This is a genomic window from Mesorhizobium bavaricum (assembly GCF_056781655.1).
This window is the reverse complement of the sequence record NZ_CM165566.1, coordinates 3,456,929-3,572,271: the sequence shown is the minus strand read 5'-3', so window position 1 is coordinate 3,572,271 and position 115,343 is coordinate 3,456,929. Positions and strand designations below refer to the sequence as shown.

The following is a 115,343-nucleotide window of genomic DNA, read 5'->3' as shown; positions in this document are numbered from 1 at the left end:
GCAGCAGCGCGTCGAACAGGCGCAATTTGGCCCGATGATAATCCTCGACGGTCGGATGATAATCCATATGGTCGCGGCCGAGATTGGTGAAGCCGCCGGCGGCCAGCTTGACGCCGTCAAGGCGGCGCTGGTCGAGCCCATGACTGGAGGCTTCCATCGAGGCATGGGTGACGCCGGCGTCCGCCAATTCCTTGAGCAATTGGTGCAAGGCGACCGGGTCGGGCGTCGTCAGCGAGCCGTAGTCATTTCGCCCGGGCGCCACCACGCCGGTGGTGCCGATCGAAGCGGCGGCATAGCCGATCTGCTCCCAGATCTGCCGGGTGAAGGCGGCGACCGACGTCTTGCCGCTGGTGCCGGTCACCGCGACCATGGTCTCAGGTTGCTTGCCGAAATAGCGGGCCGCGCTCAGCGCCAGCGCCAGGCGCGGATCATCGACCGCCAGCACCGGGACCGGCAAACCGGCAATGGCGTTGCCTGCCACGATCGCAGCGGCACCTCGGCCGGCCGCGTCTGCAGCATAGGTCGCGCCGTCCGCCTTGGTACCGGCGAGCGCGAAGAAGACGACGCCCGGTTTTACCTGGCGGGAATCCGACGAAATGCCGGTAACCTCCAGATCGGCGGAAGCTGTTCCTTCGACTGGCAGGATACCGGCTAGATCTTTGAGCTTCATCGAGTCCCGTTCACCGCAACAAAATAGCGCGCAGTTGCCGGCGCGCCCCAAGAATCACTGATAGGACACCAGCGTTGCACCATTTTCATGGCTGAAATCTGGCTTCACGCCAAGCATGGCCGCAGAACGCCTGATGATATTGCCGGCCATAACCCCCGCATTCGAGGCCGCGACGTCTGTCATGCCAGGCTTTTCCGGGTGCGGAGCGTCGGCAATCGTAAACACGAGGTATTGCGGATCGTCCATCGGGAAGGCGGCGACGAAGGTATTGAAATTCAATTCCTTCGAGTAGCGGCCATTGATGACCTTCTCGGCTGTTCCGGTCTTGCCGCCAACGCGGTAGCCGGGGACTCTGGCGTTTCTGGCCGAGCCCTTCTCGGCGTTGAGCGAATAGAGGTAGCGCATGCCCTCGACCGTCTTGTCGCCGACCACTTTCTTGGCCACCGCCATCGCTTCTTCCTGTGTGCGGACAAGGAAGGTAGGGTTCATCAGGAAACCGCCATTCATCAGCGCCGCACAGCCGACAGCCGCTTGCAGCGGCGTCGTCGACACGCCATGGCCGAAGGCGATGGTGAACGAATTGACCTGCTTCCACACCTTCGGTTCAGTCGGACGGGCGACTTCCGGCAGTTCGGTCTGCATCTTGTCCAGAATTCCAAGGCGATGCAGGAATTCTCGGTGCCCCTCGATGCCGACCAGCTCCGCCTCCCTGGCCGACCCGATGTTGGACGAATAGAGGAACACCTCCGGCAACGACAGCACACGGTTCTTGCCGTGGAAATCGTGAATGGCCTGATGGCCGACCCGGATTGGATGCGAAGCGTCGAAGCGGCTCGCCATCGTCGCCTTGCCGGAATCGAGCGCCATGGCTGAGGTGAAGCTCTTGAAGGTCGAGCCCATCTCATAGAGCCCCGCCGACATCCGGTTCAGCCGGTCCTTTTCCTGTGCATTGTAAGGATTGTTCGGATCAAAATCCGGCACCGAGGCCATCGCCACCACTTCGCCGGTCTTGACGTTGAGCACAACAGCGCCAGTGCCGAGCGCGCGATAGCGCTCCAGGCCGGCGGCGATCTCATCGCGCACCACATGCTGGACGCGCAGATCGATCGAAAGCTTCACCGGCTTCAGATCCTTGGCGACCGCCAGGCCCGATGCCTGCAGGTCGCTCAAGCCCTGTTCGTCGACATATTTCTCCATGCCGGAGATGCCCTGGTTGTCGATGTTGGTGAGCCCGACAATGTAGGATGAGGTTTCGCCGCTCGGATAGAAGCGGCGCTTCTCGGTGCGGAAGCCGAAGCCGGGAATGCCGAGCTGCATGATGTCGGACTGCTGCTTGGGCGTCAGCTGCCGCTGCAGCCAGACGAAGCCGGCGCCGCTCTTCAGCTTGTGATAGGTCTGCTCGTAGTCGATTTCGGGAAGCACCGTCGACAGCTTCTCGATCGCCTCGTCGGCGTCCACGATGCGTCGCGGTTCGGCGAACAGCGATGCCGTCTTGATGTCCGTCGCCAGCACTTCGCCGTTGCGGTCGACAATGTCGGGCCGCGATGCCGTCACCCGGCTCTGCGGGCCGCCCGACATGTCGGGGGTCTGGAAGCCGAGATAGACCAGCCGGCCGGAAATGGTCGCGAAGATGCCGAAGAACACTGCCATCGTCATCACGATGCGCGTCCGCCCCTTGCCGCCGGTCGCCTTGCGGGCGCCCTCGACCACGATCGATCCGCCTTCACCGGTCCTGGCGCGGCGTTTCAGCAGTTTGCCGATCATTGGCCGATGCCTCCGGTCACCACGGGATCCCTATCGCCCGAGGGCGCCTTGTCGGAATTGTCGGCCATGCCGTCCTGGCGTCCTTTCAGGATGTCCTCAATGTCCAGGGCCTTGGCCGGCAGGTCGCCGATACCGACGATCTGTCGGGCGCTGACCGGCTGGAGTTCAAGCTGCGACTTGTAAAGGTCGGCCAGCTTCTGCAGCCGCGACGGCTGGGTGAGCAGGCTCCAGTCGGCCTTGAGCAGATCGATCGTGTCTTCCTCATAGCGGATCTGAGCATGGATCTTCTGCACTGCCGCCAATTGTTCCTCGGCGTCGCGCTTGGTCTTGTAGGTAAGGGCCGCCGCCGAAACCATGACGGCGATCAGGACGATGTCGCTGGTACGAAACACGTGCTTACCTCTCCCCCGGCCGGTCGATGCCGGGAAGCTTTGGAAGGCCGAAAATCGAAAAGTCGCTGTTGCGCGCCGGCGCCTCGGTGCGGACAGCCGCACGCAGCCGGGCCGAACGGGCGCGCGGATTGGCCGCGACCTCGGTGTCGCCGGCAGTCACGCCGCCACCGGCCTTGCGGAAGGTCGCGGTGCGCGCCTGTGCCTCGGGCAAATGGCGCGAGCCGGTCACGGCGTCGGCGCGATCGGCGATGAAGCGCTTGACGATGCGGTCTTCCAGCGAATGGAACGTCACCACGGCGAGCCGTCCGCCCGGCTTCAGCACGCGTTCGGCGGCGAGCAAGGCCTTGGCCAATTCGCCAAGCTCGTCATTGACGAAGATGCGCAGCGCCTGGAAGACGCGTGTCGCCGGATGGATCTTGTCCTTCGGCGCGCGGCCGACATGCGTCTCGATCGCGTCGGCCAGTTCCAGCGTGCGCTCGAACGGCCGCTTTTCGCGGCGAGCCTCGATCATGCGGGCAATGCGCCCGGCATGACGCTCCTCCCCGAGAAAGCCGAAGATGCGGGCGAGATCGCCCGGCTTGAAGCTGTTGACCACGTCGGCGGCGCTCAGGCCCGCTTGCGCCATGCGCATGTCGAGTGGCCCGTCGGAGCGGAACGAGAACCCGCGCTCGGCCTGGTCGAGCTGCATCGAGGAGACGCCGATGTCGAGCACGACGCCGTCGGCGCTCTCGACATGCTCGTCCAGCGTCGAGAACGGCGCCTGCACCAGCCTCAACCTGCCGCCCGACTGCGCCTCGAGGTCGCGCCCGGCCGCGATCGCATCCGGATCGCGGTCGATCGCCACGACGGAAGCGCCCGTCGCCAGAATGGCCTTGGTGTAGCCGCCGGCGCCGAACGTGCCGTCGATGATGATGTCACCTACCGCTGGCGCCAGTGCTTCGAGCACTTCGCCAAGGAGGACCGGAATGTGGCGGGCCGATCCGCCAACGGCGTGAAGGTCATCGCCGTGGCCCACCGTCATTCCGGTCGCTCCCCAGGCTTCGTCCCCTGCCGAAGCTGCAAAAGCCGGGCCCGCGCCTGCGCCCCATAGGCGGCCAGCCGTCCCGGCTCCCAGATCTGAAAGAAATTGCCGCGCCCGACAAAGGCCACTTCCGCCGCAATGCCGGTGTGCTCGCGAATGAAATCGCTCATCGTGATGCGGCCGTCCTGGTCGAGCTTCAGGAAGGTGCCATCGCCATGGCAGAAGAACGACATGTCGTTCGCCGTCTGCAGGAAGGGATCTTCGAGCGCGATGCGCTGCTCGTAGCGGTCGAGCAGATCGAGCCCGCCGACATCCATCGCCGGCTGGTCGAGGCAACGCAGCGCATAGAGTTCCGAATAGCCGCGCTTCTGCACGACAGCACGAAAATGCGCCGGAACGGACACCCGTCCCTTCGCATCGATCCTGCTCAGCGTGTTTGACAGAAACCGGTCCATTGAACGTCACAGCCGCTTGCGCCGCCGCACCCCTCTTCATCTTGTCGCACGCGCCGCGGCGCGTTCCCTGCCCCGTACCAGCCTCGTCCACACGGGCAATAACCGGCAAACGCGCAGCCGCCGCGGCTGCCCGATTGGCGTACGCTTTACCCTGACACGGAACGAAGGCTTGAGTATCGAAATGGGATATCATGGGGCACTATGGGCGTCAACGGGAATGGCTTCACAAACACGCGCGCCGCGACCAATGAGAGCAGCCTTGACGGCACGTCTCGTCTTTATGGTCCATTAAGCCTAACGAAGCGTTTAGAGCCGGCTGGCACAACCGGACCCGCCTTGCCGCGAGCCACTGCCCGGCATAGCGTCTCGCCGCATCCGGTCGGTCACCAAGAGGGTCTGAGAATCGATGTCTGAAACAGCGAACGCACGCGCTGCGACACTTCCCCACCTGCGCGACAGCGGGCTCGCAAAGGGCGACCCGATCCCTCTGCCTTTGACCATGGCCGCGATCTATCACACACCTGGCGACGCCACCGGTTTCGATCAGTACGGTCGCTTCAGCAACCCGACCTGGGACGCGGTCGAGCATATGCTGGCGCATCTGGAAGGAGCACCCTGCGTCGCCTTTCCGTCCGGGATGGCTGCAATCTGTTCGGTGTTTTTCGCCCTGCTCAAGACCGGCGACCGCATCTTGTTGCCTTCGGACGGCTATCACACGACAAGGGCACTGGCCGATCGTTTCCTGAAGCCGTTTGGCGTCACCTATGATGTGAGGCCGACATCGAGCTTTATCGACGGCGGCTTCGAAGGTTACCGCCTGGCCTTTGTCGAAACCCCCGCCAATCCGGGACTGGATATCTGCGATATCGCGGCTGTCACAGACGCTGTTCACAAAGCCGGCGCCCTCCTTGTCGTCGACAACACGACGATGACGCCCTTCGGCCAGCGCCCGCTCGACCATGGCGCCGACATCGTCGTCGCGGCAGACACCAAGGCGCCCAATGGCCATTCCGACGTGCTGTTCGGCCATGTTGCCAGCCGCAATGCCGATATCGTCACCGCCGTGACCGGCTGGCGCGAAATCTCGGGCAGCATTCCCGGGCCGTTCGAAGCATGGCTGGTGCATCGTGGTCTGGAAACGCTGGATGTCCGCTTTGACCGCATGTGCTCCTCGGCGGAAGTGATCGCACGGCGGCTGAAGGGCCACCGGGCAATCAGCGGCCTGCGTTTTCCCGGGCTGGAAAGCGACCCGTCACACAATCTTGCCCGCGCCCAGATGGAGCGCTTCGGCTTTCTCATCTCTTTCGAACTCGCCTCGGAAGACAAGGCCGAGGAATTCATCAACAACTGTGCCTTGATGCAGGCCGCGACATCCTTCGGCGGCGTTCACACCTCCGCCGAACGTCGGACAAAGCGAGGCGATGCAGTACCTCCCGGTTTTGTCCGTCTCTCGGTCGGCTGCGAACCGGTGGAAGAGCTCTGGAAGGCGATCGAGGCGTCGCTGGACAAGATCAGCGGCTGACCGGTCGACTGCGAACCGAGGTCATCGGCTTCGATGTTGCGTTTGCCGTGCAGCACGCGGATAATTTCGATCATGTCGTTACCGACGCGGTACAAGGTGAGGTAGTCACCAACGACCAGATGACGGATGCCCGGTTCGATATCGTCGCGCGGCGCCTGAGAACGGATAGGTTGTTAGTTGCTGCTGGCCCATGGCACGACTTAATCGCACCAGCTACAAGCAACCGGCTGGCCTCCCGCTCTAGGGCAATAGCTGAACAAGCTTGAACCAACAGGCGCGCCCGAAAGCGCAACCTGCTGATCTCAAGAGATTTCTCTTCGATATCGCGGAGAAAATTGCCAGCTGGCCTGTAAGCCGGGTTTTGTATGGCCCCCGCCCCTTGCGGTGCGAGAACGTGGCGACCATTCATCTTGGACACATGTTGCCATGCGCCTCACGCAACCTACCCGGACGGTGAGCCGGAAACAGCCCTCGAGGGTTTCCCCTCGCACCGCCCCTATTCGGTCTTGCTCCCGGTGGGGTTTACCGTGCCGCTCCTGTTGCCAGTCGCGCGGTGGGCTCTTACCCCACCCTTTCACCCTTGCCACGGTAGACCATGGCGGTTTGCTTTCTGTGGCACTTTCCCTGGGGTCGCCCCCGCCGGCCATTAACCGGCACCGTGTTTCCATGGAGCCCGGACTTTCCTCACCCGCGGCCTTTCGGCTGTTGCGGGTGCGGCCGCCCGGCCAGCTGGCAAGGCGTATAAAGGGGTTCACGCTCGAAAACGCAAACGAAAAAGCCGGCCGCTCCGGCCGGCTCCACAGACAGTCGGCTACAGCGCCGCCATCTGCACCTTGACCTTGCTGCAATAGGCGGCCGACACCGGGTTCATTCGCGTTGCGGCGTGGCCTGCATTGTATTTCAGGATCGTGCCGCAGGTGGTGCCGCCGCCGAGATCCTGCGCCATGGCAAGGTACTTCATGCCGTATTTGATGTTGGTGTCGGGATCGAAGAGTCCCTTGGCCGAACCGTTGTAGCCCATCATCCGCGCCGTCGCCGGCTTGATTTGCATCAGGCCGATTTCGCCGGCGCCGCCGACCATGTTCGGCCGGTAGTTGCTCTCGACCCGTATGACGGCGTGAGCGAGCGAAACCGGTACACCATAGCTCGCGGCATAGCGCGCGACGATCGCCGAATACTGACTGCCGCCGGCCACCGCAGCCGCCGCAGCCGCTGGCAGCGCAACGCCCCTTGGACCGATCGATGCCGTTGTCATCTTGTCGACGGTCTTGCGGGCGCGCTTCGTCTGCCTTTTGGCGGTGGACTTCTTCGCCTTGGTCAAACTTGCCTTTTCCATTTTCGCGGAAGCCCGCTTCGTCGCCTTGGCGTCGTGGCCTGCCTTGCCGCTTTTGGCGGATACCGTGATGACCCCTTGATCCGCGCGCGGGCTGAGTGGCGCCGCATTTGCGGCACTGAAGGCAAAAGTCATAACGCCGGCAGCAAGAGCTGCCGTTAAAATGGTCAATTTCTGCATGTGATCCTGTTCTGTCTGAACCGCGTGAAGATGTTCACGCAGCAACGCTTAATCAATATCGGAACATCCGGGGGCTTGGGGTCCGACAAACTTGCACGTCAGGCGTTTGACGCTCGAATTGGTGCCAAACAAGGCCAGGCAAGTCACTTTAAGTGACAGCTTGTAACTTAAACATTGGAAAGGACGACTTGGGAGAGGCTTCCCAGGGTTAAGACCTTGCGGAAGCAAGCAGCCTTTGCAGCGTCCGCACTGTCGAGCCATCGGCCACCCCATCGACCAGGCGCGGTCGGAAATGCCGCTGAAACGCCTCGACGACGATCTCCGTCTGCCGGTCGAAAATGCCTGATATCTCGACGCCGTAGCCATAGAGTGCCAGCATCGACTGCAACGCCTCGACATCGGAACCGGTGTCGCCGGCCTTGAGCAGGGCCCCATGCCTGACGGGTGCAGCCGCCACGAAATGGCCGACACCGGCCTCGAACAGCGTCCGCCACGGAAACTTTTCGCCCGGATCGATCTTGCGTCCCGGCGCCACGTCGGAATGGGCCAGCACCCGCTCGGCGGCAATCGAATGCCGACCAGCAATCCCGGCGCACAGGCGGATCACCGCATCGATCTGCCGCCTGGGAAAACCGGGATAGCCCAGCGAGTGTCCCGGATTGACGATCTCGATGCCGATCGAGCAGGAATTGATGTCGGCGCGCCCGAACCACGAACTCTTGCCGGCATGCCAGGCGCGGTCGCTCTCCCGGACCATCTGCACGACGTGGCCATTCTCGTGGACCAGATAGTGCGACGAGACCTCGCTGGCCGGGTCGCACAGCCATGCCTCGGCGCCGGCGCCGGTCGGCATGCCGGTGTAATGCAGCACGATCATATCGGGTTTGAGCGTGTCGCGCCGCGGACCGAAATTCGGCGATACCCTGACCTCGGCGCTAGGCTCGTCGGGCCGGAAGCCGCTCATGCGTGCCGCAGGCCCCGCTCGATCATCTCATAGGCGGCGTTGATCGCCGCCACCCTGGTCGTTGCGATCTTGATGAATTCCTGCGGCAGGCCGCGCGCGATCAGCCGATCCGGATGATTATCGGAGACCAGCTTGCGATAGCGCTTTCTGACCTCTTCGAACGGCTTGCCGCGTTCGATGCCGAGCACGACATAGGGGTCACCGGCGCCAAGATTGACATGCCGCGCCATGATGCTTTCGTAATGCGCCTCGTCGATGCGGAAAATCTCGGCGATACGGTGCAGGAAGACGCCTTCGTGCTCATGCACCAGGCCGTCGGCCTTGGCGATGTGGAACAGACCGTCGAGTATGTCTTCCAGCATCACGCAATTGGAATGCCCCGAGCCGCACAGTTGCGCCATCCGCTCGGCATAGGTCTCGAAACCGGCCACGTCGCGCTGGGCGAGATCGAACAGCCGCGCCACATTGCGCGTCTCTTTCGGCGGCACCTCGAATATCTCCTGGAAGGCACGCACCTCATCTTGGGTCACAATGCCATCGGCCTTGGCCATCTTGGCCGACAGCGCGATCATCGCCACCGAGAAAGCGACCCGCCGGCGCAGATCGGCGTCGCCGGAGAAAACCGTGCGCACGGCTTCGACCACGTCGGCGACACCCGACGAGGCTGAGGATGAAACCCGTGTGATGAACTCGCCAAGGCGATCCCAAATCGACATGGCCTGCTTCTTAGTGCCACCGCCCCCCGCTATCAAGCCGGGACAGTGCCGCAGCCCGGCGCAACCTAGGGTGCCAGACAATATGAGAAAGGCCAGCGCACAGCCGGCCTTCCTCATTCATCACACGAGTACTGTTTTGCTGACTACTGCGCGGGCGCAGGAGCTGGTGTTGCCGGAGCCGGCTCGACAGGCTTCTCGGGTGTGATGCTCTTCGTGGTCGAGTTGTCCGTTGCCGGAGGCGTTGCGGCCGGCGGCGTGGCTTCCGGCGTCGCCGGCTTCATCGGCTCTTCAGCAGCCGGTGGATTGGTGCTCTGGGTGGTGGTGTTGTCCTTGCCGCTATCGCTGCAGGCTGCAACGCCCAGCAAGGCCAAAGCGGAAACGGACGCGAGAATGAGCTTTTTCATAAGATCTCTCCTTCAATACGCGTTCACGTTACGGTGAACGGTCGAACAGGAAATGCATCAGACAGCCATGAGTTTCGTAACGTTGCGTTTCCGCATGTAACATCGTCTGGCCCGTTTGCGATTGCCGGCCAGACAACGGCGAACTAACAGGATGCGTTGAACCGATCGAACTGAAACGTGCCAGGAGCTGCCATGACCGCGAAGTGGGATTTCTGGATCGATCGCGGCGGCACCTTCACCGATGTCATCGGCCGCGACCCGCATGGCGGGCTGCATCCCCGCAAGCTTCTCTCCGAAAATCCGGAAGCCTACGCCGATGCCGCCATCCAGGGCATCCGCGATCTTCTCGGCCTGTCCGCCGGCGGCACGATCCCGTCCGGCCTGATCGGCGACGTCAAGATGGGCACCACGGTCGCCACCAATGCATTGCTGGAGCGCAAGGGCGATCGGGTCCTGCTGCTCATCACCAAGGGCTTTCGCGATGCGCTGAAGATCGCCTACCAGGCGCGCCCGGACATCTTCGCAAAGGAAATCATCCTTCCCGAACAGCTCTACGAGCGCGTCATCGAGATCGACGAGCGCGTGCGCGCCGATGGCCGCGTCGAACGGTTGCTCGACATCGCCGCCTGCCGGCCAGCGATCGAGCAGGCGAAAGCGGATGGCATCGATGCCGTCGCCATCGTCTTCATGCACGCCTGGAAATATCCAGATCACGAGAAGGCGGTGGCAAGAGTTTGCCGGAAACTCGGGTTCAGCCAGGTTTCCGTTAGCCACGAGGTCTCGCCGCTGATCAAGCTGGTCGGCCGCGGCGACACGGCCGTGGTCGACGCTTATCTGTCGCCGATCCTGTCTAGATATGTGCAACGCGTGGCGGGTGAAATGGGCACCGCGCCAATCCCCCCCACAAGGGGGGAGATCGGCCAGTCCCCTCGTCTCATGTTCATGATGTCTTCCGGCGGCCTTACCGCTGCCGATATGTTCCAGGGCAAGGACGCACTGTTGTCAGGGCCGGCCGGCGGCGTTGTCGGCATGGTCGAGACGGCGAAGCTCGCCGGCTTCGACAAGGTCATCGGCTTTGACATGGGCGGCACCTCCACCGATGTCGCCCATTATGACGGCGAATATGAGCGCGCCTTCGACACAGAGGTCGCTGGCGTGCGCATCCGCGCGCCGATGATGCGCATCCACACCGTCGCCGCCGGCGGCGGCTCGATCCTCCACTACGAGGCCGGCCGCTTCCGGGCCGGACCTGACTCGGCCGGAGCCAATCCCGGCCCGGCAGCGTATCGCCGCGGCGGCCCTTTGGCCGTTACCGATGCCAACGTCATGCTGGGCAAGCTGCAGCCCGATTTCTTCCCGGCGATTTTCGGGCCCGGCCAGGACGAACCACTCGATGTCGAGGCCGTGCGAACAAAATTCACCGCACTGGCCGCCGAAATCGGCGATGGCCGCACGCCCGAGGCTGTCGCCGAGGGCTTCGTCACCATCGCCGTGGAAAACATGGCCAACGCCATCAAGAAGATTTCCGTCCAGCGCGGCTATGATGTCACCGAATATCTGCTCAATTGCTTCGGCGGCGCCGGCGGACAGCATGCGTGCCTGGTCGCCGACGCGCTCGGCATGGAGGCGGTGCTGATCCATCCCTTTTCCGGCCTGCTGTCGGCCTACGGCATCGGCCTGTCCTCGGTCTTTGCCTCGCGCCAGCAGGCGCTGCTGAAGCCTCTTGCAGAAGAGTCCAGAACCGAGATCGGCAACCTCATCGCCAGCTTGAGAAAGGCCGTCATCGCCGAGATCGCAGCGCAAGGCATCGCCGAGGATGCGGTTGCCTCGAAACCGGTGCTGCACATTCGCTATGACGGCACCGACACGACTTTGCCCGTGAACTTCGAGGAAGACTCGATTTTTCAGGCCAGGCGCGATTTCGAAATCGCCCACAAGGCGCAATTCGGTTTCGTCTATGACAACAAGCCGATGATCGTCGAGACCGTCGGCGTCGAAGGCACCGACACCGGCGGCTCCGGACGCGACGAGAGTGATTCAGCGCTCGAAGACATCGCCGCAAACCCTTCGGAGATTCGAAAAATCTTTTCCGACGGCATCTGGCGCGACGCCGGCAGCGTCCGCCGTGAAACGCTCAACCCCGGGCACAAAGTCGCCGGCCCTGCGCTGATCATAGAGCCGAACCAGACCATCGTCGTCGAGCCGGGCTGGCAGGCCGAGATCACCGCCAAGAACCACGTGCTCTTGCGCCGTATCGAGGAGAAGCAGCGACAGGCGGCGCTCGGCACCAAAGCCGATCCAGTGATGCTGGAAGTCTTCAACAACCTGTTCATGTCGATCGCCGAGCAGATGGGCGTGACGCTGCAGAACACCGCCTATTCCGTCAACATCAAGGAGCGGCTGGATTTTTCCTGCGCCGTGTTCGACCGCAACGGCGCGCTAGTCGCCAATGCGCCGCACATGCCGGTGCATCTGGGCTCTATGGACCGTTCGGTCGAAACCATCATCCGCCTGAATTCCGGTGATATCCACCCCGGCGACGTCTTTGCCCTCAACGCGCCGTACAATGGCGGCACGCATCTGCCCGATATCACGGTGGTGACGCCGGTTTTCGACGATATCCAGCAGAAGATCCTCTTCTGGGCAGCCTCACGTGGCCATCATGCCGATATCGGCGGCACCGCCCCAGGCTCGATGACACCGCTGGCCACCACCGTCGACGAGGAAGGCGTGCTGTTCGACAATTTCCGCATTGTCGATCGCGGCCGCTTCCGCGAGAAGGAGCTGGAAACGCTGCTCACCGACCACCGCTGGCCGGCCCGCAATCCGCACCAGAACATCGCTGATCTCAAGGCGCAGATCGCCGCCAACGAAAAGGGTGTGGCAGAGCTCCGCAAGATGGTCACGCATTTCGGCCTCGATGTCGTCGAAGCCTATATGGGCCACGTCCAGGATAACGCCGCCGAAAGCGTGCGCCGCGTGCTGGAGCGGCTGACGGACGCTTCCGAATATGAATATCCGACCGACACTGGCCAGGTCATCAAGGTGAAGATCACGGTGGACCGGCAAAAGCGCGAGGCGACGGTCGATTTCACCGGCACCTCGCCTGTCATGAAGAACAATTTCAATGCGCCCGAGCCGGTCGCCCGCGCGGCTGTCCTGTACGCTTTCCGTGTCATGGTCGAGGACATGATCCCGATGAATGCCGGCTGCCTGCGGCCAATCAACATCATCATTCCCGACGGCTGCATGCTCAAACCCGCCTACCCCGCCGCCGTCGTCGCCGGCAATGTCGAGACCTCGCAGCACGTCACCAATGCGCTGTTCGGCGCCATGGGCGCCATGGCCAACGCGCAAGGCACCATGAACAACCTGACCTTCGGCAACAAGACATACCAGTATTACGAGACGATCTGTTCCGGCTCGCCCGCCGGCCAAATGAACTCCGGCCGCGGTTTTGCCGGCACCTCTGGCGTCCACACCCATATGACCAATTCGCGCCTCACCGACCCCGAAGTGCTGGAACTGCGCTTTCCCGTTCTGCTCGAGGACTTCCACATCCGGGAAGGTTCCGGCGGCAAGGGCAGATGGAGCGCCGGCGACGGCACCAAACGCACCATCCGTTTCCTCGAGAAGATGGAATGCGCGATCCTGTCCTCGCATCGCAACCGCCCGCCGCAAGGACTGGACGGCGGCGGCGACGGCGAGGTCGGCTCGACCAAGGTCCGCCGCAAGGATGGCACGATCGAAATGCTGAAAGCCTGCGACCAGACCGTGCTTCAGGCCGGCGATGCCGTCATCCTGACGACGCCGACGCCGGGGGGATTCGGACGGCAATAAGCCGCTCCCGGGGCTGCAAGCCGGCTGCTGTCATCCATCTGTCATCGCCGAGCGCTACCCGCTTGCGGCAAAGCAAATGGGGAATTATCTTGCCATGACGGACGTTTCCGCAGATCTGGTTTTTCGCCGCGGCAAGGAAGTTGGAAAAGCCGTCTACCAGAACCGCCCGCTGTCGAAGGCCGGCATTTCGGAGCGGCTGTTCGCCTTCCTGTTTTCCGGCCTCGTCTATCCGCAGATCTGGGAAGACCCCGATGTCGACATGGAGGCGATGCAGCTTGGCCAGGGCCACCGCGTCGTCACCATCGCCTCGGGCGGCTGCAACATCCTCGCCTACCTGACCCGCTCGCCGGCACAGGTCGACGCCGTCGACCTCAACGCCGCGCACATCGCGCTGAACCGCATGAAGCTGGAGGCCGTGCGCCACCTGCCATCGCAGGGCGACCTGTTCCGCTTCTTCGGCGCCGCCGACACCAGCCACAATTCGCAAGCCTACGACCGTTTCATCGCGCCGCATCTCGATCCGGTCAGCCGTCACTACTGGGAGCGCCGCAACTGGCGCGGCCGCCGGCGCATTGCTGTCTTCGATCGCAATTTCTACCAGACCGGTCTGCTTGGCCTGTTCATCGCCATGGGCCACCGCACGGCCAAATTCTTCGGCGTCAATCCAGCCCGTATGATGGAAGCCAGGAACATCGGCGAACAGCGCCGCTTCTTCGATGAGGAATTGGCGCCGGTTTTCGACAAACCGCTGCTGAAATGGGCGACGTCGCGCAAGGCCTCTTTGTTCGGCCTCGGCATTCCGCCGGCGCAGTATGATTCGCTGATCACCTCCGGTGACGGCACCATGGCCAGTGTGCTCAAGGCCCGGCTGGAAAAGCTGGCTTGCGATTTTCCGCTGAAAAACAACTACTTCGCCTGGCAGGCCTTCGCCCGGCGGTATCCGAACCCCGGCGAAGCCGCCCTGCCCGCCTATCTCGAAAAGCAGAACTACGAGACCATCCGCGGCAATGTCGACCGCGTCGCCATCCACCACGCCAATCTGATCGAATTCCTTGCCGGCAAGGATGCAGGCGCGGTCGACCGCTTCATCCTGCTCGATGCGCAGGACTGGATGACCGATGACCAGCTCAATGCGCTGTGGGCGGAAATAACCCGCACGGCATCCGCCGGCGCCCGCGTCATCTTCCGCACCGCCGCCGAGCCCAGCCTGTTGCCCGGCCGGGTCTCCAGCTCGCTGCTCGACCAGTGGAATTATCAGGACGAGGTTTCGCGCGAATTCTTGGCCCGCGACCGCTCCGCCATCTATGGCGGCTTCCACCTCTATGTGAAGCGTGCCGCATGAGCACGACCGAGCTGCCGGCCGGCCATGCCGAATTGATGGACGGCGTCTACCGCTGGCAGCGCCACATCTACAACCTAACCCGCAAATACTACCTGCTTGCCCGCGACCAGTTGATCGCCGGGCTCGACGTACCGCCCGGCGGCACCGTGCTTGAGCTCGGCTGCGGCACAGGCCGCAACATCATCCTGGCCGCCCGTCGCTATCCCGGCGCACGCTTCTTCGGCCTCGACATTTCAGCCGAAATGCTGGAGACGGCTGGCGCCGCAATTGCCCGCGAAGGCTTGTCCGGTCGTGTCATGCTGGCAAGGGGTGACGCCACCGCTTTCGATGCGGGCGCGCTTTACGGTGTCGAACGGTTCGACCGCATCTTCGTGTCGTACTCGCTGTCGATGATCCCCGGCTGGGAGGAGACGGTTTCGGCGGCACTTGCAGCGCTGGCCCCCAGCGGTTCGCTGCATGTCGTCGATTTCGGCCAGCAGGAAGGCCTGCCGGGCTGGTTCCGGGCGATGCTGCGCGGCTGGCTCAAGAAGTTCCACGTCGCCCCGCGTGAATCACTGCGCGAGATTCTGGAATCGGAATCTCGGCTTACCGGCGCAACCTTCCGTTTCCGCACGCTTTATCGCGGCTATGCCTGGCTGGCCGTGGTCGGGCCGCGTCAAGAGAGCTAATGTAGCGCCGTCACCAGTGCCCCCACCATGGTCTGCGGCCGGTAGCCGAGCTTGGCCGGCGTCAGGCCCAGCCGCACCACCACCAGTTGCTCCGAGGGCATGATGGTGACCGTCTGCCCATCATGGCCTTCCATCCAGTAGGTGTCCCTGGGCAGACCCGCCGCGACGCCGGCGCCGGGGCTGTCCTCGTCGCCCGGTGCCTCGATCCACAACTGGCCCTTGCCGTAGACTTTCGAGGCCGGTGCCGGCTCCCGCATCCAGTCGACGAAGCCCGCCGGAAGCACCTGGTTGCCGTTCCACACCCCGTCTTGCAGCAGGAACTGGCCGAAGCGCGCCCAGTCATGCGCGGTCGCATAGAGGTAGGACGAGCCGACAAAAGTGCCCTGCTCGTCGGTCTCCAGCACCGCGCTGTGCATGCCGAGCGGCTCGAACAACGCCGTTCGTGGCCACATCAGCGCCTTGGCCTTGTCACCGATCGCCTCCTGCCAGAGGCGCGACAGCATCACCGCGGTGCCGCTCGAATAGGAGAACACCTTGCCGACCTCGGCGGTCAGCGGCTTGGATTCGGCGAATCCCGCCATGTCGGGTTCGAGATAGAGCATGCGCGTGACGTCGGCGACGTCGCCATAGTCCTCATTGAACTCCAGCCCGCTCGACATCGCCATCATGTCGGCAAGGCTGATCGCGGCGCGCCCATCCGCCTTCCAAGGCGCAAACAGCCCCTTGTCGGTGATGGCCATCTTGCCGTCCTTGACCAGCGTGCCGATGATCGCGGCGTTCACCGTCTTGGTCATCGACCAGCCGAGCAGCGGCGTCTTTGCCGAGAATCCCGCGCCATAGCGTTCGGCAACGACGCGGCCGTTCTTGACCACCACCACCGCGCGCATGCCGGTGCCGGTCAGTGCCGCGTCGTCGAGCAGCTTGGCAATCACCGGATCCTGTGATGCTTCGACGCGTTCGCCCTCCGGCCACAACGCGTCCGCGCTGATCGCCGACGGCTCGGCGTGGACAGTCGTCCGCCGCGCCTTGCCGACATCGCCATCCGGAACCGACGCGCAGCCCAGACCGTCGCGCGCAACGGCAAGGCTTTTGCCAAGGAACCCAAGTAACCCTGCCGAAACCGTTCCCCTGTTCTTGTCCACGGAGACCCGCATCAAGCGCAGCAGCGGGTGCCCGGGCGCCTGGACGTCGACCGCGAGCACCTCATTGGGATCACGCCCGGCGATGAAGACGTTCGAGCAGACGATCTTGGCCGAATAGCCCGAGCCGACGCGGATCAATTCGGGCGGCGCGACGTAAAGCCAGGCAAACAGCGCGGCGATCGCCAGCACGGCTAGGCCAAGCAGCCATTTGACGATCTTGACGACGATCCGCATTTGTTTCCTCCCAGGCCTCTGCCTGACGCCTTTGTCATCGATTTGCCGCCATTGCTTCCGCAAATCGCTATGCTTGTCGAGCGCCGTCAACCTGATATCAACCATGTTCGGCGATCACAGGCGGAACGGGCGATGCTGTGGGGCGATCGCTCGTAGGGGGCCAACGGCCAGCCATCAGTGCACTGACCCATCAGGGACCGGCTGAATCCGGCTCGGGAGTTGCGATGCGCCGTCTTGCGGCCCTTTTCATGCTGACGCTGCTTGGCGCATGCTCGACCGTGGACGATCTTTCGCCGCTGTCGCCGTCCGTGTCGAGCAGCCCGACTGTTGCCGTGCGCGCGCCGCGCTTTGCCGATTCCAAGCCGCATGAATGGGACAGCGGTGCGCCGTGGAACTATGCTGTTCACGGCACCGACGTCTCGAAATACCAGACCTCGGTCGACTGGCCGGCGGCCAAGGCCAGCGGCATCTCCTTCGCCTTCATCAAGGCGACCGAGGGCGGCGATCGCTTCGATGAATACTTCAACGAGCATTGGGCTCGCACGAAAGCCGCTGGCGTTCCGCGCGCGGCCTATCATTTCTTCTATTTCTGCACGCCCGCCGCCCAGCAGGCGCGCTGGTTCATCCGGAATGTTCCCGCCGACCGCTCGGCGATGCCGCCGGTCCTCGACATGGAGTGGAACCCGAAATCGCCGACCTGCAGGCTGCGTCCCGCTGCGGCCACGGTGCGCGCAGAGATGGCCACCTTCCTCGAAATCGTCGAACGGCACTATGGCAAGAAGCCGATCATCTACACCTCGGTCGACTTCTTCGACGACAACGAGCTGTCGACCTTCCGTGGCTACCCCTACTGGCTGCGCTCCGTCGCCGGCCATCCGCGCGAAAAATACGGCAGCCACCCCTTCACCTTCTGGCAGTACACCGGAACAGGCATCGTTCCCGGCATGACCGGCAAGTCCGACATCAACGTCTTCAACGGCAGTGAAGCCGCATGGAACAAGTGGTTGCGGCAGAACACCCGCTGACACCGGTTCAACGGCACCGAAGCCGCCTGAACGAGTGGCTACGGCAGAACACCCGTTGACACCGGGCTTGCCGCCTGCTTTTCGACACTGCCAGCGGCAAACAGTGCAGCCGCCGGTAATTTAGGGTGTTGGGCTTCCGAGGGGGCACGACAAAGCCCTCATTCGTTTCGAAAGGAAGCCGATGCGACTGCGTTCCCAAGCCCTCGCGGCGCTGTTCTTGTGCGCCACGACCTTGCCGGCGATGGCGCAGGAATGCGGCGGCGACTTCGAAGCCTGGAAGCAGGGCGTGGCGGCGGAAGCCAAGGCGGCCGGTGTCGGCGTCGTGGGTCTCGACGCGCTGGAGGATGCCACCCTTGACGACAAGGTCCTGGCGCGTGACCGCGCCCAGGGCGTCTTCACCCAGACCTTCATCGAATTCTCCACCCGCATGATCTCGGCCTACCGGCTGAAGCAGGGCGCGGCAAACCTGAAGAAATACGCAGACGTCTTCGCCCGTGCCGACCAGCAGTTCGGCGTCCAGGCACCAATCATCGCGGCCTTCTGGGCGCTCGAGACCGATTTCGGCGCCGTGCAGGGCGATTTCCACACGCTGAGCGCCCTGGTGACGCTGTCCCATGATTGCCGCCGCCCGCAACTGTTCCGGCCGCAGCTGGTGCCACTTCTGGAATTGATCGATCGCGGCGTGGTGCCGGCCGATGTCAGGGGGGCCTGGGCCGGCGAGATCGGCCAGACGCAGATCCTGCCTTCCGACTATCTGGCGCGCGGCGTCGACGGCGACGGCGACGGCAAGGTCGACCTGCGCGGCAGCGTGCCGGATGTGATCATGACCACCGCCAACAAGGTGCTGTCGCGTGGCTGGAAACGCGACGAACCCTGGATCGAGGAAGTCCGCGTCCCCGACGACATGCCGTGGGATCAGACCGGGCGCACCAACAAGCTGCCGCTGACGCAATGGGCGCAATGGGGCGTCACCTACCCCAGCGGCGCACCGCTGGTCGACAACGGCCTGAAAGCGGGCCTCGCCCTGCCGATGGGACGCAAGGGACCAGCCTTCCTCGCCTACGACAATTTCGACGTCTATCTCGAATGGAACCAGTCCTTCACCTACGCGCTGACTGCGGCCAACCTCGCCGCCAGGCTGGCGGGCGCGCCACAGTTCGATCCGCGCAATCCCGAGACAGGTCTCAACAACGATCAGCTGAAGGCGCTGCAGACGAAGCTGGAAGCCAGGGGTTATGACGTCGGCACGGTCGACGGCATCCTCGGCACCAACACCCGCGAAGCGATCCGCAAGGAGCAGATGCGCCTTGGCCTGCCGGTGGATGGCTGGCCGACGCCGGACCTTTTGGCGAAGCTTTGAATGAGCGAATAGTAAGTAGTGAGTAGCAGGTAACCTTCGTTCCTGCCGACTCAGCAAATCTTCTCTATTCCCTATTCGCTAGTCTCTAGTCCGCCATCGTCTCCAAGCTCGCAAACCCTTGCGGCGCGTCGCCCTCGTCGAACGGCGTCGTCACCTCGACGAAGGTGTCGGGATAAAAGCCGTTGAAGCGGGTCCGCAGCGACAGCGAATAGGCGCCGATATGGCCGATCTCGATCCAGTCGCCGGTGTCTACTGTTTCCGGCAGCCAGAACGGCCGCGAGAGGATGTCGACGGAATCGCAGGTCGCGCCGCAGACCTTGAACGGTACGATGTTCTTTTCCTCGCCATTGCGCGAGCGGATCGCCGGATCGGGGATGAAGCGCGCCGGCAGCGTGATCTTGCCGGTCCATGAATCCGACAGCGACGCCCAGATGCCGTCATTGATGTAGAGCCGCTTGCCCTTGCGCAGCAGCACCCGCACAATCAGCGACAGGCAGCGCGCCACGATCACCCGGCCGGGCTCCGCCACCAGCGGTATTTGATCGAACTGATATTCTTTCAGGTCACCGGATAGCCGCGACATGATCTGGCCGAGCGACGGCATCTCGATCTGCTTGCGGTTCGGGTCGTGGCCGTACTCGGCTGGAAAGCCGCCGCCGACGTCGAGCCCGGCAATGTCGAAGGTCAGCCGGTTGCGCACCCAGTCGGCCGAGGCCAGCGCTCGCTCATAGGTGTCGGGATCCTCGATCTGGCTGCCGACATGGAAACACAGGCCGACCTTGTAGCCGGTGCGGTTCAGCCGCTCCGCCAGTTCGACCGCATAGGCCGGTCCGGCGCCGAACTTCTTCGACAGTTCGTAGGCGGCAAGCCCCTTGGTCTGCACCCGCACGAACACGGTGATTGCGCCCGGATCGATGTCGAGCGCCCGCACCACCCGCGTCAGCTTGGTGATCTCGTCCTCATGGTCGAGCGAAATGACGCGGATGGCGTACTTCTCCAGCGCCAGCTTGATGTCCGACTGCGCCTTGACCGGATGCATGTAGAGCATCTCGGCATCGGCAGAGACCGCGCGCACGGCGGCGAACTCGCCGGGCGACGCGACGTCGAAAGCGGTGACGCCGGCCTCGACCAATGCCTTGAGCACGATCGGCTCGCCATTGGTCTTGACCGCATAGGCCGTCTTGCCGGGGAACATGCCCATGAACTGTCTGGCATCCGCCATCAGCACCTGTGGGCGGAAACAATAGACCGGATCGTCCGGGCGAAGCGCCAGTGCCGCCTCGCGGGCATTCTCGAATCGCTGCATGGACGAATCCTCACCTCGGCTGCGCACAATTAATCCAAGCTAGCGGCTAATGAAAACAATTCTGTGTCTCGCGGCGCTGACGCAGCGGCGCTAGGTCCTGGCAGTACGTTTGCCATCACTCAGGTTTCGGGTGGCCCTTGTCGATGGACCCGATATGGCTTCTGCCTGACCGGCTGGCATTGAGGCCGTCTGGGAGGACGATTGACATGGCAATGATCGCGACATCAGCACAACGCGGGCCGATGGTGCTCAAGGACTGGGGGCAGCTCCTGCTGCTCGGTGCGATCTGGGGCGGTTCGTTTTTCTTTGCCCGCATCGCGGTGGCGGAACTTCATCCGCTGGTGCTGGTGCTGTTTCGCGTTGCCATCGCGGCGATTGCACTGCAGCTGTATCTCGCCATCCGCGGACCGTCCTTCCGCCTCGCGCTTCCCCATGCCGGCCTGTTCTTCCTGCTGGCGTTCACCAACAACGTCGTCCCTTTCTCGCTGATCTTCGCCGGCCAGACCCAGCTTGGCGCCGGCGTTGCCTCGGTGCTCAACGCGACGACGCCGTTCTGGACGCTGATCCTGGCCAACGCGCTGACCAGCGATGAAAAACTCTCCTGGAACAAGCTCGCCGGAATAGCGCTCGGCATCGCCGGCACGGCGGTGATGATCGGCCCCGGCCTGCTTGCCGGGCTCGGTGGCCCGGTCTGGGCCAAATTCGCGCTGATCGGCGCCTCACTGTCCTATGCCGTGGCGCTGATGGTCGCCCGCCGCTTCAAGGGTGTGCCCTCGCCGGTCATCGCCACCGGACAATTGACCGCCTCGACCGTCATCATGATCCCGATCGTACTCTTCACCTATGGTCCGGCGGGCCTGTTCTCGGCTTCGCCGCCGGTCTGGGCGGCAGTGCTGGCGCTGGCGCTTTTGTCCACCGCCTTCGCCTATATCCTTTACTTCAACCTGGTCGCCTCGGCCGGCGCCACCAATGCCTCGCTGGTCACGCTCATCGTGCCGGCCAGCGCCATGCTGCTCGGCTTCCTGTTTCTCGGCGAACGGCTCGAACTGTTCGAAATCGGTGGCGTGGTGCTGATCGCACTTGGCCTCGTCACCATCGATGGGCGATTGTTCGGAAGGCGTTAGGACGACGCGGTAGCGCTGCCATGACACGGGAATGACACACCGCCGCCATAATTTGTTCACAGGTCTGAAGCGGGTTTTTGCCGAAGAGTTTCAATGCTTAACGGCAAAAGGCGGGTCGCAAATCCCACAATCACGTCGCAATGCAGCATATTTTCCGCTTGCCTGTGGCACAAATGAACCTAGACTCTCAGGCATAGCTCTTTAAGAGGAGGCTATGTCATGGGACTTACAAGGCCAATCAACGCATTGATGATCTGTGCTGCGTTCGCCTTCATCGGAGCCCTCATTATGGGCTTTCTTCCCTGACCCGCCAAGACGGGGAAGACCAGCACCCAATAGTACAACCAATTAAAAGGCCGGGTTTTTGCCCGGCCTTTTTGCATTTCAGACGCTCTTAGGACCTACGCCGCGGCCGACCCGGCCGCCTCGGCTTCGTGTGAGCGGATGCCGATCATGTGGCAGATCGCGAAGACCAGGTCGGCTCGGTTCATCGTGTAGAAATGGAAATCGCCGACCCCGCGCTCGACCAGATCCATGACCTGTTCGGCCGCCACCGCCGACGCCACCAGCGCATGCGTCTGCGGGTCCCGGTCAAGGCCCTCGAACCGCTCCGCCAGCCAGCCGGGCACATGCGCGCCCGCTCTCGCGGAAAAGTTCGCGACCTGCTTGAAACTGTGAACCGGCTGGATGCCCGGCACGATGGGAATGTAGATGCCGGCGCGACGGACGCGCTCGACATAGCGCTCGTAGAGGTCATTGTCGAAGAAGAACTGGGTGATGGCGCGCGTCGCGCCATTGTCGACCTTGCGTTTCAACATCTCGATGTCGGTGGCGAAATCCGGGCTTTGCGGATGCTTTTCCGGATAAGCCGCGACGGAGATGTCGAAATCCGAGATTTTCTTAAGCCCGGCGACCAGTTCCGCGCCATTCTCGTAGCCGCCCGGATGCGGGCGGTAGGGTTCGCCGACACCGGAAGCCGGGTCGCCGCGCAGCGCCACGAATCGGTTGATGCCGATCGACTTGTAATCCTGGATGACCGCGTCGACCTCTTCGCGCGTTGCACCGACGCAGGTCAGATGCGCCGCGGCCGGAATACCGGTTTCCGTCAGGATGCGCTTTACGGTGCGTGCGGTGCGCTCACGCGTCGAGCCGCCGGCGCCATAGGTCACCGAGACGAATTTCGGCTTGAGCGGCTCCAGCCTGGTGACCGTGTCCCACAGCCTTGCCTCCATCTCGTCCGTCTTCGGCGGGAAGAATTCAAAGGAAACCCGGACCTTGTCACCGATGTCGGGGCGGCGGGAAAAGCGGAACTGGTTCATCAGGCAACTTCCCTTATCTGCCTTGTGTCGTTGGAAGGATCGGCGATCAGCAGGCGCCGGTCGCGGCCGAGCCAGAGTTTTACGGTGAGCCTGGCCTCGTTGCCGCCGCGCGGCTCGAACTCCTGGCTGTCTTCGAGATCGAGGCCGGCTTCGGAAAACCAGTCGGCGATCTGCCGGTCTGAAAAGCCGAGCCGCATATGCGCGTGCTCGTCGCGCAGGAATTCCAGCGTGTGCGGTGCGAAGTCGACGATGACCAGTCGCCCGGCCGGGCGCAAAAGTCGCGCCGCCTCGTGGATGGCGCGGGCTGGATCGTCGAGATAGTGCAGCACCTGGTGAATGGTGACGAGATCGAAGGCGTCGCGCTCGACCGGCGGCGCGAAGATGTCGCCCTGCCGCACCTGCGCATTAGACACCCCCGCCTTGTCGAGATTGGCGCGCGCCACGGTCAGCATCTCGCGCGACATGTCGATGCCGACACCGCGCCGGTAGAGCGGCGAGAAGATTTCGAGCAGCCGACCGGTGCCGGTGCCCAGGTCGAGCATCGACTGGAACGGCCGCTTGCCGACCAGCTTGAGCATCGCGGCCTCGACGGCGCGGTCCGGCACATGCAGCGAGCGGATATGGTCCCAGCTTGCCGCATTCACGGAAAAATACTCGGTCGCGCGGTCCTGCCGCTTGCGTTTGACCGAGGCCAGGCGCTCGAGATCGCGCTCGACCTGCGGATCGGCGCCGCGAATGCCGGAAACCAACCCCATGACGAAGTCACGCGCGGAATCCGCGTCCGACAGGCGGAAGAAGGCCCACGACCCTTCCTGGTAGCGGCCGATCAGCCCGGCCTCCAGCAGGAGCTTCAGGTGCCGTGAAACGCGCGGCTGCGACTGGCCGAGAATTTCGGTAAGATCGGAAACGGTGAGGTCGCCGCGCGACAACAGTGCCAATATGCGCAGGCGGCTGGATTCGGCCGCCGCCTTCAATGTGTCCACCATGGTGTCGAGAGAGACATGCATAAGCGTATTCTCTTTGAAAAAGATATAAACATATGTTTATGTCGATTTTCGACACCTTGCAAGCACTATGTCGCTTCCGGACAAGAAAATGCCGCTTGCGTGGCGTTCGGAGAAACCTGGGCCAAATGACCGGACCGCTTGAGATGTTCGAGACGCGCGACGGCGAGCAGAGGTTGGAGAACGATCCGGCGCTGATGCCGCCGCATGGCGGGATCGTCTTCATCGGCCGCATCGCCTCGCCATGGACGACACGAGAGACCTGTCCGAAGAACATGCGCACCGCGCGCGAGACCGGACAACCGGCGGTGCTGACCATCGACGCGCCCTATCGCAGCGGCCTGCAAGGGCTGGAGCGGGCCAGCCACATCATCATCCTGTCGTGGCTGCATCACGCGCCGCGGACTCTGATTGTGCAGAAACCGCGCCATGCGGCTGAAGCCAAAGGCGTATTCGGCCTGCGCTCCCCGGCCCGGCCGAACCCGGTCGGCCTGCATGTGGCCAGGCTCGTCGGGCTCGACAACGGCACCGGTCGCATCGATCTCGATGCCATCGACGTGCTCGACGGCACGCCGGTCATCGACATCAAGCCCTATTTCGCCTCGACCGACGCCTTTGCCGAGGCGACCATCGAAGGGCGCGACGAGCCCAATCGGATTCAGCGATGAAAGCGTCGACCGGACGCCGCCGTGCCATCGCCAAGGCGCTGACAGCACTTCTGCCGCTGGCACCCTATGCCGACATGGAGAAGATCCGTGCGGATGCCGGCTCGGTTCACATGAAAACCCTGCCGCCGACGATTGCCGTGTGGCTGGCGACCATTGCCCACATCCGCCACGTGCACACCGATTACGAAAAGCTGCTGAGCGAAGGCTACGACCGTGACTCGGCGCGTTTCTTCGTCATCGAGCAGACCAACTTGGTGCTCACCCGCTGGCGCGCCACCCGGCTGCTCGACGCCGACGACGAGGAGGAATGAGGCCGTAAGTCCGCTTATTGCCGTATCAGCACGGCGACCGCATTGTAGGGCTGGCCGTCCGCCTGGCCGATCCACGTCCAGGACAGATTTCCCTTGAAAAACCTGACGGTGATATTGCCGCCGTCGATGCACTTGTCCTGACCGTAGGTGATGCTCTCATGGTATTCCGCCGAGGTATCGTCCCTGGACGTCTGCGATAGCGATCCGCCGCAGCCTAGCGACGGATAGTCGATCGACGCGCCGCCATCATTGATCGTCATGGTGATTGACCAGTCGGCGCCAGTGGCTCCGGCCGGGCTTTGATGGCCGCTGCCGACCCAGGTGCCGCTCAACGGCGGCACTTTCACCGCGCAAGGCACGTTCTGGAAGATCGGCGTCAACTCGCTGCCGGTTTTCTCGCAGCGATAGGTCTGGCCGCTCTGGCACAGCTCCTCGCCTTCGCGCGCGCACTGGGCGGCACCGGCTTGGCCGGCGGCGGCGAAAACCATCATGGCTGCGATGACAGTCCCAAACCTGCCCATGTCCCCTCCCGGTCACGCAACATACGGCGATTCCGGTCCAATGTATCGGCCAGATCGTCATCGAGGACGAACAGCGCCGGTCGGCTGGCTCTATACCTTCCGCATCGCGCCGATAGCTTGTTGGTCCCGCCCAGCGCGAGAGGAGGCCTTATGAGCCGGACGATGGCAAGACAGGATGCAAAGCCCCTGCCGACGGTCAGCGAGCGCCACATCGACCCGCATTCCTATCCCGACGGCATCGCCTTCCTCGACGGCCAGTACCTGCCGATGTCGCAAGCGAAGGTCTCGGTGCTGGACTGGGGGTTCCTGCATTCCGACGCCACCTACGACACCGTGCATGTCTGGAATGGCCGCTTCTTCCGCCTCGACCTGCATCTCGACCGCTTTTTCGGCGGGCTGGAAAAGCTGCGCATGACGATCCCCTTCGATCGCGAAGGCGTGACCGAAATCCTGCAGAATTGCGTGGCACTGTCGGGCCATCGCGCCGCCTATGTCGAAATGCTGTGCACGCGTGGTGCCTCGCCAACCTTCAGCCGCGACCCGCGCCAGGCGGTCAACCGCTTCATGGCATTTGCCCTGCCGTTCGGCTCGGTCGCCAATGCAGACCAGTTGCGGCGCGGCCTGCGCGTAGCCGTCAGCGATAAGGTGCGCATTCCACCGGCCTCGATCGACCCGGCGATCAAGAACTACCACTGGCTCGATCTGGTGCGCGGCCTCTACGATGCCTACGACCGCGGCGCTGAAACCGCGCTGATTCTCGATTTCAACGGCAACGTCGCCGAGGGTCCGGGGTTCAACGTCTTCTGCGTCAAGGATGGCGAACTGTCGACGCCGGCCATTGGCGTGCTACCCGGCATCACCCGGCGCACCGTCTTCGATCTCTGCGCCGAATTGGGCCTCGCCGCCGCCCCGACCGATGTCAGCGTCGCCACGCTGCGCGAGGCGGACGAGGTCTTCATCACCTCGACCGCCGGCGGCATCATGCCGGTGACGGAGATCGACGGCGCCCGGATCGCCAACGGCGAGGTCGGTCCGGTCACCAGCCGCCTGATGGCGCTGTATTGGCGAAAGCACGACGACCCGGCATGGTCGAGTCCGGTGCACTATCCCTGATCGGCCGAATTTCTTGTTCTACGGGCGCGGCTTGTTCAAAAAGTTCTTCTCCGCCTCTGGAAAAGCGCAGGATCGTCCGTATATGCCCGAAAGCGGAGAAGCCTCCGCTTTCACCCGAAATCACGCCCGCAGGGGCAAGGACTCCACATCATGACAAACAAGGTTTGGTTCATCACCGGATCGTCTAAGGGCTTTGGCCGCGTCTGGGCCGAGGCGGCACTCGCCCGTGGCGACCACGTCGCGGCGACTGCCCGCGATGCCGGCACACTCGCCGATCTCGTCGAGAAGTACGGCGATAACATTGCCGCGATAAAGCTCGACGTCACCGACAAGAAAGCCGTCGATGCCGCGATCGCCGAGGCGCACAAGCGCTTTGGCCGGCTCGACGTCGTCGTCAACAATGCGGGCTATGGCCATTTCGGCGCCATCGAGGAAGTCAGCGAACAGGAAGCCCGCGACCAGATCGAAACCAATGTGTTCGGCGCTCTCTGGGTCACCCAGGCCGCGCTGCCGATCATGCGGGCGCAGCGTTCCGGCCACATCATCCAGATCTCGTCGATCGGCGGCGTCAATGCCTTTGCTTCGCTCGGCCTCTACCACGCCTCGAAATGGGCGCTGGAGGCATTCAGCCAGTCGCTCGGCATCGAGGTCGCGGAATTCGGCATCCATGTGACGCTGGTCGAGCCGGGCGGTTTCTCAACCGACTGGGCCGGTCCGTCGGCCAAGGTTTCCAAGCCGATCGAGGCTTACGCGCCGGCCCGCGCCAAGATGGCCGAGCGCCGCGCCAATTCGGTCGCCGGCGATCCGGAGGCCACCGGGCCTGCGATGCTGGCCATTGTCGATGCCGCCGAGCCGCCGCTGCGCGTGTTCTTCGGCGATGGCGGCCTGCCGATGATCAAGCAGGAATACGCCAATCGCATCGCCACCTGGGAAAAGTGGGACGACGTTTCCATCATGGCGCAGGGCGCGAAGAAGAACCGCAAGGCTTGAGGCTAGAGCAATTTTAGGAAAAGTGTGAAACGGTTTTCCGTCCGGAATTGCGTCAAAACAAAGAGTTAGAGCGGTTCGCCGTTTCCGTGAAACGGTGAACTGCACTAGTTCGGAAATATCGCTACGCCGCCTCGGCGGCGTAGCCCCTGCGTTCCAATGGGCGAGAGCCTAGCTCTGATAGATCCACTGCTCCGGCACGCGCACGGATATCTCTTCGCCGGCCTTGATCGCTCCGGGCTTTTCAACCCAGGCGACAACGCCGCGCAGCCGCTTCGCGGCTTTCGGGAACAGCAGCGCACCGGCCTCGATGTCGGCCATCCCTGCATGTTCGGCGATCGATCGGCCGGCGATGCGGCAAGGTCCGTTCTGTGCATCGACCTTGATGGTCACACCGTCCTTGAAGAACAGCAGCGTGCCAGCCGGCAGCATGGACAAATGCGGCACCCCTTCGATCACAAGATTGGCGCCGATCCATTCCGGCTTGATCTCGGCCAGGCCCATGCGTTCGGCGACGATGGCCAGTTCATCCGCCGCCACGACGGACAATTGCCGCTCGTTGCGCATTTCGGTGCCGCGCGGATACCAGGGCTCGCGCCCGCCCGAGCGCCGCGTCGCGCCGGCGTGTAAATCGCCTGATATACCGTCGAAGCCCAGCCGCAGCGAGTCGACCGGGCGCGTCTCGAAATGATCCGATGGCGCGACGTAAAGCGCCGCCACCTTGGCGACCAGCTTGCGCGCCGGGATGATTTCGATCGGCTTTTCAGCCTCGGGGAAGAGATCCAACATCGGCTTCATTCCTTGGATGATGCGCCCTGTTTTTGCCCTTCGATCAAGAACGCCGCAAGAGCGGTTTGGGCCAAAGTGCGCAACTCTTCGACCGAAGCGCCGTCCCGCGCCTGGATCGACATGCCGTTCATGACGCCCGCCAGATATTTGGCGAAGGCCTCGACGGAGAGACCTTTCGGCAGGTCGCCCATTGCCCGGCCCTTGGCCAGCCGCTCGGCGATCGCCGCTTCACTTGCCTTGCGATAGGCCTTCAGTTCATCGGCGATGGCTTGCGCCTGCGGCGAGGCTGCCAGCGCACCGCTGACGAACAGGCAGCCACCCGGCTTGCCGGGCCTGGAATAGGCCTCCGCCGCGCCGAGCAGCAACCTCCGGACCGCCTCCCCCGTCGGCACCGGCGCACTCAGCGCGTCCAGCGCAAAGCCGATCTCGGTCTGGTGGTAGCGCGTCAGCGCCTTGCGGAACAAAGTCTCCTTGTCGGTAAAGGCGTTGTAGATCTGAGGCGGCGTCAGCCCCATCGCCTCGCGCAGCATGGCCAGCGATGTCGCCTCATAGCCATGCTCCCAGAACAGATGCATCGCCGCATCCAGTGCCCGGTCGGGATCGAATGCGCGCGGCCGGCCGCCGCGAGGCTTTTCCAAATTATCCATAGTGATCGATACGAAACCTGTTGACTCATCTTCTCCACGTAACGTACCAATCGATACGAAACATGGCAAGCCGGAAGACATAGCCCGCCGGAACACCATGGAAACCAGCGAAAAGGAGAGCCAGATGCCAATCACCGTGACCGCACCCGAAGGCGTACTGACCCCGGCGGGAGAGCACGAGATCGTGCCGCGTCTCAGCGCCGCCCTCATCGAAGCATCCGGTGCCACCGGCAATGCGTTCTTCACCGCGATCGTCGGCGGCACGGTCCACGTCCTGCCGCTGCAGCGCATCTATGCCGGTGGCGCCAATCGACCGGTCGTCATGGTCGAGCTGAAGCTGCCGAACATCGGCCTCGGGTCGATCGAAGCCCGCAATGCCTTCATCACCGCGGCCGCCGGGATTGTCGCCGAGCTCTGCGTGCCGGGCCACCGGCCTGAGAACACTTGGATCAACATCGTCAATGCGCCCGACGGCGGCTGGGGTATCGGTAGCAGGCAATATTCCGGCGAGGCACTTGTCGCCGCAGCAACCGCCGCCGCGCACTGATGTGGCGGTTGCGATGAACATGAGCGAACCGATGCGGCTCTCCCCTTCGCTGTTCTTCACCACCAATTGCGAGCCTGCACTGGCCTTCTACGAACAGTGCGGCCTTGGCCGGGCAACGATCCTGCTGCGCTGGGGCGACAACACCATGCCGGTGCGAACCGAAATCATGCGCGGAAAGGTGTTGCATGCGCGGTTCGAAGGTCCAGGCGTGCTGTTTCATGCCTCGGACAATGATGACGCGGAGCCGATGAAAGGCTCCGCCCTTTGTCTGGAATTCGCGAGCCTGCCGGCGATGCGGCAGCTTTTCACCCGCATGGCCGCAGGCGGCCGGATCACCGTGCCCCTGGCGCGGCAAGTTTGGGGAACCAGCTTTGGCATGCTGGTCGACGCCTTCGGCGTGCAGTGGATGTTCAGCTGCACCAATGAATGAGGGCGCGGATCACGATCTTCTTACCTGAAACGGAGCCCGTCCCACGTCTCACCGGATTGCTGACGCGCCGCGGTGGCGTCATGGTGCATCGGGACCAAGTCTGCGGAGGTTCTCATGCATCCCGGGACGGCAATCGCGAAGCTTTGGTTGATCTGGGCGGTGACCTGGGCCGCCGCAGCCCTGTGGGCCGACCCTGCCCAGAAACGCGCCGGCTTCAGGGTGGAGGCTCGCTATCGGGTTCTCTGGCTGGTCGGCGCGGTGTTGCTGTTCATCCCCGCGCATGGTTATGAAGGCCGCCTCAGGTTGTGGATACCGAACCTCGCCGAGGCATGGATCTGTGTAGCCCTGACCGCCATCGGCATCGCCTTTGCCTGGTGGGCGCGCCTGCATCTCGGCAGGCTGTGGTCGGGCACCATCACCGCCAAGGCCGGGCACCACGTTGTTGACACCGGCCCGTATGGGTTGGTCCGGCATCCGATCTACACCGGACTGCTGCTGGCGATCCTGGCCACCATGGTGGCCAAGGGTACGGTCTGGGGCATTGCCGGAACCGCGGTGCTCATCATCGGCATCGTGACGAAGGCAAGACTGGAAGAAAGCTTCCTGCGCGGCGAACTGGGCAGCGCCTATGACGACTATGCCAGGCGGGTGCCGATGCTGGTGCCGTTCGCGCCAGCCTGACACGGCAGATAAACGCCAGCTTAGTTTGAATTTCTTGCCACACTGCTTTGCTCGAAGTGTTCGACGGCGCCATCGATTTGAACCCAATCATGTTTCGACTGCTCGAAAACCGATCTGACGGGGGGCGGGTATCTAGGGTCTGCCAGCGCGCCAACCGCAACGCCGATCATCGACGGCAGCTTGTCGGCTTTCCAACAGACCGTCGATCCGCAGTTTGGACAAAAGTAGGTGTGGACCTTGCCGCCGCTAGCTGTATCACGGGTGAACTCTTTTGCGGTTCCAGAAATGGCCACCGCATCGACCGGATAAAAAGCGCCGACGCCAAAGGGCGCGCCGGTTCGCCGTTGGCACTCAAGACAATGACAGGCGACCACCAGTTTTGATGGTCCTGGAAGCGTCAGTGCGAAAGCGCCGCAATTGCATCGGGCATCAATCATTGGAAAATCCTCCGTTTTCTGAAGCGAGATCGTTTTCTGAAGCGAGATCGTGTTGATTTCAAACTGAGACGCGCCCCAACACAGGGTGTTGGGTTCAGGTCAGGCTGAGCGGGAATGCGAGACGGGCGCGAAGGACCGGGCTGGGCGGATTTCGAGAACCCGAACGAAAGGCTTGGGTACATGAGTACCGCAGGCGCAGGCCGCCGCTATTTGCAGGCTGGCGTCACCCGAATATCGAATGCCCTACAGCATTCGCAGAAGCGCGCCACCTATGGAATACCCCGCGCCAAACGCGCAGATCAAGCCAAAATCGCCGGGTTTCATGTCGGCATGGTTCTCCGACAGGGCGACGATGGCGCCGGCGCCCGCCGTGTTGCCCAGTCGTTCCAGCACCATCGGCGCGCGGTCGTGGTCGACCTCGTGGCCGAATGACAGTTTCAGGATCATGGCATTCATGCGCGCATTGGCCTGATGCAGCCAGAAGCGCCGCACCGCCTGCGGCGTCAGCCCGTGCTCGGCGAGGAACTCGACGATGAACTTCTGGCCGGCGACTGTGACTTCCTTGAACACCTTGTTGCCGACCTGCTTGATCAGATTGCCCTCCAGGTTGATCATGTAGGGATCGTCCTGGGCGGTGCGGGTGTGGTAGCCTAGGTTGGTGCGGATGTTGTTCGACATTTGCGTCCAGATGCGTGTGTCCAGCACCTCGAAACGCCCCGGCCGTTTGTCGCCCTGGGCAAGCCCCTCCACCACCATCGACACGGAAGCGTCGCCGAAGATGAAATGCGTCTGCCGGTCGCGGAAATTGAGATGGCCGGTGATGATTTCTGGCGTCGTCACCAGAATGCGCTTGTGCGCACCCGAGCGCACCAAATTGACCGCCATATGCAGGGCCGCCGCGGCGGACGAACAACCAAGCCCCATGTCGAAGCCGGCGCCCTTTGTGCCCAGCACCGCCTGCATTTCGATGGCGATCGCCGGGTACGGCCGCTGGTGATGCGAGGCCGAGCAGATCACCAGATCGATGTCGGACGGCTTGAGCCCGGCATGGTCGAGAGCTTTTCGCGCCGAGGCGATGCCGAACTCGGCCTCCAGCGACAGCGCGTCGTCGGGCCGCGCAGGAATGCGCGGCGTCATGCGGGTCGGGTCCAGAATGCCTTCGCGCTCGATCACATGGCGGGTGCGCACGCCCGAGGCGTGGACGATGAAGTCACTGTCTGATTTCGCCAGCGGCGGATCGTCGGTACCCTGGCGGCGGGCATTCTCCATGTCGACCCAGGCATTGAAGCTGGCGACCAGTTCTTCGTTGGTGATCGTGGGTTCGGGGATCTCAACGCCAATGCCGCTGATGATGACGCGATGCATGTCCAGTCCGTCCCATCCGCAGGCGTTGCGGGCTTCATGTGGGCGCCGGAACGCTCCGGCGCAATAACTTTTCTCACCGAGGCGGTTTACGCCGACTTAAGCCCGACTTCACCAGGCGCACAGCTTGGTGTTTGTCTGCGGATTGTTCCAGCAGGCGCCGTCATCACGGCTTCGCACGAACTGCCCCGGCAGCGGCACGTTGCGGCGACCGAGATTGACATAGCCATAGGCAAAGCCCGGTCCGTCGATCTCCAGGACATAGGTCGGATAGCCCGGCGCCGAGATGCGGAAGCTGCCCGCGTCATCGATCGCGCGATAGCCGCACGGGAAATAGCCGTCATCGCTGGTGAAGCAACGTGCCCGCTTGGCCTCCGCCGAGATCGAGAACGCCAGAAGTGCCGCTGCGCTCACGCCGCCGCCGAAAAGCACCTTTTTCAGTGTCATCGTCCACCCCTGCCACGCGGGCCATCGCGATCCAACGTGATGAAATGCGCATGGCGGCGAAACCGGGTCAAGCGGCCGCAATTGGCGTATCGCAACGTGGACAATCAAGCCCGCTTGGCGACGATGAAGATGCGCGGAAAGCGCAAAAGCACCTTGCCGTTCGCCGTCCTGGGATAGGCCTTGGCGACCTTGGCCGTGTAGCTGTCGAGGAACATTTTGCGCTCGTCCGCCTCAAGCGGATCGAGGAACGGTTTCAACCCGGTCGATTTCACCCATTCAACGATCGCCTCGGCGTCGGCAAGCGGGTGGTTGTAGATGGTGTGCCAGATGTCCAGCCGATCGCTGAACGGCGACAGCAGGTCATAGTAGAATGACACCGGCGGCAGCGGCCCGCGCGCCGCGCCCTTGATCTTTTCAGCAAACGGCATTTCGGCCGAGGTCTCTCGCATCAGGCGGTGCGAGTCCTCGCCCATATTGTCGGGCATCTGGATGGCCAGCGCGCCACCTGGGGCGAGAAAACCCATCAGCCGCTGGAAGACCGCCGGATGCTCGGGCAGCCACTGGAACACCGCATTGGCGAAGATCACGTCGACCGGCTCGGCCGGCTGCCATTCGGAGGCATCCGCCAGGTCGAAGTTGAGATCCGGCAGCCGCGCCCTCGCCTTCTCGATCATGTCGGGCGAGGTGTCGAAGCCGCTGACCTCAGCATTCGGCCAGCGCTCGACAAGCAGCTCGGTCGAGTTGCCCGGCCCGCAGCCGATGTCGACGACCCGGCGCGGGAAATCCACCGGCACCTGTGCTGCGAGATCCCGCGCCGGTCGCGTGCGCTCGTCTTCGAATTTCAGATATTGGGCGGCGGACCAATCAGCCATTTGAACTCCTCACACAGTTGAGAATTCGCCGCCCCGGTTAGTCCCTTACCGCGTCAGCCTCTTGTAGGTCATGCGGTGCGGGTTGACGGCATCCGGCCCGAGGCGGCGGATCTTGTCCTGCTCGTAATCCTCGAAATTGCCCTCGAACCATTCGACATGGCTGTCGCCCTCGAAGGCGAGGATGTGCGTCGCCAGGCGATCGAGGAACATACGATCGTGCGAGATGATGACCGCGCAGCCACCAAAATTTTCCAGCGCGTCTTCGAGCGCCGCCAGCGTTTCCGTATCCAGATCGTTGGTCGGCTCGTCAAGCAGCAGCACGTTGCCGCCGGTCTTCAGCATCTTGGCCAGGTGCACGCGGTTGCGCTGGCCGCCGGACAGATTGCCGACTTTCTGCTGCTGGTCGCCGCCACGGAAGTTGAACGAGGCGCAATAGGCACGCGTGTTGGCCTCGAACTTGCCGAGCTTGACCACTTCGGCGCCGCCGGAAATCTCTTCCCACACTGTCTTTGACGGATCGAGCGCATCGCGGCTCTGGTCGACATAGCCGAGCTTGACCGTTTCGCCGACGCGGACAGAGCCCGCATCCGGCTTTTCCTGGCCGGTGATCATGCGGAACAGCGTCGTCTTGCCGGCGCCGTTCGGGCCGATGACGCCGACGATGCCGCCGGGTGGCAGCTTGAATTCCAGGCCGTCGATCAGCAGCGTGTCGCCAAAGCCCTTCGACAGGCCTTCGGCCTCGATCACCACATTGCCGAGCCGCTCGCCATGCGGAATGACGATCTGCGTATCGCTCGGACGCCGCTTGTCGGCGGCATCCAGCAGATCTTGGAACGCCTGGATACGCGCCTTGGACTTGGTCTGGCGGGCTTTCGGGCTGGACTGGATCCACTCGCGCTCGCGGCCGATGGCGCGCTGGCGGGCGTCATCCTCGCGGCCTTCCTGCTTGAGCCGCTTGGCCTTGGCTTCGAGGTATTTGGTGTAGTTGCCCTCATAGGGAATGCCGCGGCCGCGGTCGAGTTCGAGGATCCAGCCGGTGACATTGTCGAGGAAGTAGCGATCGTGGGTGATGATCATCACCGCGCCCGGATAGGCGCGCAGATGCTTTTCCAGCCACGCCGTGGTTTCGGCGTCGAGATGGTTAGTCGGTTCGTCGAGCAGCAGCAAGTCGGGTTGACGCAGCAGCAGTTGGCAAAGCGCCACGCGGCGGCGCTCGCCGCCCGACAGCTTGGTGACGTCGGCTTCCTTGGGCGGGCAGCCCAGCGCTTCCATCGCCATCTCGACCTGCTGTTCGAGGTCCCACAGGTTCAGCCGGTCCATCTCGTCCTGGAGCTTGGCCGACTCGTCGGCCGTCTCGTCGGAATAGTTCATCATCAATTCGTTGTAGCGTTCGATGACGGCGGTCTTGGCGGCAACGCCTTCCATGATGTTCTCGAACACGGTCTTGGCCGGGTCGAGCGCCGGCTCCTGTGCCAGGTAGCCGACGGTAGCGCCTTCGGCCAGCCACGCCTCGCCGTTCCACTCCTTGTCGAGCCCGGCCATGATCTTGAGGATCGTCGACTTGCCCGAACCGTTGGGGCCGAGGATGCCGATCTTGGCATCCGGATAGAAGGACAGATGGATGTTCTCGAGCACCTTCTTGGTGCCATAGGCCTTGTTGAGGCCGGCCATGTGATAGATGAACTGGCGTGCCACGCGCGCTTTCCCTGAAAAACTGACTGGCCCAGAGAAACTGACTGGATTTGTCAAATTGAATGGAGGTTGGCCGCTATGTAGGCGATGCGGCGGCGAACGGCAATCGCTTTTGCCTCATCTAGCCGGCCACACGCGGAAGTGTCCGCCAACCGCTGAAGTTTTCCACCGGCCGCGGGGCGCGATGAAAGCTCCGTTAACCCTTCCGCGTCAAAACAGGATCGGGGTGGAATCGCTGGTTTGTCGCGATTCCACGAGAAGAGATCGGATCGGACGGCGTTGCTGAACAGTTTCCTGCTCCTTGCCGAGGCGGTCGTCTACTTCAGCGTCATGGTGACGCTCTTCCGGATCAGGAAGCGCACTGGCCTCGGCGTCTTCGTCTGTGCGCTCGGCGTCATGCACTTTCTCGAGACCTACCTCGCCAGCGTCTTTTACGTCGCCTTGCCGTTCGGCATGGTCTCGCCCGGCTCGGCCGTGCTGTTTTCGGGCAAGCTGGTGATGCTTTTGCTGCTCTACATGAAAGAGGATGCCGCCACCGTCCGCCAGCCGATCTATGGCCTGCTGCTCGGCAATGCGCTGATGATCGGGCTGGTGCTGCTGTTGCGCCTGCACGCCATCGCGCCGCTTCCCGACGGCAGGCTCCCCGACATCGGCTTCATCGACCAGATGGGCTGGCTGATGGTCTGGGGTACGACGCTGCTGTTCGTCGACGCCATCCTGATCATACTCCTTTATGAAAAGCTCGGGCGTCGTCTGCGCAAGGCACAGTTCGCGCGCATCCTGATTTCGGTCGCCTGCGTGCTCACCTTCGACCAGGTGGGGTTCTTCACCGCGCTGCATTTCGTTGCCGGCGCGCCGATCGCGGTGTTCTTCGGCGGCTGGTTCGCCAAGATGGCCGCCGCGCTGATCTTCAGCACCATGCTCGTGGCCTATCTCAGATGGTTCGAGGAACGCCAGATCGCGGTGCCGCGCGGACTGACCGACATCTTCGACACGCTGACCTATCGCGAACGCTACGAAGCGCTGGTCGAACATGTCGGCCGGGACGGCCTGACCGGTCTGCTGCACAGGGGTCGCTTCGACAGCGATGGAGAAGCCGCGGTTCAGGTCAGCCTGCGCACGGCCAGGCCGCTCAGCCTGCTGATCATCGATGTCGACCATTTCAAGTCGATCAACGACCGGTTCGGCCATGCCGAAGGCGACAAGGTGTTGAAAGCGGTTGCAGCCCTGCTCGGCGATGCGGCAAGCGCCGAAGACCAGGTGTTCCGGATCGGCGGCGAGGAATTCGCCATCCTCAGTTCGCGTCCGCACTCGGTGGCCAGGCTGTTTGGCGAAAGCATCCGCCACGCCGTCAAGGCCTCCGCCAACACCAGCCGCTTCGAGCTGACCGTCAGCGCCGGCGTGTCCAGCGTCAGCGAAACGACGCGCTGCCTTGCCGATCTGTTCGCGCTTGCCGACCAGCGCCTCTACAAGGCGAAGTCGACCGGGCGCGACCGCGTCGTCGGCGAGCCGGGCGGCCACGAGGCCGACACTTCCGTCGCATGGACCCAATCCGCTCGAATCTAGAGCACGGTCCCGAAAGTGGAGCCGGTTTTCGGATAAGATCGTGCTGCTCAAGCTATGTGACGCTTACGGCGACTTCTTCTGCCGCCGAATGCCCGCCACCGTGGAAACCGCCATCAAGGCGATCGCCAGCCATTTCAGCGCGGTGATGATCGGCCCGGCTTCGATGTCGTAGGCAGAGCAGTCGGGTGTCTGCGTTCCGCCAGCGCCTACTGGAATCCGATCGCGTCCACGGTGCCGGTCGGGCAGCCGGCCTTGTTGGTCGGGACCGAAGCCAGCAGCAGGTTCTTGAGCGAGCTGTTGGGGCCGATCGGGCCGGCAAGGCCGAGCGTCAGTTCGCCGATCAGCCGCCTGCCGCTCGACGGATCGATGACGCAGGAGACGCGCACCCGGTCTCCTGCCCCGGCGCCAAAGGCGCTGTCGAAGGCGCCACGGATCTGGTCCGCCGTCAGTTTCCCACCAATGTTCTTGGCAAAGAGATCCCGCACCGGCGAGCCGTTCACCGCACGCATCAGATTGAGCGCATCGGAGAAATAGTCTTGCTGGCTCTTGCCGTAGCAGGTGCCGTGCTTGATCCACTCATGCCGTTCGAGATGGGAGGCTGTCCCTGGCATCACCTGATCAAGTTCCGTGCGGGTGTCGGCATCCAGGTTGACCGGCGGCAGGTCCTTCCAATGGGTCGGATTGTCATTGGCCTTGTCGGCTGCAGTCGCCTGGCAATAGAAATTGCCGTTCGGCTGCGGCCACAGGCCGTGCAAGGTGAAATGCGTGGCGTCGAAATCGCCAGCGCTCTGTGACTTGCATTCGGTCTTGCTCGACTTGGTCTCGCAGAAGGCCGGCTGCCAGCTCAGCGCGAAGACGTATTCGGGTTTTCCCGACGCCGCCGGCTTGCCTTGTCCGCCAGGCGCTGCCGGCACTGTCACGGCGCTGCTGCCGGAGACATGGCCGCAGGTGACCTTCACCCAGCGGCGCTCCGGATCGGCGCCGGGCACCAGGATGAGGTAATGCGTCGGCGCATCCTTGTTGCCAGCAAGCAGCTGATAGCTCTGTCCGGCATCGGTCGAGACATTGCCGGGGTTCTTGCCGTTCTTGATCGCTTGCGTTGCCGGACAGGCCGCATCGGCAACGAAGGTGCCGCTCATCTTGACGTCGGCATGCGCAGCATTGGCCAGCGACGCCGCCAGCATGGCCAATCCGAAAACAACAGCAATGCGCATAGGGAATCCCCGTTGAGGAAGTGGGCGACAGACTGAAGCCGTCTCCATGTCAGAATTGCGATATTTTGCTGGCCAAACGCAAGAAACATCGTCGCCGAAAATCTGCAGGAGCGGATTGACGCAAAACCGACGCCGGCGCAAACAAAGCCGGCGCCACGGTGGCAGCCAGAGCCTGGAGACCGAGCGGCATGTCATTCAGCCAGCAGCGTGTGGTTACCTCGCCGACCGGTGCCGATCTCAATCTTTTCGTCAGGCAGGCCGATGGCCGGGCACGTGCCGTCGTCCAGATCAATCACGGGCTGGCCGAGCATGCCGCGCGCTATGCCCGATTCGCCGATTTTCTCGGGCCACGCGGCTTCCATGTCTATGTCCACGACCATCGTGGCCACGGCGAGACCAAGGCCCCCGATGCGCCGCTCGGGAGATTCGCCGACAGGGACGGCGCAGCCAAGGTGATCGCCGATGTCGACGCCATTCATGATCTCATCGCCAGCGAACAGCCGAACCTGCCGGTCATCCTTTTCGGCCATTCGATGGGTGCGTCCGTGGCGCTGAACTTCCTGTTGACGCACTCGCCACGGGTTCATGGGGCCGCGATCTGGAACGGCAATTTCTCGCAAGGCCTGCTCGGACAACTGGCCCTGGGCATCCTTGGCTGGGAAAGGATGCGGCTGGGCTCGGATGTCCCCTCGCGCCTGTTGCCGAAACTTACCTTCCAGGCCTGGGGCAAGGCGGTGCCCAATCACCGCACGCTTTTCGACTGGCTGTCGCGCGACGCGGCGGAAGTGGCGAAATACATCGCCGATCCGCTCTGCGGCTGGGATGCCTCGGTGTCGATGTGGCGCGACGTCGTCGGCATGGCGCTGAACGGCGGCAAGGATGCTGGCTTTGCCGGCATCAGGCACAACCTCCCCGTCAGCATCGTCGGCGGTGAGAAAGACCCCGCATCGGATTACGGCAAAGGGATCACCCACCTTGCCAATCGCATGCGCAAGATGGGCTTTTCGAATCTCGTTTCAAAGGTTTACGCCGACACCCGCCACGAAAGCCTGAACGAGGTGAACCGCGACATCATCATGGTCGATTTCGCGGCCTGGGCCGAAACCGTGCTGAAGCGATGAAGGCTTGGCCCAGCGCAAGGGCCGTGACAGCAGCGCAAGGTGTTGATAGTGCATGACGCCCCGAAAGTGTGCAGCGGTTTTGGGATAACGACATGCACAACAGAAAATCCGCTGCGGTTCCGACCAATTCTGGTGATTTATGGCCGAACCCCCGCTGAAAGGCGTCCGCGTCGTCGAACTCGCCCGCATCCTTGCCGGGCCTTGGGCCGGGCAATTGCTTGCCGATCTCGGCGCCGACGTCATCAAGGTCGAAAGCCCCGATGGCGGCGACGACACCCGCAAATGGGGCCCGCCCTTCGTCATCGGCAAGGACGGCGAGAACCTGTCGGCCGCCTACTACCATTCCTGCAATCGCGGCAAGCGCTCCATCGCCATCGATTTCTCGACGCCGGAGGGCGCCGGGACCGTGCGCCGGCTGGTCGCGACTTCGGATGTGCTGATCGAGAACTTCAAGCTCGGCGGCCTCAAGAAATACGGCCTCGATTTCGACAGCCTGAAGAAAATCAACCCTCGCCTCGTCTATTGCTCGATCACCGGCTTCGGCCAGGACGGGCCCTACGCGCCACGCGCCGGCTATGATTTCATCATCCAGGCCATGGCCGGCATGATGTCGATCACCGGCGAGGTCGGCCGAGAACCGCAAAAAGCCGGCGTCGCCATCTCCGATATCTTCACCGGCCTTTATTCGGTTATCGCCATCCAGGCGGCGCTGCGCCATGCCGAACAGACCGGCGAAGGTCAGCACATCGACATGGCGCTCTTCGACACCCAGATCTCGGCACTCGGCAACCAGAACCTGAACTATCTCGTCTCCGGCAAGTCACCGGTGCAGATGGGCAATGCGCATATGAACATCGCGCCTTACGAGGTGGTGCCGGTCAGGGATGGCCACATCATCCTGGCGGTCGGCAATGACGGCCAGTTCGCCAAATTCTGTGCCGCAGTCGGATTGGACGAATTGCCCGCAAACCCCGATTTCGCCACCAATCCTGCCCGGGTCGCCAACCGGGTCAAGCTGCGCGAACACATGATCGAGGCCCTGAAGATTTTTGATCGCGACCCGCTGCTGGCAAGGCTGGAAGCGGCCAGCGTGCCGGCGAGCCCGATCAACACGATCGGCCAGATGTTTGCCGACCCGCAGACAATCGCCCGCGGCATGCGGCTCGACCTCGACGACAGCCATGGCAATCTTCTGCCATCGGTGCGCGCGCCGATGGTGATGTCCGGCACGCCACTCGTCTATGGGCGTCCCTCGCCGCGCCTGGGCGAGCACACCGAAGAAATCCTTGCCGAACTGGAGAAGTCTGGACAATGAAGACCGGCGGACAACTGATCGTCGACGCGCTCGAAGCCAACGGCACCGACCGCATCTATTGCGTGCCCGGCGAATCCTACCTCGCGGTGCTCGACGCGCTGCACGATTCAGCGATCCGCACCATCGTCTGCCGCCAGGAAGGCGGCGCCGCCATGATGGCTGATTGCCACGGCCGCCTGACCGGCAAGCCCGGCATCTGCTTCGTCACCCGCGGCCCCGGCGCCACCAACGCCTCGGCCGGCATCCACATCGCCATGCAGGATTCGATACCTGTGATCCTGTTCATCGGCCAGGTCGCCAGCCACGCCAAGGAGCGCGAGGCCTTCCAGGAGGTGGACTACAAGCGGTTTTTCGGCGACATCGCCAAATGGGTGGTCGAGATCGATGACGCCTCGCGCATCCCGGAATTCGTCACCCGCGCCTTCGCGGTGGCGACATCGGGCCGTCCGGGCCCGGTGGTCATCTCGCTGCCGGAAGACATGCTGACCAGTATCGTCGAAGCGCCCGCTGCCTTGCCGCACACAGCGGTCGAAACCCGGCCAGGCGAAGCCGAACTCGACGCGCTGCAGGAATTGCTGGCCAAGGCCAAGCGGCCGTTCGTCATACTCGGCGGCACGCGCTGGGACGCCGGGGCCGTGGCGCGGATGCGCTCGATCGCCGAGGCGTGGTCGCTGCCGGTCGGCTGTTCCTTCCGCCGCCAGATGCTTTTCGACCACCTGCATCCGAACTATGCCGGCGACGTCGGCATTGGCATCAATCCGAAGCTGGCCACAGTGATCAAGCAGGCCGATCTCGTGCTGCTGATCGGCGGCCGCATGGGCGAAATGCCGTCGTCCGACTATACGCTCTTGAAAAGCCCCTACCCCGACCAGACGCTGGTCCATATCCACGCCGACGCCAGCGAGCTCGGCCGCGTCTACCGGCCAACATTGGCGATCAACGCCTCGCCGGTCGCCTTTGTCGAAGCTTTCGCCAAGCGCAAGCCGGCCTCAGCGCCGACCTGGGCAGCAGAGACGCCAAAGCTGCATGCTGCCTATCTCGATTGGTCGACGCCGCCGGAAAGCGGCCCCGGCCCGGTCCAGATGGGGCCGATCATGAACTATCTCGAAAAGATGTTGCCCGACGACGCCATCCTCACCAACGGCGCCGGCAATTACGCCACTTGGGTGCACCGCTTCCACCGCTTCCGCCGCTTCGCCACGCAGGCAGCACCGACGTCAGGCTCGATGGGCTACGGCACCCCTGCCGCGGTCGCCGCCAAAGAGCTGTTTCCGGAGCGCACCGTGGTTGCCTTCGCCGGCGACGGCTGCTTCCTGATGAATGGGCAGGAGTTCGCCACCGCCGTCCAGTACGACCTGCCGATCGTCGTCGTCGTCGTCAACAACGGTATCTACGGCACCATCCGCATGCATCAGGAGCGCGAATATCCTGGCCGCGTCGTCGCCACCGATCTCAAGAACCCCGACTTCGCGGCCTTGGCTCGCGCCTATGGCGGCCACGGCGAGACGGTCGAGAAGACCGCGGACTTCGCCCCGGCCTTCGAACGTGCCCGCGCCAGCGGCAAGCCGGCGATCGTCGAGGTCAGGCTCGACCCGGAAGCAATCACGCCGACCCGGACGATGACCCAGATACGCGACAAGGCATGATCGAACAAAAAAGGGGCAGTCGCCCGCCCCTTTTGTCCGAAACGGCTTGCGCTATTTCGCGGTCTCGATCTGGCCGCGGATTTCGCCGTCCTTGTTGGCCGCCGTGTGGACGTTGACATAGTCCTTGCCGGCGATCAGGTCGGCGGCCTGCGCGTCGGTCAGGACAGCAGAACCCTTGATGGGGCTCTTCAACTTGCCTTTGAACGGGATCGCCACTCCGGCGTTTTCACCAATCGCGGCCGGGCCGTGAATGTGCCCGGCGGTGGCTGGCCCGCTCAGCCCGGAATATTTGACGTTCCAGCTGAGCTTCTTCGTCGCCGTGTCGAAGGTGAGAGCGGCCGTGCCCTTGCCTTTCGTGGTGACCGGCGGGTTCTGCTGGCCCCCGTCGAGCGTCGCTTTCAGCTTCACCGTCTCGGCCAGGGCCGGCGATGCCATGAGGAAGGACGCCGAGATGGCCAGGGCCGAAAGCATTGGTGCCAAGGATTGGATACGCATGAGACTCTCCGTTTGCTGGATGACATCCTCCACGGCTCCCCGGCGCGCGGATGTATCGACAGAACGCTTACAGGCGTGGATGGCTCCACGCGAGTAACGCTTACGTGCAAACAGTCGGACCGCGATGTCCCGGTCGTTCGAAGGGCGGTGTCAGACCGCAGCCAGCGCCTGCGTCAGGTCGGCGATCAGATCGTCTGGATGTTCGACGCCGATCGACAGCCTGACCGTGGTCTCCAACACCCCGATGCGCTGGCGCACGTCGAAGGGAATGCCCGAATGGGTCATGGCCGCCGGATGGCTGGCCAGCGATTCCGTTCCGCCGAGACTCACCGCCAGCTTGAAGATTTGCAGGCCGTTGAGAAAGGCGAAGGCCGCCTTCTCGCCACCCCGTATGTCGAAGGAGAATGTCGACCCGGCGCCAGTGCATTGTGCCCGGTAGGCACGGCCCGCCGGCGTGTCCTCGCCCAGGAACGGCAAATAATGCACCTTCTCGACCTTGGCATGATCGCGCAGGAATTCGGCGACCATGCGCGCATTGTCGTTCGCCCGCTCCATGCGGATCGACAGCGTCTCCAGCGAGCGGCCCAGCATCCAGCAGGAATGCGGGTCGAGCTGCGTGCCGATCGCGCCGCGCAAAGCTTTGATCGGCTTGGTGACTGCCTTGCTCCCCATGGCGGCACCCGCGATCAGGTCGGAATGGCCGCCAACATATTTGGTCAGCGAATAGACGGACACATCGGCGCCATGTTCGATGGGCCTCTGGAATACCGGTCCGAGCAGCGTGTTGTCGCAGACGACAATCGGCGTCGACCCTTGGCCAGTGCCAATCTCGTCGGCGATCCTGCGCATCAGCGCGATGTCGACCAGGCTGTTCGTCGGATTTGACGGCGTCTCGATCAGGATGACCGAGACACGGCCCTTCGCGACTGCGGCGTCGGCCGCTGCGCGCATCGCCGTCTCGTCGACGCCATCCGCGAAGCCGACAGCACCGATGCCGAAGCCGGACAGCGTGCGCGTCAAAAGCGTCTCGGTACCGCCATAGAGTGGCTGCGAATGCAGGATGACGTCGCCCGGCCGGGCATAGGCGAGCAGTGTCGTCGCGATCGCCGACATGCCGGATGAAAACAGGATGCAGGCATCCGTCCCCTCATAGATCGCCAGCCGGTCCTCGACGATTTCGCTGTTGGGATGGTTGAAGCGCGAATAGACCAGACCTGACGCAGTGCCGCTCGGCGGCTCCTTGCGGCCGGAAGTGTAGTCGAAGAAGTCGCGTCCCTCTTCCGCCGACTTGAACACGAAGGTTGAGGTCAGGAACACCGGCGGCTTGACCGCGCCCTCCGAAAGCTGCGGATCGAAGCCATAGCTCAGCATCAGCGTCTCCGGGTGGAGCTTGTGGTTGCCGATATGGGTTTTCGACGGGCGCGGTGCGGGCATGGTTTTTTCCTGCTTTTCGAGGAGTGTTGCGTGGCAATTTATGCGATCCTCTTCGGCCAGTCCTTGCTATTTTTGGGCTTGCATGGCTGCATCTTCGCAACAAATTGCCTGGAGCGACCGAAAGTGCAGCAGAAGATAGCCGATGATTTCGACCGCAGGATCCTGCGTGAACTGCAGGCCGACGCCCGCATCACCAACAACGAACTTGCCGAGCGCATCGGCCTGTCGCCGTCGCCCTGCCTGAGGCGCGTGCGGCGGCTGGAGGAAACCGGCGTTATCAGAGGCTATACCACCCTGGTCGACCCCGCCGCCTTCGGCTGGAGCATGGTCGCCATTGCCACCGTCCGGCTCAGCCGCCAGAACGAGGACGAGATCGTCATGTTCGAGGACGCGATCCGCGGTTGGGAAGAGGTGCTGGAATGCCACCTCGTCACCGGTTCGCGCGACTATGTGCTGAAGGTGGTGACAGGCAGCCTCGAACAGTATGAGCGCTTCATCAAGGAAAAGATCGCGCGGCTCAAATGCGTTGCCTCGATCGAAACCAGCTTCGTCATGAACACCATAAAGGAACGGCGCCTTTGACACATGCCAAAGGCGCCGCGCATGAGATCAAGACGTCACTGACTAGGCTTTACTTGACCGCCTTGTCGGTGATGGCGGTGGTGTAGGCGCCGGTGGGCTCCTTGGTGATGATCTTCTGGTCGAGCAGCGCCTTGGCGGTACGCTCGTAGGTCGCCGGGTCGAGCTTGCCGTCGGCATTGTCGACCAGCTTGGCGACTTCGCTCATCATCCGCTTCTGGTGGTTCTCGTCCTGGCCGCCACCGTCCATGACGATGCCTGCGGCTTCGTCATTGTTGTCGACGGCATACTTCCAGCCCTTCATCGAAGCGCGCACGAAACGCACCATTTTGTCCTCGAAGGCTGGATCCTTGAGCTTGTCTTCCGACGCATAGAGCCCGTCCTCGAGCAGGTCGTTGCCCATCGCCGAATAGTTGAACACGGTCAGCTGTTCCGGCTTGTAGCCGGCGTCGATCAGCTGCCAGTACTCGTTGTAGGTCATGACCGAGATGCAATCCGCCTGCTTCTGGATCAGCGGCTGCACATCGAAGCTCTGCTTGAGCACGGTGACGCCGTCCGGGCCGCCATCGGTCTTCAGGCCGAGCTTGTTCATCCAGGCGTAGAACGGATATTCGTTGCCGAAGAACCAGACGCCGAGCGTGTGGCCCTTGAAGTCGGCCTCGGTCTTGATCGGGCCGTCCTTGGGGCAGACCAGCTCCATGCCGGCCTTCTTGAACGGCTGGGCGATGTTGACCAGCGGGACGCCCTTTTCGCGGGCGGCCAGCGCGCCGCCCATCCAGTCGACGATGACATCGGCGCCGCCGCCGGCGATCACCTGCTCGGGCGCAATGTCGGGACCGCCCGGCTTGATGTCGACGTCGAGACCCTCGGCCTCGTAGAAACCCTTGGCCTTGGCGACATAGTAGCCGGCAAACTGGGCCTGCGTGACCCATTTCAGCTGCAACGTCACCTTGTCGGCTGCCATTGCCTGAAATGCGGCAAGCGACATCGCGCCGGCCAGAACGGGAATAATCAGTCTTTTCATCTTTTTACCCTCTGAAGTTAGTACCCTTAAACCCACCGCCCTATCCACCACGGACAGAGGGATGCCAAAACGTGACGGCTCTTTCGATAAGAGCGACCACGCCATAAAAGACCGAACCCGCAAGTGCTGCAACTGCGATTTCGGCCCAGACCATGTCGATGTTCATCCGCCCGACCTCGGTCGAGATCCGGAAGCCCATGCCGACGACGGGCGTGCCGAAGAACTCGGCGACGATGGCGCCGATCAGCGCCAGCGTCGAGTTGATCTTCAGCGCGTTGAAGATGAAGGGCGCTGCTGCCGGCAGCCTGAGCTTAAGCAGCGTCTGCCAGTAGCCCGACGCATAGGTGCGCATCAGGTCTCGCTCCATATGGCCGGAGGCGGCGAGCCCGGCGACCGTGTTCACCAGCATCGGAAAGAAGGTCATGATGATGACGACGGCCGCCTTGGACTGCCAGTCGAAGCCGAACCACATGACCATGATCGGCGCCACGCCGATGATCGGCAGCGCCGAGACCATGTTGCCGATCGGCAGCAGTCCGCGGCGCAGGAACGGCACGCGATCGGCGAGCACGGCGGTGATGAAGCCGGCGCCGCTGCCCACCACATAGCCGAAAATCACCGCCTTGAAGATGGTCTGCCGGACATCCGCGGCGAGCACCGGCAGCGAACTGGCGATACGGACTCCGATGGCACTCGGCGGCGGCAAAAGGATGAAGGGAATGCCGGCGCCGCGCGTCACCGCCTCCCAGATGATCAGGATCCAGGCACCGAAGATGGCCGGGATGATCAGGCGCAACGCAGTCCGGGCCCAATTTGCCATCGGGCGAAGTCCTGACAGGACAGCGACGCAGCGCCAGCCGAGCAGCCATGCGGCGGCCAGCAGCAGGAAATATGGCGCCAGTGCGGTGCCTTCGAAGCCGGATATGCCTGAAATCAGCAGCCGGGCAACGAAGTGGGCGCCGACAAACAGCACAACCGCTTCCGCAAGGGGTGGAATCCTGGTCATCGAGACCAGCGCCGCCAGCAAAGTCAGGCCGAACATCAGGCCCTTCGTTCCGAGATAGGGGTAGTTGAAGCTGGCCGCCGGCTCGGCAAGCGCTGCCGCTTCCGGCTTCGACATCGCGCCGAGCGCCACCGCGATCAGGCACAGCACGATGGCCAGCACCGCTTGCCAGGAGGGTTTCAGCCAGTTCATGCCGGCCTCCCGCCCATGGCGCGGTCGACGATGCGCCCGGCAATGCCGACCACCATGACCAGAAGTGCTGCCACCACTGAACCGGCAACAAGCGCCGACCAGATGTCGATGGACTGGCTGTAATAGGCGCCTGCCAAAAGCTTGGCGCCGATTCCGGCGACCGCACCTGTCGGCAGTTCGCCGACGATGGCGCCGACGAGGCTTGCCGCCACCGCAACCTTCATCGAGGTGAACAGAAACGGCACCGCGGCCGGTACGCGCAATTTCCAAAAGGTCTGCGAGGCGCTGGCATTGTAGGTGTGCATCAGGTCGAGATGCATGATCTCGGGCGAGCGCAGGCCCTTCACCATGCCGACCGTCACCGGGAAGAACGACAGATAGGTCGAGATCATCGCCTTCGGGATGAGGCCGGTGATGCCGATTGCCGCCAGCACGACGATGATCATCGGCGCCACTGCCAGGATGGGAATGGTCTGCGAGGCGATGATCCACGGCATCAGGCTGCGGTCGAGCGTCGCCACATGCACGATGCCGACAGCGATGATGATGCCAAGCGCCGTGCCGAAAGCAAAGCCGAGCAGCGTCGATGACAGCGTCACCCAGGCGTTGTAGACGAGGCTACGGTTCGAGGTGATGGGGCGCAGAAAAGTGTTTTCGAAGAAGTTCACCGCCACCTGGTGCGGCGCCGGCAGTGTCGGCTTCGGTTGTGACAATGTCTTGCCGATGAACTCGCTCAAGCCGGGCGTTTCCCCAGCGCGGCGGTCGAGATCGCGCTGGAACGGCGTGTTGAGGATGACGGCCATGACATACCAGAGGACGACCAGGCCCGCGAGGATCGAGGTTACCGGAATGAGCTTGTCGCGGAAGCTGTCCATCTAGCGCACCGCCTCAATCTTCATAGCTGTGCCCTGCGTGCAGACCATCGCGGACGCGCGCGGCGATCGCCAGGAATTCCGGCGTCTCGCGGATGTGGAGCGGCCGCTCCTTCGGCAGCGTCGACTCGATGACATCGCTGACGCGACCCGGGCGTGGCGACATGACAACGATGCGCGTCGAAAGATAGACGGCTTCGGGAATGGAGTGGGTGACGAAGCAGATGGTCTTGTTTGTGCGTCCCCACAGTTCCAGCAATTGCTTGTTGAGGTGGTCGCGCACGATCTCGTCCAGCGCGCCGAACGGCTCGTCCATCAACAGCAGGTCGGCGTCGAAAGCCAACGCGCGGGCAATCGAGGCGCGCTGCTGCATGCCACCCGAAAGCTGCCAGGGATATTTCTTCTCGAAGCCGCTGAGGTTGACGAGGTCGAGCGTGCGCTTGATCCGCTCCGCCTGTTCCGCCTTGGACAGCCCCATGATCTCCAGCGGCAGCCCGACATTGCGCTCGATGGTGCGCCACGGAAACAGCGCCGCAGCCTGGAAGACATAGCCATAGGCGCGTTTCTCGCGCGCCTGTTCGGGCGTCATGCCGTTGACCGAAATCGTCCCCGAGGTCGGCTTTTCCAGATCGGCGATGACGCGCAGCAAGGTGGTCTTGCCGCAGCCCGATGGCCCGATGAAGGAAACGAACTCCCCCTTGCCGATGGTCAGGTCGACATTGGTCAGCGCCTGCACCGGTCCGTCATTGGTCTGGAAGGTCAGTTCGAGTTTGCTTGCCGCAACGACGGCTGGCGAAATCCCTGTCATCGGCTGCAGCCTGCCCGTTGCCGCCACCGGGGCACCGGCTGGAATCCGATTGCTTTTATCGCGATGTTGTTTTCCACTCGCCCTGTCCCACTGCCTTTGTCCCACTCAATCGACGCCCGGAGTTTCCCCGATGTCGCCCACTTGTCATCTTATCCGCCCTGAAACCACTTATGAAGGCAAGCAGGGACTGACCTATTTCGCCGGCATCGCCGCAGAAACCGTCGGCTCCTCCGGCATCTGCATGCATATGCTCACCATGCCGCCCGGCGCCCGCGCCAAGGCGCATATGCACGAGAGCCATGAAACGGCGATCTACGTACTCTCCGGCGAAGTCCATACCTGGTACGGTGACCGGCTGGAGCATCATATCGTCGTCAAGGCCGGCGACCTCTTCTACATTCCGGCCGGCGTACCGCATCTGCCGGCCAATCTCAGCGGCGCCCCGTCTTCCGCCGTCATTGCCCGCACGGATCCCAACGAACAGGAAAGCGTCGTCCTGCTGCCGGAACTGGACGCACTTGTCGCTTGAAGCCGACATCGACGGAGGGGCCGTCACCGGCACCGTCATGAACATGATTGCAGCGGCCCCATTTCCTCAAGGCCGGGAATGGTGACGAAGAAACCATCCTCCCCCTTGTTGGTGACCACAACGGTCTCAGTCGTCGTCCCCGCCTCACCCTCGGCGGAACAGGTCGAGGTCAACGATTGTGCACCCAGCACCGACGTCAATTGCTGCGCGAACCGGCAGCCGCTGCCATAGGTCTCTATGCCTTCGGCGGTCAGCACGATGTAGGCGTCACTGTCCTGATAACCGGCCTTGACGCCGGCACAGCCGACATCATTGCCCCAGGAGCCGGCGAGCACGCCGCTCGCTGCTGCCGGACCAGCGACAACTGCCGCCAGGACCAGTGAAATGAACGCGGCCGAGCGCGCCAAGCTCAAACCCCGGTCGCCGGAATGCCGGTGCGCTCGACCTTGCGCGGCGCGGAAATTTCCTTCCACGTCGATAGCGCCCGGTTGACCGCCGCGTTCGGCTCGCGGCCGACGAACTCGCCATGGCCGGGCTTGGCCATGACCTCGGCCTCCTGGATCGACAGTTCGCCACGCGAGAAGACGAAGCGCGGCAGGCCGGTCACCTCGAACCCTTCGAAGACGTTGTAGTCGATGACGGACTGCTGCTTCTTCGAGGAAATCTTCTTCTTGCGTTTCGGATCCCAGACGACGATGTCGGCATCCGCACCTTCGACGATGGCGCCCTTCTTGGGATACATGTTGAGGATCTTTGCGATGTTGGTCGAGGTCACCGCGACGAACTCGTTCATCGTCAGCCGTCCGGTGTTGACGCCCGTCGTCCACAGCACCGGCATGCGGTCTTCCAGCCCACCGGTGCCGTTCGGGATCTTGGTGAAATCGCCGACGCCGTTGCGTTTCTGCTTGGTGGTGAAGGCGCAATGATCGGTCGCCACCACCTGCAGCGATCCCGCCTGCAAGCCGGCCCACAGCGAATCCTGGTGCAATTTGTTGCGGAAGGGCGGGCTCATCACGCGGCGCGCTGCATGGTCCCAGTCCTTGTCGAAATATTCGCTCTCGTCCAGCGTCAGGTGCTGGATCAACGGCTCACCGAACACGCGCATGCCCTTCTGGCGGGCCCGGCGGATCGCCTCGTGACTCTGCTCGCAGGAGACGTGCACGACATAGAGCGGCACGCCCGCCATGTCGGCGATCATGATGGCGCGGTTGGTCGCCTCGCCTTCCACTTCCGGCGGCCTCGAATAGGCGTGCCCCTCGGGGCCGTTGTTGCCGGCGGCCAGGAGCTTCTGTGAAAGCGCAGCAACCACGTCGCCATTCTCGGCATGCACCAGCGGCAGCGCGCCAAGGTCGGCGCAACGCTGGAACGACGCGTACATCTCGTCGTCGTCGACCATCAGCGCGCCCTTGTAGGCCATGAAGTGCTTGAACGAGGTGATGCCCTTGTCGACGACGGTGGCCATCTCGTCGAACACCTGCTTGCCCCACCAGGTGATGGCCATGTGGAAGGAGTAGTCGCAGGACGCTTTCGAGGTCTTGTTGTCCCACATCTGCAAGGCCTCGAGCAGCGACTGCTGCGGCGCCGGCAGGCAGAAATCGACCACCATCGTGGTGCCGCCGGCGAGCGCCGCCCGCGTGCCGGATTCGAAATCATCGGCCGAATAGGTGCCCATGAACGGCATTTCGAGATGGGTGTGCGGATCGATGCCGCCCGGCATCACGTAGCAGCCGGTGGCGTCGAACTCGTGATCGCCATGCAGGTCCGAACCGATGGCGACGATCTTGCCGTGCTTGAACAGCACATCGGCCTTCCACGTGCGGTCGGCGGTGACAACGGTGCCGTTCTTGATGACTTTGGTCATTTTTGTGTTCCCTTGTTCTCTTCGCGCTTCTTTGCGAGCGGCGTTTTGGATGCGGATTGCAAGCTCACTCCACGATGACAGCCGTTTCCACCACTGCGTGGAACAGCACGTCGGCGCCGGCCGACGCCCATTCCTTCGTGATGTCCTCGGCCTCGTTGTGGCTGAGGCCGTCGACGCAGGGGCACATCACCATGGCGGTGGGTGCAACGCGGTTGATCCAGCAGGCATCATGGCCGGCGCCGGAGACGATGTTGCGGTGGGAATAACCGAGGCGTTCGGCGGCATCGCGGATCGCCTTGACGCAGCCGGCGTCGAAGGTGACCGGGTCGAAGGCGCCGACCTGTTCGATCTTGTACTGGATGTCGAGCGCCTCGCAGATCGTGTCTATGCCTTCACGGATGCGACCGTCCATCGCATCCAGCACTTCCTTCTCGGGCGAACGGATGTCGATGGTGAAGACGGTGCGACCGGCGATGATGTTGCGCGAGTTGGGAAACACCTCCATGTGGCCGACCGCGCCAACGGCGTCTGGCTGGTAGTCCATGGCGATCTCGTGCACCAGTTCGATCACCCTGGCCATGCCAAGCCCGGCATTGCGGCGCTTGGGCATCGGCGTCGAACCGGTATGCGCCTCCTTGCCGGTCAGCGTCACCTGCAGCCACTTCAGCCCTTGCCCGTGGGTGACGACACCGATGTCGATGCCCTCGTCCTCTAGGATCGGTCCCTGCTCGATATGCAGTTCGAAGAAGGCATGGATCTTGCGGTCGCCGACCTTCTCGGTGCCCTTCCAGCCGATGCGCTCCAGCTCCTCGCCGAATTTCTTGCCTTGCTTGTCGACATGTTCGTAGACATCGGCCTGGTCGAGCACGCCGGCGAACACGCCGGACGCCATCATCGCCGGGGCAAAGCGCGCGCCTTCCTCGTTGGTCCAGTTGGTGACGACGATCGGATGCCTGGTCTTGATGCCGAGGTCGTTGAGCGAGCGCACCACTTCAAGCCCGCCCAGCACGCCGAGCACGCCGTCGTACTTGCCGCCGGTCGGCTGCGTATCGAGATGACTGCCGACATAGACCGGCGGCAGGCTGGGGTCGGTGCCTTCGCGGCGGGCAAACATCGTGCCCATTTCGTCGACGCCCATTTCGAGCCCGGCCGCATCGCACCAGCGCCTGAAAAGATGCCGGCCCTCGCCATCCTCGTCGGTCACGGTCTGGCGATTGTTGCCACCGGCAATGCCGGGGCCGATCTTCGCCATCTCCATTATCGAATCCCACAAACGGTCTGAATTGATTCGCAGATTCTCGCCGGGTGCGGCCATTCCAAGTCCTCTCATTTCATGTCCTGAGCGGGCGGCGGTTCCCGTCGCCACCCGTCCAGGTCCAGGCAGATCTAGTCTATCGAGCGCAGAACATCCCGCACATGGTCGATCAATTCGTTGATCTGGCCCTTGGTGATGATCAATGGCGGCGACAGCGCGATGATGTCGCCGGTGGTGCGGATCAGCGCGCCGCGCTCGAACGCCTTGACGAAGGCCGAGAAGGCACGCTTGGTCGGCTGGCCAGCGATCGGCGCCAGCTCGATCGCGCCGATCAGGCCGATGTTTCTGATATCGATGACGTTCGGCTCGCCCTTCAGCGAATGCAGCGCGTCTTCCCAGTATTGCGCCAGCTCCTCGCCTCGGGTGAGCAGGCCCTCTTCCTTGTACGTGTCGAGCGTGCCGAGTGCCGCCGCGCAGGCGATCGGATTGCCCGAATAGGTGTAGCCGTGGAAGAACTCGATCATATGCTCGGGGCCGGTCATGAAGGCGTCGTGGATTTCCTTCTTCACGAACACCGCGCCCATCGGGATGACGCCATTGGAGACGCCCTTGGCGGTGGTCATGATGTCGGGCGTGACACCGAAATAGTCGGCGGCGAACGGCGTGCCGAGACGGCCGAAACCGGTGATGACCTCGTCGAAGATCAAAAGGATGCCGTGCTTGGTGCAGATCTCGCGCAGCTTCTGCAGATAACCCTTGGGCGGCAGGATGACGCCGGTGGAACCGGCGACCGGCTCGACGATGACGGCGGCGATGGTCGAGGCGTCATGCAGGGCGACGATGCGCTCCAGCTCGTTGGCGAGTTCCGCGCCATGCTCCGGCACGCCCTTGGTGAAGGCGTTCTTTTCCGGCAGATGCGTGTGCGGCATGTGGTCGACGCCGCCGAGCAGCGTGCCGAACATCTTGCGGTTAGTGACGATGCCGCCGACCGAGATGCCGCCGAAATTGACGCCGTGATAGCCGCGCTCGCGGCCGATCAGACGGGTGCGCGAGCCCTCGCCCTTGGCGCGGTGATAGGCGATCGCCATCTTCAGCGCCGTCTCGACCGATTCCGAACCGGAATTGGTGAAGAACACATGGTCCATGCCCTTGGGCGCGAGGTCGACCAGGCGGTTGGCCAGTTCGAAGACGATCGGATGGCCCATCTGGAACGCCGGCGCATAGTCGAGCTCAGCGGCCTGGTGCTGGATCGCCTCGGTGATCTTCGGCCGGCAGTGGCCGGCGTTGACGCACCAGAGACCCGCGGTGCCGTCCAGCACCTTGCGGCCGTCGCTGGTCGTGTAATGCATGTCCTTGGCGGACACCATCATGCGCGGCGCCTGCTTGAACTGTCGGTTTGCCGTGAACGGCATCCAGAATGCGCTGAGATCGTTCGGCGTGACTTTCAGCCGGTTGGACATGACCAAGACTTCCCCTTGTAACCTGTTTCGGTGCGCCCAACGCTTGGTCTTTGCCGCGTTTTCATGCTACGCAAATTTTTGACCGATTGGACAAACGTTAGCACCGCCCTGTCGGCGGTCAAGGGATTACTAGCGGAAATGCGGCACTTGAAGTGCGTTCCACAGGCCAAGGAAAAACTGGTCCAGAGAATTGGTCCAGATGACCGTCAACGCGAGGGCCCGCAACGGTGAACACCAGCACGGACGCCCCTCGCCGCACCCGCATCCAGCAGGAAAAGCGCGAACTCATTCTCGAGGCGGCGCTGGAGGTTTTCTCCACCAACGGTTTTCGCGGCTCGACCATCGACCAGATCGCCGAAGCCGCCGGCATGTCGAAGCCGAACCTGCTTTATTATTTCCGCCGCAAGGAGGACATCCACGAGACACTGATGCAGCGCCTGCTCGACACTTGGCTGGCTCCGCTGCGGGAACTCGACGACATCGGCGATCCCATGACCGAATTGCGCAACTACATCAGGCGCAAGCTCGAAATGGCCCGCGATTTTCCGCGCGAGAGCCGGCTTTTCGCCAACGAGATCCTGCAAGGCGCGCCGCGCATCATGCCGCTGCTGGCCGGCGAACTGAAGACGCTGGTCGACGAGAAGGCCGCCGTCATCAAGGGCTGGATGCGCGACGGCAAGATCGCCAGGACCGACCCCTGGCATCTGATCTTCTCGATCTGGGCGACGACGCAGCATTATGCCGATTTCGACGTCCAGGTCCGCGCCGTGCTCGGAGCCGACCGCGGCGGCGATGGCCGCTTCGAAGACGCCGCACGCTTTCTGGAGCAATTGTTCCTCGATGGGCTGAAGCCGAAGAGCTGACGGACAGGCGCTTCAGGCGCTGCGCCGCTCGGCCGGCAGCGCGTCCAGCAATGTCTGTAGCTTGGCGATCGAGTTCTGCTCGGCAAGCGGCGTGTAGACGATCAGCTTCATGTCGGAGCCGTCGCCGATCGACAAGCTCATATGCTCGAACGTCATGGCGCCCGCGCTCGGGTGCCTGACATGCTTCACCCCCGACAGTCGGTGCGCGACGTCGCGCTGAGGCCACCAGGCGCGAAACTCGGGGCTCGAGCGCGTCATCAATTCGATCAGCCGTTCGAAATCCGGATCGCCGACATATCTGGCGCTCGCGGCCCGGAACGATGCCAGCACGATCCGCGCCAGCTCCTCCCAGTCGACCAGCAGCCGCCGGTGGTGCGGATTGGTGAAGACCATGTGGACGATGTTGCGGGCGTCCCCCTCCAGCAGACCGTAGTCGCCGAACACGGCGACCGCCGCCGGGTTCCAGGCCAGCACGTCCCAGCGCCGGCCGACGACATAGGCCGGCTGCAGCACCAGGCTTTGCAGCATGTGCAGCAAGGGGCCGTCGACCTTTTCCGGCGCCACGGCGCGACGCTCCGGCTGCTGGCGGCCGGCAAGGATGAACAGATGCTGCTTTTCCGCGGCGTCGAGCCGAAGCGCCTCGCAGAGCGCCGTCAGCACCTCGACCGACGGCCGCACCTCCCGCCCCTGCTCCAGCCATGTGTACCAGGTCGTGCCGACGCCGGCGATCATCGCCACCTCCTCGCGGCGCAGGCCCGGCGTACGTCGCCTGAGGCCAGTGGCAATGCCGGTTGCCGAGGGCGTCAGCCTTTCGCGGCGCGAGCGCAGGAAGGCGCCGAGCTCGCGCCGTCGGCTGTCTTCAGCGGAGTGGGTGGGAGCAGAGTGGGGCTGGGATTCCATGAGGCTAATATAGCAGTATTGATACCAGGATAAAGTTTGAACTGTTTGGCGCGCGGCTGCTGCCCCATCTTTGGTTCGGAGCAACGAAACGGAGGCTCTGAACATGGAACTCAAAGACAAGACAATCCTCGTCACCGGGTCGACCGACGGCGTCGGCCGCGTCGTGGCGCAACGACTCGGCGCCGGCGGCGCCCGCGTGCTGGTACATGGCCGCGATGCGGCGCGCGGCAAGGCGACCGTCACTGAGATCGAAGCCGCCGGCGGCAAGGCCGAACTGCTGGTCGCGGATCTTGCTTCGCTGGCCGAGGTGCGCCGCCTCGCCGAGGCCGTGCGCGCCAGGACGGACCGGCTCGACATCCTCGTCAACAATGCCGGCATCGGCACGGCTGGCCAGGGCGCCAGAAGACAGGTCAACGCTGATGGCTACGAACTGCGCTTCGCGGTCAACTATCTCGCCGGGTTTCTGCTGACATCGGAGCTTCTGCCGTTGATCGCGGCGAGCGCGCCCGCGCGCATCGTCAATGTCGCCTCGGCCGGACAGCAGGCGGTCGACTTCGGCGATGTCATGCTGACCCGCAGCTACGACGGCGTGCGCGCCTACTGCCAGAGCAAGCTGGCGCAGATCCTGTTCACCGTAGACCTTGCGGAGCATCTGAAAGGGAGCGGCGTCACCGTCAACGCCTTGCATCCGGCCAGCTACATGAACACCACCATGGTCCGCCAGGCTGGCGTGACGCCGTGGAGTTCGGTCGAGACAGGTGCCGATGCCATCCTCAACCTCGCGACATCACCGGCGCTGGAAGGACGCAGCGGCCTCTACTTCGACGGCCTGCGGGAATCCCGCGCCGACGCCCAGGCCTACGATGCCAGGGCAAGACAGCAATTGCGCAGCCTGAGCCTGGACCTCGTCGGCCTCGCCTCCCCAACATCGAAGGAACAGCATTCATGACCAAGACGATCGAACATGCCGTCATCATCGGCGGCTCGTCCGGCATCGGCCTGGCGACCGCGCGCAAACTGCTTGGTCCCGGCATGAAGGTGACCATCACCGGACGCAATCAGGACAGGCTCAACAGCGCATGGAAGAGCCTTGGCGGCGCTGTCGACAAGGCAGCATTCGATGCCGCAAAGCCGGACCAGGTCAGCGGATTCTTCGAGCGCCTCGGCCCCTTTGACCATCTGGTCCTGGCGGCCAGCGGCGGCAAGGGCCTTGGCCCCTTCCAGACGCTCGACCTGACCGACATCGGCAGCGGTGTCGACGAGAAAGTAAGGCCGCAACTGTCCTGCCTGCAGGCCGCCCTGCCAACGCTCCGAAAGAGTGGATCGGTCACCTTCATCTCGGCGGTCTCGGCTCAGCTTGCCATGCCGGGCGTCGCCGGCATCGCCGCCATCAACGGCATGCTTCTGACGGTGGTGCCGATCCTGGCCGTGGAGCTGAAGCCGCTGCGCGTCAATGTCGTGGCGCCCGGCGTCATCGACACGCCCTGGTGGGATTTCGTTGCCGAGGAGCAGAGGCAAGCGATCTTTGCCGACTATGCCGACAAGACACCGGTTGGCCGAGTCGGCAAAGCCGAGGACGTCGCCGACGCAATCGCCTTTCTCGTCTCCAACGGCTTCATGACCGGTCAGGTCCTGACCTGCGATGGGGGTCTACGATTTGCGGCGTAGGCCCCGGGGGCGCGCACCTGTCAGAGTGGCAACAGCGCACAACCAAGGATCGTAGCCATCATTGGGCGCCGCCAGGGTTCGGCTTCCTTGGAAGGCGCCCCATACATCTTCTTGTCGGTCGCTTCTTGCCAGCTGGCGCCTGCGGCGGATGGTGATATGTCGGCGGCCACATGGCGGGCGGAGCGAGGAACGAGCCAAGCTGGCGTGATCTCACGCACCAACCGTGCAAAGCGTCCCTTCGAACCGTTCCTTTCCTGGTCGAAATATCCCTCCAAGGTGCGCCAGCGCGGTTGCGCTCCTCGGCTGGTACCCTAAAGTTGCCCCCCCAGCCAGGCGAGCGTTTCGGCAACGCCGGCAAGGCCGTACCGCGCGGTTGTATGCGCGAATGGTTTGACCCGTATCGATATGCCGCCGGCATCGTTGACGGCCTCAAAACCGTTTTCGTCCGGCGTGTCATCGCCCAGGAAGACCGGGCGGCGGCCTGTGAAGGGCGCGATGCCCATGAACCGCCGGATCGCAGCACCCTTGGCCGCCTCGAGCGGCAGCAGTTCCACGCCGGCATTGCCGGCAACCACCCGGTAGCCCTTTGGCAGGCTGGCCAGCGCCTGCTCGACAAGCTGCGTCGCGCGCGGAAGCAGATGCGGGGCAGCGCGCGTGTGGATGGCCAGCACCCGGCCCTTGCGCTCGATATAGGCCTGCCCACGCCCGAGCTCGGCCTCGATCTCGTCGGCAAGAGCCGCAATATCCGCCGGCTCTCCCGCGACTTCGACGTCGTCGTCCGGCAGCAGCCTGTGTTCCAGGCCGTAAAGCCCGGCCGCCCGCAGCTTCAAAGGCTGAAACAGCTGGTCCACGGCCGCAACGGAGCGGCCCGTAATAACGGCCAATGCCCCGTTCAACTTGTGATCCAGGCCCTGCAGCAAAGAGCGAAGCTGGTCGCTGACCGAGACAGCGTCCGGGTGTTCGGCATGTTCCAGCAGGGTGCCGTCAATGTCGAGGAACAGCGCCCATTCGCCGGTCAGCACTGTCTGAGGCTTTTGCAGGGTCTGGCTCATCATATTGCCAGCCGTTTGCGCTCGAACATGGAGACGACATTGTCGACGCTTGGCGGCTGCCGGTCGCCAGTGCCCGTTGCCCGATCGACGTCGCCGCGCTTGCGCAGGCGCGCCGCATCCAGAAGCATGCTGCCGGCCCAGCGATAGACGTTGTTGTCGCGGACTATCTGCCGCATCGGCCGCATGCGCTCGCGCTGCTCGTCCGGCGTCATGGTCAGCGCCTGCAGCAGCGCCTCGCTCATCATGGCGGCGTCATAGGGGTTGACGATCAGCGCCTCCAGCAATTCGCGCGAGGCACCGGCGAATGTGCTGAGCATCAAGACGCCCTGTTCGTCGTCGCGTGCCGCAACGAATTCCTTGGCGACCAGGTTCATGCCGTCATGCAGGCTGGTGACCATGCATATGTCGGCGGCGCGATAGATCTCATAGACCTGTTCCTGGGTGTGATGCTCGGCCACCATGACCACCGGCTTGTAGCCGTCGCTGCCGTAACGCTCGTTGAGCTCTTCGGCATAGCGGTGACATTCATCGTGGAGCAGCTTGTACGCCGGGAGCGTGCCTCGGCTGGGTGCCGCAATCTGCAGGAAAACCAGCTTTCCAATCCATTCCGGGTATCGCTTGAACAATTCGTCCAGCGCCTGAAACCGATCCAGAATGCCCTTGGTGTAGTCGAGACGCTCGACGCCGACGCCAAGTTTCACATCCGCTTTCAGCCCGAACCTGGTCCGCAGGCGGGCGCGGCAGTCATCGACATCAGGCAATCTTGCCAGAAGGTCCGCAGGCCATTCTATCGAGATGGGATAGGCGTGCACCAGCGTCGTCTGCCCGCCATAGGAGATGGCCGCATCGGCTCGCTCGATGCGGCTTTCCAGGAAGCGATCGACGCTTTCGGTGAAATTGTTGGCGTGGAACTGGGTGTGGAAACCGATGATTGAGCTGCCGAGCAGCCCTTCGAGGATACGCTCACGCCATGGACAGATGCTGTACACTTCCGAATTCGGCCATGGAATGTGCCAGAAGGTGATGACGATCGCCTCGGGCAGGCGCTCGCGGATCATCCGCGGCAGCAGCGCGAAATGATAATCCTGGACCAGCACGATCGGCCGCTCGTTGCGCGCCTCGGCAACCACCGTATCGGCGAACTTTCGGTTGACGGCTTCATAGGCTTCCCAGTCCGACTCGCGAAAGATCGGCCGCGTGAAGGCGATATGGCAAAGCGGCCAGAGGCCTTCATTGGCGAAGCCGAGGTAGTAGCCCTGATGTTCTTCCTCCGTCAGCCAGACCCGGCGCAGCGTGTAGGACGGATTGCCGGGCGGCACCTGTACCCGGTCGTCCTTGTCGACCATGAGACGGTCTGCCGTTCCGCCGCCATAGGCAATCCAGGTGCCGGCGCAGGCGCGGGTGATCGGCTCCAGGGCCGAAACCAGCCCGCTGGCCGGCACAAGCAGTTCGACGCCATTGTCCCTGAGGTTGTGGATATACGGTTCGCGATTGGAGACCACGATCACCTGCGCATCGGGCAGATCGTCGGCCAGGATCTTGCGCAATGTTTCGGGCGACCATGTCACCAGGGCGGCATCGACAGATTGGCCGTTCTTTTCGAACTCCCGTATCACCTTGCGCGCCGCTTCCGCGGCCACGTCCTCACCGGCCGGATGTACAACCGCCGGGGGGGGGGACTGCGGCGTTGCCGCGATATGGAAAGGAAAACGGCAAGAGCGGAAAGACCGAGGCTCGCGAGGATCAGAACCCAGAGCAGGTCCGCACCATAATCTGTCATGGGAATGCCAACACCTCCGGCCGTTCGGCGGCCATTTTGTTTGTGTTTCCGATTTGAAATAGTCCGCCGGCGACCTGGTCGCCATTCGGACCTGTATTTTGCAACGCACAAAACCGGGATCGGTTCCAGCCAATCTCGCTCGGATCAGGTTCTGACGATGAGCGGTACCAGGCCTTCATGCCGGTCGGCGAGAAAGGCGACGACCCGGTCGCCGACGCGCTGGAATGTCAGATCGACCACTCTTTCGCCGACGCCCAGGTGTCGCAGCGTGAGTGTGTCGATGCCGATCGGCAGCCTCGGACGGGTGACTCGGATTTCGCCCTCCCAGCCATCGATTTCCAGGCCAAGGCAGGCCTGCATCAGCATGAAAGCGGAACCCGCCGACCATGCTTGCGGCAGGCAGGCGACAGGATAGGCGATCGGCGCTTCGCCTGGCGCGCGGGTAAAACCGCAGAACAGTTCGGGCAACCGCATGTTGAAATGGACCGCGGATTCGAACGTGCCGCTCATCAGCCGGACCACGCTGTCACGCTCGCCATAGCGCGCCAGGCCGGCGCCGCACATGGCGGTGTCATGCGGCCAGATCGAGCCATTGTGGTACGACATCGGATTGAAGAACACGGCATCGTCGGCAAGCGTCCTCAGCCCCCAGCCGGAATGAAAGGAGGCCGAAAGAAGCTGGTCGGCGACCATCTGCGCCCGCTCCGGCCCGGGAAGCCCGACAAGGAGGAGATGGCCCGCATTCGAGGTCCGCACCTTGCAGGGCTCGCCGGCACCATCGATCGCCAGGGCATAGAAGCTGAGATCGTCGAGCCAGAAATCGCGTTCGACCGCCACCCGCATGGCCTCGGCGCGGCTATCCCAGTGATCGGCTCTGTCGTCCTCGCCGCGGCGACGGGCAAGCTTTGCCAGCCCCCGGAAGGCGGCAAAGACATAGCCCTGCACCTCGACCAGCGCGATCGGCCCCTTGGGGATGCGGCCATCGGCATGAAAGACGGAATCGAAGCTGTCCTTCCATCCCTGATTGGCGAGGCCGGACTCGGCAGCCCGCTGGTAGGTCACGAACCCGGTCTCGCGGCCCGCCTCCTCCGTCCATTCGGCCGCGGCGCATAGCGACGGCCACAGGCTGTCGATGAACGCCATGTCGCCGGTGCGGTCGGCGTAGGCACAGGCGAGATGGATGTAGAGGGGCGTCGTATCGACGCCACCATAGTAGCGTCCGAACGGAAGCTCCCGCAGCGCCGCCATTTCGCCCTTGCGCGTCTCGTGCATGATCTTGCCCGGCTGCGAATCGCTGAACGGCGACGTCTCCGTCGCCTGATGCTGGGCCAGGAAGGCCAGCACGCCCCGCGCCAGGCCTGGATTGAGCCAGAGCATCTGCAGCGCAGAGATGACGCCGTCACGACCGAACGCCGTCGAGAACCAGGGGATGCCTGCATAGGGATAGGGTCCGGTCGCAAGCTCGGTGGTCAGCAGCGCGACATCGGCGCGGGCGCGCTCGACCCAGTCGTTGAAGACGCGACCGGAACTGTGCACCGTCGCGCCATGGCGGCGCTTGGCCCGCATGCCAAAGCGGGCCCGGGCGGCGGCGGCGCGGAAACGGTCGCGATCGGGCGTATCGGTCACCTCGGGACCGACCTCGACATAGAGCACCTTGCTGCTGCGCTTGGTCACGGCGAGCAGGAAATCGGCGCGGTCGGCAGTCAGTTGGTCCGGTGCCTGCGAGAATGATATCGCCGAGGCACGCGCCAGCCCGTCCAACCCGTCATAGCGCAGCAGGACGGATGTCGCATCCATCTCGGCCACATGGGCCATGCCGCGCCGCAGCCGCGTTGAGCCGCGCACTTCGAACATGTCGCGGAAATCGGCGGCGAAGTGCAGGGAAACGCCGATTGTCGAGGTTTCCCGGCTGTAGTTGGAAAGTGTGATGCGTTCGAACAACCTGTCCTGCCACAGCAGCCTGACGCGCTCGACATGAATCGCACCCTGCGGAATGTCTCGACCGCTAGCACTCTGGATCGGCAGATTGGTCAGGTTGGTGGTGAACAGCACATTGTCCTGGCTGAGCGAGGCGCCGAGCAACGATGTCTGTCTGCCGCCGACGGTCAGCCGAAATTCGGAGAGCACGCGTGTGTCGTCGCGGAAGAAACCGTCACCGGCGCCGCGTATGTCGCCATAGGCATCGGCAACCACAAAGCAGTCGCCCTGCTTGAGCGCAAACAGCCGGTGTGGTTCACGAGGAGCGGTTGCGTCGAGCGATGCAAGGGCTACCGCGGGATCGAGTTGGCGCTCGTCGAGTTGGGCCATTCGTCACAAATCCCTGTCGTTTCGTTCCCGTCGCTCGAACGCGTCGCCGTTCACGACGCCTTCGCTTCGGCCGGGACGCCGATCAGCCGCGCGTAGGCGGCCAGATAGTCGCCGGCCATTCTCCTGGCGGAAAACCGCTTTTCGAAAACGGCTCTCACCTTTCGCCGGTCGAGCTGCAGCAAGTCCGGCACCGCGGCGACCGCGCCATCCATCGACTCCGCGATAAAGCCGGTCACGCCCTGATCGACGATCTCGGGCAGCGCGCCGCAATTCCAGGCAATCACCGGCGTGCCGCAGGCCATTGCCTCGATGGCGACAAGGCCAAACGGCTCCGGCCAGTCGATAGGGAACAAGAGGCCTGCCGCGTTGCCGAGAAATTCCGCCTTCTGGTGCTCCTCGATCTCGCCGACATAGACGATACGATCACCGTCGATCAAAGGTTCGACCACCTCGTGGAAATAGGCGCGATCGTCGTCGCCGATCTTTGCCGCAAGCTTCAGCCTGAGCCCCGATCGCAAGGCAATCTCGATGGCGCGATCCGGGCGCTTGTCGCGTGAAAACCGGCCGAGGAAGGCAAGGTACGGTTCTTCCCGCGTCGTCTCGAAAGTTGGCTCGTAGATACCGGTCGGCAGCCCGTGGTGGATCGTCGCCAACCAGTTGGCCCTGGCAAGGCCTGCCTTCTGGCTGTGCGAAATGGAAATCATCGGAAAGCGCGGGAAACGCTCATAGGCGGGCGCCAGGTCGACATAGTCCAGCCTGCCATGCGGCGTCGTCACCGTCCGCTCCGCCATGTCCTCGAAAAACGAAAAGTGCAGGAAGTGGCTGAGGTGGAAGTGGATGACGTCAAACTCTCGCGCCCGCTTCCGCACCTCGGCAAGCATCGAAAGATGCGCCGCCGTCTCGGATTTGAGCGGACGCGGATCGAGGCGAAGCGCGCATTCCCGGCCGGCTACCAGCTTTGCGGAAGTCTGGCTGTCGCCACTGGCAAACAGCGTTACCTCATGACCCAGATCGACCAGCGCTTCGGTCAGATACGAGACGATGCGTTCGGTACCGCCATAAAGTCTCGGCGGCACCGATTCATGAAGCGGTGCGACATGGGCAATTTTCATATTTCATCCCGGGATGCTCGGCATACAGGGGCGAAATGCGTCAACGGCTCGATTGGTTCCGATTTAAGATCGACGCCGTCGGGGCGGCAGTGCCGCGGTGTCCCTCGACGAGCCCGCTGCGGGTTAAATGCCATGCCAGGAAGCGGCGGCTGCTATCACATGAAACCAGGATTGCGGGGCAGATACTGAGACCAATTGCCAAGCTCCCGCGTCGACATCAGAACCATGGGAAGCGTGATGCGCATCCCGTGCTCGACGGCGGTGCTTAGAGCCGCTTGCGTTGTGCCAGGGAGAAACGCCGACACCTGCGAAGAACCAATATCCGCGGCCAGGTTCAGTGCCGTCCTGAAGGCAGCATCAAGCTGATCGGGCTGCGCGACTGCAAGTGGTCCAATGTGACCGTTGGTGCCTATATACACGTAGCCTACGCAGTCGTCGCCGGCGTAGAGAACAACACCCCTCGTCGCATCGTCGTTGATCAAATATCGGTGATGCTTTTCTCGTGATACGCCCAAGGCCCGATTGTCAATTCGAGCAAGGCTATACAGGTGCGAAGCTGTTTCCTCCAGAGGCTCGCACCGGAGTTGCCCGGCCGTTAATCGACCTTTCAGGACATCCTGCGCGACGCTGAGATTGTAGATCGGAAATCGCGGGAACAGTCCGTGCCTGATGTAGAGACCTTGCGACACCGTGTTGAAGCTGAAGGTGATCAACGCCTTGCTGGTCGCTCCCGATTGCCGCGCATGCTCCAGCGTTCGTTTCAACAGTTCGTTGCCAATCCCGCTGCCCTGATGTCCGGAAGACACGAATAGTTGCGCCAGAAACCACAAATCGCCGCAGACCCAACTCCAGGCAAAGCCGAGGATTTCACCGGCGTCTTCCGCCACCCACAAGCCAGCGGCGTCGTCCTTCAGGGAAAACAATTGGAAATTGGTCGGGCGCGGGACCGCCATTGGGCCAAAGCCATGACGCTGTGTCAAATCGTTGATGCTGGCAACGACAAGCTCGTCAGCTCGTTTCAGATCTTGCGCGCCGGCAGGTCGATACACGACCGACATGGGCCACTCCTTGACAAGAAGCCGCTGGCCCAGGTTAGAGCGTCCAGTACCGAAGTCAAACAGCACCGCCGCCGTCTGCAATCCTTGTGATCGTTCGATCTTCGGCGGGAAAACCCGATCGGCTCACTCTTTGCCTAGAGCGACTGCGCGATCAGCGTCAGAAACCCACCGCTCAATGCGACATTGCCGACGAAGCCGTTGATGCGCGACGCGCGGTCCGGGCCTTGATGGTCCCAGAAATTGTGGAACATCGGCGTGGCAGCGATCAGGAACACGACCAGCACCGCAGCGGCCATTGTCGTCCAGAGGCCTGCGATCACCAAGGCGCCGGCAACGATCTGCAAGACAATGCCGACCCACAGCGCCAACCGCGCTTGCGGCACTCCGCGCGCGGCCATCAGCTGGGTCAGGAAGGCGGCGTTCTGGATGTTGCGCAGGCCGGCGAAGAGGAACACGCCACCGAGCAACAGGCGGCCGAGAAACAACAGGGTCGAAGGCAAATCGACAGGCATCAAATTCTCCCTTTAAAAACGGTTGGAGCGCCGCCTCCCTCGACGGCGCTCCAAGACACATCGGTTAATCAGGCAGCCTTGGCCGCCGGCATCGGATGGATTGCCTGGAATGGGATGCAAAGCCGGTTCCAGGTGTTGATCATGCCGAGCGCGACGGAGAGCTTGACGAGCTCCTCTTCCGAGAAATGCTCGAGCGACTTCCCATAGAGTTCGTCCGACACGCCATTGTTGGCGATCAGAGTGACGGCCTCGGTCCAGGCGAAGGCGGCGCGTTCGCGCGCGGAAAACAGCGGCGATTCCTTCCACGCCGACACCAGATAGAGCCTTTGCTCGGTCTCGCCATCGCGCCTGGCCTCGCGGCTGTGCATCTCGACGCAGAACGAGCAGCCATTGATCTGCGACGCCCGCAGTTTGATCAGATGCAGCAGGCTTTCCTCAAGCCCGCATTCGTCCACCGCCTTGTTGAGCGCCGACACCGCCTTCATGATTTCCGGCGCCATGGCGAAGAACTGGAGCCTCTGTTTCATCCTCATGTCCTTTCACGTCTGCTTGGTTGAACTGGATTTCTGCGGCCGCTGATGGCGCGCCACGAAGGCGCAGCCGGCGGCGACCGAACGCGGATCGGCATCGGTCATGTATTCCGCGACGATGTCGGATAGCTTTGCCTCGGCGAGCGCGGTGCGGTAGGCTCGCTCGGCCTTCAGCATCGCGGCGTTGATGCCGCATGGCTTCACATAAGCCGAGACATCGAGCCTGACCGGACCGTTGCGGCGGATCTCGCCACAACGAAAGGCCGGCTCGCGCCCCTCGACGGCCAGCACGATATCGAGCAGCGATATGTGCTCGGCCGGCCGCGCCAGCCGGTAGCCGCCCGCCGGTCCCGAGACCGATTCCAGGATGCCCGCCGCGCTCAGCATGTTGAGATGTTTCAGGAGATAGCTAGGCGACAGGCCAAAGGCTTCCGCCATGGCGGCGCCGGGAATGGTCGCTTCGCCCTCCACGCCGGCCAGCATGGCCGCGCAGTGGATCGCTGCCTCGACGCCCTCGCCCAGCTTCATGGTTTCGATCTCCTATTCATGGATAGTTCTTATCGTGGATATCTTCTATCTGCAATAGGAACATGAAAAACGGCGCCCGAAGGCGCCGTTTTTTCGGTGAAGGGCTCCCCTACTCCGCCGCCACCTTGGCCATCGGATTGTTCGGGTGCGTCGTCCAGTTGGCGTAGATCGGCGACACCGGCTTGCCGGTGCGCTCGTCCATCACGCCTGCCGCCAACGGTTCCATGGTGATGCAGTTCTCGACCGGGCAGACATTGACGCACAAATTGCACCCGACGCATTCGGCCTCGATCACCTCGAAGTGCCTGACGCCGTCGACCATGCTGGTGATTGCCTGATGAGAGGTGTCCTCGCAGGCGATGTGGCAGCGGCCGCATTTGATGCAGGCGTCCTGGTCGATACGTGCCTTGGCGATGTAGTTGAGGTTGAGGTACTGCCAGTCAGTGACGTTGGGCGTGGCGCGGCCGACAATGTCGTCGAGCGAGGCATGGCCCTTCTCGTCCATCCAGTTTTCGAGACCGGCAATCATCTCCTGCACGATCTTGAAGCCGTAGGTCATCGCCGCCGTGCAGACCTGCACATTGCCGGCGCCGAGCGCCATGAACTCGGCCGCGTCACGCCAGGTGGTGATGCCGCCGATGCCGGAGATCGGCAGGCCGTGGGTTTCGGGATCGCGCGCGATCTCGGCCACCATGTTCATCGCGATCGGCTTCACCGCCGGGCCGCAATAGCCGCCATGCGAACCCTTGCCGTCGATGGTCGGCTGTGGCGCGAAACTGTCGAGGTCGACGCCGGTGATCGAGTTGATGGTGTTGATCAGCGACACCGCGTCGGTGCCGCCGGCAAGGGCGGCGCGCGCCGGCTTGCGCACATCGGTGATGTTGGGCGTCAGCTTGGTGATGACTGGCATGCGGGTGTTGGCCTTGCACCAGCGCACCACCATTTCGATGTATTCCGGCACCTGGCCGACGGCGGCACCCATGCCGCGCTCCGACATGCCGTGCGGGCAGCCGAAATTGAGCTCGATGCCGTCGGCCTCAGTCTCCTCGACCACCGGCAGGATCGCCTTCCAGCTCTCCTCGACGCACGGGACCATCAGCGAGACGACGATGGCGCGGTCGGGCCAGTCCTTCTTGACCTGCTTGATCTCGCGCAGATTGACCTGCAGGTCGCGGTCGGTGATCAGTTCGATGTTGTTGAGGCCGAGCAGTCGCCGGTCGGCGCCCCAGATCGCGCCGTAACGCGGGCCGTTGACGTTGACCACCGGCGGGCCTTCCTCGCCCAGCGTCTTCCAGACAACGCCGCCCCAGCCGGCCTTGAAGGCGCGGATGACGTTGTAGGCCTTGTCGGTCGGCGGCGCCGAGGCCAGCCAGAACGGATTGGGCGATTTGATGCCGACGAAATTGTTGCGGATGTCTGCCATGACAGGTCCCTTTCAACCGAGACGAAGGAGCAGTTCGACGGGTGCAAGAATGCCGCCTTCAAGCGCGGCGGTGATATTGGCGATCTTGGTGCGGGCGTCCTCGCCCATGATGAGGCCGACGCCGGGCGGCGGCTTGTTGCCTTCCGCTTGCGCGGCTGCCAGGCGCGCACGCATCGTGGCAAAGAACTCGATGGCAAAGGCGCCGCGCGGCCGCTCGGCGATCACAGAGAACCCCGCAGCGACGGCCGCCGAGCGATAGTCGTCCGGGGTGCCAACGAAGGACATGGTTTCATCAGACGCCCAAGGCAGCGGATACGTCAGCGCACCGTACTTCAGCCGCATCACATCGTAGACGGCGAAAACGCTGCCCGGCCGCAGCACGCGGGCAGCCTCATTCATCAGTCTCGGCTTGTCGGGAAGGTTCATGCCGACATGCAGGATCATAGCCGCATCGAAGCTCGCATCCGCGAATGGCATATCCAGCGCGCTGCCTTGCACGAACCGCGTCTTGCCGGCCATCCCGGTTCGCTTCGACAGTCTGGTCGCGATATCGACGTAGCTCTGCGTCAGATCAATGCCGGTAACGTCAGCGCCAACGTTGCTTGCAACAAAGCGGGCCGGCCCGCCAACGCCAGACCCGATGTCGAGAAGCATTGTCCCCGGGTTCAGCCCCATCTGCCCGACGAGTGCCTTGGTGGCGGCCACGCCACCAATGTGAAATTCGTCGACCGCTTCGAGATCGCTTGCACGCAGATTGGCAAGGTCCACGCCGCTATCTGCGAGCGCGGCTATGATCCGCTCCTCCAGGCCCGATATGTCGTAGTGACGGGCGATGCCCGGTTCCACCGTGGCCATGATCCTATCCCTGAGCGAGGCTCCTGTGGATGCTCTCCGCGGCGTCGCGGCCTTGCGCCACCGCCGAGACGGTGAGGTCGTCGCCGCCAAAGATGCAGTCGCCGCCGGCCCAGACCTTGGCGAGCGACGTGCGACCTTCCGCATCGACCTTGATGCGGCCGGCTTCGAGTTCGATCGCAGCACCGCTGCCATTGAGCGCTGCCGGGACAAAACTCTGGCCTATGGCCTTGAACACCTGGTCTGCAATGAGCGTCAGCGTCTCGCCGGTGCCGGCAAGCCTGTCGCCGTTCATGGCGGTGTACTCGACTTCGATAGCCGACACCTTGCCGCCTTCGGCAATCACCCGCTTCGGCTGCAGCCAATGGCGAATGGTGACGCCATTGGCGGCGGCCAGATCCTGCTCGAACTCGGAAGCGTTCATGTGCTCCTGGCCGCGCCGGTAGCAGATCGTCACCTCCTCGGCGCCGAGCAACTTCGACTGCACCGCCGCGTCGATCGCCGTCATGCCGCCGCCGATGACGACGACGCGCCGACCAACCGGCAGACTGGCGAGGTCACTGGCCTGACGCAACTCGGCAATGAACTCGACCGCATTGGTGACGCCGTCGGCATCCTCGCCATCGGCGCGCAGCGCATTGACGCCGCCAAGCCCCATGCCGAGAAACACCGCGTCATAGTTCCGGATCAGATCGGACAGCTGATAGTCGCGGCCAAGTGCTTTGCCGTTCTGGATGTCGATGCCACCGATGGCGGTGACGTAGTCGACTTCCGCCTGGGCGAAATTGTCGACGCTCTTGTAGGCGGCGATGCCGTATTCGTTGAGGCCGCCGGCCTTCGGACGCGCCTCCAGGATGGTCACGTCATGGCCATGGCGGGCGAGCCGGTGCGCCGCGGCAAGGCCGGCCGGCCCTGCCCCGACCACGGCAACCGTCTTGCCGGTGGCAGTGGCGCGTTGGTAAAATTGCTTGCTCTCACTCATCGCGACATCGGTAGCGTAGCGCTGCAGGCGGCCGATCTGCACCGGCTTGCCTTCGGCCACCTCGCGCACGCAGACCTCCTCGCACAGCGTCTCGGTCGGGCAGACGCGGGCGCACATGCCGCCCAGAATGTTCTGGTCGAAGATGGTCTTGGCCGAGCCGATCGGATTGCCGGTCGATATCTGGCGAATGAACAGCGGAATGTCGATCGAGGTCGGGCATGCATTCATGCACGGCGCGTCGTAGCAGAAGTAGCAGCGGTCGGATTCGACCAGCGCCTCGTGATGATCGAGCGGCGGGTGCAGGTCGGAAAAATTATCCGCATACTGGTCGGCGGCAAGCCGGCCACCGGCAATACCTTCCTTGAACTGGCCTTCTGGCATCGTCAGTTCCCCATGTTTTGTTTTGGGGAAGGCTAGCACGTTTTATTTTTTTATCAATTGGTCAATTTTCGCAGCAAGGTGCTGAAAAGGCTGGATAAAACATGATCTTTTTACTCATGTTATGGTGTCTGTAGTGCGAGCGAATGGCTGGGCTCGACAGCATGGCCGTGGATCGCCCGGACCTCGTCCGCCACCAGCTCCTGCAACCGCCACAGGTTGCGGTCGTGGATGCCGAACGCTTCGAGATGACTAACCGTGTTGTAGAGATATTCGGCGCCGGATCCGATGTGCCCGCAGGCTCTGGCCAGCACGCTCGCCACCCTGTCCAGCGGCTGCTTCAGCGACGTTCCCCTGCCCTTCACGCCGACCCAGAAGCCAAGCGCGCGCAGCGACCCTTGTGCCGTATGCACCGGCAGCCACCTGACCGTGTCGATACTTTCGTGGTCGCTGATCTCGCGCCGCAGCAGCCGTTCGATCTGGGCCGGTTTTTCGCCTTCCGGCAAGCGATAGATGACGCCGTTGCACCGTCCACCTCGTTCGAGCGCCATCATCAGCCCCGGCTGTGCGGCGCTGCCGCGCCACCGCACCATGTCGAGGCAGAAGGAGCGGTGCCAGCCAAAGGCCGTGGCGAGCTGCTGCTCGACCGATTCAAACTCCGGCTTCCAGATCAGCGATCCATAGGCGAACACCCATAGCGGCCCCTCGTCGGCTTCATCGGACAGCCGCAAGGCAAGGGGCCGGAAATCCTCGTCCTTCAACTCCGTCCAGCTCGGGTCAGGGCCAGGATCGGCCTCTTCCCGATGGCACAGTGCGACTAGCTCAGGCGTGAGCGACATCCGGCGCATGAAATGACAACCCTCCCCATCGCAGAGAAATCGAAAACCGCCGGGCGCGCAACCCGGGAACGGTTGTCATGGACCGATCTTTTATTTGGGCGTCGTCGGATTTTCGTCGTGAAGATCGTCCTAGGATGGATCGACCGACGATCGATGCAAACCGGTGAGGAGACCGACCATGCCAAAATCCCCGATGCCCTTCTTCTGGTACGAATTGATGACCACCGATCTCGACGCCGCCGAGGCGTTCTACACCAAGGTGGTCGGCTGGACTGCGCAGCCTTTCGAGACGACCCTTGGCATGCCGCGCTATATCGTCATGAATGTCGGCGAGCGTGGCGTCGGCGGGCTGATGACGATCCCCGAGGACGCTGCCAAGATGGGCATGCCTCCCGCTTGGCTCGGCTACATCCATACAAAAGATGTTGATGCCGCGACGGCATCGCTGCAGAAAGCCGGCGGTGCTGTTCACCGCCAGCCCGACGATATTCCGGGCGTTGGCCGCTTTGCCGTCGTCGCCGATCCGCAGGGCGCGACGTTCATGTTCCTGCAGCCGAACGGTCCGGACCAGCCCATCGTGCCGGCCAGCACGCCCGGCCATATCGGCTGGCACGAGCTTTACACATCGGATTGGAAGGCCGCGTTCGATTTCTATTCCGACCAGTTCGGCTGGGCCAATGCCGGCGATTTCGACATGGGCCCGATGGGCACCTACCAGACCTTTACGGCTGGCCCCGAATCCGGCGGCGGCATCATGAACAAGCCGCAGCAGATCCCGGTGCCGGTGTGGCAGTTCTACTTCAATGTACCGGCCATCGACGCCGCGGCCCAGCGGGTGACCGACAATGGCGGCAAGATCCTGATGGGACCGATGGAGGTACCCGGAGGCAGCTGGATCGTCCAGTGCCAGGATACGCAAGGCGCCCATTTCGCCTTGATGGCGCCGGTGCGCTGACAGCGTTCAACACGGCCCAAAGAGTCGGCCTTTCATCGCACGCATCGCCGATGGAAGGCCGTATTCCCAGCTTTTGGCGCCAACCTATTCCGGCGTCAGCACCGCGACCTTCAGCTCTGCCTTTTTCGCGCCGCTGAACTGGACTGTGGCCGGACCGGCGGCAAGCTTGAAGCGCACGCTCTTGCGGATGCCAGGGCAGGTTTTCACGCCGCTATAGCCCACCGACTTGATGGCGTGGCCGTCCTGAATGACATCGATCCAGGCCTCGCCTGACAGACTTATCTGAATGGCCCCCTCGGTCGGCACCTCCAGGCTGGCGACGGCGCCAAATGTGCCTGATGCCGGGGCACGCTCGGGCGGCAGCGTGAAACCGGCTTTCTCCGCCGGCACCAGTGCCAGATCCGCAGCAGCACCCACCGCCAGCGTCGCTCCAGACGGCGTTGCAGGCGCTGCGGCAAAAAGCGCCTGTTCCCGCGTCACCGGCCATTTGAAGGCTTCGCAGCCGGCATCCTCGGCCATGGCGAAGCTGGTCCCTGCAAGGATTGCGAATAGGCTGATGACGATTTTTTTCATAACAAAGGGAACCCACCTGTTTGGAATGTCCATATTAATACAACCATAGCGATAGGAATGCAACCCTTGCGAGAACAATATGAAATGTCAAACTGGGGAACATTTCCAATCACCGATTGTTGATGGCATGCCGTGGGGACGTGAGTGGTCCATTGCCGGGCGATAATCTATGGCCGGTCCGGAAGCTAAATCTAAATGGAGTCATTTATGAAGCTTTTCGAGAGCCTTGCCAGATACCAGCCGCAGGCCCTGGGCGCGCTGCGCATCATGACGGCGCTGCAGTTCATCGAACACGGCAGCCAGAAATTGTTCAATTTTCCCGTCAGCGACCAACCCCATGCTCTCACCGGGCTGACACTCGCTGCCGGCATCCTCGAATTCGCCGGCGGCATCCTGCTGGCGCTGGGCCTGTTCACCCGCCCGGTCGCGTTCCTTCTGGCCGGCGAGATGGCGATCGCCTATTTCATGGCGCACATGCCGCGCGACTTCTTCCCGGTCAACAACGGCGGCGATTCGGCAATCTCGTTCTGCTTCATCTTCCTCTATCTGGTGTTTGCCGGTGCCGGTGCCTTCGCGCTGGACAACCGCCGCAGCGCCTGACGCTCAACCGGCCGTGCCCAATGCATATCGTCCAAAGGTGCCCGGCGGTTTGGGACAACGACATGCACGGAGAGAATCTGAAGCGCATCGGCGAAGCCGAAGCGCACGCTGCATGTCGCCTAAAAGTGCTCTGCGGTTTTGGGACAGCACAGAAAGAATCTGAAGCGTATCGGCGAAGCCGAAGCGCTTCAGGCGCGCATCCGCTCGAAATTGGCATCGAACAGTGCCGCCGCCTGCATGCGCGCCGCATGACGCTTGCCCAAGAGCTCGATCTCGAAACCGTCGCTTTCATCAGCGATCTCCTTCGGCACATAGCCGACAGCGACGGACTTCTTCGAGTGATGCGCGTAGCCGCCCGAAGTCACCCAGCCGCGCACCGCGCCGTCGAACCAGATCGGCTCGTCGCCGATGACATCAGCGTCGTCGGCATCGACGATGAAGGCGCGCAGGCGCAGCCTGCCGCCCTGCTTGCGCTCGGCGAGTGCCGCGGCCTTGCCGATGAAATCCGCATCCTTGCTGTAAGCAACGAAACGGTCGAGGCCGGCTTCCAGCGGCCCGTAGATCGGCCGGTACTCGCGCGCCCATGAGCCGTAATTCTTTTCCAGCCGCAGCGCGTTGAGCGCGCGCGAACCGAAAAGGCCGATGCCGAATTCCTCGCCGGCCGCCATCAGGGCCTGGAATGCGGCGCGCTGATACTCCGGCGCTACCCACATTTCGTAGCCAAGATCGCCGGTGTAGCTGACGCGGCCGACCAGGCACGGCGCCATGCCGATATCCATCCTGCCTATGGCCATGAACGGAACCGCGGCATTAGACACATCCGCACGCGTGGCTTTTGCCAGCACGTCGCGCGCCTTAGGCCCGGCAACCGACAGGCCGGTCAGCTTGGCGCCCAGTGCCTCGATACGGACCGAACCGTCGTCAGGCAGGTGCTTTTCGAACCAGCGCATATGATACTGCTCGGCAATGCCGGAGCCGGCGAGGAACCAGCCTTCGCAGTCGAGATTGGCGAGCGTGAAGTCGCCGATCAGCTTGCCGTCGTCCTTCAGCATCGGCGCCAGCGTCATGCGGCCGGGCTTCGGCAGTTTGCAGGCGAGCATCCGGTCGAGCCAGGCGGCCGCGCCCTCGCCCGTCACCTTGTATTTGGCGAAGCTCGAAATCTCCGACAGGCCGACACCGTCGCGAACGGTTGCGACCTCCTTGGCGACCTGGGTGAAATCGCTCGAGCGGCGCCACGAGAACTCGTCCTTCACGCCTTCCGGCGCATACCACAGCGGCACCTCCAGCCCATAGGCGACGCCCCATTGCGCGCCCTTGGCCGACAGCAGATCATAGACCGGAGTCGTCTTGAGCGGCCGTCCGGCGGGCAGTTCCTCATTGGGGAAGCGGATCGAAAACCGCCTGGAATAGTTCTCGCGCACCTTGGCGTTGGTGTAGGCCATCGTCGCCCAGTCGCCATAGCGCGCAACATCCATCGCCCAGATGTCGGCACCGGGGTCGCCCTCGATCATCCAGTTGGACAACGCCAGCCCGACGCCGCCGCCTTGGCTGAAGCCGGCCATGACGCCGCAAGCCACCCAGAAGCCCGGCAGGCCGCGCACCGGGCCGACCAGCGGGTTGCCGTCGGGCGCGAAGGTGAAGGGTCCATTGATGATCTGCTTGATGCCGGTGTTCTGGAAGGCGGGGAAATGCCGGAACCCGACCTCCAGCGACGGCGCGATGCGGTCGATGTCCGGCGCCAGCAATTCATGGCCAAAATTCCACGGCGTCTGGAACTCTGACCACGGTTTGTTGGCCTTCTCATAGGTGCCCATCAGCATGCCGCCGCGCTCCTGCCGTAGATAGAGCTCACCGTCGAAATCGACCGCGTGGATGATCTCGGTGCCGGTCTTGGCGTTCCAGGCGGCGACCTCGGGCATGTCCTCGGTGATCAGATACATGTGCTCCATCGCCAGCACCGGCAGTTCGAGGCCAACCATGCGGCCGACCTCGCGCGCCCAAAGGCCGCCGGCATTGACGACATGCTCGGCCACCACCTCGCCCTTGTTGGTGATGACGCGCCACATCCCATCGGCGCGCCGCACGATGTCCTCCACCTTGGTGAAGCGCTCGACCTCCGCGCCCAGCTTTCGCGCGGCCTTTGCATAGGCGTGGGTGACGCCGGAGGGATCGAGATGGCCATCCTCCTTGTTTCTGACAGCGCCTACGAACTGCTTGGGATCGAGCAGCGGCATCAGTTCGGCCGCTTCTTTGGGGGAGATCTCCTCAAGCTCGATGCCGAGATAGCGGCCCTTGGCGACGACCCCGCGCAGCCAGTCCAGCCGCGCCTCGGTCGCCGCCAGAAGCACGCCGCCGGTCAGGTGCACGCCGGTTGCCTGGCCGGAAAGCTCCTCGATCTCCTTGTAGAGGTTGATCGTGTATTTCTGCAGCTTGGCGACGTTGGGATCGCCATTGATCGTGTGCATGCCGCCGGCCGCGTGCCAGGTCGAGCCCGACGTGAGTTCGTCGCGCTCCAGAAGCACGACGTCGGTCCAGCCATGCCGGGCAAGATGGAACAGCACCGAGCACCCGACGACACCGCCGCCAATGACCACGACCTTTGCATGCGATTTCATGGATTTTTCTCTGATATCAGTGAGTTGGATGGGGGAGTGGAATCAGGATGGGAGGCATCACGGTTCGCCCTGCCCGATCGCTTGCTTGCGCCTGGCCATGTAAGCCTCGAGTTCTTCGCGCACGGCGATGTCCATCACCGGCTCGACGTAGTCCTCCAGTGCCTTCTTCCACAGCCGCGTCGCGCGCGCCGTGGCGTCGAGCCCGCCGGCCTCCTGCCAGGCTTCGTAATTTTGCCAGTTGGACAGCATCGGCTGGTAGAAGGCGGTCGCGTAGCGTTCGAGCGTGTGCGGTTCGCCGAAGAAATGGCCGCCGGTCGGCACCGCGCCCAAAGCCTCGACGGCAAGCTCGGCCTCATCGACCACGATCGGGCGCAGGAACTCCATCATGTGTTGGATCATCTCGACATCGATGATGAGCTTCTCGAACGACGCCGTCAGCCCGCCCTCCTGCCAGCCGGCAGCGTGATAGACGAGATTGCCATGGCCGAGCACCGCGCCCCACAGCGCCATCAGCGTCTCATACGCACCCTGCGCATCGGCGGCGTTGGAGGCCGAGCCTGGCGTCGTGCGATAGGGCAGATTGTAGCGACGCGCCAATTGCCCGGAAGCGATGTTGGCCTTGGTGTTCTCCGGCGTGCCGAAGGCCGGTGCGCCCGACTTCATGTCGACATTGGAGGTGAAGGCGCCATACATCACCGGCGCGCCCGGTCGCACGAGCTGCGTCAACACCACGCCGAACAGCGCCTCGGCATTCTGCTGCGCCAGCGCGCCGGCCAGCGTCACAGGGCTCATCGCCCCCATCAGCGTGAACGGCGTCACCGCCACCGACTGGCCGAATTCGGCCATCGTCATCAGCCCCTCGGCCATCATCTCGTCGAAGCGGCGCGGCGAGTTGACCGAGATGATGGTGGTGATGCCGGGATCGTCGCGCATCTGGTCCAGTGTCAGCCCACGCGCGATGGCCATCATCTCGATGCCGTCCAGCGCCCTGCCCCGGCCGATCGCCGAGACATGGAAACTCTTGTCGGTGAGTGTCAGATTGGTGAAGTAGGTGTCGAGATGGCGGGAGTTGGCCGGCAGCTCCACCGGCGCGCAGACCTGGTTGCCGAGCATGTGGATGCAGTTGAAATGCTGCGCCAGCCGGGTGAGGTCCGAGTAGTCGCGCAGATTGCCGGCGCGGCGGCCGCGCTCCATGTCGTGCACGTTTGGCGGCCCGGCAACGAGCGTGAAATTGATGGTGTTGCCGCCGAGATGAACGGCATTAGCCGGGTTGCGCGGCGTCAGCGTATAATTGGACTGCGTGGTCTTCAACGCCTCGGCGATCATGCCGCGATCAATGCGGACATTCGCCGTCGCATGATCGACTTTGGCGCCTGCCTTCTCGAACAGCGACAGCGCACGCGGGCTCATCACCTCGATGCCGAAATTCTCCAATATGTGTATCGACGCCTGGTGAATCTGCTCGATCTGCTCAGGCGAGAGCATTGCCATCGGCGGATAGGGATTGGTCACCCGCCTGAGCGGCAATTGCGGGATAGCCGACGGCCCCCTGTTGCTGGTGCGCTCGGCGCCGCGTTTGCGTCTTGGTTCGTTCATGCCTGATATCAAAGCCCCGGCGAACCAGGCAAGCTGTCAGAAATACGCCGTTTGCGGGCGTGATTTTAGCCACGGCGGCATTTCTGCAATATCCATTTAGGAAAAGCGACGAAACATGTCGGATTATTAATATGGTGCTTTCTGAGATGAATGCGCCGATCAAGCGTTAACGAACGCAGCAAGATTCCTTTTATGTTTTCGGCCTATTGCTCCTCCAATGCGTAGCTCGAGTTTTAGTAAAATTGGTGCGGTTTGCGTGCTGCTGGCCCTTTCGGCCTGCGCGACGGCGCCCAGTCATATCAACAATGTCTGCGCCGTCTTCGACCAGAATGACGGCTGGTTCGACAACTGGCAGTCGGCCGCCGAGCGCACGCAGCAGAAATACGGCGTGCCGGTTCCCGTGCTGATGGCGACGGTGCGCAAGGAGTCCGGCTTCAAGAGCAACGCCCGCCCGCCGCGCACCAAGCTGCTCGGCTTCATTCCGTGGAAACACGTCTCGTCGGCCACCGGCTTTTCGCAGGCGCTGGACGGCACCTGGTCGCAATATCAGAGGGAGACCGGCAACTGGGCGGCGCGGCGGACAAAGTTTGCCGACGCTGTCGATTTCGTCGGCTGGTATCACTCCAAGACGGCAGACACGTATGGCGTCGCCCGCAACGACACCTACAATCTCTATCTCGCCTACTATCTCGGCTGGACCGCCTATGGCCGCGGCAACCGCGGCGATGCCGGCGTCCAGGGCTATGCCCGGGCCACCGAAAAGATGGCGCGGGATTATGCGCAGCAGTTGAGCCAGTGCGGCAACTGATCACGCCGCTGCGCTGACTGCGCTTCCGCCGTCAGCTCGGCTTCTTGCCGCGTGGAGGCTTGGGCGTTGCAGTGGACACCCCCGGAACAGGCGGCGCGTCTTCCGGCACGCCCTCATGCGCGGCATGCTCCTTGTCGAACTTGATCACCGGCTCCATCTTGGCCAGCACGTCGTCGGCCAGCCAGCACAGGCTCATATGGCCATCGCCGAGATGCTTGACCGGCGGCACCTTGGTCTCGCACAGATTGTCCGGCACCAGTTTCTTGTAGCCGCAGCGGGTCTGGAACGGACAGCCCGACGGCGGATTCATCGCCGAAGGAATGTCGCCTTCCAGCACGATGTGCCGCTTCACCACACTGGTGTCGGCGATCGGGATCGCCGACAGCAGCGCCTCGGTATAGGGGTGATAGGGTGGCGCGAAGATCTGGTCGGTCGTGCCCTGCTCGACGATATAGCCGAGATACATGACGACGACGCGGTCGGCGATGTAGCGCACGACGGACAGATCGTGGCTGATGAACAGCATCGTCGTCTTGTTCTTGCGCTGGATGTCCATCAGCAGTTCGGTCACCGCCGCCTGTACCGACACGTCGAGTGCCGATACCGGCTCGTCGGCCACCACCACCTTGGCGTCGCCGGCAAAGGCGCGCGCCACGCCGATGCGCTGCTTCTGGCCGCCTGACAGTTGACGCGGCTTGCGGGTCTCGAATGCCCGCGGCAGCTTCACCAGGTCGAGCAGTTCCAGCATGCGCTTGCGGCGGTCGGCGACCGTCTTGCCGACATTGAATTTCTCCAGCGTGCGGATGATCTGCGATCCTACCGAATGGCTGGGGTTGAGCGTGTCGAACGGGTTCTGGAACACCATCTGGATCGACGATACGGTTTCGACACTGCGGTTCTCGATTCCGGTCGACTGGATTTCCTTGTTGCCCAGCGTCACAGTGCCGGCACTTGCCGTCTCCAGCCCGAGCAGCACCTTGGCCAGCGTCGACTTTCCGCAGCCGGATTCGCCGACGATGGCGACCGTCTCGGATTCGCGCGCCATGAATGAGATCGTCTCGTTGGCCTTGACGACGCGGCCTTCGCTCGAGCCGAACACCTCGCTGCCGCCGACCTTGTAGTATTTTCTCAGATCCTCGACCTTGAGCACCGGCGCGCCGGGCACGACGCGTTCATTGACCTTCTTGGCGCCGGGCGGCAGTGCCTCCCAGTCGATCTCGTTGAAGCGCACGCAGCGCGAGAAATGACCTTCATGACCCGCGACCTCGATCATCGGGATTTCGGCGGCGTTGCAGACGCCCTCGACGAAATGGTGGCAACGCGGTCCGAAATTGCAGCCTTTCGGCCGCTCGTGCGGCAGTGGCAATTGCCCGGGGATGGAGATCAGCGGCCGTGAATTCTTGTCGGCGCCGGGGAGCGGGATCGAGCGGAACAGCCCTTGCGTATAGGGATGCCGCATCCGGTCGAACACGTCCTTGATCTTGCCGGTCTCCACCGCCTCGCCCGAATACATCACCGTGATGCGGTCGCAGGTCTCCAGGATCAGGCCGAGATTGTGCGAGACGAAAATCATCGACGTGCCGAACTTCTCGCCGAGCCCCTTGACCAGGTCGACGATGCCCGCCTCCACCGTCACATCAAGCGCAGTCGTCGGCTCGTCGAGCAGAAGCAGCGCCGGCTTCGACAGCAGCGCCATAGCAATGACGATGCGCTGCTGCTGGCCGCCCGACAGCTGATGCGGATAGGAGCGCATCATGCGCTCGGGGTCGGGCAGCTTGACCGAGCGCACCATGTCGAGGGCGCGTTTGTAAGCCTCTTCCTTCGACACCTTGTCGTGGATCAGCGGCACTTCCATCAACTGCTGGCCGACCTTCATCGCCGGATTGAGGCTCGCCATCGGCTCCTGGTAGATCATGGCGATCTTGTTGCCGCGGATGGCGCGCAGTTCCTCGTCGGAGAGCTCGCCCATGTCCTTGCCCTGGAACTTGATCTTGCCGCCGACGATCTTTCCGATGTTGGAGAGGTCGCGCATGATGCCCAGCGACACGGTCGACTTACCGCAGCCGGATTCGCCGACAATGCCCATCGCCTCGCCCGGCATGACCGTGCAGGAAAAATCCATGACAGCCGGGATCTCGCCCTTGCGGGTGAAGAAGGAGATCGACAGGTTCTCGATCTCGATGATCGGCCCAGGGGTCGGTTTGCCGGGATTTCGAACTGCCTCATTCATGGGTCGCTCCAATCCTTGGTTTTTCAGGCACGTGCTATTCGCGTCGGGTCGAAACCCCAGATCAGTCTTTCATCGATTGTTCGCGCAACGAGTCGGCGAGCAAATTGAGCCCCAGCACGAACGACATCAGTGCGATCGTCGGCGGCAGCGCCGGGTGGATGAAGGAGCGCAGCAGGCGGCTGGCGTCCTTGATCGCGGTGCCCCAGTCCGGGCTTTCCGGCGCCAGGCCGAGGCCGAAATAGCCGAGCGTGCCGAGCAGGATGGTGGTGTAGCCGATGCGCAGGCAGGCATCGACGATCAGCGGCCCGCGCGCATTGGGCAGAATCTCCCACAGCATGATGTACCAGGGCGATTCACCGCGCGTCTGCGCCGCCGCCACATAATCGCGCGTCTTGATGTCCATCACCAGGCCGCGCACGATGCGGAACACGCCGGGGCTGGAGGCGAACACCACCGCCACGAAGATGTTGAGCTGGTTGGGGTCGATATGCACGATCTTCAGCGGATCGGCGTCGAACACGAGGCCAAGGTAAATCCAGCCGCCGAGGATCAGGGTGATGCCGAGCAGGATGTAGAGCCGGTCGGGCCGGTTCTTATAGCGTGTCCAGAACAGCACGCTGAAGAAGATGATCGGAAACAGGAAGAACACGCCGGCCATGGCGTAGGGGATCGGCGTGTCCATGATGCCAGGCGTCACCAGCAGGTAGAACAATAGGATCACCGGGAAGGCCAGCACCAGATTGGCGAGGAACGACAGCACGGTGTCGATCTTGCCGCCATAGTAGCCGGCCGGCAGGCCGAGCGTGATGCCGACCATCAGCGCGAAGCCCGTCGCGGCAGGTGCGATGATCAGCACGATCTGGCTGCCATAGACCATGCGCGAAAACACGTCGCGGGCCAGCTTGTCGCCGCCGAAGTAGTAGACGAGCTTCGACGCCGGCTCGATCGCGCCCGGCAGCGTGTCCTTCATGATCGGGATCTGGGCAAGCGGATCGAAGGGCGAGATGGTCGACGCGAAGATCGCCGTGAACAGCCAGAACAGGCAGATGCCGACGCCGACGATGCCGACACCACTGTCGAAGAGCTGGCCGTAAAGGCCAAGCTTCTTCTTGTAGGTGAAGCTCGCCCCCATCACCAGGACGAGAGCGATCCAGACCGGCCAGAAACGCGCAAGCACGCCAAGCACGACATTGAAGGCGCCAATATATTCGACCTGCATCCGCCCGTTCTCCTACTGAACTCTGATACGCGGATTGAGAAACGCGTAGCCGACATCGGAAATAAGCTGGGTGATCAGGACGATGAACACCGAGACCAGCGAACAGCCCAGCAAAAGGTCGATGTCGTTGTTGCCGGCAGCCTCGACCAGCGTGTAGCCGAACCCCTGGTAGCGGAACATCACCTCGACGATGACGACGCCGGTGAGCAGCCAGGGGAATTGCAGCATGATGACCGTGAATGGCGCGATCAGCGCATTGCGCAGTGCGTGCTTGACCACGACGTTGCCGAAGGAAAGGCCCTTCAATCGGGCGGTCCGGATATATTGCTGCGTCATCACCTCGACCATCGAAGCGCGGGTCATGCGGGCGATGTAGCCGATGCCATAGATCGCCAACGTCATGACCGGCAAAGTGAAATTGTAGAAGGTGATGCCCTGGCTGGCCGAGGCCGCCGAGCCGTTCAGCCAACCGAGCCACGAGGCGAAGATGACAGTGAAGATGACGCCCGACACATATTCGGGTGTCGCCGTCGACGCAATCGAGGCGACCGATAGCACCCGGTCGGTTCGTGACCCTTCGCGCATACCGGCAAGGATACCGATCACCAGCGAGACCGGCACCATAACCAGCAGGACGCAGAGCATCAGGATGCCGGTGGCGCTAAGCGCCGGAAACAGCTTCGACGCCACGGTGGTCTTGAACTTAGTCGAGCAGCCGAAATCGCCCTGCAGAATGCCGGAGAAGGTCGGCACGAGCGGATCGTTGCAGAAGGAAAAACGCTGCGCCGGCTTGCCCGTCGCGGGATCGGTCACCGGCTGCTTGGGCATAAGGCCGAGCCATTGACCGTACCTGACAAAGAAATTCTGGCGATAGCCATGTTCGGCCAGCCAGCTTTCCAGCTGCTCGGCGGAGGTATGCATTTCGGTCTGGCTGATCGCCAGCTTCTTCAGGTTCGGATCGAGATTGATCAGGAAGAAGACGACCATCGTCAGGCACAGCATCGTCAATGCCATGGTGCCGAGACGCCTGATAACGAAAGAAAGCATGGCGGTCCCCTGCCGGTCTGGTTGGGGTTGAAGCCTGCTGGAAACCACCTCCGCCGCGACGGCAGAACTGGCTGTCAAACAGGCCCTCGAATGCGATCAACTCTGTTTTATTGCATGACCATGTCCGAAGAGTCCGCAACTTTCTTGCTGCGCCGACTTCCGATTTTGGAACCATGCAAGAGCGCGGGGAAAGGGGCAGATCGCCCCTTTCCCCGATCGCCCGATCAGGCCTGGTCGAGCCAGATCTTGCCGTAGTCGCGCTCGAACGTCGGATGCATCTTGTAGTTCTTAACAGCGGCAACCGAGTGGCTGTAGAGCTTGCGCCAGTAGGGCTGGATGATGATGCCGGAATCCTGCAGAATCTGCTCGATATCCTTCATCATCTCCTTGCGCTTGGTCGCGTCGGCAACCGAAAGCGCGGCGTTGAGCTTGGCGTCCCAGTCAGGGTTCGACCATGCACATTCGTTCCAGGCTTCACCGGTGCGGTAGGCAAGCGCCAGAACCTGGACGCCGAGCGGCCGCATGTTCCAGTTTGTCATCGACAGCGGATACTTCAGCCAGTCGTTCCAGAATGTCGAGCCCGGCAGCACCGTGCGCTTCACCTTGATGCCAGCGTCGCGCAACTGCGCGGCGATGGAATCACCGGTGTTCTTGTGCCAGTCCTCGTCGACCGTGATCAAGTCGTGTTCGAAGTCGGCCTGGCCGGCTTCCGCCATCAAGGCTTTCGCCTTGGCGGGATCGCGGGTGAGCTTCGGCAGCTCGTAATATTCCGGATGGATCGGGCAGACATGGTGGTTCTCGGCGACCGAGCCGGCATTGCCGTAACCGAGCTGGAGGACGACATTGTTGTCGACGCCGAGCTGCAGTGCCTTGCGCACCTTCTCGTTGTCGTAAGGCTTGTTGTTGACGTTGGTGCGGCAGACGATGGTCGAAGCGGTGACGACTTCGGACTTGACCAGGTCCATGCCGTCGAGGATCGACACGTAGTCGGCCGATGTCTCGAAATTGGTGTGAACCTCACCCGCCTCGAAGGCGCTGACCATGGCGGCCGGATCGGTGCCGTAGTCGATGAACTCGACACCGTCGAGATAGACGTCACCGTCCCACCATTTGTTGTCGGCGCGGCGCTTGTAGACCACCTTTTGGCCGACATCGTAGGAGACGAGCTCGAACGGGCCGGTGCCGATCGGGCAGGCTTTGAAATCGCCGCCCTTTTCATCGAAGGTCTTGTGGACGACGAGCGCGACATAGTCGCAAATGCCGGGGATGATCGAGATGTCGGGCTTGGTCAGCGACAGCTTGACGGTCATGTCGTCGACCTTGGTCACCGCGCCTTCACGCAGCTTGCCGGTCTTGTCGTCGAACAGCGTGCCGAGGCGGCCGGGCATGGAATTGCCTTCGGCAGCCTTCTCGCCCCAGCGGTTGAAGTTGTGCACCACATCGTCGGCGGTGAACGCATCGCCGTTGTGCCAGGTAACGCCTTTGCGCACATGCAGCACGTATTCGGTGGCGTCGTCATTCACGTCCCAGCTCTCGAGCAGATAGGGGCGGAACGTATATTCGGTGGTGTATTTGACCAGCGGCTCGAGCGCCTGACGCTCGGCATTGGCGATTTCCGACCAGTCGGACTTGCGCGGATCCTTTGGATCCTTGACCCACTGTGCGACCTTCAGGATGCCACCCTTCTTGGGGGCATCTTCCGCGCGCGCCTCGGTCGGCACGGCAAGACCGAGCATGCCGTAGGCCATCGCCGTCGACGCGCCGAAGACGCTGGCCAGCGCCAGGAATTCACGGCGATCCACCTTGCCGGCCTTGGCTTCTTCAGCCATCGCCAGGATGTGGTCGGGAACGCGATCGCCGTTACTCTTGTAAATTGTCATGACTTAACTCCCATTGTTGGCTTTCCGCCTTTTAACATTCCGCATCCGGGCCATGATGTCAAAGACGGCATGGATTAGGAACATGTACAGGAATGTGCAACTTTGGAGGGGGAGCGGTTCGCGTGATAACGACAGTCTTGGCGCAAAATTGCTACTGCCCGACGGATTCCTCAGGAATCTCGATAGTCCATTAAACTGAGACATTTACTGAAGGGCGGACAGCACCAGCCTGGAGCTACCATGGGGCCAAAAGCCGGGCTTAAGGTGTATTGAGATTCAGGTCAGGCCGAGCCGAAAACGGTGGCTTTCGAGAACCGGAGCGGACATTCGGGTCCGTGAGCACCGGAAGCGCAGAAGGCCGTCGTTTGCAGGCCGGCATCACCTGAATATCAACAAACCTTACGTCAGTATTCCTTCTCGTAGAAAATGCCGCCCTTGGCCTCGCCGGCATCGTTGGCCTCGCCGCGCAATTTGACGCCGCGCCCGACATTGAGGTCGATGGTCGCCTTGCCAGAACCCGGCTTGTCGCCTTTCTGGATCGTCACATAGGTGCGATCGTTGAGATACTTGCCGGCCGAAACCGCCGTACCCCCCTTGTCGTCGGTGGTGACATCCAGATCGTCGACGCCGATGGCGCTGCGCAGGTTTTCAAGCAGCGACGTCGAACCGCCGACGCCGGCCAGTTGCCCGGCCGCTTCGGCAAGCTGGGCGATCTGCAGCGGCGACAGGTTCGACATCGAGCGGCCGAAGATCAGCTGCGCCAGCACCTCGTCCTCGGGCAGCGCCGGCACCGAGGAGAAGGTGAATTTTGGATTGGTCGCCTCGCCCGACACCACGATGGTGACGGTTGTGCTGGTCGTCGTCGTTGTCGCCGTCAAATTGAGGTAAGGCACCAGCGAGCCGGAGAAACCTACCGTGCCTTCGGTGAAGGTCAGGCGCTTGCCCAAGATCGACAGCCGTCCGCGCTGCAGCGTGAAGGTACCGACCGCTTGCGGCGACGATGCCGGCCCGGTCAGCCTGAGCGAGCCGCCGAGTTCGGCATCGACGCCCCTGCCCTGGATGAAGATCTGGTTCGGCGCATTGACCGTGACATCGAGGGTGAGGCCGCTGCCGCCGCCACCGCCGCTGGTCGTCGGCGGACGCAGCGCCTTGTCCTGCGCCCGCACGGCGCCTGGCGCATTCTTGTGCTTGACATCGAGCTCCGAAAGCGAGCCGGGCAGCTTGTCAGGAACCGTGATCACCGTCTTGGCGAGATTGACGGTGCCGGCAATCACCGGTGCGGATGTCAGGGGCCCCTTGATCGTCAGGTCGCCGCCGAGATTGGCCGTCACCACCCGGCCGTCAGTATAACGGCCGTCAACGAGCTTGATCGACAGATCGGCCGGAAAACCTTGCGCCGGATTGATGCCGACGGTGCCGCTGGCCGACAGGCTGCCGCGCGTCGACAGCGTGCCGGTCAGCCGGTTGATCCTGGCAACGCCGCCGCTGATCGACACATCGACGGCGAGATCGTTGACCGCGAGGCCCGAGCGCGCATCGACCAACCGCGCTCCCGAGGCGCTGACGCTGCCGCCGATGACAGGCGATGTCGCGGGACCCCGAACCTGCACGTTGACATTGGCGGTTCCAGACAGCGACAGCCCTTGCGCGGCGAGCTTCTGGCTGAGCAGCCCGAAGGGCACGGCGCCATTGAAGTCGAGCACCAGCGCCGGCGTGCCTGCCGTCGTCACGGTGCCGCCGCCCTTGATGCCAAGGCCGGCTCGATCGCTGACATTGGCGTTGAAGGTCAGCTTGTTGGCGGCGAAGGTGCCGGAAGAAGAAACACCCACCGCGCCGATACCGGCGCCGCGGGTCTGCGACGTCTGCACGCCGGCGGCGTCGATGTTGAAGGCAACAGCGGGGCTCGCCGGCGCACCAGTCACCTTCACCGTGCCCGAGATTGAACCGGCGGCATCGAGCCCCGGCGAGAAACTGTTGGCCAGCGACAACGGCACCCGCGCCAGGGTCGCATTGATGTCGAGTGCCTTGGCGACCTTGCCGGTCACCGTCGCCGTGCCGCCGCCGAGGTTGAGCACCAGACGGTCCAGCGTCGTCGTGCCATTGGCAATGCTGATGGTCGAGGCCTGTGCGATGGCTGCCTTGATGCCCTGGACCGTCGCCTGGCCGGACGCGAGCTCGATGGTGGTCGTACCATTGACCACTTTCACCCGGCCCGTAGCCTTGGCCGGGATGCCCTTGACGGTGGCGCCGCCGGAGAAGCCGGTCCAGTCGCCGTCGCGCTTCAGGTCGACATCGATGCCGCTGATCACGGTGCCGCCGGAGGTGACGGTGTCGGCACGGATCTTTCCGGAGATCACCGGTGCCGCGAGATAGTTTGCGATCAGCGCATCGATGGAAACGGCCTTTGCCTGGAGGTCGCCGCGCGAGATCGATGCCGTCGCAGCCTTGATCGCCACTTGGGGTGCGGTGCCGTTCTTCGAGAAAGCAATGGTGCCGCGCACATCGCCCTCGGCCTTTTCCAGCGCAAGCGCCGCCAGCGGACCGATGTCTGGCAGGTCGAGCGCGATGGTGCCGACCGGCACGAACTTCTCGTCCAACGCCAGGTCGCCGGAAATCCTGTTCTTGCCGAGCGACAGCAGCAAGCCATTGATGGCGCTCTTGCCGTAAGCCGTCGCCAGCACCGCACTGCCTTGCAGCGCCTGGCCGGCGACATTGCCGGTCAGTTGCACGTTCGCCGCCGGATTGGCGGCATCGGCCTTGCCGGTGGCGGTGAGCTTCAGCCCGGTGATCTCGCGCGCTGCCACCAGAAGCCGGTCACTGTCGACCGTCAGCGACAGATCCGGTGCGGTGGCCGGTCCCTGCGCATTCAGGGCGAAGGCAATGGCGCCCTTGGCGTCCTTAGACAGCAATGAAATATCGCTCAGAGCGCCCTTGATGTCGGCGGCGACCTTGTTGTCGGCGAGGCTGGCTTGGCCCTCGGCGGTCAGCGCGCCCGAGGCCAGCTTCAATCCATCGACATTGACATTGCCGGCAGCATCGCGCTTCAGCACCGCGCTCAGTTGCGCGCGTTCGGCAAGCACACCGCGCACCGCGGCCGGCAGTGCCGCGGAAGCGGCGTCGGCTTTCAGATTGAGGTCGATGGCGCCGTCGGCCAACGATACCCGACCGCTAAAACCGCTGTTCAGCGCATCGCTCGTCACCGAGCCGCTGTCGATGGTGACGGCGTCCGTGGCGAGGCTGCCGGCGACCTTGGCCGTCACCTTGCCGGCAATCAGCGGTGCGATGGTAGGATTGTCGAGGCCGATCGTGTCGGCCGAAACGGTGCCGGAAATCGGTCCCGTCCGGGTCTTCAGATCGAAGGCATCGGAATGCAAAGCGACCGCGACGCCCTCGACCTTGGTCAGATTGGTTGCGACCGAGGGCAGCGTCGCCGAAATATCGAGCCGCGGCTGCGTGCCCTGCCCGGCAGCTTTCACCGAAAGCGCCTGCAGTTCGAGCTTGATCGGGCTTTCAGCACTGCCCAGCGTCAGCGGCAGGCTCGGACCGGAGGATGTGAGATCGAGGACGAAATCGCTGGCGCCATTCGGATTGAGGGTGCCCGTCGCCTTGCCGGAAATCTTGTCACCGATAAGCGTCGCATGGTCGAGAGCGACGCCGCCCGCCATGGTGTAGCTGCCGGCCGCGTCGACAGCCAGCGGCCCGAGCCCGGCCTGGCGGGTCTGGCTGGTTTCGACGCCAGCCAATTGCGCGTTGAACCGAACCTCGGGCACAGATGGCGACCCGGTCACTTGCGCAGTACCGCCCAGCGTACCCACGGCATCGAGACCGGGTGAAAAAGCATTGGCAAGGGCTGCCGGCAGTGCCGAGAATTCCGCTGCCAGGTCGAGCGCCTGACCCGCGGTGCCGGACAGCGTCACCGAACCGCCGCCGACATCGAGCGCCAGCTTCTCGATGCTGGTCGTGCCATTGGCGATGGAAACAGTAGAGGGCGCCGCGATCGCGGCCTTGATGCCGCGAACCGTGGCTTCGCCAGAAGCAATTTCGACGCTGGTCTTGCCGTCGGCGATCTTGACCCGGCCGGCAGCTGTTGCCGGGATGCCCGCAATGGTGGCGCCGCCGGTAAAATTGGTCCAGTCGCCGTCGCGCTTCAGGTCGACGCCGATGCCGCCGATTTCGGTGGTTCCGGAGGTGACGCTGTCGGCCTTGATCGAACCGGAGATCGCCGGCGCCTTGAGATAGTTGGCAATCAGCGCATCGACGGTGATGGCCTTGGCCGTCACCTCGCCGCGCGCAATCGACGTGCTCTTCGCGTCGATGGCGACCGAGGGCGCGTCGCCATCCCTAGCGAAGCGGATGGTGCCGTCGATGTCGCCCGTCACCGCTTGGCCGGCGAGCGCGGCCAATTGGTCAATGGCGGGCGCGTCGAGCGTCAGCGTGCCCAAGGGCATGAATTTTTCATCCAGCGCGAGGTCGCCCGAGACCTTGTTGTCGCCCAGCGAGACCAGGAAGCCATCGATCGAACGCTTGCCCTCGCTCGTCACCAGCGCCGCCTTGATGTCGAGCGGCTGGTCGTTGACGGAGCCGGTCAGCGAGACATTGGCGGCGGGACTGGCGATGTCGGCCTTGCCGCTTGCCGTCAGCTTGATGGTCTTCACGGTGCGGCCCGAAGCCGTCAGGCTGTCGCTGTCGGCGGAGACGGTGAAATCCGGCGCCGTCCTGGCCCCGCTTGCCGACAGCGCGAAATCGATGCCGCCGGCAACCGGCACGCCAACCATCGGCGACAACACAGAAACGTCGCCCAGCCTGCCCTTGATGTCGGCCTGGATGTCGCTGCCTTGCGCGCTGGCGGTGCCGCTGGCGCTGAGCGTGCCGGAGGTGAACGAGATCGAGTTGGCGGCGAAAGATCCCTGCGGATCGCGGGTCGCCGCGGCCGAGAACTTCACCCGGGCGCCGAGCACCGAGGCGATCTGCGGCGGCAAGGCCGTCGCCACCGCATCGGCATTCATCTTGAGCTGCATCGACAGATCGGCAAGCGCCACCGTCGCCGTCAGCGAGGCGTTGACCGCGTCGGAGCGCAACGTGCCCTGGTCGATGGCAATGGCGTCCTTGCTGATCGATCCGGCCAGATCGACGTTGACCTTGCCGGTGATCAGTGGCGCCAGTGTCGCCACGTCGGTTTTCAGGCCGCCCGCCTCCAGCTTGACGGTAACCGGCCCGGCGCGATTCTGGATGTCGAAGCCATCGGAATGGATCTGCGCCGCCAGATCGTCCAGCCGCGTTCCGCCGGCGACGATCGAAACGAAGGAGGCGCCGATGTCGATGATCGGCGTCTTGCCGTCACCGAACGCACGGGCGGTGGCGCTGTTGATCGCCAGCGCAATCGGCTGCGCCGTGCTGCCGACGCTGATCACCACAGGCGCGCCTTTGGCGGCGAGTTCAACCGACAGGTCGCTGCCACCTTTCGGATCGACCATGCCGGCGGCTGTTCCGTGCATGGCATCGCTTTCGATGCTGGCATGCTCGATATCGACGCCGCCGGCGGCAATCGCCGTTCCCGCGACATCGAAGCTGGTCTTGCCGGCAAACAGCGGCTTCAGATTTTCGGGCAGGAAACGCTCGAACTCACCGTCGCCCTTGGCCTCGACATGGCTGCCCTTGTCGGTCGACTGGTGGCGGCCCGTCAGTTGGGTGACGATCTTGCCATCGACTGTGAATGTGCCGATGCCGTTCCAGTTGGCGAGCGGTCCCGTGCCCGAGACGGTTATATCGACCGGCGGGGTATCGGGCAGTTTGAGCAAATTGGCGATGATGCCGCCTGCCGGCTCCGAGGCCTTGAGGTCAAGGTCGAGCCTGTTGTCTGCTGGCGCAAAGTGGATGTTGGCGTCGACATTGCCCTGCTTGCCGTCATGGCGGGTGACGTTGAGCGTCGTCTCGACCGCCAGCGGCGCGGCATCGGCCTTGAGCATCCCCTTAGCGGCAAGTTCGGCAATGCCGCTGCCGGCCAGGTCCTGGCCGAGTGCGATTTCGGGCAGGTCTATCTGCTTGATGTCGAGCGAGACCGGCAGCGTCGTAGTGCCGCCGCTCTGCGCTGGTTGCGTGCTCGCCACTGGCAACCGCGCCAGTTCGATGCGCTCGGCCGCGATGCGCTCGGCGCTGAAGCTTTTCGACAGCAGCGCCAGCGGCGACCAGTCGACGGCGACCTTGCGCGCCACCAGCCAGGCGCCCTCGCGGTCCTCCAGCACCACATGGTCGACACTGAGCGCGCCCGACCAGATGCCGTCGATGCCGCTGACGGTGATCTTGCTGTCATCGCTCGATGCCAGCCGCGAAATGATACCGGCGAGATTGTCGCGTCCGCGCTCGGTCTTGGTCAGCACCACCAACGCGCCGATCGCGCCGGCGATCACGATGAGCAACGTGTAGAGGACGATGCGAAGGATGCGCCTGAATGTCTTCATGGCTTAGAACGCCTGTCCGATGCCGGCATAGATGCCGAAATGCGGATCGCCGGGGTCGCGGTTGAGCGGCACGGCGGCGTCGATGCGCAGCGGCCCGAACGGCGTGACATAGCGCAGGCCGACGCCGGCGCCGATCTTGACGTCGGAGAAGTTGGGAACCGACCTGGTCGACACCGTGCCGGCATCGACGAACGGCACGATGCCGATCGTGTCGGTGATGCCAATGCGCATTTCGACCGAGGTCTCGAAGAAGGACAGGCCGCCGATCGGCTGTCCGGTAGGATCCTTCGGGCCGATGCCCTGATAAGCGTAGCCGCGCACCGAGCCGCCGCCGCCGGAATAGAAGCGCCGGTCGGCCGGCACATTCTGAAGACCGGTGCCGACGATAGAGCCAACCGCTACGCGTTCGGCCAGCACGAACTTCGAGGCCGAATCCAGCGACTGATAAGCCGATCCCTCGCCTTTCAGCTTGAGGAACGCCGCGCCGCTCAGAATGTCGTAGCTGGGCTCCGCATAGGCCAGCATCCGGAAGCCGCTGGTCGGATTCAGCCGGTTGTCCCTGTTGTCGTAGACATATTGCAGCGGGATACTGGCGATCAGGTATTTGTGCTTGCCGAAAGCGTCGTGGATCCGCGAATAGTCGAGCGAGACTTCCGCCGACACCGTCTGCTTCTTGGTAAGTTCGTAGGACAGGCCGGTGCTGCCCTTGATCGAGAAATGATCGTAGGCGTCCGGATGCTCGAGCACGGTCTTGACGCTGGCGAAGAATTTCGATGCCGGCCCGATCACGCCGGGCTTTTCGAACATGATGCCGGCATTATAGTTGAGCTGGCTGAGGTCATTGCTGCCGATGCCGCTGATGGCGCCGTCGATGCGTAGTTTTTCGGCGTGGCCAAACAGGTTGCGGTGGCCCCAATAGCCTTCCAGGCCGAGGCCCTCGGTGTTGGAGAACGTGCCGCCGACGCCGAAATAGCGCGGCTTGCGCTCGCTGACCTGGACGCCGATCGGAATGTTGCCGTCGGCATCGAGCTTGTCGGCTTCCTTGAACGTCACGCTGTTGAAGACCTCGAGCGCCAGCAACCGGTCGCGCGCGTCGCTGATCTCTTGCGGCGAGTATTGCCGGCCACGCTTGAGGCCGGTCATGTATTCGGTGAAGTCGCGATCGACCTTCTCGGTGCCTTCCACCGTGGTGTCGCCATAGCCGGCGACCGGCCCGGCGGCGACCGTCAGCGTCACGTCGAGCGTCGAGGTGGCATGGTCGGCGACGATCTGGCGGTCTGTCACCTTGGCCAGCGGCCTGCCCTGCTCTTTCAGTGTCCGCACGACCAGCGCCTCGGCCTTGAGCACGGCGCCGGAACCGGCGTCGCCGCCGGCGATTAGGCCATAATCGGCGCTCATCAGCCCCGCCGCGTCGCCCTCCAGCCGGACATTGCCGAGAGTGAATTTCGGCCCGCTGGCAATATCGATGGCCACCGGAACCGGCTGCGGACCCTTGAATTCCGCATCCGGCGGCAAGTCATCCAGCGGCTTGCCGTCGATAGTGATGGTGACGACGCCTTCGTAGCGGGCATCGGCATAGAGCGAGGCGATCAACTGTTCACGGTCGCTGCGCGCCTTGGCCATCAGCCCGAGCGAGCCGGAAACCGGGCGCTCCTCGTCACTTTTCAGCGTCGAGGCGTTTTCCAGCTTCTTGACGAGATCCTTGTCGGCGTCGGGCGCGGAGATGGTCACGGCATAGCGCATGGGATCGACGATGTCGGCGTCCTCGTCCTTGGACGCCCCCCACAGCTTGATGCCGAAAAGCTCGAAAGCGGTGGCATTTCCGGCCTCGGCGACAAGTGCGGTCGAGCAAAGCATGGCCAAAAGCAGGGCGCGCGGAAGCACACGCCCTGGCGCGGTACCTCCTGACATCTGCTCTTCATGCGCCGGCATTAAGACAACCTAGATTGAAAAACTAAAATTGGAATGAAGTTCTGAAGCGCTCGTAAAGGGGCCACAATCCAATTGTCTGAAATAGGCAGGGCTTGGAATTCACACCTTCTGCGTTGCCGCAAGAAAGCGTGATCCCCTGTCCTATGGAGGTACTACCGGTCATCGGCCGGAAAGGAAACCGTTGGCAGGCGGAACCCTGCCGCGTCCGTGTGTTGACAAGCCTGACTGATGCTTGATCATGCCCTGGACGTCAGCAGTGTCTGGGAGGGTGTTATGGCAATGCGCGCGGCTCGTGGTCTGTCGATCCTGATTCTTCTGTTTCTTGCCTGGGCCAATGTCTTAGCCTGGGGAGGTGTCGCGCAAGCGGCCGAAGCCCGGCGAATCGCGACAACGGACAATTCCGATTATTTCGGCTTTGACCTCAGGTCCGACCAGAATGTCACGCTGGACCAGTGCAAGACGACATGTCTTGGCGATCCGGCCTGCCGCGCCTTCACCTACAACACCAAGGCCAAATGGTGTTTCCTCAAATCCGACTACAACCAGCTGAAAACCTTCAACGGCGCGGTCGCCGGCAAGGTCGTCAACATCGATGGCGACCCCGACATCGGCGCGCCGCCGGAACTCGCCTTCTTCCCGAACTGGATGGCCGATCAGGCCCAGCAATACCGCAACAAACTGCTCGGCCCGGCATATGACAAGCCCACCGAAGGGCTGACGGCGCTGACGAACGCTGCCGAGCAGGCCGTGCTGACCGGCGACCATCGCTCCGCCATGCTGAAATACGAGGCCGCGGTCTCGGTGCTGCCCGACAATGGCCAATTCTGGCTCAACCTGGCGCGTGAAACGCTGGCCGTGCAGCCTGCCGCCAACACGTCCGAAGCCTCCACTTTGCCGGCCAACGGCACTTCGGCCGCTTTCAATGCCTACAAGCTGCTGCGCACCACCAAGACGCGCGCCGAAGTGCTGGCCCTGCTCGGCAACGGCCTCGACAAGCGTGACCTCTACCGCCCGGCGCTGCAGGCCTATGAGGCCAGCCTTGCGCTGGTGCCTTCGCCGGCGGTGCAGGCCGATTATGCCGATCTGAAGGCGCGCAAGGGTTTCCGCGTCATCGACCACACCGTCGATGCCGACACCAGCGCGCCGCGCATCTGCGTGCAATTCTCCGAGGATCTGGTCAAGACCGGCGTCGACTACGCCCAGTTCGTCACCGTCGACAACGCGCCGCCCAAGGGCGTCGAGGCCAAGGACAAGCAGATCTGCGTCGAAGGGCTGGAGCATGGCCAGCATTACGACGTCACCTTCCGCGCCGGCCTGCCGGCCGCCATCGGCGAGGTGACTGCCGCTCCCGTGGTGCTGTCGATCTATGTGCAGGATCGGGCACCCTCGGCCCGCTTCACCGGCGACAGCTTCGTGCTGCCGGCCGGCGCGCGCCGCGGCATTCCGGTCGTCACCGTCAACATGAACGCCGCCGAAATGAAGCTCTACCGCATCGGCGACCGCTCGCTGGCACAGCTGCTGTCGGGCTACCAGTTCCTGCATCAGCTCGACGGCTACGATATCTCCAACATTTCCGAGCAGATGGGCGAGCCGGTCTGGCAAGGTCAGCTCGACATCGCCAATGATCTGAACAAGGAGGTCACCACCTCCTTCCCCGTCGACGAAGCGCTGCCGCAGCGCAAGCCCGGCGTCTATGTGCTGACTGCCCAGGCCGTCAGCGACAAGAGCGATGACTACAACTCGATGGCCACGCAATGGTTCGTCGTCTCCGACATCGGCCTGTCGACCTATACCGGCCAGGACGGGCTCAATGTCTTTGCCCGTTCGCTGGGCAGCGCCAAGCCGATATCGGGTGCCGAACTGACGCTGGTTGCCAGGAACAACGAGGTTCTCGGCACCGCGACCACCGATGCGGACGGCCACGCCGTCTTCAACCCCGGTCTGACGCGTGGCGACGGCGGCATGGTGCCGGCCGTGCTGATGGCCAAACAAGGAGACAATGACTTCGTCTTCCTCGACATGGGCAGGGCCGGCTTCGACCTGTCCGACCGCGGCGTCACCGGACGCCCCGCGCCCGGCGCGCTCGACGTCTATGCCTGGACTGAGCGCGGCATCTACCGCGCCGGCGAGGATGTCCATGTGGCGGCCCTTGCCCGCGATGGCGCCGCCAAGGCGGTCGAGAACCTGCCGCTGACCTTCATCTTCTCGCGCCCCGACGGCGTCGAGGACCGCCGCATCGTCAGTGACGGCGCATCGGCCGGCGGCCATGCCGTCGACCTGCCGCTCGAGCCCAACGCCATGCGCGGCACTTGGTCGGTGTCGATCTACACCGATCCCAAGCAGCCGGCGGTGGCCAGCCAGATGTTCCTGGTCGAGGATTTCGTGCCGGATCGCATCGAATTCGACATGAGCGCCGACAAGCAGGAGATCGCGCAGGGCGAAACCGCCAACATCAACATTGACGGCCGCTTTCTCTATGGCGCGCCGGCGGCGGGCCTCGCGCTCGAAGGCGAATTGACGCTCTCGACGTCCCGCGATTGGGACCGCTTCCAGGGCTTTTCCTTCGGCCTCGCCGACGAGCAGTCGGCCGAACCCACGGTCACCCCCCTCACCGATCTGCCGGTGGTTGGCGACGACGGCAAGGTGACGTTCCCGGTCTCCGTCGAGCAGCTGCCCTCGACCACCAAGCTGGTCGACGCCAAGGTGACGGTGCGCATGCGCGAAACCGGCGGCCGCGCCATCGAGCGTTCGCTCAACATCGGCATCCGCCCGCAAGGCCATATGATCGGCATCCGTCCGGATTTCGCCGACGGTGAAGTGCCGCAGGGCGGCACGGCCAAGTTCAGCCTGATCGCCGTCGATCCGGACGGCAAGCGTGAGGCGCTGAAAGGCGCGCAGTGGACGCTGGTCAAGGTCGAACGCAATTATCAGTGGTACCGCTCCAACAATTCCTGGAACTACGAGCCGGTCACCTTCACCAAGTCGATCGCCAACGGCCAGGTCGACCTCAGTGCCGACGGCGACGCAACGGTCTCCGTACCGGTCGATTGGGGCCAGTACCGGCTCGAGGTCGAGACCTCGGATCCCGAGGGTCCGGCGACCAGCTACGAGTTCGATGCCGGCTGGTATGTCTCATCGACCACCACCGAAACGCCTGACGGCCTCGAGATCGCCCTCGACAAGGACACCTATGCCGCCGGCGAAGTGGCCAAGCTCAAGGTCTCGCCGCATTTTGCCGGCGAGCTTCTGATCAACATCGGCTCCGACAAGCTGCTGAAGACGGTCACGGCAACCGTGCCTGTCGGCGGCAGCACCGTCGACATCCCGGTCGGCGATGACTGGGGCGCCGGCGCCTATGTCACGGCAACCCTGTTCCGGCCGGGCGATGCGCAGGAAACGCGCATGCCGGCCCGCGCCATCGGCGTGAAATGGCTGAAGGTCGACCCGGGCTCGAAGAAGCTCGCCGTCACCCTGACGCCGCCGGACAAGACCATGCCGCGCCAGCAGCTGTCGATCCCGGTTTCCGTGGCCGGCGTGCAACCGGGCAGCAACGCCTATGTCATGGTTGCCGCCGTCGATGTCGGCATCCTCAACCTCACCAACTACAAGGCGCCGGACCCGGAAAACTGGTTCTTCGGCCAGCGCATGCTGGGCATGGAAATCCGCGACCTCTACGGCCGCCTGATCGATGGCTCGCTGGGTAACACCGGCAAGCTCAGGACCGGCGGCGACGGCGCCAACATGCAGACGCAAGGCAGCCCGCCGACCGAAAAGCTGGTCGCCTTCTTCTCCGGCCCGGTGCAGCTCGATGCCGACGGCAAGGCGCGGATCGACTTCGACATTCCGCAGTTCAACGGCACCGTACGCGTCATGGCTGTCGCCTGGACCAAGGAAGCGGTGGGCCATGCCCAGTCCGACGTCATCGTGCGCGATCCGGTGGTGATCACCGCCGGCCTGCCGCGCTTCCTGGCGCCTGGCGACGCCGCCGTCATGCGCCTCGATGTCGCCGACACCGATGGCCCGGCCGGCGACTACGCTCTGTCGATCGAAACGACAGGCGACCTGTCGACGGGCGACAAGCCCCTGCCCCAGAAGCTGACCCTTGCTCAGGGCAAACGCCAAACCCTGACCGTGCCGCTGATCGCTCAGACGGCGGGCAACGCCTCGCTTACCATCAAGCTCGCCCACGCCGATGGCACGAAGGTCGAGCAGACGCTCTATCTACCGGTGCGCCCGGCACAATTGCCGGTCACCACCCGCCTGGTGGTCGACCTCAAGGGCAATGGTGGCGCTCTGCGCGTCGACAAGGAGCTCCTGGCGGCAAGCCTGCTCGACGGCGCTTCCGTCAGCGTCGGCGTTTCGCAGGCCGCGGCCTTCGACGTGCCGTCGCTTTTGATGACGCTCGACCGCTACCCCTACGGTTGCGCCGAGCAGACCACCAGCCGCGCCATGCCGCTTCTCTACGTCAATGAAATGGCGTCCGGCATCGGCATGGCCAGCGATCCTGACCTGCATGGCCGTATCCAGGACGCCATCTACAAGGTCCTGAGCTACCAGGCCTCGGCCGGCAGCTTCGGCCTGTGGGGTCCGGGCTCCGGCGACCTCTGGCTCGATGCCTATGTCACGGACTTTCTAACCAGGGCGCGCGAGCAGAAATACGACGTGCCGAGCCTGGCCATGAACCAGGCGCTGAGCAATCTGCAGAACTCGCTCGGCTACGACCAGAGCGTACAGGACCGTGGCAGCGAGATCGCCTACGCCCTCTACGTTCTGGCCCGCAACAAGAAGGCCTCGATCGGCGATCTGCGCTACTATGCCGACACCCAGCTCGAAGCCTTCTCCAGCCCGATGGCGGTTGCCCAGCTGGCGGCGAGCCTTGCGCTCTACGGCGATACCCCGCGCGCGGAGTCCACGTTCCAGACCGCCCTGCAACTGGCCAGGTCAGCCACCGAGTACGACTACTACCGCTCCGACTATGGCTCGCCGCTGCGTGACGGCGCGGCGATGCTGGCGCTGGCGGCGGAATCGAAGCCGGTGCCGAAGATCGTGCCGGAGCTGATCAAGCTGGTGACCAGGGAACGCGCGCAAGCCCGCTGGACCAGCACCCAGGACGAATCCTGGATGCTGCTGGCGGCCCGCGCGCTGAAGGAAGGCAATGATACGATCACGCTGACCGTCAATGGTGCGCAACATGCCGGCGGCTATTCCGACCAGATCAACGGCAGCGAGCTGGTCGACAGCCCGCTGACCATCGCCAACACCGGCAAGACCCCGCTGCAGGCCGTCGTCACCACCGTGGCGTCGCCGATCCAGCCCTTGCCGGCGAGCGGCGACGGCTTCACCATCGACCGCACCTACTACAAGCTCGATGGCACCGCAGCCAATGTCACCGAGGCGACGCAGAACGAGCGCTATGTCGTCGTGCTCAAGGTCAACGAGCAGAACACCTGGCCTTCGCGCTTGCTGATCACCGACCTGTTGCCGGCCGGCTTCGAGATCGACAATCCGGGCCTGGTCTCCAGCGCCCAGTTGACGAACTTCTCCTGGCTGGCGCAGACCGATGCCGCCCATCTCGAATTCCGCGACGACCGTTTCGTCGCGGCGTTCAATCCGAGCGACGGCGACCACGACCACAATCTGACCCTCGCCTATGTCGTGCGCGCGGTGACGCCGGGCACCTACGCCCATCCGGCGGCGACGGTGGAAGACATGTACCGGCCGCAATATTCGGCCCGCACCGCCACCGGCATGATGGAGATCAAGGCGCCGTAAGGCGGCGATGGTAGCGATCATGAAAATGGCGAATGTGCTTACGAGAGCCTCCTTCTCCCCGTCACTATACGGGGAGAAGGTGCCGGCAGGCGGATGAGGGGCAGCGCCATGCTCTCGAGAAAATTCCTGCGCCGGGCAGCCATCACGGGCGTCTCCCTTGCCGGCCTAGCGTCGCTCTCTGTCGTCAGCCTCTGGGAACTCGATCGCGCCTTCCCGCCCCCACTACCGGCCGAACTCACGGTCTCGACGGAGATCCAGGACCGCGACGGCCAGCTGTTGCGGGCCTTCGCCACGCCGGATGGCTATTGGCGGCTCGAAACCAGGCTCGACCAGGTCGACAGGCAGTTCGTCGACATGCTGGTCACCTATGAAGACAAGCGCTTCTGGGACCATGAGGGTGTCGACGTGCTGGCGCTGGCCCGCGCCGCCGGCCAGTTCGCCACCAGCGGCCACATCGTCTCCGGCGGCTCGACCCTGTCGATGCAGCTCGCCCGGCTGATCGAGCCGCGCGAAAGCCGCAGCCTCGGCTCCAAGCTCAAGCAGATGCTGCGCGCCATCCAGATCGAGCGCCGGCTGTCCAAGCGCGAGATCCTCGAACGCTACCTGACGCTGGCGCCCTATGGCGGCAATCTCGAAGGCGTGCGCGCCGCCTCGCTCGCCTATTTCGGCAAGGAACCGAAGCGGCTCACCGTTTCCGAAGCCGCGCTGCTCGTCGCCTTGCCGCAATTGCCGGAAAAGCGCCGGCCCGACCGCAACCTGCAGATTGCCCACGCCGCCCGCGACCGGGTGCTGACCCGCATGGTGTCAGCCGGCCTGCTCGGCGAGCGCGAGGCCGCGCGCGCGGCACTTGACGACGTCTCGGGCCTGCGCCGCACACTGCCGGCACTCGCCGCGCACGCCGCCTATGCGATGCTGCCCAAGGCCGTGCCTGGCCAGCCCTTGCAGTTGACGATCCGCAAAAGTGTCCAGGAAGGGCTGGAGCAGGTGGCCAGGGACGCCGCCACCAAGCTTGGACCCCGCCTCTCCGTCGCCATGGTGCTCGCCGACGCCCGCACCGGCGATATTCTCGGCGAAGTCGGCTCGGCCAATTTCTTCGACGCCAGCCGCTCCGGCTGGATCGACATGACCAAGATCGTCCGCTCGCCCGGCTCAACGCTGAAGCCATTCATCTACGGGCTTGCCTTCGAGCAGGGGCTGGTGGCGCAGGAAACGCTGATCGACGACAGCCCCGTCGATTTCTCCGGCTACCGGCCGAAGAATTTCGACATGGGCTACCAAGGCGACGTCAGCATCCGCCAGGCGCTGCAGCTGTCGCTCAACGTGCCGGCGATCCGCGTGCTCGATGCGGTCGGGCCAACCCGGCTGATGGCCCGCTTCCGCCAGGCGGGGGTGAACCCGATACTGCCGGTCAATGAGGCACCGGGCCTGGCCATCGGCCTCGGCGGCGTCGGTGTGACGCTGCGCGATCTCGTCCAGCTTTACACAGGGCTCGCCAATGGCGGCAAGACGCACACGCTGCATGACGGCACCGAGCCGGCCAACGCAGAGCGCACCACCGCCACCATCCTCGACAATCAGGCCAACTGGCAGATCATCGACATCCTGTCGGGCGTCAAGCCGCCCGAAGGCGCCTTGCAGCGCGGCATCGGCTACAAGACCGGCACCTCATACGGCTACCGTGACGCCTGGTCAGTCGGCTTCGACGGCCGCTATGTGCTGGGCGTCTGGGTCGGCCGTCCCGATGCCGGCGCGGTGCCTGGCCTGTCCGGCTATGTCTCGGCTGCTCCCATCCTGTTCGAGGGCTTTGTCCGCTCGGGCCTCGCCACCGTGCCATTGCCGGGCAAGCCGCCCGGCGTGTTCAGCCCCAAGCGAGAGGACCTGCCGGTGACGCTCGCCCGCTTTGGCGCCGGTTCGGACGGCCTGGTGCAGGCGGCGCCGACCGAACCCGCACCGACCATCATCTTCCCGCCGGACGGCGCCCGCGTCGATCTCGGCACCAACTCTGCCGATGCCTCGCCGCTGGTGCTGAAGCTGCAAGGTGGCCGGGCGCCGTTCCGCTGGCTGGCCAACGGCAAGCCGCTCACCGGCATCGACCGCCGCCGCACGGCCACCTGGCTGCCGGACGGCGCCGGCTACTCGACGCTGACCGTGATCGACGCCGCCGGGCGTGCGGCCAGCGTAAAGGTGTTCGTCGAGTGAAAGTGTTCCTTGAATAAAATGCGCCAGGTGATTCAGCGCGTTGGCTTTTGCACGCTGATGGTCGTGGCTTTGGCTCTGCCGGCACATGCCGATGCCCTGCCCGCCGGCTTTGTCCGGCTCGCCGATGTCGACCCCTCGATCCGCCAGGACATCCGCTACGCCGGACCTGACGATTTCCTCCATCGCAAAGCCAATGGCTATGACGCGCCGGTGTGCATCCTCACCGAACAGGCGGCCAAGGCGCTCTCCGGTATCCAGAAGGCGATGGCCACAAGCGGCCTGACGCTGGTCGTGTTCGATTGCTACCGCCCTGCGCGTGCCGTCGCTGACATGGGCGAATGGACGCTAGAGGGTGGGCCGCCCGATCCGCAATGGTATCCCCGGGTCAAGCGTGGCGACCTCATCGCCAAGGGCTATGTCGGCGAACTGTCCAGCCATTCTCGCGGCTCGACCGTCGATGTCGCCATCGCGCGAACCGACAGGACATCCGCGCCGAAACCGGCCTGCGGTGCCGTCGATGCCGAGACCCTCGATTTCGGCACCGGCTTCGACTGCTTTGATCCGATGAGCGAAACCGCCCACCGCGGGCTCGCCGGCGAAGCGGCGCCAAACCGCAAGATGCTTGTCGATGCCATGCGCACCGGCGGTTTCAAGAACTATGCCCGCGAATGGTGGCACTTTACGCTGGAACACGAACCCTTCGCCAAGCAGCGTTTCGATTTTCCAATCAGCGCCGAGTGACGCGACCAATCCGGCGGTGGTCGACGATTTGTCGATGCCGCATTCGCCGCGCGTCCATGACGACGCGCTGTGGGTGCTCGATCCGGCCGCGGCTTCCTGGTCCGCATCGATCCCGGCACACAGGAAAGCAGAACATCGCCTTCTGCCCCGGCTTCCTGCGCGGCCTGAGCTTTCATGGCCGCTTTGCCATCGCTGCCGCTCGTCGGTGCCGCTCAACAGCCCGACATCGCCTCGCTGATCAGCATCGACAGCGAAGGCTGAGCGAATCGCCCCTCGCCGGCGACGTCCTTGTCCCGGCCGGTCCAAAGCCTAGATGAAACGTCAGGCAAGCTCGGAATTGGCTCCGCGCGGCCATGAGGAAGAAATTTCTCCATACCACGAAATATCGTCGAAAATTTTCTTCAAGGGGGCAAAAAAGGCAACATTGAATGCATCTAAATTCTATCAATTCGGTAGATTTGGCGCCGGTTCAACGGAGGCAGAAATGACCAAACCTCATTTCAGGAAACTGCTCGGCGCACTGGTCGCCACATCTGTCCAGTTCGGCACGCTCGGTTTCGCGTTTGCCGATACCACCATTCTCAACGTGTCCTATGATCCGACACGCGAGCTCTACAAGGCCTATGACGAAGCTTTCGTGGCACATTGGAAGGCCGAGACCGGCGAGACGGTCACCATCCAGCAGTCGCATGGCGGATCGGGCGCCCAGGCCCGCGCCGTGATCGACGGACTCGACGCCGATGTGGTGACGCTGGCGCTCGAAGGCGACATCAACGCCATCGTCTCGAAATCGAAGAAGATCAATCCCGACTGGCGCACCAAATTCGAAAACAATTCAGCGCCTTACACGTCCACAATCATCTTTCTCGTTCGCAAGGGCAATCCCAAGGGCATTCACGACTGGAACGACCTGGTCAAGGACGGCACCCAGGTGATCACGCCCAATCCCAAGACATCCGGCGGTGCACGCTGGAACTATCTCGCCGCCTGGGCCTACGCCAACGCCAATGATGGCGGCGACGAGGCCAAGACCAAGGAGTTCGTCGGCAAGCTCTACGCCAATGCCCCGGTGCTCGATACCGGCGCGCGCGGCTCGACCGTGACCTTCGCGCAAAAAGGCATCGGCGACGTGCTGATCGGCTGGGAAAACGACGCCTATCTGGCACTCGACGAATTCGGCGCCGACAATTTCGAGATCGTCTACCCGCCAACATCGATCCTGGCCGAGCCGCCGGTGGCGATTGTCGACGCCAATGTCGACGCCAAGGGCACGCGCAAGGTCGCCGAAGCCTATTTGGGCTGGCTCTATTCCAAGGAAGGGCAGACGATCATCGCCAAGAACCACTATCGTCCGGCCAAGCCCGAACTTGTGGCGCCGGAGGACCTCCCCAAAACACCTGAAATCAAGCTGATTTCCATCGACGATCCGCTTTTCGGCGGCTGGAAGAAAGCACAGCCTTATCATTTCGGCGACGGTGGTATATTCGACCAGATCTACAAGCCGGCCCAGTGAGCTAGATCTAGATCAGGACGTTATGACCACAGCACCCGCGCAGGCGGGGTGGCGATTCAGGCAGCCGAGTGTCATTCCGGGTTTCGGACTGACGCTCGGCTTCTCGCTTGCCTACCTCACCCTCATCATCCTCATCCCGCTGTCCGGGCTGCTCTGGCGCTCGGCCGCCCTTGGCTGGCCTGAATTTTGGGCCATCGCCACCGATCGCCGCACCATCAACGCGCTTGAAATCAGCTTCGGCACCGCCTTCATCGCATCTGCGGTCAATGTCGTGTTCGGTACGCTGGTCGCCTGGGTGCTGGTGCGCTACCGCTTTCCCGGCCGCCGCATCGTCGATGCGATGGTCGACCTGCCCTTCGCGCTGCCGACGGCGGTGGCCGGCATCGCCCTGACCACGCTCTACGCGCCGAACGGCTGGATCGGCAAATTGCTGATGCCGCTCGGCATCAAGGTCGCCTATACGCCCCTCGGCATCGTCATTGCACTGGTCTTCATCGGCCTGCCCTTCGTCGTGCGCACCGTGCAGCCGATCATGGAGGAGATCGACAAGGAAGTGGAAGAAGCCGCCGCAACGCTCGGCGCGAGCCGCTTCCAGATCATCACCCGCATCCTGTTTCCGGGGCTGGCGCCGGCCATCATCACAGGCTTTTCGCTGGCCTTCGCGCGCGGCGTCGGCGAATACGGCTCGGTCATCTTCATCGCCGGCAATTTGCCCTATAAATCCGAGATCGCGCCGCTGCTGATCGTCATCCGGCTGGAGGAATACAATTACCCGGCGGCGACCGCGATCGCGGCGATCATGCTCGCTTTGTCGTTCGTCATGCTGCTGGTCGTCAATCTCGTGCAGACATGGAGCCGCAAGCGCTATGGCTGATCCCGAGATCAAATCCTACGAACCGCACCACGAGAGCCAGTCGGCGGCGGTCACGGAAAGCCGCCCGGCACGTGTGGCGTTGATGGCCATTGCGTTCGCCTTCCTCGGCATCTTCCTGCTCCTGCCGCTGATCATCGTCTTCCACGAAGCGCTGGCGAAAGGCGTCGGTGCCTACACCCAATCGCTGAGCGATTCCGACACGCGCTCGGCGATCCGGCTGACGCTGCTTGTCGCAGCGATCTCGGTGCCGCTCAACATCGTCTTCGGCATCTCCGCCGCCTGGGCGATCGCCAAGTTCGAGTTCAAGGGCAAGGCCTTCCTGACCACGCTGATCGACCTGCCCTTCTCGGTCTCGCCGGTCATATCAGGCCTGGTCTATGTGCTTCTGTTCGGCGCCCAGGGGCTGCTCGGCGGCTGGCTGAAGGCACATGGCATCGTCATCCTGTTTGCTGTGCCCGGCATCGTGCTGGCCACCGTCTTCGTCACCTTCCCCTTCGTCGCCCGCGAACTGATCCCGCTGATGCAGGAACAGGGCAATGGCGACGAGGAGGCAGCCCTTTCGCTCGGCGCCAATGGCTGGCAGACCTTCTGGTATGTGACCTTGCCCAACGTCAAATGGGGGCTGCTCTATGGCGTGCTTCTGTGCAACGCACGTGCCATGGGCGAGTTCGGCGCGGTTTCGGTGGTGTCGGGCCATATACGCGGCCTGACCAACACCATGCCGCTGCATGTCGAAATCCTCTATAACGAGTACAACGCCGTCGGCGCCTTTGCCGTCGCTTCATTGCTTGCGGGCCTCGCGCTCGTCACGCTGGTCTTGAAAACACTTCTCGAGATGCGCTACGGCGCCGAGATTGCCGCGACGCGCGGACACTGACAGAGGGATTTGCATGGAAGTTCGCGTTGCCAACGTGCGCAAGGAGTTTGACCGGTTTCCGGCGCTGCACGACGTGTCGCTCGATATCAAGTCGGGCGAACTGATCGCGCTGCTGGGGCCGTCCGGTTCCGGCAAGACGACCCTGCTCAGGCTGATCGCCGGGCTGGAGCGGCCGACACGGGGAAAAATCTTCTTCGGCGACGAGGACGCCTCGCAGAGGTCGATCCAGGAGCGCAATGTCGGCTTCGTCTTCCAGCACTATGCGTTGTTCCGGCACATGACGGTGGCCGACAATATCGGCTTCGGCCTCAAGGTCCGGCACGGGCCGTCGCGACCGCCGGCACAGGAGATCCGCCGCCGTGCCTCCGAGCTTCTCGACCTCGTCCAGCTTTCTGGGCTGGAAAAGCGTTATCCGGCACAGCTCTCCGGCGGCCAGCGCCAGCGCGTGGCGCTGGCGCGCGCCATGGCGATCGAGCCCAAGGTGCTGCTGCTCGACGAACCGTTTGGCGCGCTCGACGCGCAGGTGCGCCGCGAATTGCGCCGCTGGCTGCGCGAAATCCATGACGCCACCGGCCACACCACCGTCTTCGTCACGCACGATCAGGAAGAGGCACTGGAGCTTGCCGACCGCGTCGTGGTGATGAGCCAGGGCCGCATCGAGCAGGTCGGCACCGCCGACGACATCTACGACACGCCGAACTCGCCCTTCGTCTACGGCTTCATCGGTGAATCGAGCTCGCTTCCCGTCAAGGTCGAGAATGGCGAGATCTGGCTCGCCGACCGTCCGATCGGGCTTTCCGCGCCCCACGAGCCCTCGGGCGATGCGACGCTGTTCTTCCGTCCGCACGATGTCGAATTGCTGGACGGCTGCAGCGGCTGCATCGCCGGCACGGTCGCCGCCAGTCGCCGCGTCGCCGGCACCAGGCGCGTCGAACTCGAAATCGGTGGCGAGCGCCAGCGGGTCGAAATCGAACTGCCGGTCGATCACCCCGCGGCGCAGAAAAGCCGGGTGGCCTTCCGCCCCGGTCGCTGGAAGCTCTTCCCGGCCGTCTGATCCACCCGTCTGCCCGTCGGTAAGGGAAGGATTGTGCGCGCACGCGGCGTCATTGTGCCGGCCAGGCGGTCGAAAAGACTGATGCCTGGAAGGAAATCCTAACAGCCGGTCGTTTTGGCGACGTCTTTTCTCGCGGCAAGGGCACGGAGCCACCGTGCGTGCCTCGTCGCGCACCATGCGCCACGGCTATGGTCCGACCATAAACGCATTGCATCGGAGCCCTGTTTTCATGAAGCGATTTTTCCTTGGCGTTGCCACCGTCGCCGGCCTGTTCCTCGCATCCTCCCAAGCCTGGTCGGCCGACAAACTGCTCAACGCTTCCTATGATGTCGGCCGCGAACTGTTCGTCCAGGTCAACAAGGCCTTCATCGCCCAGCATCCGGGCGTGACCGTCGACCAGTCGCACGCCGGCACCTCGGCGCAGGCGCGCGCCATCGCCGAGGGTCTTGCCGCCGATGTCGTGACCTTCAATCAGGTCACCGACATCGAATTCCTCGTCAAGAAGGGCCTCGTGTCGCCCGACTGGCAGAAGGATTTCCCCGACAACGCCTCGCCCTTCTATTCGCTGCCGTCCTTCCTGGTGCGCGCCGGCAATCCCAAGCACATCAAGGACTGGAATGATCTCGTGCGCGACGACGTCCAGGTGATCTTCCCGAACCCGAAAACCTCGGGCAATGCGCGCTACACCTATCTGGCGGCCACCGCCTACGCCAAGGAAGCCTTCAAGGGCGACGACGCCAAGGTGAAGAAATTCATCACCAAGCTGTTCAACAACGTGCCGATCTTCGACACTGGCGGCCGCGCCGCGACGACCACCTTCGTGCAGCGCGAGATCGGCGACGTGCTGATCACCTTCGAGTCCGAGACGCGCGGCATCCGCAAGGAGTATGGCGACGACAAGTTCGAGCAGGTCACGCCTTCGGTCAGCCTGCTCGCCCAATTCCCGGTGGCGATCGTCGACAAGGTCGCCGACGAGCATGGCACGCGCGATCTGGCCAAGACCTATCTCGACTTCCTCTACACGCCCGAAGGTCAGGACATCCTCGCCCAGAACGGCAACCGCGTCCGTGACGCGGCTGTTGCCGCCAAATACAAGGCGCAGTTTCCCGATGTCCGCCTGCTGACGGTGGAAGATGTCTTCGGCGGCTGGGACAAGGTTCAGAAGGAGCATTTCGCCGCCGGCGGCCTGCTCGACCAGACCTACGGCAGCCGCTGACGCAGCAACTTCGAGGTGAACGAGAAAGCCGGCGCTTTGCCGGCTTTTTTTCATTTCATGCACCGGCACCTCGGTTTTCAGCGGACCAAAGCATGATCCCGAAAAGTGGAATCCGGTTTTCGCCATGCAAAACGTTACAAAGAATCAACGCGTTTGTGCCTAACGTGCCATCCGCGCGGCTAGTTTTCGCGAAACATCATCGCGTAGCGAAAACGTCATTATTTGCACACAAACAGTCGCCAGATGCGGGTGGTTGGGGCTTTATGGGTTGACTCGGGCATGCTGACAAAAAAAGGCAAATACGGCCTCAAGGCCCTCGTGCATCTGTCCGGCCTGCCGGCCGGCCAACTGGCCTTCGTCAACGACATCGCGGTCGCCAACAACATTCCGAAGAAATTCCTCGATGCCATCCTGGGCGAATTGCGCAACGCCGGCTTCGTCCAGAGCCGCAAGGGCAAGGAAGGCGGCTATCGCCTCGCCCGGCCGGCCTCCGAAATCAAGATCGGCCATGTCGTTCGCGTGCTTGACGGACCGCTGGCGCCGATCCCCTGCGCCAGCCGCACGCAGTATCAGCGCTGCGAGGACTGCGACGAGGCGACCTGCCAGGTCCGGCATATGATGCTGGAGGTGCGGCAGGCGATTGCCGAGGTTCTGGACAATCGCAGCCTCGCCGCCATGCGCGATGCCGACAATGATGATTTTCCCGTCGAACTGACGTCGCAGATCTAGCTTCGGAAACGCAGGCTCATGACCGGCGTATCCCGCGGGCCGCGGCAGCGACGAGTTCGCCGACCGGGCGCGTCGCGTCGAGCGTCAATGCCCGCTCATCCGCGGCCGGCGGCTCGAGGATGGCGAACTGGCTGTCGACCAGGCTCGCCGGCATGAAATGGCCCTTGCGGCTGCCGACACGCCATCTGGCCGTGGCAGGGTCGATCTCCAGATAGAGGAAGACGATCTCCGGGCAGAAGCCGCTCAGCCGCTCGCGATAGCTGCGCTTCAGCGCCGAGCAGGCGGCAACCACGCCCTGCCCCTCCTCCACCGACACCGCGATGCGCTCGCCGATCGCGTCGAGCCAGCCTTCGCGCAGTTTATCGGTGAGCGGCTCGCCGCTGGCCATGCGCGCGACATTTTCGGGAGGATGCAGCCTGTCGCCCTCGATGAACAGGGCACCCAGCGCCGCCGCCAACGCCATGCCGACGACCGACTTGCCGCAGCCGGCGACGCCCATCACCACGATAGCCGGCACCGAACCGGGAGCGCCCGTTGGCGCCTGTGCTGCCTTTTCGTCCACGGTCAGCGGCTTGCCGGCGCGCGGCCGTAGAGCAAAAGCATGGCGACGATGACGACGCCATAGATGATCTGCCGCCCCGCCTCCGGCATCTGCATGACCGACAGGATGGACTGCAGCAGCGTGATCAGGATGACGCCGGCAACGGTGCCGAGATAGGACCCACGTCCGCCGAGGATCGAGGTGCCGCCGAGCACCACCGCGGCGATCGATGGCAACAGATATGCGTCACCCATCGACTGCGCCGCCTTGGAGGCGTAGCCGGCCAGAAGCACGCCGCCGAAGGCCGAAAGCCCGCCGGAGACGGCGAAGGCGATCATCACCACGCGCCGCGTGTCGATGCCGGAGAGATAGGCCGCGCGCTCGCGGTTGCCGATGCCGTAGACGGCGCGACCGAAGCTGGTGCGGGTCAGCACGAACACCATCGCCGCACCGATCAGCGTCCAGATGATGACCGCGTTGGGCACGCCGGGAATGGCAAAGCCGGTCGCCAGGTAGCGCATGGCGCCGGTCGCCGAATCCTGTGGCGAGAAGCCGCCCGTGTAGACCACCATCAGCCCTTGCGCGACGGCGTTGGTGGCCAGCGTGATGATCATCGAGGGGATGCGCAGGTAGGCGACACCGATGCCGTTGACGATGCCGATTGCGACGCCGCAGAAAATGCCGAACGGGATCGCCAAGGCGACGCCAGCCGGCCCGGAGGCGGCCACCGCACTGGCCATCATGGCGCCCACCGCCACCGACCATGGCACCGACAGGTCGATCTGGCCAAGCAGGATGACCAGCATCATGCCGGTGGCGATGACGCCCAGAAACGACGCCACCTTGAGTTGCTGCAGCAGATATTCCGGCGACAGGAAGCTTCTGGAATAGAGGCTGCCGAGGAACAGCAGCAGCACGATGCAGGCAAAGGCCGTGAGCACTGCCGGATCGGCGCGGCGGATGAATCTCGGCATGCGTCCGGCAATACCACCGATGGTCGTTTCGCTCACAGGAACCACTCCAGCCGGTTGCGGACCCTGAACAGGGCGAAGGCGCCGAGGCTGACCGCGATCAGCAGGATAACGCCCTGGAACAACGGTTGCCACAGCGGATCGAAATCGAAGACGAAGAGCAGGTCACCGATGGTGCGGAAAGCCAGCGCCCCGAAGATCGCGCCGATGACGCTGCCCTTGCCGCCAAACAGCGAGACGCCGCCGAGCACCACGGCGGCAATCGAAAACAGCGTGTAGGCGTTGCCGCTGGCATAGGCCGCGTCGCCCGTATAGGTGAAGAAGGTCAGGAACAGTCCGCCGACCGCTGCAAGCAGTCCGGCCAGTGCGTAGGCGGCGAATTTTCCACGACGGATCGGCACGCCGGACATATAGGCCGCCATCTCCGACGAGCCGGCTGCGTAAGCCGCACGACCGAGTACCGAGCGGCTGAACGGCACCCAGACGATGAGCACCACGGCGAGCAGCACGATCAGGCTGGCCGGCACCACGCCGAACAGGCGCCCGGTCAGCGCGTCGGCGAGGTCCTCGTTGACCGAGCCACCGGGAAACGGCCGAAGCAGCAGAGCGATGCCGAAGTAGACCGCGCCGGTGGCGATGGTGGCGACGATCGGCTGCAGCCGCCCATAAATCACAATGGCACCGTTGATCGCGCCGCACAGCAGCCCGGTGCCGAGCACGGCAATCACCCCGAAGGCGGTCTCGATGCCGGTGCCAATCACCAGCCACGAGGCGAGGCAATTGGTCAGGGTGAAGATCATGCCGACGGAAAGGTCGATGCCAGCGGTGATCACCACCAGAGTCTGCGCCATGGCGACGAAGGCCAGCAGCACGCCCTTGTTCGAGGCGGTCTGCACGACATTGGCAGTGAAGCCCGCCGGATGGTTCGAGGTGTAGATCACGAACATGACGATGAAGATGCCGAGCGCCAGCAGGGTTCCGCGCTGTTCGGCCAGCCAGTAACGCCAATCCTTCACGCGTTTGCTCCCAGGCTCACAGGGCTCTCCTCGCCATGGATGTTGAGCGCGCTGGCGATCAGCGCCCGCTCGGTGATCTCGGCGCCGACCAGCTCGCGCTTGACTGCGCCGTCATAGAGCACCAGCACGCGGTCGCAGCAGCCGATCAGTTCGTCATAGTCGGTCGAATAAAACAGGATCGCCGCACCCGCATCGGCGAGCTTGCGCATCAGTTGATAGAGTTCCTGCTTGGTGCCGACATCGATGCCGCGCGTCGGATCGTTGAGCAGGATGATGCGCGGCTGGCGCATCAGCCATTTGGCGATGACCACCTTCTGCTGGTTGCCGCCCGACAGCGCGCCAACCGGAATGTCGAGGCCGGCCGTCTTGATCGCCAGCAGGCCGACCATGTCGTCGATCAGCCGTTGCTCGGCCGCGCGGTCGATGATGCCGGCTTTTGACAGCCGGTCGAGGGCGGCGAAAGAAAGGTTTTCACGCACCGTCATCGGCAGCATCAACCCTTCCGTCTTGCGATCTTCCGGGATCAGCGCCATGCCGATCCCGTCATGGCGCGCAGCGGCAGGGCTGGCAATCGCGACTGGCTTGCCGTGGATCAGGATCTGACCGGACAGGCCGCGCAGCACGCCGAAGAAGGCAAGCAGCAATTCGCGCTGGCCCTGACCGTCGAGACCGCCAAGACCGACAACCTCGCCTGCCCCAACCGACAGCGAGATATTGTCGAGCCGGTCGGTCCATGAAAGCTGGCGTGCCTCCAACACCGGAGCGGCGGCAGCCGAAGCGCGTACCGGCTTCGGCGGAAAGATGTGGCTGTATTCGCGCCCGATCATCAGTTCGACGACTTCATTGTCGCTCTTTGTGCCCGCCGCGTAACTGGCGACATTGCGACCGTTGCGAAAGACCGTGCACTGGTCGGCCAGTTCGGCAATCTCGTTCATGCGGTGCGAGATATAGAGCAGTGCCAGCCCTTCCGAGCGCAGCCGCTTCAGCACGCCGAAAATCTTGGCGACATCCGTCGCGGTGAGCGCCGAGGTCGCCTCGTCGAGGATCAGGATGCGCGGTTTGCGTGCCAGCGCCTTGGCGATCTCGACCATCTGGCGGCGCGACAGCGGCAGGTCCTTGACCAGCGCCAGCGGATGGATGTCTGCGGCGCCCGCGCGCGCCAACGCTTCCTCCGCGATGCGGCGTTGTGCCTTGCGGTCGATCATGCCGAACCGCGTCGGCGGGTCGGAAATAACGATGTTGTCGGCGACGCTGAGTTCGGGAACCAGCGACAGCTCCTGAAAGATACAGACGATGCCGGCCTGGTTGGCAGCAGCCGGCGAAGCGAACGTCACCTCGCGGCCATCTAGTGTCATGTGGCCTTCGTCGGGCGCGACGACGCCCGCCATCACCTTGATCAGCGTCGATTTGCCGGCGCCGTTTTCGCCGAGGATGGCGTGGATGCTGCCGGATACGACCGACAACTCGGCCTTCTCCAGCGCCCGCACGCCGCCGTAGCGCTTGGATATGCCTTCCATCCGGAAGAGCGGAACCGCACCGTCCATCGACGCTCCGAGACAATTTTGCGATTGAGGTGGAAAGCCATCGGCGCCGCGGGATCTCCCGCGGCGCCGGACATGCAGCCTACTGGTCCGCCTTGGTCTGACCCATGATTTCCTGCGCGGTGAAGTTGATGCCGCAGGTCGGGAAGGAATTGCCGACGAAGAAATTGTCGGACTGATCGGGGAAGAAATCCTGACCTGCCTTGAAGTTCGGATCCTCGACGATCGCAAGCGGCAGCTTGACCGACTGCGGGACGACATTGCCTTCAAGCGCTGAGATCGCCGTCTTGATGGCAACCGCCACCTGGGCCGGGCCGGTACCAGCCGACGAGCATTTCAGCCCGTCCGCTGCATGGGCGGCGCAGAACTTGCGGAAGCCGTTCTCTGTTTCGCCGCCGAACGGTACGAACGGGTGCTTGGCGTCGATCATCGCCTGCACGATGCCGGTGTCGCCACCCTGGCCGGTGATGCCGACGAACGGACCATTGGTGGCGATCGCGTCGGCCGTGACCTTCTGCGCTGTCGGATCGTCCCACTTGCCGGCGACTTCGGTGACGTCCCATTTCTTGCCCGAAGCGTCGAGAGCCTCATGGATGCCATTGTGGCGATCGGTATCGACCGACGTGCCGGCAACGCCGCGCACTTCAAGAATCTTGCCGCCATCGGGTATATGGCTGATCAGCCATTTGCCCCAAAGTTCGCCGAGGCCCTTTTGATCGACATTGACGTTGATGGCATCCTTGGTATCGAGAATGTTGTCGAAGGCGACCAGCACGACCCCGGCTTCCTTGGCGCGCTTGATGACCGGAGCGAAAGCGGTCGGGTTCTGCGCGTTGACGACAATGGCGTCATAGCCGGAATCGATGAAGTTGTTGATCGCCGAAATCTGCGCCGGCACGTCCTCGCCGGTCGACACCACCTTGAATTCTTTCAGCTTGGCGGCGACGTCCTTTTGCGCTGCGTAAGCCTTGGCGGTCTGGATCATCTGGATGCGCCAGGTGTTGGCGATATAGCCATTGGCGAGCGCGATCCGGTATGGACCATCTTTTTTGGGAAACTTGAAGAACTGCGTATCTGCGGCCCAGGGCGCGAAGCAGTCCGCCTCGGCGGCTGGTCCCTGCACGACTTCGGGGCCGGCGGCCATTGCGGCCGAGTTGAGCATGACGAATGCAGTGGCGGCAACGATGCCACCCACGAGTGACTTGATCATCGATATTCCTCCCAGTTGCAGTTCTGATTGTTGTCGGCTGAAGTACAATTCACGCGTCTGGCCAGGCACCTCCCGCCTTTGCCGGTCGCGCTTTCAGGTGGCCGAATGCCGACCCGATCCCCTCCTTTGTCGCCCCTCAAGCGAAGACGAAAACTATCATATTATACATAATAAACAAGTATCAGCTGTCGCTTATGTATAATAAACAAGCTCTGGCTTTCGCCGCGAGTTTCTACAATAGGCAATTGGTAGCGCTACCATGCCGTTGTGTAAACCGGCTTTTACACACTCGCTTCTGTGTGTTTCAACGGGCGGTGCTCTCGCGGCGCTTGAGTTCGAAACCGAGGTCGACGATCCGCTGTTCCGGCCTGTTGCCGGCGATTGCCGCCAGGGCCATGGCGACCGCTCGCCTGCCGATCTCATAGCGGTGGGTGCGGATGCTGGTGATCGAAGGGAACGCCACCTGCATCATGTCGAGGTCGTTGAAGCCGACAATGCCGATCGTCTTCGGCACCGCGATCGAGGCGCGATGGCACTCGAACAACACGCCGAGCGCGATGTCGTCATTGTTGCAGAAGACACCGTCGAGCGTCGGCACCTTGGCCAGCGCGTCGCGCAGCATTTCGCGGCCGAGCGGCACGCTGGACAACTCCGGCGTGGTGGTGACCAAGCGTGGGTCGAACAGGCCGGCGGCCTCCATCGCCGCGCGATAGCCTGCCAGGCGCCGCTGCGAGCGCGGGTCCATGCGCGCGCCGATGAAGCCGATGCGGCGGTAGCCTGCCTCGATCAGATGCTCGGTCGCCGTCCTGCCGCCGTCGAAATGCGAGAAGCCGACCATCATGTCCACCGGATCGGGCCCGGTTTCCATGACCTGCACCACCGGGCAACCGGCGCTTTCCAGCAGCTTTCGCGAGGTTGGTGTCTGGTCGATGCCGGCGACGATCAACGCTGCCGGCCGCTGCGAACCGAACACCTGCAGCAGCCGCTCTTCCTCGAGGCCGGAATAGTGGGTGTTGCCGAGCTGGATGCGGAACGGGCTGGCCGACAGGCTGTCATAGATGCCGCGTACCACCTCGGCAAAGACGTTGTTGGTGAGCGACGGCACCAGCACGCCGAACACCTCGGCACGCGCCGAGGCCAGTGCCCGCGCATTCGGGTCCGGCACGTAACCGAGTTCGTCCACGGCGGCCTGGATCTGGCGGCGTAGCTCTTCCGAGACACGCTCCGGCTCGCGCAAGGCGCGCGACACGGTGATAGCGCCGACGCCAGCCTTGCGCGCGACATCGGCAATGGTCGGGCGGCCGCCGCCCCGGCGCGAGCGCGGTTTGATCAAGGACGCGCTCTCTCGGAAAAGCACCCACCAAAGCGCGGTCGCGATACGATCGTCCTTGCTGTCGTCATCTCACCGGCCCGCTTTGCCGCACCCACTCATCGTCTGGCGTCGCGCAGCCTGTCGTCCTTGTCAAGCAAAGGGAACCGGCCCCACCCGTTCAGGCCATCGCCACAACACGTCGCCTTGCCTTCCACGACAACAACCCGATCGCCAGTATATTCAGCAAATTCCATGCGATACCGTTGAGGAACGCCGCGGCGTAGGAACCGGTCAGGTCGTAGATCCAGCCCGACATCCAGCCGCCGATCGCCATGCCGAAGATCGTCGCCATCATGACGATGCCGATACGCTGCCCAGCCTCCCTGGCCGGCATGTATTCGCGCACGATGATCGCATAGCAAGGCACGATGCCGCCTTGCGACAGGCCGAACACGAGCGAGACGACGTAGAGCGAGGCGAGCCCGTCGAACGGGATGTAGAACAGCAGCGACAGGCACTGCAGCACCGAGCCGATGAGCAGCGTCTTCACGCCGCCGATACGGTCGGCGAGAAAACCGGACGCCAGCCGGCTGACGACGCCAGCCGCCATCATGATCGACAGCATGTCGGCGCCATGCGCCATGCCGTATCCGAGATCCATGCAATAGGCGACGATATGCACCTGCGGCATCGACATCGCGACGCAGCAGCCGAGACCAGCGACGACCAGCAGCACCTGCAAGGCTGCCGGCGACAGCGAAATCGACTGCACCGGCCGGCTTCCGGGCGAACCGGCGGCGGCCGCCGCCGGGGCACCGCGCCGCAGCATCAGCACCAGCGGCACCATGGTCACCAGGCAGAAGATGCCGATTGCCGCATAGGTGAAGCGCCAGCCTTCCGCCTTCATCAGCGTCGGCATGATGGTCGGCCAGATCGCTCCGGCAAGGTAGTTGCCGGCGGCTGCTGCCGTCACCGCGACACCGCGCCGGCGATTGAACCAGTGCGAGATATCGGCGATCAGCGGCCCGAAGATCACCGATGTACCGACACCGATCAGCAACCCTTGAGCAAGGGTGAATTGCAAGATCGAGGTCGACAGCGCCGCGAGCAGCAGGCCGGCGGCGAGCGCAATCGAGGAGATGAGCGCCGGGATCCAGTAGCCCATACGATCGATGGCACGGCCGACCAGCACGTTGCCGGCGGCGAAACCGACCATGGTCGCGGTGTAGGGCATGGACGCCGCGGCGCGATCAACGCCGAACTCGGCCTGCACGGCGGGCAGCACGACGACAACCGCCCACATGCCGACGGCGCCGATCGTCGCCAGCAGCATCGAAATGGCGAGCCGCATCCAGGCATAGGTACTGTCGATGCCGGGGCTCGGCCGGCTCAGGTCGGTTCGGGTCAAGGCGTTTCC

General features: G+C 63.4%; 97 protein-coding genes and 1 other RNA gene (1 of these 98 cut by a window edge). 36 read left to right on the top strand and 62 right to left on the bottom strand.

From position 1 onward, the window contains the following. The 5 genes in view from AC1RZR_RS17515 to mraZ are tightly spaced (at most 54 nt apart) and all read right to left on the bottom strand, a layout consistent with a single transcriptional unit that may run on beyond the window. Window positions 1-670, bottom strand: the start of a protein-coding gene (locus AC1RZR_RS17515; protein WP_477274568.1) for a UDP-N-acetylmuramoyl-L-alanyl-D-glutamate--2,6-diaminopimelate ligase. The gene continues 779 nt to the left of window position 1, outside the view; only the first 670 of its 1,449 coding nucleotides appear in the window; its start codon is at window positions 668-670; its stop codon lies off the left edge, out of view. 54 nt (window positions 671-724) lie between these two features. After that, window positions 725-2,434, bottom strand: coding sequence for a peptidoglycan D,D-transpeptidase FtsI family protein (locus AC1RZR_RS17510; RefSeq protein ID WP_477274566.1), 1,710 nt, complete (start codon window positions 2,432-2,434; stop codon window positions 725-727). After that, entirely contained in the window at window positions 2,431-2,826 is a 396-nt protein-coding gene (ftsL, locus tag AC1RZR_RS17505; RefSeq protein ID WP_481825414.1) for a cell division protein FtsL, read from the bottom strand. The genes AC1RZR_RS17510 and ftsL overlap by 4 nt, the downstream gene beginning before the upstream one ends. Window positions 2,827-2,830: 4 nt before the next feature. Next, complete coding sequence (gene rsmH / locus AC1RZR_RS17500; protein WP_477274562.1) at window positions 2,831-3,847, bottom strand: 16S rRNA (cytosine(1402)-N(4))-methyltransferase RsmH; 1,017 nt, start codon at window positions 3,845-3,847, stop codon at window positions 2,831-2,833. Beyond that, entirely contained in the window at window positions 3,844-4,302 is a 459-nt protein-coding gene (gene mraZ / locus AC1RZR_RS17495) for a division/cell wall cluster transcriptional repressor MraZ (protein WP_481825413.1), read from the bottom strand. Before mraZ ends, rsmH begins: the two co-directional genes overlap by 4 nt. Window positions 4,303-4,708: 406 nt before the next feature. Here mraZ and AC1RZR_RS17490 point away from each other — a divergent pair, with 406 nt between their 5' ends. Continuing rightward, a complete protein-coding gene (locus AC1RZR_RS17490) occupies window positions 4,709-5,824 on the top strand; it encodes a cystathionine gamma-lyase (RefSeq protein ID WP_481825412.1) in 1,116 nt (371 codons plus the stop codon). A 334-nt stretch (window positions 5,825-6,158) separates the two neighbouring features. Here the strand turns inward: AC1RZR_RS17490 and rnpB are convergent. From rnpB to AC1RZR_RS17465, 5 genes are all read right to left on the bottom strand, one after another. Further along, window positions 6,159-6,557, bottom strand: an RNA gene (gene rnpB / locus AC1RZR_RS17485) — RNase P RNA component class A. Between the two features lie 78 nt (window positions 6,558-6,635). Then, window positions 6,636-7,337, bottom strand: coding sequence for a lytic transglycosylase domain-containing protein (locus AC1RZR_RS17480; RefSeq protein ID WP_481825411.1), 702 nt, complete (start codon window positions 7,335-7,337; stop codon window positions 6,636-6,638). Window positions 7,338-7,545: 208 nt separating this feature from the next. After that, on the bottom strand, window positions 7,546-8,301 hold the full coding sequence (locus AC1RZR_RS17475) for an N-acetylmuramoyl-L-alanine amidase (RefSeq protein ID WP_477274554.1): 756 nt from the start codon (window positions 8,299-8,301) through the stop codon (window positions 7,546-7,548). After that, a complete protein-coding gene (locus AC1RZR_RS17470) occupies window positions 8,298-9,017 on the bottom strand; it encodes a TerB family tellurite resistance protein (protein ID WP_477274552.1) in 720 nt (239 codons plus the stop codon). Before AC1RZR_RS17470 ends, AC1RZR_RS17475 begins: the two co-directional genes overlap by 4 nt. Before the next feature lie 143 nt (window positions 9,018-9,160). Further along, window positions 9,161-9,421: a hypothetical protein gene (locus AC1RZR_RS17465; RefSeq protein ID WP_111543647.1), complete on the bottom strand. Its 261-nt coding sequence runs from the start codon at window positions 9,419-9,421 to the stop codon at window positions 9,161-9,163. 192 nt (window positions 9,422-9,613) lie between these two features. Here AC1RZR_RS17465 and AC1RZR_RS17460 point away from each other — a divergent pair, with 192 nt between their 5' ends. The 3 genes from AC1RZR_RS17460 to AC1RZR_RS17450 all read left to right on the top strand — a co-directional run bounded on the left by AC1RZR_RS17460 (window position 9,614) and on the right by AC1RZR_RS17450 (window position 15,271). After that, on the top strand, window positions 9,614-13,261 hold the full coding sequence (locus tag AC1RZR_RS17460; protein WP_481825410.1) for a hydantoinase B/oxoprolinase family protein: 3,648 nt from the start codon (window positions 9,614-9,616) through the stop codon (window positions 13,259-13,261). 94 nt (window positions 13,262-13,355) lie between these two features. Beyond that, a complete protein-coding gene (locus AC1RZR_RS17455) occupies window positions 13,356-14,603 on the top strand; it encodes a BtaA family protein (protein WP_481825409.1) in 1,248 nt (415 codons plus the stop codon). Continuing rightward, on the top strand, window positions 14,600-15,271 hold the full coding sequence (locus tag AC1RZR_RS17450) for an SAM-dependent methyltransferase (protein ID WP_481825408.1): 672 nt from the start codon (window positions 14,600-14,602) through the stop codon (window positions 15,269-15,271). Before AC1RZR_RS17455 ends, AC1RZR_RS17450 begins: the two co-directional genes overlap by 4 nt. On the opposite strand, the gene AC1RZR_RS17445 is transcribed toward AC1RZR_RS17450, so the two are convergent. Continuing rightward, window positions 15,268-16,647 (bottom strand): serine hydrolase domain-containing protein, encoded by a 1,380-nt coding sequence (locus tag AC1RZR_RS17445; protein WP_481825407.1) that lies wholly within the window; start codon window positions 16,645-16,647, stop codon window positions 15,268-15,270. The genes AC1RZR_RS17450 and AC1RZR_RS17445 overlap by 4 nt on opposite strands. Before the next feature lie 224 nt (window positions 16,648-16,871). On the opposite strand from AC1RZR_RS17445, the gene AC1RZR_RS17440 reads away from it, so the two are divergent. Both AC1RZR_RS17440 and AC1RZR_RS17435 read left to right on the top strand, forming a co-directional pair. After that, window positions 16,872-17,672, top strand: a complete 801-nt coding sequence (locus AC1RZR_RS17440) for a glycoside hydrolase family 25 protein (protein ID WP_477274540.1) — start codon at window positions 16,872-16,874, stop codon at window positions 17,670-17,672. A 181-nt stretch (window positions 17,673-17,853) separates the two neighbouring features. Further along, window positions 17,854-19,032, top strand: a complete 1,179-nt coding sequence (locus AC1RZR_RS17435; protein ID WP_477274538.1) for a lytic murein transglycosylase — start codon at window positions 17,854-17,856, stop codon at window positions 19,030-19,032. 85 nt (window positions 19,033-19,117) lie between these two features. Here the strand turns inward: AC1RZR_RS17435 and AC1RZR_RS17430 are convergent, their stop codons facing one another. Next, on the bottom strand, window positions 19,118-20,338 hold the full coding sequence (locus AC1RZR_RS17430; RefSeq protein WP_481825406.1) for an alanine racemase: 1,221 nt from the start codon (window positions 20,336-20,338) through the stop codon (window positions 19,118-19,120). A gap of 206 nt (window positions 20,339-20,544) precedes the next feature. Between AC1RZR_RS17430 and AC1RZR_RS17425 the strand changes: the two genes are divergently transcribed. After that, window positions 20,545-21,462 (top strand): DMT family transporter, encoded by a 918-nt coding sequence (locus AC1RZR_RS17425; RefSeq protein WP_481825405.1) that lies wholly within the window; start codon window positions 20,545-20,547, stop codon window positions 21,460-21,462. Window positions 21,463-21,863: 401 nt separating this feature from the next. On the opposite strand, the gene metF is transcribed toward AC1RZR_RS17425, so the two are convergent. Then, the gene (metF, locus tag AC1RZR_RS17420) at window positions 21,864-22,781 is read right to left on the bottom strand and encodes a methylenetetrahydrofolate reductase [NAD(P)H] (RefSeq protein WP_378915394.1); all 918 of its coding nucleotides are present in this window, start codon (window positions 22,779-22,781) and stop codon (window positions 21,864-21,866) included. After that, on the bottom strand, window positions 22,781-23,788 hold the full coding sequence (locus AC1RZR_RS17415) for an ArsR/SmtB family transcription factor (protein ID WP_477274530.1): 1,008 nt from the start codon (window positions 23,786-23,788) through the stop codon (window positions 22,781-22,783). Before AC1RZR_RS17415 ends, metF begins: the two co-directional genes overlap by 1 nt. 125 nt (window positions 23,789-23,913) lie before the next feature. On the opposite strand from AC1RZR_RS17415, the gene tsaA reads away from it, so the two are divergent. Both tsaA and AC1RZR_RS17405 read left to right on the top strand, forming a co-directional pair. Further along, window positions 23,914-24,453, top strand: a complete 540-nt coding sequence (tsaA, locus tag AC1RZR_RS17410) for a tRNA (N6-threonylcarbamoyladenosine(37)-N6)-methyltransferase TrmO (protein WP_481825404.1) — start codon at window positions 23,914-23,916, stop codon at window positions 24,451-24,453. After that, window positions 24,450-24,764, top strand: a complete 315-nt coding sequence (locus AC1RZR_RS17405) for a DUF2293 domain-containing protein (protein ID WP_481825403.1) — start codon at window positions 24,450-24,452, stop codon at window positions 24,762-24,764. Before tsaA ends, AC1RZR_RS17405 begins: the two co-directional genes overlap by 4 nt. Window positions 24,765-24,778: 14 nt before the next feature. On the opposite strand, the gene AC1RZR_RS17400 is transcribed toward AC1RZR_RS17405, so the two are convergent. Then, entirely contained in the window at window positions 24,779-25,285 is a 507-nt protein-coding gene (locus AC1RZR_RS17400) for a hypothetical protein (RefSeq protein ID WP_481825402.1), read from the bottom strand. Between the two features lie 150 nt (window positions 25,286-25,435). On the opposite strand from AC1RZR_RS17400, the gene AC1RZR_RS17395 reads away from it, so the two are divergent. Further along, on the top strand, window positions 25,436-26,398 hold the full coding sequence (locus AC1RZR_RS17395; protein WP_481825401.1) for a D-amino acid aminotransferase: 963 nt from the start codon (window positions 25,436-25,438) through the stop codon (window positions 26,396-26,398). A 150-nt stretch (window positions 26,399-26,548) separates the two neighbouring features. Further along, window positions 26,549-27,388, top strand: a complete 840-nt coding sequence (locus AC1RZR_RS17390; protein WP_481825400.1) for an SDR family oxidoreductase — start codon at window positions 26,549-26,551, stop codon at window positions 27,386-27,388. Window positions 27,389-27,556: 168 nt separating this feature from the next. On the opposite strand, the gene AC1RZR_RS17385 is transcribed toward AC1RZR_RS17390, so the two are convergent. Together AC1RZR_RS17385 and AC1RZR_RS17380 are read right to left on the bottom strand one after the other, a co-directional pair. Further along, entirely contained in the window at window positions 27,557-28,174 is a 618-nt protein-coding gene (locus AC1RZR_RS17385) for an MOSC domain-containing protein (protein ID WP_477274518.1), read from the bottom strand. Between the two features lie 5 nt (window positions 28,175-28,179). Further along, window positions 28,180-28,821 carry a TetR/AcrR family transcriptional regulator gene (locus AC1RZR_RS17380; RefSeq protein ID WP_481825399.1) on the bottom strand — a complete coding sequence of 214 codons (642 nt, stop codon included), beginning with the start codon at window positions 28,819-28,821 and terminating at the stop codon, window positions 28,180-28,182. A 124-nt stretch (window positions 28,822-28,945) separates the two neighbouring features. Here AC1RZR_RS17380 and AC1RZR_RS17375 point away from each other — a divergent pair, with 124 nt between their 5' ends. From AC1RZR_RS17375 to AC1RZR_RS17365, 3 genes are all read left to right on the top strand, one after another. Continuing rightward, window positions 28,946-29,368, top strand: a complete 423-nt coding sequence (locus AC1RZR_RS17375; RefSeq protein WP_481825398.1) for a tautomerase family protein — start codon at window positions 28,946-28,948, stop codon at window positions 29,366-29,368. Window positions 29,369-29,399: 31 nt separating this feature from the next. Continuing rightward, window positions 29,400-29,798 carry a VOC family protein gene (locus AC1RZR_RS17370; protein ID WP_481829077.1) on the top strand — a complete coding sequence of 133 codons (399 nt, stop codon included), beginning with the start codon at window positions 29,400-29,402 and terminating at the stop codon, window positions 29,796-29,798. Between the two features lie 114 nt (window positions 29,799-29,912). Continuing rightward, window positions 29,913-30,479 (top strand): methyltransferase family protein, encoded by a 567-nt coding sequence (locus AC1RZR_RS17365; protein ID WP_481825397.1) that lies wholly within the window; start codon window positions 29,913-29,915, stop codon window positions 30,477-30,479. A gap of 20 nt (window positions 30,480-30,499) precedes the next feature. On the opposite strand, the gene AC1RZR_RS17360 is transcribed toward AC1RZR_RS17365, so the two are convergent. The 5 genes from AC1RZR_RS17360 to ettA form a co-directional block, all read right to left on the bottom strand. Continuing rightward, window positions 30,500-30,916, bottom strand: a complete 417-nt coding sequence (locus AC1RZR_RS17360) for a GFA family protein (RefSeq protein WP_477274509.1) — start codon at window positions 30,914-30,916, stop codon at window positions 30,500-30,502. 243 nt (window positions 30,917-31,159) lie between these two features. Next, entirely contained in the window at window positions 31,160-32,281 is a 1,122-nt protein-coding gene (locus tag AC1RZR_RS17355) for a beta-ketoacyl-ACP synthase III (RefSeq protein ID WP_481825396.1), read from the bottom strand. A 108-nt stretch (window positions 32,282-32,389) separates the two neighbouring features. Next, the gene (locus AC1RZR_RS17350) at window positions 32,390-32,725 is read right to left on the bottom strand and encodes a hypothetical protein (RefSeq protein WP_481825395.1); all 336 of its coding nucleotides are present in this window, start codon (window positions 32,723-32,725) and stop codon (window positions 32,390-32,392) included. A gap of 104 nt (window positions 32,726-32,829) precedes the next feature. Continuing rightward, the gene (gene tam, locus AC1RZR_RS17345; RefSeq protein WP_481825394.1) at window positions 32,830-33,597 is read right to left on the bottom strand and encodes a trans-aconitate 2-methyltransferase; all 768 of its coding nucleotides are present in this window, start codon (window positions 33,595-33,597) and stop codon (window positions 32,830-32,832) included. A 45-nt stretch (window positions 33,598-33,642) separates the two neighbouring features. Next, window positions 33,643-35,292 carry an energy-dependent translational throttle protein EttA gene (gene ettA / locus AC1RZR_RS17340; RefSeq protein ID WP_477274501.1) on the bottom strand — a complete coding sequence of 550 codons (1,650 nt, stop codon included), beginning with the start codon at window positions 35,290-35,292 and terminating at the stop codon, window positions 33,643-33,645. Window positions 35,293-35,568: 276 nt separating this feature from the next. Here ettA and AC1RZR_RS17335 point away from each other — a divergent pair, with 276 nt between their 5' ends. Continuing rightward, window positions 35,569-36,855 carry a GGDEF domain-containing protein gene (locus AC1RZR_RS17335; protein ID WP_481825393.1) on the top strand — a complete coding sequence of 429 codons (1,287 nt, stop codon included), beginning with the start codon at window positions 35,569-35,571 and terminating at the stop codon, window positions 36,853-36,855. A 40-nt stretch (window positions 36,856-36,895) separates the two neighbouring features. Continuing rightward, on the top strand, window positions 36,896-37,027 hold the full coding sequence (locus tag AC1RZR_RS17330; RefSeq protein ID WP_481825392.1) for a hypothetical protein: 132 nt from the start codon (window positions 36,896-36,898) through the stop codon (window positions 37,025-37,027). A 34-nt stretch (window positions 37,028-37,061) separates the two neighbouring features. Here the strand turns inward: AC1RZR_RS17330 and AC1RZR_RS17325 are convergent, their stop codons facing one another. Next, window positions 37,062-38,069 carry a ribonuclease T2 family protein gene (locus tag AC1RZR_RS17325; protein ID WP_481825391.1) on the bottom strand — a complete coding sequence of 336 codons (1,008 nt, stop codon included), beginning with the start codon at window positions 38,067-38,069 and terminating at the stop codon, window positions 37,062-37,064. A 188-nt stretch (window positions 38,070-38,257) separates the two neighbouring features. Between AC1RZR_RS17325 and AC1RZR_RS17320 the strand changes: the two genes are divergently transcribed. The 3 genes from AC1RZR_RS17320 (at window position 38,258) to AC1RZR_RS17310 (ending at window position 42,151) form a co-directional block, all read left to right on the top strand. Then, a complete protein-coding gene (locus AC1RZR_RS17320; protein WP_481825390.1) occupies window positions 38,258-39,190 on the top strand; it encodes an alpha/beta fold hydrolase in 933 nt (310 codons plus the stop codon). Window positions 39,191-39,329: 139 nt separating this feature from the next. Next, window positions 39,330-40,505: a CaiB/BaiF CoA transferase family protein gene (locus tag AC1RZR_RS17315; protein ID WP_481825389.1), complete on the top strand. Its 1,176-nt coding sequence runs from the start codon at window positions 39,330-39,332 to the stop codon at window positions 40,503-40,505. After that, window positions 40,502-42,151, top strand: coding sequence for a thiamine pyrophosphate-binding protein (locus tag AC1RZR_RS17310; protein WP_481825388.1), 1,650 nt, complete (start codon window positions 40,502-40,504; stop codon window positions 42,149-42,151). Before AC1RZR_RS17315 ends, AC1RZR_RS17310 begins: the two co-directional genes overlap by 4 nt. 51 nt (window positions 42,152-42,202) lie before the next feature. Here AC1RZR_RS17310 and AC1RZR_RS17305 read toward each other — a convergent pair whose 3' ends face one another. Both AC1RZR_RS17305 and AC1RZR_RS17300 read right to left on the bottom strand, forming a co-directional pair. Then, window positions 42,203-42,646: a CHRD domain-containing protein gene (locus AC1RZR_RS17305; protein WP_481825387.1), complete on the bottom strand. Its 444-nt coding sequence runs from the start codon at window positions 42,644-42,646 to the stop codon at window positions 42,203-42,205. 150 nt (window positions 42,647-42,796) lie between these two features. Next, a complete protein-coding gene (locus tag AC1RZR_RS17300; RefSeq protein ID WP_481825386.1) occupies window positions 42,797-44,080 on the bottom strand; it encodes a cystathionine gamma-synthase family protein in 1,284 nt (427 codons plus the stop codon). A 123-nt stretch (window positions 44,081-44,203) separates the two neighbouring features. On the opposite strand from AC1RZR_RS17300, the gene AC1RZR_RS17295 reads away from it, so the two are divergent. Further along, window positions 44,204-44,662 carry an Lrp/AsnC family transcriptional regulator gene (locus AC1RZR_RS17295; RefSeq protein WP_481825385.1) on the top strand — a complete coding sequence of 153 codons (459 nt, stop codon included), beginning with the start codon at window positions 44,204-44,206 and terminating at the stop codon, window positions 44,660-44,662. Window positions 44,663-44,711: 49 nt separating this feature from the next. Here the strand turns inward: AC1RZR_RS17295 and AC1RZR_RS17290 are convergent, their stop codons facing one another. From AC1RZR_RS17290 to AC1RZR_RS17275, 4 genes are read right to left on the bottom strand one after another with little or no spacing between them, the layout of a single operon-like run. Next, entirely contained in the window at window positions 44,712-45,683 is a 972-nt protein-coding gene (locus AC1RZR_RS17290; protein ID WP_477274482.1) for an ABC transporter substrate-binding protein, read from the bottom strand. Between the two features lie 40 nt (window positions 45,684-45,723). Beyond that, window positions 45,724-46,878: an ABC transporter permease gene (locus AC1RZR_RS17285; protein WP_481825384.1), complete on the bottom strand. Its 1,155-nt coding sequence runs from the start codon at window positions 46,876-46,878 to the stop codon at window positions 45,724-45,726. After that, window positions 46,875-47,753, bottom strand: coding sequence for an ABC transporter permease (locus AC1RZR_RS17280; protein ID WP_481825383.1), 879 nt, complete (start codon window positions 47,751-47,753; stop codon window positions 46,875-46,877). Before AC1RZR_RS17280 ends, AC1RZR_RS17285 begins: the two co-directional genes overlap by 4 nt. Before the next feature lie 13 nt (window positions 47,754-47,766). Next, window positions 47,767-48,558: an ABC transporter ATP-binding protein gene (locus AC1RZR_RS17275; protein WP_477274476.1), complete on the bottom strand. Its 792-nt coding sequence runs from the start codon at window positions 48,556-48,558 to the stop codon at window positions 47,767-47,769. Between the two features lie 130 nt (window positions 48,559-48,688). Between AC1RZR_RS17275 and AC1RZR_RS17270 the strand changes: the two genes are divergently transcribed. Continuing rightward, window positions 48,689-49,087, top strand: coding sequence for a cupin domain-containing protein (locus AC1RZR_RS17270; RefSeq protein ID WP_184874971.1), 399 nt, complete (start codon window positions 48,689-48,691; stop codon window positions 49,085-49,087). A 35-nt stretch (window positions 49,088-49,122) separates the two neighbouring features. Here AC1RZR_RS17270 and AC1RZR_RS17265 read toward each other — a convergent pair whose 3' ends face one another. From AC1RZR_RS17265 to aptA, 4 genes are all read right to left on the bottom strand, one after another. Next, window positions 49,123-49,494, bottom strand: a complete 372-nt coding sequence (locus AC1RZR_RS17265) for a hypothetical protein (RefSeq protein WP_481825382.1) — start codon at window positions 49,492-49,494, stop codon at window positions 49,123-49,125. 2 nt (window positions 49,495-49,496) lie between these two features. Beyond that, entirely contained in the window at window positions 49,497-50,948 is a 1,452-nt protein-coding gene (gene hydA / locus AC1RZR_RS17260; RefSeq protein WP_477274471.1) for a dihydropyrimidinase, read from the bottom strand. Window positions 50,949-51,012: 64 nt separating this feature from the next. Continuing rightward, window positions 51,013-52,263 (bottom strand): Zn-dependent hydrolase, encoded by a 1,251-nt coding sequence (locus tag AC1RZR_RS17255; RefSeq protein WP_481829076.1) that lies wholly within the window; start codon window positions 52,261-52,263, stop codon window positions 51,013-51,015. Window positions 52,264-52,334: 71 nt separating this feature from the next. Then, window positions 52,335-53,663, bottom strand: coding sequence for an omega-aminotransferase AptA (gene aptA, locus AC1RZR_RS17250; RefSeq protein WP_481825381.1), 1,329 nt, complete (start codon window positions 53,661-53,663; stop codon window positions 52,335-52,337). 227 nt (window positions 53,664-53,890) lie between these two features. On the opposite strand from aptA, the gene AC1RZR_RS17245 reads away from it, so the two are divergent. After that, window positions 53,891-54,526 (top strand): TetR family transcriptional regulator C-terminal domain-containing protein, encoded by a 636-nt coding sequence (locus AC1RZR_RS17245; protein ID WP_477274469.1) that lies wholly within the window; start codon window positions 53,891-53,893, stop codon window positions 54,524-54,526. Window positions 54,527-54,538: 12 nt separating this feature from the next. Here AC1RZR_RS17245 and AC1RZR_RS17240 read toward each other — a convergent pair whose 3' ends face one another. Then, on the bottom strand, window positions 54,539-55,426 hold the full coding sequence (locus tag AC1RZR_RS17240) for a helix-turn-helix transcriptional regulator (RefSeq protein ID WP_477274467.1): 888 nt from the start codon (window positions 55,424-55,426) through the stop codon (window positions 54,539-54,541). 103 nt (window positions 55,427-55,529) lie between these two features. Here AC1RZR_RS17240 and AC1RZR_RS17235 point away from each other — a divergent pair, with 103 nt between their 5' ends. Then, on the top strand, window positions 55,530-56,375 hold the full coding sequence (locus AC1RZR_RS17235) for an SDR family oxidoreductase (protein ID WP_477274465.1): 846 nt from the start codon (window positions 55,530-55,532) through the stop codon (window positions 56,373-56,375). Continuing rightward, complete coding sequence (locus tag AC1RZR_RS17230; RefSeq protein ID WP_477274463.1) at window positions 56,372-57,094, top strand: SDR family oxidoreductase; 723 nt, start codon at window positions 56,372-56,374, stop codon at window positions 57,092-57,094. Before AC1RZR_RS17235 ends, AC1RZR_RS17230 begins: the two co-directional genes overlap by 4 nt. Window positions 57,095-57,405: 311 nt before the next feature. Here AC1RZR_RS17230 and otsB read toward each other — a convergent pair whose 3' ends face one another. The 12 genes from otsB to AC1RZR_RS17170 form a co-directional block, all read right to left on the bottom strand. After that, window positions 57,406-58,149 carry a trehalose-phosphatase gene (gene otsB, locus AC1RZR_RS17225; RefSeq protein ID WP_481825380.1) on the bottom strand — a complete coding sequence of 248 codons (744 nt, stop codon included), beginning with the start codon at window positions 58,147-58,149 and terminating at the stop codon, window positions 57,406-57,408. After that, on the bottom strand, window positions 58,146-59,786 hold the full coding sequence (locus AC1RZR_RS17220) for an alpha,alpha-trehalose-phosphate synthase (UDP-forming) (RefSeq protein WP_481825379.1): 1,641 nt from the start codon (window positions 59,784-59,786) through the stop codon (window positions 58,146-58,148). The genes otsB and AC1RZR_RS17220 overlap by 4 nt, the downstream gene beginning before the upstream one ends. A 284-nt stretch (window positions 59,787-60,070) precedes the next feature. Then, window positions 60,071-62,233 (bottom strand): amylo-alpha-1,6-glucosidase, encoded by a 2,163-nt coding sequence (locus AC1RZR_RS17215; protein ID WP_481825378.1) that lies wholly within the window; start codon window positions 62,231-62,233, stop codon window positions 60,071-60,073. A gap of 50 nt (window positions 62,234-62,283) precedes the next feature. After that, on the bottom strand, window positions 62,284-63,345 hold the full coding sequence (locus tag AC1RZR_RS17210; protein ID WP_477274455.1) for a glycosyltransferase family 4 protein: 1,062 nt from the start codon (window positions 63,343-63,345) through the stop codon (window positions 62,284-62,286). Window positions 63,346-63,500: 155 nt separating this feature from the next. Then, window positions 63,501-64,403, bottom strand: a complete 903-nt coding sequence (locus AC1RZR_RS17205; protein ID WP_481825377.1) for a GNAT family N-acetyltransferase — start codon at window positions 64,401-64,403, stop codon at window positions 63,501-63,503. Between the two features lie 134 nt (window positions 64,404-64,537). Next, window positions 64,538-64,915: a DoxX family protein gene (locus AC1RZR_RS17200; RefSeq protein WP_481825376.1), complete on the bottom strand. Its 378-nt coding sequence runs from the start codon at window positions 64,913-64,915 to the stop codon at window positions 64,538-64,540. A gap of 68 nt (window positions 64,916-64,983) precedes the next feature. After that, on the bottom strand, window positions 64,984-65,442 hold the full coding sequence (locus AC1RZR_RS17195; protein ID WP_481825375.1) for a carboxymuconolactone decarboxylase family protein: 459 nt from the start codon (window positions 65,440-65,442) through the stop codon (window positions 64,984-64,986). A gap of 12 nt (window positions 65,443-65,454) precedes the next feature. Then, window positions 65,455-65,973 (bottom strand): RrF2 family transcriptional regulator, encoded by a 519-nt coding sequence (locus tag AC1RZR_RS17190; RefSeq protein WP_481825374.1) that lies wholly within the window; start codon window positions 65,971-65,973, stop codon window positions 65,455-65,457. A gap of 109 nt (window positions 65,974-66,082) precedes the next feature. Continuing rightward, a complete protein-coding gene (preA, locus tag AC1RZR_RS17185) occupies window positions 66,083-67,396 on the bottom strand; it encodes an NAD-dependent dihydropyrimidine dehydrogenase subunit PreA (RefSeq protein ID WP_477274445.1) in 1,314 nt (437 codons plus the stop codon). Between the two features lie 12 nt (window positions 67,397-67,408). Continuing rightward, window positions 67,409-68,251, bottom strand: a complete 843-nt coding sequence (locus AC1RZR_RS17180) for a class I SAM-dependent methyltransferase (protein WP_477274443.1) — start codon at window positions 68,249-68,251, stop codon at window positions 67,409-67,411. Window positions 68,252-68,255: 4 nt separating this feature from the next. Further along, entirely contained in the window at window positions 68,256-69,611 is a 1,356-nt protein-coding gene (locus tag AC1RZR_RS17175; protein WP_477274441.1) for an NAD(P)-dependent oxidoreductase, read from the bottom strand. 119 nt (window positions 69,612-69,730) lie between these two features. Next, window positions 69,731-70,456 (bottom strand): gamma-glutamylcyclotransferase, encoded by a 726-nt coding sequence (locus AC1RZR_RS17170; RefSeq protein WP_477274439.1) that lies wholly within the window; start codon window positions 70,454-70,456, stop codon window positions 69,731-69,733. Window positions 70,457-70,625: 169 nt separating this feature from the next. Between AC1RZR_RS17170 and AC1RZR_RS17165 the strand changes: the two genes are divergently transcribed. After that, entirely contained in the window at window positions 70,626-71,402 is a 777-nt protein-coding gene (locus AC1RZR_RS17165) for a VOC family protein (RefSeq protein ID WP_477274437.1), read from the top strand. Window positions 71,403-71,486: 84 nt separating this feature from the next. On the opposite strand, the gene AC1RZR_RS17160 is transcribed toward AC1RZR_RS17165, so the two are convergent. Next, a complete protein-coding gene (locus tag AC1RZR_RS17160; RefSeq protein ID WP_477275003.1) occupies window positions 71,487-71,975 on the bottom strand; it encodes a hypothetical protein in 489 nt (162 codons plus the stop codon). Window positions 71,976-72,182: 207 nt separating this feature from the next. Here AC1RZR_RS17160 and AC1RZR_RS17155 point away from each other — a divergent pair, with 207 nt between their 5' ends. Then, window positions 72,183-72,575: a DoxX family protein gene (locus tag AC1RZR_RS17155; protein WP_477274435.1), complete on the top strand. Its 393-nt coding sequence runs from the start codon at window positions 72,183-72,185 to the stop codon at window positions 72,573-72,575. A 188-nt stretch (window positions 72,576-72,763) separates the two neighbouring features. On the opposite strand, the gene AC1RZR_RS17150 is transcribed toward AC1RZR_RS17155, so the two are convergent. Both AC1RZR_RS17150 and AC1RZR_RS17145 read right to left on the bottom strand, forming a co-directional pair. Continuing rightward, on the bottom strand, window positions 72,764-75,190 hold the full coding sequence (locus tag AC1RZR_RS17150) for a GcvT family protein (RefSeq protein WP_481825373.1): 2,427 nt from the start codon (window positions 75,188-75,190) through the stop codon (window positions 72,764-72,766). A 57-nt stretch (window positions 75,191-75,247) separates the two neighbouring features. Then, window positions 75,248-76,786, bottom strand: coding sequence for a trimethylamine methyltransferase family protein (locus AC1RZR_RS17145; protein ID WP_481825372.1), 1,539 nt, complete (start codon window positions 76,784-76,786; stop codon window positions 75,248-75,250). 217 nt (window positions 76,787-77,003) lie between these two features. On the opposite strand from AC1RZR_RS17145, the gene AC1RZR_RS17140 reads away from it, so the two are divergent. Continuing rightward, window positions 77,004-77,594: a transglycosylase SLT domain-containing protein gene (locus tag AC1RZR_RS17140; protein ID WP_379103573.1), complete on the top strand. Its 591-nt coding sequence runs from the start codon at window positions 77,004-77,006 to the stop codon at window positions 77,592-77,594. Window positions 77,595-77,625: 31 nt separating this feature from the next. Here the strand turns inward: AC1RZR_RS17140 and AC1RZR_RS17135 are convergent, their stop codons facing one another. The 6 genes from AC1RZR_RS17135 to AC1RZR_RS17110 form a co-directional block, all read right to left on the bottom strand. Further along, complete coding sequence (locus tag AC1RZR_RS17135) at window positions 77,626-79,824, bottom strand: dipeptide ABC transporter ATP-binding protein (protein ID WP_481825371.1); 2,199 nt, start codon at window positions 79,822-79,824, stop codon at window positions 77,626-77,628. Window positions 79,825-79,885: 61 nt separating this feature from the next. Next, window positions 79,886-81,043, bottom strand: a complete 1,158-nt coding sequence (locus AC1RZR_RS17130) for an ABC transporter permease (RefSeq protein WP_379103577.1) — start codon at window positions 81,041-81,043, stop codon at window positions 79,886-79,888. Window positions 81,044-81,055: 12 nt separating this feature from the next. Then, a complete protein-coding gene (locus tag AC1RZR_RS17125; RefSeq protein ID WP_477274424.1) occupies window positions 81,056-82,090 on the bottom strand; it encodes an ABC transporter permease in 1,035 nt (344 codons plus the stop codon). A gap of 224 nt (window positions 82,091-82,314) precedes the next feature. Next, on the bottom strand, window positions 82,315-83,970 hold the full coding sequence (locus AC1RZR_RS17120) for an ABC transporter substrate-binding protein (RefSeq protein WP_477274422.1): 1,656 nt from the start codon (window positions 83,968-83,970) through the stop codon (window positions 82,315-82,317). Window positions 83,971-84,374: 404 nt separating this feature from the next. Further along, window positions 84,375-90,428, bottom strand: a complete 6,054-nt coding sequence (locus AC1RZR_RS17115) for a translocation/assembly module TamB domain-containing protein (RefSeq protein ID WP_481825370.1) — start codon at window positions 90,426-90,428, stop codon at window positions 84,375-84,377. A 3-nt stretch (window positions 90,429-90,431) separates the two neighbouring features. Beyond that, window positions 90,432-92,360, bottom strand: a complete 1,929-nt coding sequence (locus AC1RZR_RS17110; RefSeq protein ID WP_481825369.1) for an autotransporter assembly complex protein TamA — start codon at window positions 92,358-92,360, stop codon at window positions 90,432-90,434. Window positions 92,361-92,633: 273 nt separating this feature from the next. On the opposite strand from AC1RZR_RS17110, the gene AC1RZR_RS17105 reads away from it, so the two are divergent. From AC1RZR_RS17105 to AC1RZR_RS17065, 9 genes are all read left to right on the top strand, one after another. Next, window positions 92,634-98,132, top strand: a complete 5,499-nt coding sequence (locus tag AC1RZR_RS17105; RefSeq protein ID WP_481825368.1) for an alpha-2-macroglobulin family protein — start codon at window positions 92,634-92,636, stop codon at window positions 98,130-98,132. A gap of 108 nt (window positions 98,133-98,240) precedes the next feature. Next, the gene (gene pbpC / locus AC1RZR_RS17100) at window positions 98,241-100,331 is read left to right on the top strand and encodes a penicillin-binding protein 1C (protein WP_481825367.1); all 2,091 of its coding nucleotides are present in this window, start codon (window positions 98,241-98,243) and stop codon (window positions 100,329-100,331) included. An 18-nt stretch (window positions 100,332-100,349) separates the two neighbouring features. Continuing rightward, entirely contained in the window at window positions 100,350-101,072 is a 723-nt protein-coding gene (locus AC1RZR_RS17095) for a M15 family metallopeptidase (protein WP_481825366.1), read from the top strand. A 484-nt stretch (window positions 101,073-101,556) separates the two neighbouring features. Next, on the top strand, window positions 101,557-102,585 hold the full coding sequence (locus AC1RZR_RS17090; RefSeq protein WP_477274410.1) for a sulfate ABC transporter substrate-binding protein: 1,029 nt from the start codon (window positions 101,557-101,559) through the stop codon (window positions 102,583-102,585). A gap of 22 nt (window positions 102,586-102,607) precedes the next feature. Beyond that, window positions 102,608-103,459 (top strand): sulfate ABC transporter permease subunit CysT, encoded by an 852-nt coding sequence (gene cysT, locus AC1RZR_RS17085; RefSeq protein WP_477274408.1) that lies wholly within the window; start codon window positions 102,608-102,610, stop codon window positions 103,457-103,459. Beyond that, window positions 103,452-104,336 (top strand): sulfate ABC transporter permease subunit CysW, encoded by an 885-nt coding sequence (gene cysW / locus AC1RZR_RS17080; protein ID WP_477274406.1) that lies wholly within the window; start codon window positions 103,452-103,454, stop codon window positions 104,334-104,336. Before cysT ends, cysW begins: the two co-directional genes overlap by 8 nt. Before the next feature lie 13 nt (window positions 104,337-104,349). Further along, complete coding sequence (locus AC1RZR_RS17075) at window positions 104,350-105,390, top strand: sulfate/molybdate ABC transporter ATP-binding protein (protein WP_477274404.1); 1,041 nt, start codon at window positions 104,350-104,352, stop codon at window positions 105,388-105,390. A gap of 229 nt (window positions 105,391-105,619) precedes the next feature. Beyond that, window positions 105,620-106,606 (top strand): sulfate ABC transporter substrate-binding protein, encoded by a 987-nt coding sequence (locus AC1RZR_RS17070; RefSeq protein ID WP_481825365.1) that lies wholly within the window; start codon window positions 105,620-105,622, stop codon window positions 106,604-106,606. Between the two features lie 279 nt (window positions 106,607-106,885). Further along, window positions 106,886-107,335 (top strand): RrF2 family transcriptional regulator, encoded by a 450-nt coding sequence (locus AC1RZR_RS17065; RefSeq protein ID WP_013530871.1) that lies wholly within the window; start codon window positions 106,886-106,888, stop codon window positions 107,333-107,335. A gap of 16 nt (window positions 107,336-107,351) precedes the next feature. Here AC1RZR_RS17065 and AC1RZR_RS17060 read toward each other — a convergent pair whose 3' ends face one another. The 7 genes from AC1RZR_RS17060 to AC1RZR_RS17030 all read right to left on the bottom strand — a co-directional run bounded on the left by AC1RZR_RS17060 (window position 107,352) and on the right by AC1RZR_RS17030 (window position 115,334). After that, complete coding sequence (locus AC1RZR_RS17060) at window positions 107,352-107,897, bottom strand: gluconokinase (RefSeq protein ID WP_481825364.1); 546 nt, start codon at window positions 107,895-107,897, stop codon at window positions 107,352-107,354. 2 nt (window positions 107,898-107,899) lie between these two features. Beyond that, a complete protein-coding gene (locus AC1RZR_RS17055) occupies window positions 107,900-108,886 on the bottom strand; it encodes an ABC transporter permease (RefSeq protein ID WP_477274398.1) in 987 nt (328 codons plus the stop codon). Further along, window positions 108,883-109,863, bottom strand: coding sequence for an ABC transporter permease (locus AC1RZR_RS17050; RefSeq protein ID WP_379103611.1), 981 nt, complete (start codon window positions 109,861-109,863; stop codon window positions 108,883-108,885). Before AC1RZR_RS17050 ends, AC1RZR_RS17055 begins: the two co-directional genes overlap by 4 nt. Next, window positions 109,860-111,407: a sugar ABC transporter ATP-binding protein gene (locus AC1RZR_RS17045; RefSeq protein ID WP_481825363.1), complete on the bottom strand. Its 1,548-nt coding sequence runs from the start codon at window positions 111,405-111,407 to the stop codon at window positions 109,860-109,862. Before AC1RZR_RS17045 ends, AC1RZR_RS17050 begins: the two co-directional genes overlap by 4 nt. Window positions 111,408-111,486: 79 nt before the next feature. Beyond that, window positions 111,487-112,614: a sugar ABC transporter substrate-binding protein gene (locus AC1RZR_RS17040; RefSeq protein ID WP_477274393.1), complete on the bottom strand. Its 1,128-nt coding sequence runs from the start codon at window positions 112,612-112,614 to the stop codon at window positions 111,487-111,489. 304 nt (window positions 112,615-112,918) lie between these two features. Beyond that, a complete protein-coding gene (gene gntR, locus AC1RZR_RS17035) occupies window positions 112,919-113,947 on the bottom strand; it encodes an HTH-type transcriptional regulator GntR (protein ID WP_481825362.1) in 1,029 nt (342 codons plus the stop codon). Between the two features lie 157 nt (window positions 113,948-114,104). Continuing rightward, complete coding sequence (locus AC1RZR_RS17030; RefSeq protein ID WP_477274389.1) at window positions 114,105-115,334, bottom strand: MFS transporter; 1,230 nt, start codon at window positions 115,332-115,334, stop codon at window positions 114,105-114,107. Window positions 115,335-115,343: the final 9 nt, after the last annotated feature.

Bases quoted from the DNA above. Each gene is read 5' to 3' on its own strand.
- AC1RZR_RS17510 (WP_477274566.1), bottom strand. From the start codon at position 2,434: ATGATCGGCAAACTGCTGAAACGCCGCGCCAGGACCGGTGAAGGCGGA.
- rsmH (WP_477274562.1), bottom strand. From the start codon at position 3,847: ATGACGGTGGGCCACGGCGATGACCTTCACGCCGTTGGCGGATCGGCC.
- mraZ (WP_481825413.1), bottom strand. From the start codon at position 4,302: ATGGACCGGTTTCTGTCAAACACGCTGAGCAGGATCGATGCGAAGGGA.
- AC1RZR_RS17490 (WP_481825412.1), top strand. From the start codon at position 4,709: ATGTCTGAAACAGCGAACGCACGCGCTGCGACACTTCCCCACCTGCGC.
- AC1RZR_RS17480 (WP_481825411.1), bottom strand. From the start codon at position 7,337: ATGCAGAAATTGACCATTTTAACGGCAGCTCTTGCTGCCGGCGTTATG.
- AC1RZR_RS17475 (WP_477274554.1), bottom strand. From the start codon at position 8,301: ATGAGCGGCTTCCGGCCCGACGAGCCTAGCGCCGAGGTCAGGGTATCG.
- AC1RZR_RS17470 (WP_477274552.1), bottom strand. From the start codon at position 9,017: ATGTCGATTTGGGATCGCCTTGGCGAGTTCATCACACGGGTTTCATCC.
- AC1RZR_RS17465 (WP_111543647.1), bottom strand. From the start codon at position 9,421: ATGAAAAAGCTCATTCTCGCGTCCGTTTCCGCTTTGGCCTTGCTGGGC.
- AC1RZR_RS17460 (WP_481825410.1), top strand. From the start codon at position 9,614: ATGACCGCGAAGTGGGATTTCTGGATCGATCGCGGCGGCACCTTCACC.
- AC1RZR_RS17455 (WP_481825409.1), top strand. From the start codon at position 13,356: ATGACGGACGTTTCCGCAGATCTGGTTTTTCGCCGCGGCAAGGAAGTT.
- AC1RZR_RS17450 (WP_481825408.1), top strand. From the start codon at position 14,600: ATGAGCACGACCGAGCTGCCGGCCGGCCATGCCGAATTGATGGACGGC.
- AC1RZR_RS17445 (WP_481825407.1), bottom strand. From the start codon at position 16,647: ATGCGGATCGTCGTCAAGATCGTCAAATGGCTGCTTGGCCTAGCCGTG.
- AC1RZR_RS17440 (WP_477274540.1), top strand. From the start codon at position 16,872: ATGCGCCGTCTTGCGGCCCTTTTCATGCTGACGCTGCTTGGCGCATGC.
- AC1RZR_RS17435 (WP_477274538.1), top strand. From the start codon at position 17,854: ATGCGACTGCGTTCCCAAGCCCTCGCGGCGCTGTTCTTGTGCGCCACG.
- AC1RZR_RS17430 (WP_481825406.1), bottom strand. From the start codon at position 20,338: ATGCAGCGATTCGAGAATGCCCGCGAGGCGGCACTGGCGCTTCGCCCG.
- AC1RZR_RS17425 (WP_481825405.1), top strand. From the start codon at position 20,545: ATGGCAATGATCGCGACATCAGCACAACGCGGGCCGATGGTGCTCAAG.
- metF (WP_378915394.1), bottom strand. From the start codon at position 22,781: ATGAACCAGTTCCGCTTTTCCCGCCGCCCCGACATCGGTGACAAGGTC.
- AC1RZR_RS17415 (WP_477274530.1), bottom strand. From the start codon at position 23,788: ATGCATGTCTCTCTCGACACCATGGTGGACACATTGAAGGCGGCGGCC.
- tsaA (WP_481825404.1), top strand. From the start codon at position 23,914: ATGACCGGACCGCTTGAGATGTTCGAGACGCGCGACGGCGAGCAGAGG.
- AC1RZR_RS17405 (WP_481825403.1), top strand. From the start codon at position 24,450: ATGAAAGCGTCGACCGGACGCCGCCGTGCCATCGCCAAGGCGCTGACA.
- AC1RZR_RS17400 (WP_481825402.1), bottom strand. From the start codon at position 25,285: ATGGGCAGGTTTGGGACTGTCATCGCAGCCATGATGGTTTTCGCCGCC.
- AC1RZR_RS17395 (WP_481825401.1), top strand. From the start codon at position 25,436: ATGAGCCGGACGATGGCAAGACAGGATGCAAAGCCCCTGCCGACGGTC.
- AC1RZR_RS17390 (WP_481825400.1), top strand. From the start codon at position 26,549: ATGACAAACAAGGTTTGGTTCATCACCGGATCGTCTAAGGGCTTTGGC.
- AC1RZR_RS17385 (WP_477274518.1), bottom strand. From the start codon at position 28,174: ATGTTGGATCTCTTCCCCGAGGCTGAAAAGCCGATCGAAATCATCCCG.
- AC1RZR_RS17380 (WP_481825399.1), bottom strand. From the start codon at position 28,821: ATGGATAATTTGGAAAAGCCTCGCGGCGGCCGGCCGCGCGCATTCGAT.
- AC1RZR_RS17375 (WP_481825398.1), top strand. From the start codon at position 28,946: ATGCCAATCACCGTGACCGCACCCGAAGGCGTACTGACCCCGGCGGGA.
- AC1RZR_RS17370 (WP_481829077.1), top strand. From the start codon at position 29,400: ATGCGGCTCTCCCCTTCGCTGTTCTTCACCACCAATTGCGAGCCTGCA.
- AC1RZR_RS17365 (WP_481825397.1), top strand. From the start codon at position 29,913: ATGCATCCCGGGACGGCAATCGCGAAGCTTTGGTTGATCTGGGCGGTG.
- AC1RZR_RS17360 (WP_477274509.1), bottom strand. From the start codon at position 30,916: ATGATTGATGCCCGATGCAATTGCGGCGCTTTCGCACTGACGCTTCCA.
- AC1RZR_RS17355 (WP_481825396.1), bottom strand. From the start codon at position 32,281: ATGCATCGCGTCATCATCAGCGGCATTGGCGTTGAGATCCCCGAACCC.
- AC1RZR_RS17350 (WP_481825395.1), bottom strand. From the start codon at position 32,725: ATGACACTGAAAAAGGTGCTTTTCGGCGGCGGCGTGAGCGCAGCGGCA.
- tam (WP_481825394.1), bottom strand. From the start codon at position 33,597: ATGGCTGATTGGTCCGCCGCCCAATATCTGAAATTCGAAGACGAGCGC.
- AC1RZR_RS17325 (WP_481825391.1), bottom strand. From the start codon at position 38,069: ATGCGCATTGCTGTTGTTTTCGGATTGGCCATGCTGGCGGCGTCGCTG.
- AC1RZR_RS17320 (WP_481825390.1), top strand. From the start codon at position 38,258: ATGTCATTCAGCCAGCAGCGTGTGGTTACCTCGCCGACCGGTGCCGAT.
- AC1RZR_RS17315 (WP_481825389.1), top strand. From the start codon at position 39,330: ATGGCCGAACCCCCGCTGAAAGGCGTCCGCGTCGTCGAACTCGCCCGC.
- AC1RZR_RS17310 (WP_481825388.1), top strand. From the start codon at position 40,502: ATGAAGACCGGCGGACAACTGATCGTCGACGCGCTCGAAGCCAACGGC.
- AC1RZR_RS17305 (WP_481825387.1), bottom strand. From the start codon at position 42,646: ATGCGTATCCAATCCTTGGCACCAATGCTTTCGGCCCTGGCCATCTCG.
- AC1RZR_RS17300 (WP_481825386.1), bottom strand. From the start codon at position 44,080: ATGCCCGCACCGCGCCCGTCGAAAACCCATATCGGCAACCACAAGCTC.
- AC1RZR_RS17290 (WP_477274482.1), bottom strand. From the start codon at position 45,683: ATGAAAAGACTGATTATTCCCGTTCTGGCCGGCGCGATGTCGCTTGCC.
- AC1RZR_RS17285 (WP_481825384.1), bottom strand. From the start codon at position 46,878: ATGAACTGGCTGAAACCCTCCTGGCAAGCGGTGCTGGCCATCGTGCTG.
- AC1RZR_RS17280 (WP_481825383.1), bottom strand. From the start codon at position 47,753: ATGGACAGCTTCCGCGACAAGCTCATTCCGGTAACCTCGATCCTCGCG.
- AC1RZR_RS17275 (WP_477274476.1), bottom strand. From the start codon at position 48,558: ATGACAGGGATTTCGCCAGCCGTCGTTGCGGCAAGCAAACTCGAACTG.
- AC1RZR_RS17270 (WP_184874971.1), top strand. From the start codon at position 48,689: ATGTCGCCCACTTGTCATCTTATCCGCCCTGAAACCACTTATGAAGGC.
- hydA (WP_477274471.1), bottom strand. From the start codon at position 50,948: ATGACCAAAGTCATCAAGAACGGCACCGTTGTCACCGCCGACCGCACG.
- AC1RZR_RS17255 (WP_481829076.1), bottom strand. From the start codon at position 52,263: ATGGCCGCACCCGGCGAGAATCTGCGAATCAATTCAGACCGTTTGTGG.
- aptA (WP_481825381.1), bottom strand. From the start codon at position 53,663: ATGTCCAACCGGCTGAAAGTCACGCCGAACGATCTCAGCGCATTCTGG.
- AC1RZR_RS17240 (WP_477274467.1), bottom strand. From the start codon at position 55,426: ATGGAATCCCAGCCCCACTCTGCTCCCACCCACTCCGCTGAAGACAGC.
- AC1RZR_RS17235 (WP_477274465.1), top strand. From the start codon at position 55,530: ATGGAACTCAAAGACAAGACAATCCTCGTCACCGGGTCGACCGACGGC.
- AC1RZR_RS17230 (WP_477274463.1), top strand. From the start codon at position 56,372: ATGACCAAGACGATCGAACATGCCGTCATCATCGGCGGCTCGTCCGGC.
- otsB (WP_481825380.1), bottom strand. From the start codon at position 58,149: ATGATGAGCCAGACCCTGCAAAAGCCTCAGACAGTGCTGACCGGCGAA.
- AC1RZR_RS17215 (WP_481825378.1), bottom strand. From the start codon at position 62,233: ATGGCCCAACTCGACGAGCGCCAACTCGATCCCGCGGTAGCCCTTGCA.
- AC1RZR_RS17210 (WP_477274455.1), bottom strand. From the start codon at position 63,345: ATGAAAATTGCCCATGTCGCACCGCTTCATGAATCGGTGCCGCCGAGA.
- AC1RZR_RS17205 (WP_481825377.1), bottom strand. From the start codon at position 64,403: ATGTCGGTCGTGTATCGACCTGCCGGCGCGCAAGATCTGAAACGAGCT.
- AC1RZR_RS17200 (WP_481825376.1), bottom strand. From the start codon at position 64,915: ATGCCTGTCGATTTGCCTTCGACCCTGTTGTTTCTCGGCCGCCTGTTG.
- AC1RZR_RS17195 (WP_481825375.1), bottom strand. From the start codon at position 65,442: ATGAAACAGAGGCTCCAGTTCTTCGCCATGGCGCCGGAAATCATGAAG.
- AC1RZR_RS17190 (WP_481825374.1), bottom strand. From the start codon at position 65,973: ATGAAGCTGGGCGAGGGCGTCGAGGCAGCGATCCACTGCGCGGCCATG.
- preA (WP_477274445.1), bottom strand. From the start codon at position 67,396: ATGGCAGACATCCGCAACAATTTCGTCGGCATCAAATCGCCCAATCCG.
- AC1RZR_RS17180 (WP_477274443.1), bottom strand. From the start codon at position 68,251: ATGGCCACGGTGGAACCGGGCATCGCCCGTCACTACGACATATCGGGC.
- AC1RZR_RS17175 (WP_477274441.1), bottom strand. From the start codon at position 69,611: ATGCCAGAAGGCCAGTTCAAGGAAGGTATTGCCGGTGGCCGGCTTGCC.
- AC1RZR_RS17170 (WP_477274439.1), bottom strand. From the start codon at position 70,456: ATGCGCCGGATGTCGCTCACGCCTGAGCTAGTCGCACTGTGCCATCGG.
- AC1RZR_RS17165 (WP_477274437.1), top strand. From the start codon at position 70,626: ATGCCAAAATCCCCGATGCCCTTCTTCTGGTACGAATTGATGACCACC.
- AC1RZR_RS17160 (WP_477275003.1), bottom strand. From the start codon at position 71,975: ATGAAAAAAATCGTCATCAGCCTATTCGCAATCCTTGCAGGGACCAGC.
- AC1RZR_RS17155 (WP_477274435.1), top strand. From the start codon at position 72,183: ATGAAGCTTTTCGAGAGCCTTGCCAGATACCAGCCGCAGGCCCTGGGC.
- AC1RZR_RS17150 (WP_481825373.1), bottom strand. From the start codon at position 75,190: ATGAAATCGCATGCAAAGGTCGTGGTCATTGGCGGCGGTGTCGTCGGG.
- AC1RZR_RS17145 (WP_481825372.1), bottom strand. From the start codon at position 76,786: ATGAACGAACCAAGACGCAAACGCGGCGCCGAGCGCACCAGCAACAGG.
- AC1RZR_RS17140 (WP_379103573.1), top strand. From the start codon at position 77,004: ATGCGTAGCTCGAGTTTTAGTAAAATTGGTGCGGTTTGCGTGCTGCTG.
- AC1RZR_RS17135 (WP_481825371.1), bottom strand. From the start codon at position 79,824: ATGAATGAGGCAGTTCGAAATCCCGGCAAACCGACCCCTGGGCCGATC.
- AC1RZR_RS17130 (WP_379103577.1), bottom strand. From the start codon at position 81,043: ATGCAGGTCGAATATATTGGCGCCTTCAATGTCGTGCTTGGCGTGCTT.
- AC1RZR_RS17125 (WP_477274424.1), bottom strand. From the start codon at position 82,090: ATGCTTTCTTTCGTTATCAGGCGTCTCGGCACCATGGCATTGACGATG.
- AC1RZR_RS17120 (WP_477274422.1), bottom strand. From the start codon at position 83,970: ATGACAATTTACAAGAGTAACGGCGATCGCGTTCCCGACCACATCCTG.
- AC1RZR_RS17115 (WP_481825370.1), bottom strand. From the start codon at position 90,428: ATGAAGACATTCAGGCGCATCCTTCGCATCGTCCTCTACACGTTGCTC.
- AC1RZR_RS17110 (WP_481825369.1), bottom strand. From the start codon at position 92,360: ATGCCGGCGCATGAAGAGCAGATGTCAGGAGGTACCGCGCCAGGGCGT.
- AC1RZR_RS17105 (WP_481825368.1), top strand. From the start codon at position 92,634: ATGGCAATGCGCGCGGCTCGTGGTCTGTCGATCCTGATTCTTCTGTTT.
- pbpC (WP_481825367.1), top strand. From the start codon at position 98,241: ATGCTCTCGAGAAAATTCCTGCGCCGGGCAGCCATCACGGGCGTCTCC.
- AC1RZR_RS17095 (WP_481825366.1), top strand. From the start codon at position 100,350: ATGCGCCAGGTGATTCAGCGCGTTGGCTTTTGCACGCTGATGGTCGTG.
- AC1RZR_RS17090 (WP_477274410.1), top strand. From the start codon at position 101,557: ATGACCAAACCTCATTTCAGGAAACTGCTCGGCGCACTGGTCGCCACA.
- cysT (WP_477274408.1), top strand. From the start codon at position 102,608: ATGACCACAGCACCCGCGCAGGCGGGGTGGCGATTCAGGCAGCCGAGT.
- cysW (WP_477274406.1), top strand. From the start codon at position 103,452: ATGGCTGATCCCGAGATCAAATCCTACGAACCGCACCACGAGAGCCAG.
- AC1RZR_RS17075 (WP_477274404.1), top strand. From the start codon at position 104,350: ATGGAAGTTCGCGTTGCCAACGTGCGCAAGGAGTTTGACCGGTTTCCG.
- AC1RZR_RS17070 (WP_481825365.1), top strand. From the start codon at position 105,620: ATGAAGCGATTTTTCCTTGGCGTTGCCACCGTCGCCGGCCTGTTCCTC.
- AC1RZR_RS17065 (WP_013530871.1), top strand. From the start codon at position 106,886: ATGCTGACAAAAAAAGGCAAATACGGCCTCAAGGCCCTCGTGCATCTG.
- AC1RZR_RS17045 (WP_481825363.1), bottom strand. From the start codon at position 111,407: ATGGACGGTGCGGTTCCGCTCTTCCGGATGGAAGGCATATCCAAGCGC.
- AC1RZR_RS17040 (WP_477274393.1), bottom strand. From the start codon at position 112,614: ATGATCAAGTCACTCGTGGGTGGCATCGTTGCCGCCACTGCATTCGTC.